Below are 115,343 nucleotides of genomic sequence, written 5' to 3' on the forward strand. Positions count from 1 at the left end.
ATACAACGAAAACAAGGTCACGGGTAGCCAGGGCGGCATCCCCAAGCAGAATGAAGCCAGTGGCGATGATGCCAATCTGGACGAGTATCTGGATGAAATAGACTAGTAACTGCACATGCTGGAACACATGTACAAAAGAGGGCGCCTTCAAGCGCCCTCTGTGTTTTCATCGCTGGATGTCAGACATAAAAAAACGCCCTGCAATGCAGGGCGTTTTGGCAAGAGCGGCTATCAGGCAGCCAGATTCTTGGCCACGAATTCCCAGTTGACCAGGGCCCAGAAGGTTTCCATGTACTTCGGACGCAGGTTGCGGAAATCGATGTAGTAGGCGTGCTCCCACAGGTCGACAGTCAGCAGCGGGGTAGTACCGGCTTCGGTCAGCGGGCAACCGGCGTTGGAGGTGTTGACGATGGCCAGGGAGCCGTCAGCCTTCTTCACCAGCCAGGTCCAGCTGGAACCGAAGTTGCCGATGGCAGACTTGGTGAAGGCATCTTTGAACTCGGCGAAAGAGCCAAAGGATTTGGTGATGGCGTCGGCCAGGGCGCCAGTCGGCTCGCCACCGCCGTTCGGGGAGAGGCAGTGCCAGTAGAAGGTGTGGTTCCAGATCTGGGCTGCGTTGTTGAAGATACCGCCGCTGGAGGTCTTGATGATCTCTTCCAGAGACTTGCCTTCAAACTCGGTACCCGGCACCAGGTTGTTCAGGTTGACCACGTAGGTGTTGTGGTGCTTGCCGTGGTGGTATTCCAGGGTTTCCTGGGAGATGTGCGGTTCCAGAGCATTGATTGCATAGGGCAGAGCGGGAAGTTCGAATGCCATTTTCTACTCTCCATTGGCTGGACCGTGCGAAAGCGACGGTTGCAAGACATTGCGTGCTCTTTTCTTATTTGAAAAGAGATGTTTATAAAATGATGAGGCAGGATAGCCCAAAGCCAAGGGATTGTAGCAGCATCAAAGATGGGCTAACAACTCCTGATTGGCGCCATGATCGCGATCAATGCAGGTGCAATTCTCTGTGCAATTCATATGCACATTTCCCTTTGTGAGTTTGTGCTCAGGCCAGATTGCAGTAGAATGGCCGCCGAAATCGCTCTAGTGAGGCATCTATGGAAACTATTGAAAAGATTAAGCAGCAGCTGGCTGACAACCCCATCATCATCTACATGAAAGGGTCTCCCAAGCTGCCCAGCTGTGGCTTCTCTGCCCAGGCCTCCCAGGCGCTGATGTCCTGTGGCGAGCCGTTTGCTTATGTCGATATCCTGCAAAACCCAGATATCCGTGCCGAATTGCCGAAGTTCGCCAACTGGCCGACCTTCCCCCAGCTGTGGGTCGAAGGCGAGCTGATCGGCGGCTGCGACATCATGATCGAGATGTTCCAGGCCGGCGAGCTGCAGACCCTGATCAAGGAAACTGCTGCCAAGTACAAGAAAGATGACGCTGCCGCCGAATAAGGCTGCATCAGTATCATGAAAAAGGGGAGCCAATGGCTCCCCTTTTTATTGTGGCGGTGCTATCAGGCGATCCGCTCAATACGCGCCATATAGAAGCCATCGAAACCGGTGGCGGCGGGGCTCACGGTGTGATCGTCACGCAACCGGAAATTTTCGTTGGCAGCGAGGAACTTGTCCACCTGCTGGCGGTTTTCCTGGGGCAGGATGGAGCAGGTGGCATAGACCAGCAGACCGCCGACCTTCACCATCTGGCTGTAGCGCTGCAGAATTTCTTCTTGCAGGGCCACCAGCACCGGCAGACGCTCGGCGGTGTCGCGCCACTTGGCATCCGGATTGCGCTTGAGTACGCCAAGACCGGAGCAGGGCACGTCGAGCAGGACGCGATCCGCGCTCTCTTTCAGGCGCTTGACTGTCTTGCTGCTGGTGATGACCCGGGTCTCCACGTTGTGAGCCCCGGCGCGGCGGGCGCGCTGCTTGAGGTTCTCCAGCTTCCACTCTTCCACATCCATCGCCAGCAGTCGGCCCTTGCCGTTCATCATGGCGGCCAGATGCAGGGTCTTGCCACCGGCACCGGCGCAGGCGTCGATGACGCGCATGCCCGGAGTGACCTCCAAGGCGGCAGCCACCAGCTGGGAGCCGGCATCCTGTTGCTCGAACCAGCCATCGGCGAAGGCGTTGGTGCGGAACAGGGCGGCATCCGAGGTGACCTGCAGGGCGCTCTCGACCCCTTCTACCGGGACTGTGGTGACATGTTCTTTCGCCAGTGCGGCCTGCAGCTCATCCTTGTTGCACTTGAGGGTGTTGACCCGCAGGTAGCGCTTGGGCATGGCGGTAAGGGCGGCACGCTCGGCAGGCCAGGCTTCGCCCAGTTGCTCGCTGCCGAGTTTTTCCAGCCAGCCAGGGCAACCATCCATCAACACCGGATTCTTCTTGGCCTCGGCCAGACGACGGCGAAACGCCTCTTCGTTGAAGCGATCCAGGGTCGGATGGTTGGGTTGGGCAATCTTGTGGAAGGCGTGCCAGCTGTGCAGCAGCGGCCAGACGTTCTTGGCGGCCTGACGGACCTGAATGCCGGTCAGGGCGCAGTAGAGACTGAGACGACGCAGCAGGTCGCCGGTGACCAGGGCAATCCTTGCCTGTTCTTGCGGTTTGAGATCGATGCCGGAGAAGTGACGGGCATAGGCGCGATCGAGGGTAAGGCCCTGCGCCAGTACATCGTCAACGATGGCAACGACCAGATCCCCGAAACGGGGCAACAGTGGGGATTTGAGCATGAGATTAACCTTGGCCAGATAAGGATGAACCGCCTTCTCGCGAGCGCGGTTCTAAAACGGATAAATCCGCGCAATGATAGGGGTTAGATCAAGTTGGTGCAACTCTCCCCGTTTGGGAAATATACTGGTCGCCAAACTGGTTCAATTGGGCCAGTGACAAAATAAACTAGATTTCAGTTCAGGCAGATGCATTTAAAAGGATTACAAAAGATGCAGTTGATAAGACATTCCTCCCTGGCGCTAATCGTCGCCACCCTGATGACGTCGACCAACCTGGTGGCCAAAGAGTGGGACACGGTGGCGGCACGCGCCACCGCAGCAGATGGCTATGAAGTAAGGGCCAACCAGTTCCGGGTGGTCAAGGTTTCTCTTGATTACATAAGTGGGTTGGTTGCCGGGGAGCGCCAGCTGAAGTTGCCGTTGCCCGACGGGGGAGAGGTGACGTTTGTCCTGCAAGCCTACGATCTGCTGCCTGCGGATCTGGCGGCCAAATATCCCGATATCCAGACCTTCAAGGGACACAATCCGGCGGCGCCGCAAGAGACGGGGCGGTTTGACCTCGGTCCGCAAGGTTTCCATGCCATGTTCAGCCATCAGGGCAAGACGGTGTTTGTCGATCCGTTGCGCAATGCAGAAGGCTACGCCGTCTATTACCAGCAGGATGCCTATAGCCGCCTGGATGAAGAGGCAGACAAGGTGATTGGCGGGGAGGCCAGGAGCCTAGTGCGCAAGGTGCAAGTTGAGGGCAACGTGCGCAAGCATTACACCATCGCCATCTCGGCGGCGGGAGAGTATACCCAATACCACGGCGGTACGGTTGCGTCGGGTTTGTCAGCCATCGCAACCCTGCTCAACCGGGTTAACGAGGTGTATCAGCGTGACGTAGGGGCCGAATTTCAGCTCGCCAGTGGCAACGACACCATCATCTATACCGATCCGGCTAGCGATCCATTCTATAACGGTGAAGATCCTGCCGGCTCGGGTAGAACCGATCTGGATATCAACATTCAGGTGCAGCAAGATGCCCTTGGTCGAGGATTGGGGAGCTTTGATATTGGCCATGTGGTCAACACTGGTGGGGGAGGCCTGGCCAGCCTGGGGTCGCTCTGTACAGTGAACAAGTCGGCGGGCATGACGGGTTCGGACACTCCGGTGGGGGATGCCTTCTTTATCGACTATGTGGCACACGAGATCGGCCACCAGTTTGGCGCCGATCATACCTTCAACGGCACCACCGGCAGTTGTGGTGGCGGGAACCGGGCCGCCAGCCAGGCGTGGGAGCCCGGTAGCGGCAGCTCCATCATGGCCTATGCCGGGATCTGCGGGGAAGAGAACATTCAGGCTCACAGCGATCCCTACTTCCACAGCAAGTCCATCGAACAGATGCGCGCGCACATGGCCACTGTGCCCGGTTGTGGCGCCACGTTGAATCTCACCAACAATGCGCCGCAAGCGGTGGCCGGCGCCGACTACATCATTCCGGCCAATACTCCGTTCATGCTCAAAGGCGCCGGTTCCGATCTGGACAATAACCCTCTCACTTACACCTGGGAGCAGATCGATCTGGGGAACGCGTCCAGTAGTGCGAGCGAAATGATCGACGACGGTACCCGTCCGCTGTTCAGGTTTGTTTCGCCGATCAGCTCGCCGGAGCGGATCCTGCCCAGTCTGGCATCCCTGTTTTCGGGAACTCTGACCAAGGGCGAAGCCTGGCCAACCACCAACCGGGATCTCAACTTCCGGCTCACAGTGCGTGACGGGCAGGGCGGGGTCGCCAGTGACGACATGAAGGTACAGGTCGTCAACACGGGCGCGGCTTTTCGCATCATCAGTCCGATAGGAACCCCGGTCACCGCGGGGGGCGTGCAAACGGTCAGATGGGAGGTGGCCGGTACGGATCAAGCCCCCATCAGCTGCCGCAAGGTTGATCTGCAACTGACTCGTGATGAGGGGGCCAGCTGGGTGAGTCTGGCCAGCGCTCAGCCCAATACGGGCTCGGCCAATGTCACATTGCCGGCCGGTGCCAGTGGCACAGCCCGTTTGAAGGTGGCCTGCAGTGACAACATCTTCTTTGCCATCAGTCCGTTCCGCTTATCCGTGGTACAAGGCGGTGAAAGCTCGGGTGGTAGCAGCGGTGGTGGCGGTGGTGCGCTCGGTTTCTGGACATTGGCGCTGACCCTGCTGGGCTGGCAGCGGAGGCGCAGATGAGGATCAGCGGCTTGCTGTTATTAACCCTGCTTGGCGGATGTCAGGCCGATGCCGATACGCTGGAGCAGGCGATCAGTGCCAGTCTGGCCAAGCAGGATTATCGGCTGATAGTGCGGGCAGGGCGCGGTGAGGTGGCACCCGGCATTGCGGCCAGTGAGCAGGAGGCGGCCAAGGCGCGCTGTGGCGTGCGTTATCTGGACGGTCTGGGTGATGTTATCAAGCCAGATCAGAAAGAGGCCCACGCCGAGCTGAGCGCCTATGTGGCCGAGTATAACCGGCGCATGCTGGTCCATTGTCCGCAAGTTCCGGCCGGTCACCAGCAATGACTGGTGGCTGTTGGTTTGTAAAAGGGAGGCTTGTGCCTCCCTTTTGTTTTCCCTGGGACTAATTGACCTCTCCGAGACTTGTACCCATGGCGTGCTCGTCGCACAATGCCGCATGCATCGCCGCGCTCTGGCGGCAAGTAAAGAAGGAAAATCAAGATGATGGATGTGGCTGATCTGCGCCGCGAATATACCCGGGGCGGATTGCACCGGGCCGATCTGCCGGCCGAACCACTGGCGTTGTTCGAGAAGTGGCTGGCTCAGGCCTGCGAGGCCAGATTGACGGATCCGACCGCCATGGTGGTGGCTACCGTGGATGCCGATGGCCAGCCCTGGCAGCGTACCGTACTGCTCAAGCACTACGATACCCAGGGGATGGTGTTCTACACCAACATGGGCAGTCGCAAGGCACATCAGCTGGAAGGCAACCCCCGCATCAGCCTGCTCTTCCCCTGGCATCCCCTGGACAGGCAGGTGCACGTGACTGGCCGGGTGGAGAAGCTTGGCACCCTTGAGGTGATGAAGTATTTCCACAGCCGTCCCAAGGACAGCCAGATAGCCGCCTGGGTCTCCAAGCAGTCGACCCGCATCTCGGCACGCGGCGTGCTGGAAGCCAAGTTTCTCGAGCTCAAGCAAAAATTTGCCAGCGGTGAAGTGCCCCTGCCGAGTTTCTGGGGCGGCTACCGGGTGGTGATCGACACGGTCGAATTCTGGCAGGGGGGCGAGCATCGCCTGCACGATCGTTTCTACTACACCCGCGAGGGGGATGGCTGGCATATCGAGCGTCTGGCACCCTGATTATTCAACCTGGTTTCAACCCCCGTTTCACAAGGAGTGTGTATGCGTCTGTATGGTGATTTGCGATCCGGCAACTGCTACAAGGCATGGCTGCTGGCCCGCTGGCTCGAGTTGCCCCTGACCTGGGTCAATGTGGATATTCAGGCGGGGGATACCCGAACTCCCGAGTTTCTGGCGCTCAACCCCAACGGCAAGATCCCGGTGCTGGCCATCGGTGAGGGGGATGCGCTGGCCGAGTCCAATGCCATTCTCTTTTATCTGGCGCAGGGCTCCGCGCTCTGGCCATCGGATCCTCGCCAGCAGGCGGAAGTGCTCAAGTGGATGTTCTTCGAGCAGTACAGTCATGAGCCCTATATCGCGGTCGCCCGTTTCATCGTCCACTATCTGGGCCGACCGGAATCCCAGGAGGCGCGACTCGATGGCCTCAAGGCTGGCGGTGAGAAGGCACTGGCGGTGATGGAGCAGCAGCTTAAGCAAAGCCCCTATCTGTGCGGCGAGGCGCCGACCATCGCCGATATCGCTCTCTACGCCTACACCCATGTGGCGGAGGAGGGGATTTTCTCTCTGCAGGGGTGGCCGGCCATTCGCGCCTGGATCGACCGTATCGAGTCACATCCCCGCCATCTGAGCCTGCCAGCTGCCTGTCAGGCAGAGTAAGGCGAGTCGACCAAACCATCGGGCGCACCCAGGGGGCGCCCGTCATTTCCATCTCATCCCTTTGTGTGGAAGAGCTTGGCCACGGGTCGATCCGCGTTCACTTGCTCTCCCTCGTCAGAGGTATGTCAATCGTTTTCCTGAGTGCACACTCCCATTTCTGGATAAAGGCGCTCAGGCCGCTCGCCACTTGTGTGGAATAATGGCCGCTCCGCTGTACGAGGAGTAACGCTGTATGTTGAGAACCGAGCGCCCTGGCGACATGTTGCCGGTCTATGAGCTGGTGAGCGCCGCCTTTGGCCGTTGCGATGAGGCCGAGCTGGTCAACCGTCTGCGCGAATGCGGCGCCGCCGTGGTGACCATGGTCGAGGAGGAGGAGTACGAGTTCATGGGGCACCTGATGCTGAGCCCGATCACCATTGCGGGTGAGGAAGGTCCCTGGCTCGGGCTGGCTCCGGTGGCGGTACATCCCGACTGGCAGGGGCAGGGCATAGGTTCGGATCTGATCCGCGAAGGACTGGATACGGCGCTGGAGATGGACTGGAAGGCGGTGGTGGTGCTCGGCGATCCCGCCTATTACAGCCGCTTCGGGTTTCGTCCGGCCAGCGAGTTTGGCCTGCACTGCATCTACGAGGTGCCCGCCGACTGCTTCATGGCGATGGAGCTGCAACCGGGGGGCCTTGCGGGCGTTGCCGGGGAAGTGCTCTATCACCCCCTGTTTGATGAACTGCCTGATGAAGTGGCGGAAGAACACCAGGAAGCGTGTGAATAGCAAAAAGCCCTCGATGAGGGCTTTTTTCATCTGCATTGATGGGGATCAGGCCATGATGTCGAGCAGGTTGCCCCGCTTGTCGCCCTGACCGACCATCTCTCCCATCTGCTGGCCGAGGGGGCTCTGCCTGAACTGCAGGTAGTCGCCGAGCTGCTGTTGCTGCTGGTGGCGCGCTTCCATCCGGTAGATATCGGCGGCAGTCGGGGCGCTCTGCCCGTTGCTCTCTTGGCCGCTGGCTTGCATATAATGATCCACCGCGGCTTTGTCCTGCTGCTGCTCGGTATAGGAGACGGCCAGAGTGCGGCGGGTAGTCTCCTTCTCCTCCTGCTTCGCCACATACTCATCTTTCTTGTCCAGCGCCTTGTCGCGGCCCTGGCTGATCTGCTCCGGGGTCAGCTTGGGATAGGCGTTGTCATAACCGGGCAACGGCATGGGACGAGTGCTGATCTGCATGGGATACCTCTCTTCTAAACCTGTCTGCTTGAGCAATGACCGCATGATACGGATTTTTGCCTGATCAAAAAAGCATCATCAGGTGCGCCGTCAAGAGTGGGTTCAGCTTCGAAAGCCGGTTGTGGATCAGGCAAGAAGTGAAAAGTGCCGCTGGGTCGACCTGGTTGGCAGTAGATGATGTGAAGTCGGTGGCAACAGAGATAAAAAAGGCGCCCGAAGGCGCCTTTTGTCACAGCGAAGGATCAGTTGAAGAACCAGTAACCGCGGTTGACCAGACGGGTCAGCAGCTGCAGGAAGCCGGCCTGATCGGCAAGTTCCACCATGTCGGCTTGGGTGACCATGTCCTTGTCGCACAAGAGCGAGATGGCCGCAGCATCCTCGCTTGGCAGGGTCCAGGCTTCGCCGTCGATATAGCAGGTCTGGCTCTCGCCGCTGAACCAGACAGAGCGCAGCCCCGGCACCTTGATGGCGGGCTCGCCCTGGGTCAGCAGATCGGCCACCTCGTCGGCGCTGTAGTCCGGCTCCACCGGATTGACGTCCAGATCGTGCTTGGCCTCGGAGATCATGGTACCGAACCACTCCTTGAGCAGGGCCTCGTCATCGAGGGCCTGTTGCATCAGCTCGCGCAGGCGGTGCAGCTCGTGGGGCTGAATTTCGCCGTGGCGGGCGCGGGGCTTGAGGTCAGGATCACCGTAGCGCTCGGTACGCAGGTCGTTGTCGATCAGATGGTCGGCGAAGGAGGAGATAAGCGCCTTGGCGTCCGGTGCACGGAAGCCCACCGAGAAGTTCAGGGAGGGCTCGATGGCGTAGCCCTCGTGGGGGAATCCGGGCGGAATGTAGAGGATATCGCCCGGCTCCATGATGACGTCGATGATCGCCTCGAACGGCTCGCAGTGCAGCAGGGCGGCATGGGCGGCGAACTCATTGCGCGGTGTGGCATCGCCGACGCGCCAGTGGCGCTTGCCCTGACCCTGGGTGATGAAGACGTCGTAGTTGTCGATATGGGGGCCGACACCGCCATGGGGGGTGGAGAAGCTCACCATCACATCGTCAAAGCGCCAGCCCGGGATGAACTGGAACGGCAGTGCCAGCTCGTTGACCTCGGGTGCCCAGTGGTTGCAGGCCTGCACCAGAATGGTCCAGTTCTCCTCACCCAGGTGATCGTAGGATTCGAAGGGGCCGTGGGCTGCCTCCCACTTGTTGTTGAAGCGGGTGACGAGGCGCGATTCAATCACCTCTTCCATGGCCAGACCCGCCAGCTCGTCCGGGCTGATGGGATCCTGAAAGTCTTTGAAACCGCCCTTGATAAGGAGCGGGCGCTTCTGCCAGTAGTGCTCAAGGAAGTGAGCGATATCCAGATTGAGTTGGTACATGGTGCTTCTCGTATCTTGTGAGAGAGGGCTTGCCCAAGACGGGCTTGGGCAAGGCCACTCGGTTGAACATAACTACGTAGTTGAACACAGCTACGTAGTTGAGCATGGCTGCGTCGTTGAACATAGTGACACAGGTCGAAGATAGTGACCCGGGTCGAAAATAACAGGGGCCCTGTGACAGAGTATGCACAGGGCCCCTGTTCGTTGGTTATCCGCTTATTTCAGCAGATCGACCAGACGCTGGGCGTCACCGATATAGTTGGCCGGAGTGAGCTTTTTCAGCTCGACCTTCACGTCCTCGGGCAGTTCCAGGGTGTCGATAAAGGTACGCATGCCTTCGGCGTCCACGCGGCGGCCACGGGTCAGCTCTTTGAGCTTCTCATAGGGCTTCTCGATGCCGTAGCGGCGCATCACGGTCTGGATCGGTTCGGCCAGCACTTCCCAGTTGGCGTCCAGATCGGCAGCCATGGCGTCCGCGTTGGCTTCCAGCTTGGAGATGCCCTTCAGGGTCGCCTGATAGGCGATAAGCGAATAGCCCACCGCCACTCCCAGATTGCGCAGCACGGTCGAGTCGGTCAGATCACGCTGCCAGCGGGAGATGGGCAGTTTGCTTGCCAGGTGCTGGAACACGGCGTTGGCCAATCCTAAGTTGCCTTCGGAGTTTTCGAAGTCGATGGGGTTGACCTTGTGCGGCATGGTGGAGGAACCGATTTCGCCGGCGATGGTACGCTGCTTGAAGTGGCCCAGGGAGATATAGCCCCACACATCGCGATCGAAGTCGATCAGGATGGTGTTGAAGCGCGCCATGGCGTCGAACAGCTCGGCGATGTAGTCGTGCGGCTCGATCTGGGTGGTGTAGGGGTTCCAGGTCAGGCCCAGAGAGGTGACGAACTCCTCGGAGAACTGGTGCCAGTCCACATCCGGGTAGGCGGAGAGGTGGGCGTTGTAGTTGCCCACGGCGCCGTTGATCTTGCCGAGGATCTCGACAGCCATGATCTGCTTGAGCTGGCGCTCCAGACGGTAGGCGACGTTGGCCATCTCCTTGCCCATGGTGCTCGGGGTGGCCGGCTGACCGTGGGTGCGCGATAGCAGCGGCATGTCGCGATACTCATGGGCCAGACGCTTGATCTCGGCAATCAGCTTCTCGCAGTAGGGCTTGATCACCTCTTCCCGAGCGGTCTTCAGCATCAGGCCGTGGGAGTTGTTGTTGATGTCTTCGGAGGTGCAGGCGAAGTGGATGAACTCGCTGACGGCGGCGAGCTCGGGATTCACTTCCACCTTCTCTTTCAGGAAGTACTCCACCGCTTTCACATCATGGTTGGTGGTGCGCTCGATCTGTTTGATGCGTGCGGCGTCGGCTTCGTTGAAGTTGCTGACAATACCGTCGAGCAGGGCACTGGCGGCCGCGCTCAGGGCAGGGACTTCCGGGATCCCGGCGTGGCTGGCCAGTTTCTGCAACCAGCGCACTTCGACTTCGACGCGAAAACGCAGCAGGCCGAATTCGGAGAAGATGGGACGCAGGGCATCGGCCTTGTCGCCATAACGACCGTCAATCGGGGAAACAGCAGTCAGCGCTGACAGCTCCATGTGGTGAACTCCTGATGTGTGTGGGGGATTCGAATCCACTCGCGCGCTTGCAGTGGTTATCAAGGCTGATGTGCGGCTGTTCACCTTGATGTCGACCTCTCTGCCCGGGCGCGAGCGATGATTAGTAACGTTTGGCCAGTTCGACCATCTTCTTGCGGGCGAAGATGATCTGGGTGCGGCTGCCGCCCAGCTGGCGCCACAGCACCACGGCGCGAATACCGGCCAGCAGCAGGGCGCGCACCTTGTGCTGCACCAGCGGCTGTTGCAGGAACAGCGGGGTGCCCGCTACCTGGATGCGCGGCCCGATGGGGCTGATAAGATCGCTGTAGATGCTCGCCATGTTGGCCAGGATCTGCTCGTCGAGCAGATCGAAATGCTGTTGCTGACGGCCAATCTGGCTGATCCGCTCGCCCAGCATGTTGAGAATGTCCTTGCGCTTGGCCAGCTTGCGCTCCAGCGCAATCAGACTCACCACGTAGCGGGTCAGCTCGGCGTTCTTCTGGCTGCCGTCGGCGCCCAGCTGGTCGACCAGGGCGCGGTAGCCGTCGCGAATGGCCAGGTGATTGCCGAACACGTCCAGCGGCTGCTTGGGATCGGTAACCAGGATGCTTTGCAGGCTCTCGCGCAGGGAGGCCTCGTCGCAGGTACCGTCACGGGCCACCTTCTGTACCAGATAGGCGGCCTGGCAGATGCCGGCAAAGGCCATGGTTCTGTCTTGGAATTTGTCGCTCACGTATGCTGCCTTCTATTTGTGCTGTTCAACCGGATGACGGGTTTCGGGGCGCTGGCGCCAGGCTTTGCCCCGAAACGGCAGTCTCATCCCTTAGACCGGATGGCTGAAACGCTGTTCGATAATGCCGCCGCCCAGGCACACTTCCCCGTCGTAGAAGACGGCGGATTGGCCCGGGGTGACCGCTGCCTGCTTCTCGTCGAAGATCACCCGGATGGTCTCGTCGTCGATGGGCTGGATCAGGCAGGGGATATCCTGCTGGCGGTAACGGGTCTTGACGGTGCAGCGGCGCGGCTCGCGAATGGGAGTGCGATCCACCCAGTGCAATTGGCTCGCGATGAGGCCGTCGGAGTAGAGACGGGGATGTTCGCCCTGGGCGACCACCAGCACGTTGCGCTCCACTTCTTTATCCACCACGTACCAGGCCTCTTCGGTGGCATCCTTGCGGCCACCGATGCCGAGCCCCTTGCGCTGGCCCAGGGTGTGGTACATCAGCCCCTGGTGGGTGCCGATCACCTTGCCATCCACGGTCTCAATGTCACCGGGCTGGGCAGGCAGGAACTTGGCCAGGAAGTCCTTGAACTTACGCTCGCCGATAAAGCAGATGCCGGTGGAGTCCTTCTTCTTGGCGGTAATCAGGTCGAGCTGCTCGGCGATGCGGCGCACCTCTGGCTTCTCCAGATCGCCGACCGGGAACAGGCTTTGGCCCACCTGCTTTTCACTCAGGGTGTAGAGGAAGTAGCTCTGATCCTTGTTGGTGTCGAGACCGCGCAGCAGGCGCGGACGGCCGGTGCTGTCGTCACGGCGCACATAGTGGCCAGTGGCGATGTAGGTGGCACCCAGCTCTTCGGCGGCAAACTCGAGGAACGCTTTGAACTTGATCTCCTTGTTGCACAGGATATCGGGGTTCGGCGTGCGCCCTGCCTTGTACTCTTCCAGGAAGTGCTCGAACACGTTGTCCCAGTACTCGGCGGCGAAGTTGATGGTGTGGAGTTTGATCCCCAGCTTGTCGCAGACGGCCTTGGCATCAGCCAAATCCTGGGCGGCAGAGCAGTACTCGTCCGTGTCGTCTTCTTCCCAGTTCTTCATGAACAAGCCTTCGACCTGATAGCCCTGCTGCTGGAGCAGGTAGGCCGAGACGGAAGAATCCACGCCGCCGGACATGCCGACGATCACCTTGATTTGGCTGTTGTCTGTCATTAGTCGAAGTTACCAGTTCGTTTAAACGGGGCGTATTCTACCAGAGTTTTGCGCCCCCGGTCACATCTCCATGCCGCCGTTCCCATCAGGAACCCGACGGCAGGAAATCGTTTTTCTCTTCATTGCCCCACGGGGCGAAAATCGGCGTCAAATGGCCTCAGATAAAGGCCTTGAGCGCAGAGAGGGGCAAGCGGGTGCCCGCCAGATAATCCTGGATGCACTGCCACACCAGGGGGCTGCGCAAAGAGGATTTGCACTCGCCAAGCTCCTCTAGTGTCAACCAGTGGCAGGCCAGCACGTCGCCGTCGGGATCCTCTGGATGGTGCTGCCCCGGGGCTTTTTCAAGGTCGAACACCATGGCGATGCGCACATAGGTGGCCTCGCTGTCCGCCGGCTTGTAGAGATAGGTCCCCAGCCAGGCGGTGGGACTGGCGATGAGCCCGGTCTCTTCCTTCAGCTCGCGGCAGGCCGCTTCAAGCAGGTTTTCCCCCGGCTCCACATGGCCGGCAGGCTGGTTGAAGCGGCGCTGACCCCTTATCTCCTCTTCGACCACCAGAAAACGGCCCTGCCAGTGCACCAGGGCGGCGACGGTGAGGCGGGTGGGCAGCGGTGGATGATCGCTCATAGGGACTCCTTGTCTCGTTGATTCATTCAGGATTGGCCGCCGCGGGCCGGTCGGCGCGCGCTGCCCCGGTCACCGCTGCCCCGGCCACCGCTGCCCCGGCCACCGCTGCGGGGCTTGTTGCCGGCAGGGACCGGGTTTGTGGTTTGAGTTTGCCCCCGTGGTTTGCTGCCTGCGGGGCGTGCCGCCCGGGGGCTATGCGGTTGGCCGGTCTGGCCGCTGCGACGGGGCGGTGGGTTAAGGGGAGCCAGTTCCGGCGCCGGCAGGCTGCGGCTCTCGCCGGGCGCCAGATCATCGAGGGTCCAGTCGCCAATGGCGTAGCGGATAAGACGCAAGGTGGGGTGGCCGATATGGGCGGTCATGCGTCGCACCTGGCGGTTGCGCCCCTCGATGATCTTGATCTCGAGCCAGCAGGTGGGGATCTCCTTGCGCTCGCGAATGGGCGGATTGCGTGGCCACACGTCGGGTTCATCCATGATGCGCGCCCCGGCGGGCAGGGTCATGCCGTCGTTAAGCTCCACACCGGCGCGCAGGGCCTTCAGTGCCGCTTCGCTCGGCACTCCTTCCACCTGGACCCAGTAGGTCTTGGGGGTCTTCTCCCCCGGCTGGGTGAGGCGTGCCTGCAGCTTGCCGTCGTTGGTGAGCAGCAAGAGGCCCTCGCTGTCGCGGTCGAGCCGGCCTGCGGCATAGATGCCGGGCTCTTTGATGTAATCCTTGAGAGTTTCCCGCCCGGCCTCGTCGGTGAACTGGCAGAGCACCATGTAGGGCTTGTTCAGCAGCAGTAGCTTGCGATCGGCCGGGGCCACCTGTGGCTTGCGAGGCGCGGAGGAGACTCGGGGCCCCTTGTCACGAGGTGGGCGCGCAGAGAGGGAGAGGCGGGAGCGGGCAGATTTCATCGGATACACACGTCAAACGAACAATGGCAGCGAGTGTATCACAGGGGCTTGTCGGCGAGATGAACGGGGGCGCTTTTCAGCCGAGCAGGCTCTCGACGACGATGGCCTGGCGGGCAGGGGGTGAACTTGCCCTGAGCAGGGCGCTGGCGATGACGTCGTCCAGCATGGCGCGGGCCAGCCGGGTGAGGGGACGCAGGGTCTCGCGCGGGCTACCGGCGGGGATCGCCAGCAGGATGAGGGTCTGCACCGGCCCTATTCTAGAGCCCCACTCGATGGGGGCCTTGCTGGCAAGCAGGGCCAGCGCGGGCCGGGTCACCCTTGCGCTCAGCACATGGGGCATGGCCAGCCCCGGGCGTATGATGGTGGCGGCGATCTGTTCGCGGGCGGTCAGCTCGTCGGCCAGCCCGGCGCTGTCGGTGACCAGCTGCGCAGGTAGCAGATCGATAAGCTGCGAGAGGGCTTGGGGCTTGTCCAGCCCTGTCTGGCTATGGCCAAGCTGGGCCAGAGTAAAGCAATAGTCGGGCAGGGCGTCGGCCAGGCGCTGCTCGGCCATGGCGGCGGTTGCCGGGCGCACCAGTGGCTGGCCCAGCTCGCCGCACCAGCAGGTAAAGGCCATGTGGGCCAGCTCGGCGTCGTTCCCCTCTATCTGCAACTGGCAGAGATCCCCGGGCTGGATGGCCAGGGTGAGCAGGGAGAGCTGGTTGCTCACTGTCACGGTTTGGCGGCGGGTGAGATTGGCGCCGCGAATGCAGGATTTGAACATCCCCGCCAGCCGACTCAGTTGCTTGGCCTGGGTGATGCTCATGCCATGATGGCAGTAGAAGGTGATCTCGCGGGTCAGCATCAGGCCTGCAGCGGCAGCCCCCTGAGCACGGCTTGGGCATTGAGCAACACGGTCTCGAGGCGCACCTGATGGGTGCGACAGCCGAGAAAGCGCTCTTTTTGCTCGATCTCGATGTCCGAGGCGATCAGCACCAGTTCGGCGGCGGCGATGTCCCGGGCGGTCAACATATTCTCCATCCCCATGGCTCCCTGAGTCTCGACCTTGATCTTGAGACCAAGGGCGGTAGCGGCTTTTTGCAGGGCCTCGGCGGCCATGTAGGTGTGGGCGATGCCGGTGGGACAGGCGGTGACGGCGACGATCTTCATCAGCTCTCTGTTTTGTTGGCAAAAGGGTGCCACAAGATAGCGCCAACTCCGGACCCTTGCCAAAGGCGGGGGCTGAAAATGGGATCTGGAGTGGGACCTGACCTTGTGTCTGTACACGTAGTGTGCAGGGGCGGGGTCATTTGATGATGGCAAAGACTGATAAAAAACCGGCCCGTCAACTGGACGGGCCGGATGGACACAAGAGCGTGTATGGAGTAGGAACTTTGTCCCTTAGGCGGACTGGGTCGCCAGCTCGGCGGCTTTCAGCTCGCGCTTGAGGCGGCGGATCTTGCGCTCTTCCGCGATGGCCACGCAGGCCATCAGCACCAGACAGGCGGCTGCGGCAATGTCGAGCGCGGCGAAGGTGCCGCTCCAGCCGGTCAGGCCGAAGATGGGGGTGCCGTCAGCAATCATGCCCAGACCCAGTTTGGCGAAGCTGTCACCGATGAGGTAGGCGAAGGTGCCCTTGACGCCATCGGCCACGCTGATCCCCTGCTTGGGTACGAAGCCCACGGCGGCCACGCCGATCAGCAGTTGCGGACCAAACACCAGGAAGCCCAGCAGGAACAGGGAGCCCAGGAACATGAACTGGGTGGTGGCGTGCTGGTAGAGACCCAGGGTGGCGATGATGAGTGCCAGCGCCACGCAGGCCACCAGACCACGACGACCGTTTGCCAGATCGGAGAGGTAACCCCACATCAGGGTGCCGACCAGAGCGCCCACTTCGAAGAAGGTAAAGCCCTGGATGGCGACGTCCTTAGAGAAGCCGAGCTCCTGGTGGGCATAGACGGTGGACCACTGGTCGATACCGATGCGCACCACGTAGAGGAAGATGTTGGCAAAGCAGAGCAGCCAGATCACCTTGTTCATCAGCACGTACTTGACGAAGATCTGCCACTTGGTCAGCTTCTGCTCTTCGGTGGCGACGTCCTCTTCGCTCGCCGCTTCGTCAAACAGCTCTTCCACCTTGCCAAGGCCGTAGGCTTCCGGTGAATCGCTACCAAAGCGCAGGCCGATAAAGCCGACGATCAGCGCAATGATGGAGGGGAAGATGAACATGCCGAGCACGTTGCCATCGAACAGGTAGTTGGCACCGAACAGCGCCACACCGGCCGCACCGGCGCCGCCCACGTTGTGGGAGAGGTTCCACATGCCCAGATAGGTGCCGCGCTTGTTGCGGGGGGTCCACTTGGTGATGGTGGAGTAGCTGCAGGAGCCGCCACAGCTCTGGAAGAAGCCGCTCAGGGCGTAGAAGAAGATCATCAGGTAGAGGCTAAAACCCGTGCCACCCATGCTGGCACTGAAGCCCAGCATGCACAGGGCGGAGAGGATCAGCATCAGCGGCAGGAACTGCTTGGTGTTCTTGCCGTCGGCATAGTAGGAGAGGATGGTCTTGCCCACGCCGTAGGTGATGGAGAAGCCGAGGCCGATCATGCCAAGCTCGGTCATGGAGAGACCGTAGGTCTGGATCATGTCGTTCTGCGCAATGTTGAAGTTCTTGCGGATCAGATACATGGTCAGATAGCCGATGAATACAACCAGATAGGATTGCATAAACGGCTTGAACCAGAGTTTGCGCCGGGCTTCGACCGGCAGATCCAGGGTGGGCACCCGGACCTGTTGGAGCAGTTTCAACATCTTCGTTCATCCTCTGCGAGATAGACGCTATTTCCGCCGTGCCTCCCGCCTGTTTATTGGTCGTTGTTCAAGCGTTGGAAGAGGTCACGTCATGAAAGGGGGATGGCAAACGCGGCGCTCGGCCGCAGCTTTGTCCATATGAACCCGGGCCCGGCACGGGATCGGCGGGGCTTTCGCCACGCGCTGTGCGGGTCACGACATCAGGTGAGCTGACTCTAGTCAGGGGGGAAATAAATGGCTTGAGAGCTATCCCTAGCAGGGGTAGGAAATTTTCCTAGTTTTCCCGTTTTCCTGGGCAAAGCGTGAGACGTATCACAGGGACTGCGGCGCAGGTCTCCCTTTTTGGCGACGAGAAGGGCTGCGGCGGGACTCGTATTGCAAGGGGAAGGATGGCCGGCACCATCGAGGGAAGCCCCGACTCTTGCCAGTAACGACATTGAGTGTGTCATGGCGACCGTTGCCGCAGTGACGCATCAGCACAGCAAAGCGCCGGCCAGGCTTGGCACCGTCGTGATCGGATCCGGATAGTGGGGTTGCGCTCAAAACGGGTTGACCAACATGGTGTCATTTTTCCCCTTTTGATAGGGTGCTCACTCTTTGCCATTCCTGAGGCAGCCATGAAGCTTTCACAACTCAATGCCTTTCGTGCCATCGTCGAGTGTCAGACGGTGACCGCCGCCGCCGAGCGCCTCAACCTGAGCCAGCCCGCCGTTAGCCGACTGCTGAGCGCCCTCGAGGGGCGCCTCGGCTTCACCCTCTTTGTGCGCAAGAAGAATCGCCTCGAGCTCAGCGACGAGGGGCAGGCCTTCTATCTGGAGGTGGCCCGGGTGTTCGAGGCGGTGGCCGGGCTGGATCACGCGGCCGACGCCATTCGCACCCGCCACTTTGGCTCCCTCAACATCGCCGCCATGCCGCTGCTCTCCAACGCCTTCTTGCCCCGGGTGGTGGCGGGCTTCCTGCGCGGTAGCGAGGGGCTCAAAGTGGGGCTTAAAACCTACCGCTCCGAGGAGGTGCGGCGCCGCATCCAGAGCCAGACCACCGACATCGGGATCGCCTTCGTGGAGGGGAGCTGGCCCGGGGTGCAGGCCCAGCGGGTGAGTTGCGAGAGCGTCTGCCTGCTGCCGGCGAGCTCCCCCCAGGCGGCGCTGACGGCACTGGATGTGGCCGATCTGGCGGATCAGCCCCTCATCCGCCACGAAAAGGATCCCCAGCAGCGCCGGCTCGATGCCCTGCTGCATCGCTATGGGCTCACTACCCGCCAGCAGCTGGAGGTGTCGCTCGCCAGCACGGCCGCGGCCCTGGTGTGCGAGGGGGTGGGGATGGCGGTGACCGACCCCTTCACCGCCACCCTGGCCTGCGAGCAGTCGAGCCTGGTTATGCGCCCCTTGCGCTTCTCCCTGCCGTTTGAGTTCGACATCCTCTATCCGGGGATGAGGCCCATCCATCGCCACGCCGAGCAGTTTGTTGAGCGCTTCTGGCTGCTGGCCGACGAGCTGGGGATCTTGCTCCATATCGGGGCCATCCGCGAGCTGGGGGATGCGCCGGATCACAGTTAGCCGCTCTGGCCAGACTCAGTGCGCAAACGTTTTTATTCTTGTTTTTCAGTTGGTTGTATCGCGCCTCCCGGTCACCATGCGCTTTTTGCATGGTGCCCACCGCCTTCGTCATTGGAGGGGGGCGATCCTGCGCTCCTACTCTGGGCCATCACCCATGAGGAGGAGTGCACACATGCGAGTATCGATCTTCGGCTCGGGCAACGCCGGGCTGACGGCGGCCTACCACCTGACCCTGCAAGGGGCGAGTGTCTGCCTGTTTGGATCCGAGGGGTTTGATGGCCCCCTAGACGAGATTGCCGCCGCCGGCGGCATCCGGGCCCTGGCGGAGCATAACGGAGTCGCCCTGACCTACGCCAGTTTTCAGCCCGTCGAGCGCCTCACCCGCCGGGTGGAGGAGGCGGTGGATTACGCGGATATCCTGATCCTGCCGGTTCCCTCCTTTGCCCAGGAGCCCCTGTTTCGTCAGATGCTCCCTTACTTGCGCGACGGTCAGCTGATCCTGCTGATGCCGGGCAACTATGGCTCTTTGGTGCTCAAACGCATTCAGGAGGAGGAGGGGTATGGTCATCTCGATCTCACCTTCGTCGATGCCATCTCCATCCCCTGGGCGACCCGCATCGTCGGCCCGGCCGAGCTCGCCATCCTCGGCATGAAGCGCTTCTTGCCCCTCGCCGCCCTGCCGGCAAGTCGCACCGACGAGGCGATCGCCCGGCTGCAGCCGCTGATGCCCCTGCCCCTCACCGCGCTGCCCAACGTCATCAGCGCAGGGCTCGAAAACATCAACTTCGGCGGCCACCCCCTGCTGACCACCCTCAACATGGGGCTGCTCGAGAACTTTGGTGGCGAGTTCAACTACTACAAGGATTGCTGCTCACCGGCCACCGCCCGCGCCGCGGCAGCCATGGAACAGGAGCGTCTGGCGGTGGGGCAGGCGCTGGGACTTAAGCTTATGCCCGAGCTTGAGGCGATGAACGCCCTCTATGAGATGGAGTGCGAGAGCGTCTATGAGGTGAACCGCACCTCCGAGACCCACGGCAAGCTCAACAGCGCCCCCGACTCCTCGGCGAGCCGCTACATCACCGAAGATGCCGCCTACCTGCTGGTGCCCTGCTACGAGCTGGGCCAGCTGACCGGGGTCAGCACCCAGCTGGTGGAGTCTTGCCTACGCATCGACGGGGCCTATAACGATACCGACTACTTCCGCGCCGGCCGCACTCTCGAGAAGATGGGGCTGGAGGGGATGACGGTGAACGAGATCATGGCCAAGGTGGCCTGAGCATGGCGGGGGGCCCGGCCCCCCGCGAAGGAGCAAGACGATGACCCGATTCAAGTTTCCCTCTGCCTATACCATCCTGATGCTGCTCACCGTGCTGATGGCCACCCTTACCTGGGTGATCCCGGCCGGCCAGTACCGGATGGAGAAGAACGAAACCCTGGGGCGCATGGTCCCCGTGGTGGGCTCCTACGCCCCCGTCGAGGCCAATCCCCAGGGGCCCCTCGAGGTGATCATGGCCCCCATCCAGGGCTTCTATGATCCCGCCGACTACGCCGCCCGGGCGGTGGACGTGGCCCTCTTCGTGCTGGTGATCGGCGGCTTTCTCGCCGTGGTGACCCGCACCGGCGCCATCGACGCCGGGATCAGCGCCACCATGGGGCGCCTGGCGGGGCGTGAGAAGTGGATGATCCCCATTCTGATGGGGCTGTTTGCCCTGGGAGGCACCGTCTATGGCATGGCCGAGGAGACCATCCCCTTCTACGCCCTGCTCATCCCGGTGATGATTGCCGCCGGCTACGACAGCATAGTGGGGGTCGCCATCATCATGATAGGGGCGGGGATCGGCTGTCTGGGGTCGACCATCAACCCCTTCGCCACCGTCATCGCCTCCAACGCCGCCGAGATCAACTTTATGGAGGGGGTCTGGCTGCGACTGGCCATCCTGCTGCTGGGCTGGCTCGCCTGCGTCATCTATGTGATGCGCTATGCCGAGCGGGTCAAGCAGGATCCCTCCCGCTCCATCGTCGCCCGTCAGCGGGAAGAGAACCTGGCCCACTTCCTCCACTCCCGTCAGGAGCAGGCGCCCGAGCTAACCCCCATCCGTCAGGCGGTGCTCTCTATCTTCGCCGTCACCTTCGCCGTGATGATCTGGGGGGTCTCGGTGGGGGGCTGGTGGATGGCCGAGCTCTCGGCCCTGTTCCTCGCCTCGAGCGTGGTGGCCGGCCTGGTGGGTCGCCTCAGCGAGGTGGAGCTCACCGAGAGCTTCGTGGGCGGCGCGCGGGATCTGCTGGGGGTGGCCCTCATCATCGCCATCGCCCGCGGTCTGGTGGTGGTGATGGATAGCGGCAATATCACTCACACCATTCTCAATTATGCCGAGGGGCTGCTGGCGGACCTGCCCAAGGTGGCCTTTATCAACGCCATCTACTGGGTCGAGGCGGTGCTCTGCCTGGTGGTGCCCTCCTCATCGGGGCTGGCGGTGCTCTCCATGCCGGTGCTGGCGCCGCTGGCCGACTTTGCCGGGGTAGGGCGGGATCTGGTGGTGACCGCCTTCCAGTCCGCCTCGGGCCTGCCCAACCTGGTCACCCCCACCTCGGGCGTGGTGATGGGCGGTCTGGCCATCGGCCGGGTAGCCTACGGGGACTGGCTGCGCTTTATCGGCCCATTGCTGGGATTCCTCACCCTGATGGTGATGGCCCTGCTGAGCCTAGGAGTGATGCTGGGTTGACTCAAAATCGGGGGACGATTGGCAAAGCGGAAACGGATGCCTGCGCATAGCCATGGTGGCGGACATTGGCAGGGTGCAGGAGTATGCCAATCGCACTGATGGCGTGATGAAGAAAGTGATCAATGAAAAGAGGCCACCCCGTGGGGTGGCCTCTTGTTATGACTGACGGTCACTGACGGGGGAGCGCTCAGGCCGCTTTGGCGAGCATGGCCTCGTCGCTCTTCTTCATGCGCAGTTTTTTCAGGGCAACCGCCACCACGCCGGTGACGATGGCGCCACAGATCATGCAGAGCAGGGCCAGCAGCGGCTTGTTGACTGCACCCAGCAGGGCCACGATCGGGCCACCGTGAGCGACGCTGTTGGTGATGCCAAACAGGAAGGCCATCACGGCGGCGGTCATGCTACCCAGTACGTTGGCCGGAATGACGGCGAGGGGGTCGCGGGCGGCAAACGGGATGGCGCCCTCGGAGATCCCCACCAGACCCATGGCACCGGCGGCCTTGCCCGCTTCGATTTCAGAGGCATCGAAGATGCCGAGCTTGCGACCGAGTACGGTGGCCAGCGACATGCCAAGGGGGGCGACCGGGATGGCGCAGGCCATGGCACCCATGAACTGGGTCTGTCCGGAGGCGATCATGCCCACCGAGAACAGGAAGGCTACCTTGTTGACCGGGCCACCCATGTCAAAGCCGGCCATGCCACCGAGCACAATCCCCAGCAGTACCAGGCTGCCACCGCTCATGGAGAGCAGCATGGCGTTCAGACCCGTCATCATGTCGGCGATGGGGGCGCCGATGATGAAGATAAAGACGGCGGCGATAAAGAGCGACCCGACGATGGGGGCGATCAGGATCGGCACCAGCGGCTGCACCATCTTGTGGTACTGGCGGGTGGCAATCCAGCGCACCAGATAACCGACCAGGAGGCCCGCTATGATGGCGCCGATAAAACCGGTGCCGGCGTCGGCGCCGTAGAAGCTGCCGTTGTTGGCGATCCAGCCGCCGATAAAGCCCGGCGCCAGCGCCGGACGGTCACCGATGGCATAGGCGATATAGCCCGCCAGGATGGGGATCATCAGGGTAAAGGCGGCCACGCCCACGTTGAGGATCTGGTTCCACATGCTCCCTTCCGGGATCTGCATGCCGCTTGGGGTCGGGTTGCCGCCGATGGCGAGCGATAGGGCAATCAGCAGGCCCCCCGTGACCACAAACGGGATCATGTGGGAGACGCCGTTCATCAGATAGCGATAGAGATCCGAACTGCCGCCGGTGCTCTTCTCCTCACTCTTGCGCTCATCCTTGTCCGCAACAAAGGCGGGGGCCTTCAGGGCCTGCTCGATCAGCCCCTTGCCATCCTTGATGGGCGCCTTGACGCCGGTCTTGATGAGCGGTTTGCCATTGAAGCGGGCCATGTCCACCTGCTTGTCGCAGGCCACCACGATGGCGCTGGCGCGGGCGATTTCGTCCGCGGTCGGGCTGTTTTTGACGCCGATGGAGCCGTTGGTCTCCACCTTTACTTCGTAACCGAGTTCACGGGCGGCGCGCTCCAGGGATTCCGCCGCCAGATAGGTGTGGGCGATACCGGCCGGGCAGCCGGTGACGCCAATGATCAACCCCTTGCTGGTGGTCGTAGTGACGGCTTGCTCCTCTTTTTTCTCAAGCAGCAGGGCCAGCGCATCGGTTGGCGTCTTGGCCGCCAGCAGGGCATCGATAAAGCCCTCTTCAATCAGCTTGGCGGAGAGCTCGGCCAGCACCTCGATATGGTGATTGGCGCCGCCAGCCGGGGAGGCAATCATGAAGAACAGCTTGGACGGCTTGCCATCCTCGGCGCCGTACTCGATACCGGCTCGGCTGATGCCGATGGCGACTGCCGGGGTGCTTACCGCCGCACTCTTGGCGTGGGGCAGGGCAACGCCCTCTTCAAAGCCGGTGTTGTCCAGCTCTTCCCGGGCCCACAGGTCCTTGATAAAGGCCTGCTGGTCGCTGACCTTGCCTTGCGCCGCCAGCAGGGCGGCCATCTCGTGGAAGACCTCCTCCTTGCGCGTGGCCTTTAAATCGAGCGCGATCAGCTGCTCATTGATAAGGGTGGTGATCATGGCGTTCTCCCTGCTCCTGGCCGGAGCCTGTTGGCATCTTTTCCTAGGCTACCGCCCGGGACATGCAGACAAAATTAACCCGACTATTATCGCGCCGGGAGAGAAGTCACCCTATCGGACAAATGTGCGAATCACTGGATTTTTATGCGCTATCACCTTGAGTGTGACCCTGATCGCAAAGCTGAATAGCGGCTGAAACGGGGGCGGATTGAATCGCTCATATTTTTATTTATGATTAAAATCAATTGGTTGTGATTATTCGAGGTTCAGCGTCTTGGCCATGCGGTGAGTTTTTACGCAGTGGATGGGAGCGCTCTTTCTATAAATTTGTGAGGTAAAAAACGGCGGTGGGATGTGAGCCAACGCACAGAAATGGCCCCGCTGGCGGGAAGCGAGAGGGGGCGCAGGGGAGGCGTGAGCAGAACAAGCTGGATAAATGAGTTGCACCATCGGTGCCAGAGAGCTCACCACAACGGGCAAGAAAAACCACAGCCATAGACGCACCGTAGGTTGCAATGAACAAAGTGAATTGCACCGCCTGTTTGGGCAGGGAGTGTGGTAGCAAGAGAGGGGATGGCTGAAAAGATAGAGTCGATAACGCGAACGTCCGCATACGCTCCGCTATTCGAACCTACAGGCTACCCCGTTAGCTATGAGTGATCAGTTGCGTGAGGTAGCTATTTACCTCTGTGCGAGTCGTGAAACGGTGCTTGTCGTTTGGGAATCGATCAAACAGCTCGCGATGGAATTGGCGGGAGCTTTTGCCGGCTCGCTGCCCATATTCCGATGCCCACACCAGCAGTTGTTGAAAGTTCTTTTCCGCTGTCACTGCATCCCGTTGCCTGGCGCTTTGTGACCCTCGCGATAGCAGTGAACCACGGCATACAGACCAGTCGAGATCCAGAAAAAGCAGGGTATCGGCGGCATCAAGCAGTTGCTCGGCCAGGGCACCAAATACCCCTTCGACCACCCATGATGGCTCTTGAGCAAGTGTTTGAATGGCATGATCAATCTCATGCTGGGGCCGTTTTTGGTTAAAGCCGCCCGGCTGCCAGACGATGGTATCGAGATTGACCTCGCGGATAGTTAACCCCTCAGCCAATCGAGCTGCCAACCAGCTCTTGCCCGATCCCGAGTTGCCAATAATCAGAATACGTTTCATCTATGAGCGCTCTTTTCTGGAACAGATATCTGGATGCTGGAAAGTTGAGGTGATGACGCGAATGTCCGAATACGTTTCGCTATTCGAACCTACGGGCTATCAAGATTTATGGTCAAATTAGGTATCACCGCACATCTGCGTTATAGATAATTTGATTTTACTCATCAGCCATTAGATGGATTTCTATTGCGCCGATTAGAGTTGCTTTTTTGCGTCTGTACTCATCTATAGCATAAATTTTATTTTCTTTATCTTTGGGTGGTACAGGTGTTTCTGGTAGCTCCTTAACCAAAGCAATACATTCTTTTGCGACTAAATCCTTATCAGCTAAATCACAGATATTATCCATTAACTTTAATATTTCATTTTGCGCATCATCAATTTTATCGCCAATATCAGTGGCGAGCATAGCTCCTTTTGCTCCACGTTTAATGCTTTCCAACTTATTAAAAACTTTATGAATGGAGCCAATGATTCCAGTTCTAGCCTCCACTCTGATTACATCATGATGTTTTGCCTTAGTTTGATATAAAGATTCCGATATGATGGCATCCGATAGCCATTTTGCATCATAGTACAGAAGTTGAAGGCCCTCTCTGAAGTCTTTATAAGAACTAATACCTTGAAGTAGAAGCATTAGTGTGCCAATTACAGTCACACGAGCTTTTATTGAACCATCTTCAAACTCAACATTGATCTCAAGACCTTCAGATAAAAAGAACTCAGTACGAGTCAAGGAAAACATTCTTAAACTTTCCTTGAATGACTCTAACTGTTCATCGGTTTCCATTCCTCTCGGCTCAACATGAATATAAGCCTGGCTAAGGATGTTTTTGTTTATATAATCTGCCACTATGTGATCTCAATTTTTGTTGATGGTTTAATTTAAAAAAATCTATATATAGATTTTTACATCGACTTCAATCGCCCTTGGAAATGGCGGTAAACATCATCGTTATTAAAGCCATCCACATTCTGGCTGGAGAAAATAAGCGGGGTGACTCCTTGTGCCAGTGCCAGTTTCTGCGCTTCGACAACCAGCGTATTGATCAGCACCATGCCGGAGATGGAGGAGAAGGCGCCGGTGACCCGATCATTGACTTCGCACAGGCCATCGCCCGGCGGCACGCAGTTGTCCAGTACCAGATCGGCCAGCTCCATCAGTTTCTGGCCAGAAGGGTGACGACTCGGGTTTTGCGCCGATTGCGCCACTGAGGTAATAGCGATCACCTTGTGGCCGCGCGCTCTGGCAAGCTGGGCCCACTCGATGGGCAGAGCGTTGCGACCCGAATTGGAGATGACCACCATCAGGTCCCCCGGCGCAATCGGCTGCTCCTCCCACAGGATGGCGGCAAGCCCCGGCAGCTTCTCCAGCGCCGAGCTGCGCAGGGCACCATCGGCGGTGGTGACGGTGGAGTCGAGCACGGCGTTGATATTGCAAAGGCCACCGGCACGGATAAACCCCTCCAGCCCGACCATATGGGAGTGCCCGGTGCCCAGCATATGGATCATCTTGTTGTGAACGATGGCCTCGCTAAACCAGTGGGCCGCCTGCCGGATCCCGGCTTCGTTCTGGCTGACCATGGTAGCGATGCGCGCTTGTAGTTTTTCGACGTACTCAAACATAACGGCGGGATCCTTGTCTATTATCGTTATGGTCAGCTGGTTCTCTTAAATTAATATTTCCGTGAGACGATTTAAGCCTGATGGGAGAGAATCATATTTTATGTACCCATTTTTACTCATTTCTCTGACTAAATTCATGAATACTTTATATTCTGTTTTAGAAATATCGAAACTTGGATCTATAGTTTTCATACTAGAATTTGCGATGGAAACATTTGTAGGTAATTTATCTCTATTAATGTTTTTGATCGCAGCGACAAACAATCGCTCAATTTTATTTTCAATCTTAATAGTGTTTTTAGTTGAAAAATCCTCTAGAAAAATTAGGTTGTCAAAAGATTTAGCAAGAATTGCTCTATCTTTATCCTTACGCTTGCAAATTAACCAAACCTCTTTTCCAAATTTCCTTAGCCTATCACCAATGACAGTGAAATCAGAATCGCTAGTAAGAAAACAATAGCGATCAATTTGTGGGTTTCCTAAATATAATGTTTCAAAAGCATCTAAGCTGATAAAAAGGTCAGCTCTATTTTTCTCTGTTCCTATTTTTGGTGTATCCAAAATCGTAAAGTTATGGTTTATGATTTGTTCTTTTAGCGTCTTTTTTGACGTAGACTGGTTACCATATGCTGATTTTATTGCAAAAATACTATTTAATCCTTCATCTGAACTTAATAAAGAATTCATTAAATCTTCAAGGATAAAGTCGAGAGATGAGACATTTTCCATGTCTATATATACGGCGATATTAAAGTTCTGTTTTTTCACAAAAACGGCCCTGTCTTTAATGAAAAGGAAGAATTAATTTAAACTTATTTAAAATATGTAAAAATGTTCATTGCGAACTAAGGTTTATATTCCATGAAGCTCAATAAAACCTTTTTCAATATCATATTTTAAGTGTTTGGTTAAAGAGTATTGAGGATCACTCTTAGAGAAGTTTTCAATAATCATATTTTGATACTCGTCAACAGACATCCCATTGAATATATGTTTGTTGATGTTATAGCCAGAGCAATTATTTCTCCCACTACCTTTTCTATTTGAAGTCCCGACAATGACGATTTTAAAATGAAGATGGTTTTTTAAATCAACATCTTTAATGTTGTTGGTATCTATTTTCATTATGAGCTACCCACCTTTTAATGAAGGTTATATCACTGCTAATTATTTAAATAATTATTTGGTATTTAGGTTTGAATTCATATTGTTTGCTGGAAGCAAAGCCCACGCTACCGCCCGTGGATTACAGCCTCCAGCCTGCTGTGGTCATCCGGCGATGTGGTGGATGGCTAAACGGTTGCACAGATGTGTCTCTGCAAGAATGGTTGCCAAGTGGGTCATGTTAACCAAGACGGTGGGGGAGCAAAACAGGGAGTCGATAAAAACCGGCCAGGGATCAATAAATAAGTTATCAGCTGGTGATTATTTGCTCGTTGATGGCTGGCGAGAGTGGTTATCGGTGGAGCTCGATGGGCAAAGTGGTATCTGGTTACCGGCCTTGATGTGAGAAATTTCTTGGCTTCGTCTTGGATGACTGTCGCATTAGGTCACAATCCTATTGGATTACCACCGATAGTCAGGCAATAAAAAAGCGCCCGAGGGCGCTTTTTTATTGTGAGAGGGGGTTAGCCGATCAGGCTGGCCCACAGGTCATATTCATCGGCTTCGTCGATACGAACCTTGACCATGTCGCCGGGCTTGAGGCTGGTCTCGCCGTTGAGGTAGACCAGACCGTCGATCTCGGGGGCATCGGCGGCGGAGCGGCCGGTGGCACCCTCTTCATCCACTTCGTCGATGATGATGGTCATCTCCTGGCCGACCTTGCGGGTGAGCTTGCGGATGGAGACCTGCTGTTGCAGCTCCATAAAGCGCTGGAAGCGCTCTTCCTGTACCTCTTCGGGTACGGGATCCGGCAGTTCGTTGGCCTTGGCCCCTTCCACCGGGCTGTACTTGAAGCAGCCGACCCGATCCAGCTCCGCCTTGTCGATAAAGTCGAGCAGCATCTGGAAGTCTTCCTCGGTCTCGCCCGGGAAGCCGACGATAAAGGTGGAGCGCAGGGTGATCTCGGGGCAGATCTCGCGCCACTTCTGGATCCGCTCCAGGGTGCGCTCGACGGTGCCGGGGCGCTTCATCAGCTTCAGGATACGCGGGCTGGCGTGCTGCAGCGGGATATCGAGGTAGGGCAATACTTTGCCATCGCGCATCAGGGGGATGACGTCATCCACGTGCGGGTACGGGTAGACGTAGTGCAGACGCACCCAGATATCGAGCTTGGCCAGCTCTTCGCACAGGGCGACCATGCTGGTCTTGACCGGCATGCCGTCGTAGAAGCCGGTGCGGTGCTTGACGTCGACGCCGTAGGCGGAGGTGTCCTGGGAGATGACCAGGATCTCCTTCACGCCGGCCTCTTTCAGGCGCTTGGCCTCGGCCAGTACCTCGCCGATGGGGCGGCTCACCAGATCCCCGCGCATGGAGGGGATGATGCAGAAGGTGCAGCGGTGGTTGCAGCCTTCGGAAATCTTCAGGTAGGCGTAGTGACGGGGGGTCAGCTTGACGCCGTGGGCCGGCACCAGGCTGGTAAAGGGGTTGTGTTGCGGCTTCTCCACGTATTTGTGAACGTGGCCCAGCACCTCTTCATAGGCGTGGGGACCGGTGATCTCGAGCACCTTGGGGTGGATCTCGCGGATCTGGTTCTCTTTGGCGCCAAGGCAGCCAGTGACGATCACCTTGCCGTTTTCGGCCAGGGCTTCGCCGATGGCTTCCAGAGACTCCTGCACCGCGCTGTCGATAAAGCCGCAGGTGTTGACGACGACCAGCTCGGCATCGTCATAGCTGGGCACCACGTCGTACCCTTCGGTACGCAGCTGGGTCAGGATGCGCTCGGAATCGACCAGGTTTTTGGGGCAACCTAAAGAAACAAAGCCTACTTTGGGTGCGTGTTTTGTGTTAGTCATTAAGGGGAGAGCTCACATTGCATCATGTCTATAAGGCGCGGGATTTTACAGGAATGGTACAAAACCACAAAGGCCAAAATTTATACAGTTATATTCGTTGGAGTTCAGAGAAGCAGGGACAGGGCACAAGCCATGCCCGACAGGTATCACAAGCCCGTCAGTTCGCATTAGAACACGGTTTAAACTTCATTGAAGTCTTAGATAGTGGTGTCAGTGCATACCGTGGCGCAAATGCGTCACAGGGTGCTTTAGGTGCATTCATTGCAGCCGTTGAGGATGGCGCTATCCCTTCGGATTCGTGGTTGTATGTAGAAAACCTAGATAGATTATCCCGCCAAGCTATCACAAACTCTCAAGAATTATTTTTAAAACTGTTGCGCCTTGGCTTAACCATCGTCACAGGTTCCGATGGCCGGATCTATAAAACTGAGAGTATAAACAATGATAATCCGTTGGATCTTATGCTCTCTATTCTATTGTTTAGCAGGGCACACGAAGAATCAAAGACGAAGGCAGATAGAACGAACCGGAATGTGTTAGCACTGATAGACCGTCACAATTCGGGTTTACCAGTCAACATTAAATCAGCCGGAAAACATCCGTTCTGGATCGATGACAGTGGCTCACAATACGAACCAATCAGGCTACATGCCACATACGCATCAGCAGCAAAGAAGGCTGTAGAGTTGTTCATGCAAGGCTGGGGTTCTTATCGTGTTTGCAATTATCTAAACGAAAACTACCAATGTCCACCAGCACTAAAATATAAAAATAAACATGGCACCATTAGGGCCGAAGGCTGGAGCATTACCGCACTCAGAAAGATGCGGGACAATCCCGCTTTGTTTGGTCAGCGTGTCATAAACATTCAAAGCAAAAAATATACATTAAACAATTATTACCCTCCTTTAATATCTGAGTCAGATTTCATAAACCTAAAAAGTATTAAAGAAAACAATAAAATAACGTGCAATAAGCAGTATAACACAATATCCTTATTATCTGGCTTGAATATCTTACGGTGTGCTAAATGCCGTGGCCCTATGAGTTTCTTTACTCACAGAAATAAAATTAGATATGTGTGTGAGACAGGGAAGGCCCAGAAGGGTTGTGTGCCGTGGAGTATGGACGGCACGATTGCAGAAAGGTTACTGGTGTTCCCATTGCTAAAAAATTTCATTGATTTAAAACTAAAGGGAATGTCTAACAGTGACCAATACCAACATAAAATTACAGAATTAAATGAAATATTATTAAACATCAATACTCAAATTTCAAACTTTGAAGCTGTCATTGGTGCAGGAATCAATCTTGATTCTACTATTGCAAACCTCCGCAATCTTCAATCACAACGTGAAACAATTACACTTGAATTGAAGAAAGTGACTGAAATTGCAGCCTTGAAAACAAGTAGAGAACAGACGGTCGAACAAATTGTCGAATTTTTATTTGATAATCTAACAGAACAAATCATCAATGACATTAAGCACCCGAATCGCCAAGAATTGCGGGAGACAATCAGAAATTTATTTGCCAATGTCTATTTAGATAAGCAAGACGATAAAACTTACACGATAGCCTTTGAATCACAGGATAATAGTTTTGTTGTTTATAGTGGGGATCCTAACATCGCACCAACGGCTGTAGCCGAGCCATCTTTCCCCTCAACTCTGTTTGAACCATCAGCACAAGACCTTAATGAAATAGAAAGGCTACGTGCCACCATAGATCCGGCAACCCTAAATAAACTTGGTGGTTTAACATTTAAAATCAATGAGTTAGAGGAAAAGTTGTGGTCGAAAATGCAACCGATATTGTCACGTTTCACACCAGTTTTAAATAAAGAACTAAAAGCACGAAAGTAAAAAATATATTAAAAATAACAGTTGCAACTATTGAAAAGTTTATGAAAATATGTTAATATATATAATAGTTACATAGATGGTTTTATAACATTCTTGTAATTTTATGGGGGTTCCTTTGGTGCCCCTTTTTATTATTTAATCCATACCTATAAGAGGTTCGATGACCAATGCTAAACAAGAGCTCACAAAGCTAAAACTTATTTTGAAATCACACGGTTTGCGCTGCACACAACCCCAACTTAAACTCCTACAAATTTTGGTTAATGACGGCCCCATTGTCTCCCGTCGCGACATTCATGAAAGAATGGGTAACATTAATCACCCTAATTTAACTGTACTTCTCGACCGCTTTGAATCTCACCTTCTAATTAAGAAAACGTGGAATTGTGGGGCGCCAGAATATCACTACCTGCCAGAATAAATTTTTCTATATACAACTTATATATTCATGAGGATACTACAAGTTCGTAGTGTTCCATTCGATAATTTATTTTTTATCCTAATAATCACCTTTGAATTCACCAAGAGGAATAATGACCCAACAAACCAAACTTGATCCTAAACTCCAAAAGTATCTAATCAGTATTAAAGAACAATGCAAACCCGATCCTCAAGAGTTGCAACGCCGCATTGAAGATATGAAAGACCGCCATGTTAATTACATTGAGATTCTCGATCATGGTCATTTACTTGTGGCACAGTTACAGGAAAAAATTCTTAATGGTTATCGATATGAACTTGGAGCATACAGTTATCATAGTAGTGGTTCAGGGTTTGTTCGAGTTCGCCTTATTAAGCCAGATTCTGTATTGCAAGATGAGTTAAAGACATTAGAAAAAGAGGCTGAAGTTCAATATAACAAAGAAATTGAATCTGAAATTAATGGTCGTATTGAACAATTGATGCAGGAAGCCGCCGAAGAGACTGCACAGAAAGCAGCGCAAGCAGCCAGAAAAGAACAAGAAGAAATCAGAGCAAAACTCAAATCTTTCTTGCTCTCTTGATAAATATCTTGTTTTTGGCAGCTAGATATTATATTGTTCATGGCTGCCAAATTATTTTAATTTAAATTCAATGGAGATGAAATTATGCGTCTTGAGCTTGAGCTTGGCCGAAGAGCTGATGAGAACCTTAAAGTTATTATGCAATCGACAAATAAGTCTGCTCAGTCCTTTTTGCGCCAGCTTGTGACAAACGTACCAGCAGCAGAGCTGCTAAAGCTATTATCCAGTTATCAGGAGAATCAATGCAAGACAACCAACAAAACCAACAACTAATCGACAGCTTTGCTCAATCCCTTCACTCCCGTGGGTTCGTGTTCGTCAACCGTACTAACGGCCCTGAACTCTACAGTACTAAGGATCACGACTACTTCGGTTATCATTCCGTGACGCCTCTCTATTGTCACTGGTGCAATCAGAACAATATCGACAAAAACAGTATCCCTGAAGACCTCTTTCTCGAACTACAGAAGCGTCTTTCTTTTGTCTCTGGAACAGCATTCAGACCAAATGCACCTCTGCACATTCCCCAGCCGTCAGGGCTGACAAGACTCAACACTTTCAAGGCTTACGAGCCCACCAGTACAACCCAGTCTGATATAGTTGGCACCCCTTTTGAAACCTTCATGTCTCGCATGTTCCCTGAACCCGAAGAGCGCCACATTGTCACTCAGTGGCTCGCCCACATGTTCCAAAGGCCAGAACAGCGACCGAGTTGGCACCTACTGTTAACGTCTGACACTGGCACTGGCAAGGGCTTTCTGTTCCACTCGATATTAACGCCGCTACTGTGTAAGCAAACAAAACTCATCAACTCCTTTAAGCGCCTTACAGGTCAATTCTCGGGGATCTTGGAAGAGTCCATGCTGGTAATGCTGGACGATGCTAAAAGCAAATCTGACGCAACCATGACTGAGCTCAAGAGCATTCTTTCCGAATCTCATGTAGTGTTAGAGAAGAAGTATGAGGCCGAAAGAACAGTTGAAATTTTCAGCCGGATAATTTTTGCCAGCAATGAATACCGACCCCTCCGGCTCGACCCCGATGAACGCCGCTGGTACGTCCCGAGAAGGATTGAGCACTCAGAATCCCGAGAAGAGACACAAAGCCTTATCGACTCTCTGGAAGATTGGTTAGATGCTGGTGGCCTTGATGTTGTTTACAATTATTTCAGGTCATACAGCCTTGACGGATTTCATCACAAGCGGATCCACCAGACCGAGACATTGAAGAGCATGATAGGGGCCTCTCAGAGCGTCTTAGAAGAAGCCTTGGATGTGTGGTTAGAGGGACAGTTGGCCTTCGCTCCAGCAACGCTTTACAGTGCCTTTGATGAACCTAAAGACCTCATTAAATCAAAGCTCACAGAGAGAGGTTTTGTTCAGAAGAAGATTAAGAATGCGCCCTCTCGTTCTTCGTACTGGATTCATAAGGATACAATCCCCGCAGATGCGGCCAAATGGTTAAATACCAAGTGTTTCCAAAAAATTGATGAGTACTCATTCTAACAGGCTGCCTTCGGGCGGCCTTTATTGTATGTGTCTATCCGGTTCCCAATCAGGTTCCCGCTGGGCTCCCAATGTGGTTCCCAACCTAAAATTCACAATCACCTTATAATTCAATGATTTGCTGTCATGGTTCCCAAGTTCCCAAGGCTCCCAAAAACCTTTTTTATCCCAACGGGAGTTACCGCGGGCGAATTCACAAAGTGAATGAGACTGTGCCACAATGGATGAATGTATATATGATGATTGTGGGGCGTAGTAAAATTTCAGCCAGAATTTGTTCTTTCCAGTAAAAATAAGGGGCTCTAAATAAAGGAGCCCCAGTTTATTTTTTAATTTTGTGATAGAACTTCCTTTAATCTCTGTTGTTCTCGTAAAATTTCCTTCTCGATTGCCTCATAATCCGCCGCCATTTCTTTTGCAAATGCAGCTCTTTCTGCTTCTTTATCTTCTGCCGAGGGATTTAATAGTTTATCTAATTCAGATTGAAAGATAAACAATAGGGCACCTGGAGGAGCTTCCCAAACGACATTATTATCGTCGGCAGTTACATTAATCATAACATTATGAGCATTGCCCTTGTATATGACTATCGCACTCCCCTTATATTTATTTCCTTGCTCGTGAACTAGAGTGACTTTCTCAACCTTAAGGCCATAAGATTTATATTGTTGATTTGTATCAAAAACTTCTTGCATTGACCCTCTAACGTTCCCACCAAGCACATCCACAGACGGACCGCAACCCGATAGTAGTATGCTTGCCATTAGAATTAATACTCTCATTGTCATGCAATTCCTTTGTTGATTAAAAAATAGTATCTTACATCGATCCAAGTGGAATTGCATTGCTCTTGTTAGACAAAGTGCGTTTTCCACTCTGGCGGAAACATTTAAAAATAATTTTTATTTAATATCTGGGCAGCTCTGCAACCCGTATAGATACTGGCTTGAGCGCTTTATGGTTGTCACATTAAATCCTTATAAATAACAGTAAAATCAGATAGTTACATTGCATTTTTTGACATTGAGAAAACAAAAAGGGCCACCATGACGGCAGCCCTCTGAATATTCATAAATTTTTAAGTTGTTGTTTTAAATCGTTTTGTTCCAATGGCGTTTAACGGTTGCAATCCCAACATCCAACGCCCTGGCTGTTTCGCTCTGGCTTAATCCATCCGCTTTACACTTCTGCACCTGCTCTGTTGTCCCTGTTGCCTCGGGCCTCCCCAGCTTCTTCCCTTCCGCCTTGGCTCTTGCTAATCCTTCGGTTGTTCTTTCTCTAATCCTATTCCTTTCAAATTCAGCAAAAGCGCCCATCAATTGCAGCATCAGCTTGCCTTCTGGACTGGACAAGTTACTGACTGGAAGATCCAAACAAACTAACTTAATGCCCTTCTCGCACAACATGCTGACAGTGTTCTGAACGTCTATGTTGTCCCTTCCCAATCTGTCCAGCTTCAACACAACCAACGTATCCCCCTCTTCCAGCTTGTTCAGAACGAGATTAGAGAATACAGGCCGCTCCATAGCGCTTACGCTGCCCGATACCACCTCAGACAGCCAACGGCTATCCTGAACCTCATAACCAGCATTACGTATCGCCAGCAACTGGTTCTCCGATGTTTGCTCTACAGTAGACACACGACCGTAACCGAAAACACGACCACCCATAATATCCCCCTAAACCTTGGTATCAACTAATCTGGTATCATTATGTAGTGGTATCATCAATTGTTCAAGCTGTTTTGTTGATACTAGATGGACGGGTGATCCGTTGGTATCATTTAACATTCGTTTTTTGATACCTATAAAATCCGTTTATTTATCGTCATGCGGAACAAGAAATGCGCCGCGATATTTCAAAATCACTAGCGGCTCCATATGACCCTGACGCCATTTGTCCAGCATTGCAGCCTATTAGAAAGGGGTTTGTCATTGCAGCCGTCAGGCGGGGGTGGGGGTGGCTTTTGGATTGTAATCTTTTAACCTTTAGGGCATCCCAAGCTCACAAAACCAATCCTTGGGGGATGAGACCTAATAATGCTGGAAGTCGCTTGTTGGACAGGTTGGTTGTCCAATGGCTGAGCCTGCGTGGTTGCAGGCGTCAGGCTGTCTGAGCTGGGGTCAAAACGGTTGACAGTCATAGGGGGTCGCTGGTCACTGATGCAAAAAAAGATGGCGGATTATACCTGATGAGCAGGAAAGAGGAAGAAGTGATGTGTGTATTTTTTGACCTGCCATATTAGGTTTCAATGCACGATATTTTGTGTCTTTTCCTGAGAGATGAAGATGATGCGCTCATCAACGACAGGGGCCTCGGTTACGAGTTCTGCCTCTAAGTCTTCAAGCCATCTTCGGCCGCCAGCATGTGCGGGAGACCTACATCAAGCAGTCCAGTACTGCCGTTGATTGCGACCGGCAAAATGAATCGCAGCTTGCTGATGATCCTAGCGTTGTTTCCTGATACCACGATTCGGAACATCCTCAATAGTTCAGCCCTCTAGGGTCGCTACTAGTTCAGATATGGCGATGGAGTAGATAACTACTATCCATCGCTGTTGATTCTAAATGCTTCCAGAACACGCATATGGCCTCCGCGAGTGGTCAGAACACCATAACCACCTGCTTGGTTTGGTGCGCTCTGGGACCTAGAGTGCAGCCATGAGTAAGTAGGTAAGAAAACGCAAGGTGGTGTCTGAGAGTAATGAAGTCTCATATCATACTAAGTAATAAAGATTCATACTGAATATTAAAGCATCACGCAGACATGTTAGTTTTAGAAAGGTGCTAGCCGCTCAGCTCTAGGGAAGGTGCGAATAAGTCATATGGCACGAGAGCATTTACTGGTAACCCATTGATATTAAATGACTAAAATTTTCATTTTTTGTTCGTGGGATACTTGTTCGCACTTTCCCTAAATCGACTTTCGCAATTCATATGTGATAAGTAGTGAATAGAATTATTACTACAGGCATTACTTAATGTAGTAATTAATTAATGCACTATCACTCGCAATGAAAATTAATGCTTTATTTATTTTAAGTGTTGATTGTTTTACCTGAGACGGTTTAATATTAAGGGAAGGTGCGAACAAGTCTGTGATATGAGATCATAATGTTCATCCGGAGCCGCATTTCCGAGGGCCATCATGAGTCATCAACTCACCTTCGCCGACAGTGAATTCAGCAGTAAGCGCCGTCAGACCAGAAAAGAGATTTTCTTGTCCCGCATGGAGCAGATTCTGCCATGGCAAAACATGGTGGAAGTCATCGAGCCGTTTTACCCCAAGGCTGGTAATGGCCGGCGACCTTATCCGCTGGAAACCATGCTACGCATTCACTGCATGCAGCATTGGTACAACCTGAGCGATGGCGCGATGGAAGATGCTCTGTACGAAATCGCCTCCATGCGTCTGTTTGCCCGGTTATCCCTGGATAGCGCCTTGCCGGACCGCACCACCATCATGAATTTCCGCCACCTGCTGGAGCAGCATCAACTGGCCCGCCAATTGTTCAAGACCATCAATCGCTGGCTGGCCGAAGCAGGCGTCATGATGACTCAAGGCACCTTGGTCGATGCCACCATCATTGAGGCACCCAGCTCGACCAAGAACAAAGAGCAGCAACGCGATCCGGAGATGCATCAGACCAAGAAAGGCAATCAGTGGCACTTTGGCATGAAGGCCCACATTGGTGTCGATGCCAAGAGTGGCCTGACCCACAGCCTAGTCACCACCGCGGCCAACGAGCATGACCTCAATCAGCTGGGTAATCTGCTGCATGGAGAGGAGCAATTTGTCTCAGCCGATGCCGGCTACCAAGGGGCGCCACAGCGCGAGGAGCTGGCCGAGGTGGATGTGGACTGGCTGATCGCCGAGCGCCCCGGCAAGGTAAGAACCTTGAAACAGCATCCACGCAAGAACAAAACGGCCATCAACATCGAATACATGAAAGCCCGCATCCGGGCCAAAGTGGAGCACCCGTTTCGCATCATCAAGCGGCAGTTCGGCTTCGTGAAAGCCAGATACAAGGGGCTACAGAAAAACGATAACCAACTGGCGATGTTATTCACCCTGGCCAACCTGTTTCGGGTGGACCAGATGATACGTCAGTGGGAGAGATCTCACTAAAAACCGGAAATAACGCCAGGAATGGCGAAAAAAACGGCCTAAATAGGCTAATTCGAGGTGTTTACGGGAGAACAATCGGCCCGGATCCGCGAAATTTTAATCAGCGAGCCAGCTTGGGAAGAAATGACCTGCTTATTCGCACTTTCCCTAATGGCGAATTAAATTCATTCTGTTTAAACATATTCATTAATTCCCCAGCATAATGGTCTGAGGAGCTAAAGCGGCTAGCAGTAGTCGAATTAGGAGGAAGTTGACCATGCTTAGTCATGTCATCGTCGTTAACACGACGCCTTAAAATCTCTCTTACACGTAGGCTTATAATACCCGCCTGCACTAACGATGTGGCCAATTTCTGAGCGGCAAGCTCAGGAATACTAATACCCAGAATATTAGCTCTAGCCTCAATTGCACTTACATCCAACGCAACCTGCCATTTCGTATTACTGAGCAGAATCGCATCAGCTTGCAATGACGCGTAAGTACTGTAGCCATAGGCCGCAGCAATCATCTCGTAGATATGACTACGTTTGAGGGAGATGCCTAGTACATCTTTGAGCTCAAGCTGGGTTGTGTGGACGAAAGCTTTGATGGTCATGATCCAATCTCCTAGTCCTACCCTGGGGTATACATCGCACGTTTAATCCATCCAAGGTGAGGATTTGAGGTTGAGATCATGTGGCTTGAGAGTAGTAACCATTTTGACTCGTGCGAAAGTCTGGCTGGTCAGCCGAGACAAATCATAACCTAGTAAGTGGCACTGTCCAAGAGTCCATTCTCGCCCCGAGCCTCTCCGACACCCAGTAGACCAGCCCTGTGAGTTGTGGAATGAGCCGAATGAGGGCTATTATCGGCTCATATTGCGAGCCGAATGTGGTGTCAATTCGGCTCATTTGTGGCATTGCGCTGCTTGCCCGCGACACAAAATCAGCGAGATTATCGATGGCAGCAGACTGGAGCTACTGCTGAAAACGACATCTAACTGTCATTAATGGCTCCTATGATATTTCACTTATTTTTTCATAACGATAGATAAGGATTATCATGACTTTCCCGCGCTCTTCTTATGTAGCTTTGGCCGTCTCGCTGGTCTTGCTTGGCGGCTGCCAGTCAGAGAACGAATCGTCTGCCGACAGCCAAGGCAAAACAGCCTATCAATACAGCACCAAAGCGGTCTACAGCCCGCAGCAGCAGGCAGAGAGCTACGAGCCAGCACCTCAAGGGTTCAGCCCGGTCTTTACCGAGATGGTGGCGCGCCACGGCTCACGTTCACTTTCCAGCCCGAAATATGACGTGCTGACCAAGCTGGTATGGGAAGAGGCGCACCGTCAGGGGGCGCTCACCACCCTCGGGCTGGGGTTGGGAGGCAAGGTCGATCTGGTGACGGCCGCCAACCAGAAACTGGGCTATGGCCTACTCTCGGCGCTGGGCAAGGAGGAGCACGCCAATCTCGCTACCCGACTGGCGGTGCGGCTACCGACCCTGCTCAACAGCAGCGAGCCCCACTGCATCAAGGTGGTCACCTCGGGCAAGGACAGGGCCAACGAAAGCGCCTTCTACTTTATGGAGAGCCTCAAGCGCGACGTGAACTATGTCAGCGACTCGGCGCAGTGTTACCTCACGCAGGATGACCCCTCGAAGATCGACAAAAAGCTGGTCAACAAGTTCGAGCTCTACTTCCACAAGACTACGCCCGAGGGGGATTACGCCCACTACCTGCCCGCCTATGAGAGCTACCAGCGCTTTATCGGCGACGAGGATGCCGGGATAGCCCCGGCCCCCGAGCTGGCCAAGGCGCTGGATCAGCTTAAGAACCTGAGCAAGACCAAAGAGATGGCCCGCAGCATGCTGGAGCGTATCTACAGTAAGGACTTTGTCGACTATCTGGCGGGCGGTGTCGAGTTTGTCGCCGTCAACCCGGAGGATGGCGGCATGACCTATGTGCGCGACGAAGTGGATGCCGCCCTGATGCTCTACAACCTCTTTATCATCGGCCCCGGCATGATCCGCGAAGCGCAGGCACAGGGCAGCGAACCCTGGGCGCTGGAGCAGTTCCTCACTCCGGAGGAGTCGGCCTGGTTCTCCTACCTCTCCGATGCGGAAGATTTCTACGAAAAGGGGCCGAGCTTTGCCAACCAGAGCGCCCCCTACGCCATTGCCCAGCCGCTGCTCGACGGCCTGTTTGGCGAGGTGCAACGTCAGGTGGTGGAAGGCGAGCAGAGCCGACGGGCCACCCTGCGCTTTGCCCACGCCGAAGCCATTATCCCCCTCGCCGCCCTGATGAAACTGGAAGGTAGCCGTCAGGGGGCCAGCCCGGATCAGCTGTTCAGCCAGCAGAACAACGAGTGGCGCGGCGGCTGGGTCTCCCCCTATACCGCCAATATTCAGTGGGATATCTATCAGAACAGACAGCGGCAGGTGCTGGTCAAGATGCTCTACAACGAAAAAGAGATCGCCTTTAAAACCGGCTGCCAGCCCTACCAAAGCGGCAGCCACTACTACGACTTCGAGGAGCTCAAGCGCTGCTACGGCTTTAACATAACTCAGTAAGGGGTCATCAGGGGGAGACTGAGATCTCCCCTATTCTCACTTTTTTCATTAGCTTTGGCTTGGATAAGCACCAATTTTTCACACTCGTACAGGCGCTAACTTCGTGTAACGTTCAGCATCTTTATTTAGAGGGCAGAGTAATCCACTTAAATTAGACATATGTCATACAATAATCTATTTTTTTGTACTCAAAAGACTGGCATAGTACTACTGCTTCGAACAAACATGAGAAAAGATAGCAAGGATGCACACTCTTCATCAAACCTCTAAAACTCACCTCCCTCGCTTAGGGAAGGTGCGAATAAGTCATATGGCACGAGAGCATTTACTGGTAACCCATTGATATTAAATGACTAAAATTTTCATTTTTTGTTCGTGGGATACTTGTTCGCACTTTCCCTAACGCATGTCACGAAATGACATTACGTAACCATAATCTCATGTCTATCAATTACTAATACGCCTCCATTACACTAATAACTTATTTGTTGATAGTTGTCTCTTATATTGACCGCTCTGTCAGATTCATCTGAATTTTCCACGTTTGTGAACCTCACCAGTTTTTAGGTTGTTTTTTGAGCTTAAGGTGTATTTAATCGCCTAAAAATAAGCGTTCAGGTTAGCTGGGTTATCGCTTCATGGCTGTGGGATACGGCGCGTCGCGTGTAGCTTGAGGTATCCTGATTTTCACAGACAGTCCCGATTGTTACGATGAGACAATCGGGGGTATTGCATGAAATCGAGAGAACACTATTCACCAGCGTTTCGGGCAGAGGCGGTTCGACTGGTATTGGAGCAAGGCCTAAGCCAAGCTGAAGCCGCCACAAGAAGGTTGGGTATTGCCAAATGCACACTGAGCAACTGGGTGGTCGCAGCCAAAGGAGGAAAGGATACATCGGCCATTCCCGGAGCGCGTTCTGTCGCCGAGCTGGAGGCTGAAGTGGCCCGGCTACGCAAAGCTCTCGCGCAAGCCAGCATGGAGCGCGACATCATAAAAAAGGCAGCTGCGTACTTTGTTCAGGAGTCACTGCCAAGTACGCGTGGATAGTCAAGCAGCAGGACCTCTATCCCATTTCCGTTATCTGTCGTGTGCTGGAGGTCTCTCGTGCGGGCTTCTACCACTGGCGCCAGCGTCCACCGTCACAGCGCCAACAAGAAGATGAACGACTCAAGGTCGCCATTCGGGCTGCTCACAGCAAGACGCGCCAGACTTATGGCGCAGCGCGTTTACAAGCTGAGTTGGCCGCCGAAGGATTTTACGCTGGGCGGGACCGGATTGGGCGATTGCGCCGTGAAATGGGGTTGTCTTGCAAACAAAAGCGCAAATTCAAGGCGACAACCCATTCTGCTCATTCCCTGCCTGTGGCGGATAATCTCCTTGGTCAGGTCTTTGCGCCGACGAAGCCCAACGAAGTCTGGACCGGTGATATCACCTATATCGCCACCGACGAAGGCTGGCTTTATCTGGCTGGTCTCAAGGATGTGTTTACCTGTGAGATAGTGGGTTATGCGATGGGAGAACGAATGACCACTGGGTTGGTCAATCAGGCGCTGTTTCGGGCTGTGCAGCAGAAGAGGCCACCCGTTGGGCTTATTCATCACACAGACCGGGGCAGTCAGTACTGTGCCAAGGCTTACCGGGCTCTCCAGGTACAATTTGGCATGCAGACCTCCATGTCACGCAAGGGGAGCTGCTTCGACAATGCCCCGATAGAAAGCTTCTGGGGGGCTCTTAAAAATGAACTGGTTCACCACCATAGATTCAAGACGAGAGCGGAGGCCAAGGCAGCGATTCAGGAATACATAGAGATTTTTTACAACCGCCAACGTCGGCATTCACGGCTTGGCAATGTCAGCCCGGCGGAGTATAACAAGAGGTATTGGAGAACGGCTCAGGCTGCTTGATCCGGGACTGTCCGATCTTGTCAGGAGACCTCATACCAAGGAGAAAACAAGTCGTGGCATATACCTTTGGCCCACGCAGCGATGAGATATGCCGCCGCTTGCTGAGCCTACTTTCTCCGTTCCAGATTGGTTTTATCACCAGCGATGACTGGGGGAGTTACGCCAGAGATGTGCCGAGTGAGATACATCTGACCGGGAAGATATTCACCCAGCGTATCGAGCGTAACAACCTGATGCTCAGAACGCGCATCTCGCAAGACCATCTGCTTCTCTCGTTCCGTTGAGCTCCACGAGAAAGTGATTGGTGCCTTTATAGAAAGGCACCATTTCAACTGATTGGAAGTATTATCAAATAAGCTATAGAAAAGCTGTACGTGGCCGATGATAATAAATGTACGCACAATGCCGCAATTTCTCATGGCTTACCAATATTGTGACTGTAGGAAAGGTAAAGGTAGTGTTAAAAAAATGAATTTTGATTGTGCACGGTATTGTTGATGGTCTTGTCCTACAGGTTAAGGAACATGCTAATTTGACTAAGCTATGTGCGTAGAGATTGAAATTCTGAGGGAAGGGACTAGCAAAGGCGTTGGCAGCGTACGTAACACCGTTTGATAGCTATCATTTGGCAATCGACGGTTATGAGTAACAATTATATAAGGTGACATATGCAGAAATTTATTAGCTTGGGCGTGAGAATTAGGATGTCCTTTTTTGTCTTAATTGTTGCTATACTCATTATGTCTTGGGTTTCGTTTGCTTCCCTTCATTCGATGGGAGAAAGAGTGTCTACTTTAAATGATGCGGTGCTTCCATCTATTCAAGTATCTTCATCAATTGATAGCACATTGGGGACAATTCGTCAAATTGAATTAAACATTCTAATTCACCAAATGAATGGAAATAAATCTGAAATATCAAATTTACTAAATCAGATGCAACTCTTTAGAAAAAAATACGCTGAAATTGATGCTGTATATGAAGAATTGCCATATTCGTCTGAAAAATATTCACAGAGAGAGGATGCTGACGCTGAAGAATTCCGACACTTAATAGGTAAATACTTGTCTGGCAATGACATGGTTATATCATTGTTAAATTCATATATAAATCAAAATATAGAACCAGAAGGTTTATATGATATTGTAATGGTAAAACAGTGGGAATTGTTAAAACCAGCTGCAAGTAAGATGGCTGATATCATAAAATTCAATCAGCAGGTGGCGGCTGAGTTAAATTCTACTGCCAAGGAGGAAGAGGAAAAATCTGAAATCATAAATTATTCAATTTGTGTTGTCGCGTTGCTCATAGCAGGGATTATCTCTCAACTTCTCTATGTTAAAATTAAAAAGCCAATGGATTATTTGGTTGAGCAGGCCGGGTTTATTTCATCTGGTGATCTGACAAAGAATATCAATAAAAAAATATTCTCAAATGATGAGATTGGTGCCTTGGCTGATGTTTTTTCTACAATGAGAGCTAATTTATACCATATGGTAAGTGAGCTATCTCAAGCTATATCTCAACTTAGCGCAGCAGCAGAAGAAGTTAGTGCTATATCATCACAGTCATCAAGCAATATGAAAAAACAACAAGTTGATTTGGCATCACTAGCAACAGCAATGAATGAGATGCAAGCGACGATAGATGAAACATCCAGAAACACACAGGAGGCAGCTAATACATCAGAGGAAATGAACTCGTTGTCTGTTGAGTGTTTAAATACGGTTGGGCGTGCGCATGAGACGGTTAATGGTGCCATGTCAACAATTACATCCACATCAAAAGCTATAGAGCAACTAGGTGTTAACAGCCGCAATATTAGTATAGTAGTTGAGGTTATTCAAAATATTGCAGAGCAAACAAACTTGTTGGCTTTGAATGCAGCCATCGAAGCCGCTCGCGCTGGTGAGCAGGGGCGTGGGTTTGCTGTCGTCGCTGACGAGGTAAGAACTTTAGCAAAGAGAACTCAAGATTCAACAGCTCAGATAAATAAGATAGTAAGTGAGTTTCAATCCGAAACATCAAACGCTAGCAGCTCTATGCAGCAGAGTAATGGTATGATCGAGGCTATATCTAAAGATGCAAACTCAATTAATGTATCGGTAAATGATATAGTTCAATCTATTTCGGTAACATCACAGATGAATGCTCAAATAGCGGCGGCACTAGAGGAACAGGCTACAGTTAGTCAAGAATTGAATAGAAATATTATCAATATTAGTAATGCATCTGATGAGGTTTCTTCTGGTGCGGAACAAATGAATCAGGCTTGTGCAGAGTTGGCTGACTTGGCAGGCAAACTATATGCCATATCTAAGGGCTTTAAGGTGTAGTTGTCTAATCGTTTGTGGACTGGTGGGGCGGATGGCGTTAATGTACATGTTTTCACCATTCGCTATATCGGTTATTTTTCGATAACCCCCCAAAAGCTAAAAGGGTTTGCTATGGATGAATTTGATATAAAAAAGAAATTCATTTGATTGTTGATGAGCTGGTGCTGGCAATAGATGGGTTATTTTTGTCAGTGTGTAAAATAAGTGAGATGACGACTCAATTTCTTGATTTAACACTGCTAAATAAAATAAAGAGAGAAAATGAAACGTTGATTGATAAGGTTTTTGATGTAAAGGCGAGTGTTGAGCAAAAAAACAAAATGAACAAAAAGGTAATAGACTTAAGGGGGAGGATATCAATGTTGATAGATAAAAAATGGGTGATGACGTTTGAATTAAACGTAATTAATGCCTGAGCATCATCAACACTTTAGTTTACTTCGTCAACTTTGCGATAGAACCAGTGGAAAACGATTGGCTAGCGATTAAGCTAAGGGGCCAGCTTTAGCCTGCCCCAGTGAGTGAAGTGAACGATTTGAGTGCATTGTTATGTGCCTTTTGTATTGCAGCTTTTGATACCGCGAAATTCATGGCCGTTTGGTATGCTTTTAGTAAGAGTTGCTGATTTCGGAATTGTTGGTGGCAGTTCGGTTTCAGAGATATTTGATAACCATATGAGCTGGCCTTCTTTGATGCTTAGTACAGCCTCAATTGGTTTGTCACTATGGCTGCTATGTAGGGTTACTTTAGGGAAAGTGCGAATAAGCAGGTCATTTCTTCCCAAGCTGGCTCGCTGATTAAAATTTCGCGGATCCGGGCCGATTGTTCTCCCGTAAACACCTCGAATTAGCCTATTTAGGCCGTTTTTTTCGCCATTCCTGGCGTTATTTCCGGTTTTTAGTGAGATCTCTCCCACTGACGTATCATCTGGTCCACCCGAAACAGGTTGGCCAGGGTGAATAACATCGCCAGTTGGTTATCGTTTTTCTGTAGCCCCTTGTATCTGGCTTTCACGAAGCCGAACTGCCGCTTGATGATGCGAAACGGGTGCTCCACTTTGGCCCGGATGCGGGCTTTCATGTATTCGATGTTGATGGCCGTTTTGTTCTTGCGTGGATGCTGTTTCAAGGTTCTTACCTTGCCGGGGCGCTCGGCGATCAGCCAGTCCACATCCACCTCGGCCAGCTCCTCGCGCTGTGGCGCCCCTTGGTAGCCGGCATCGGCTGAGACAAATTGCTCCTCTCCATGCAGCAGATTACCCAGCTGATTGAGGTCATGCTCGTTGGCCGCGGTGGTGACTAGGCTGTGGGTCAGGCCACTCTTGGCATCGACACCAATGTGGGCCTTCATGCCAAAGTGCCACTGATTGCCTTTCTTGGTCTGATGCATCTCCGGATCGCGTTGCTGCTCTTTGTTCTTGGTCGAGCTGGGTGCCTCAATGATGGTGGCATCGACCAAGGTGCCTTGAGTCATCATGACGCCTGCTTCGGCCAGCCAGCGATTGATGGTCTTGAACAATTGGCGGGCCAGTTGATGCTGCTCCAGCAGGTGGCGGAAATTCATGATGGTGGTGCGGTCCGGCAAGGCGCTATCCAGGGATAACCGGGCAAACAGACGCATGGAGGCGATTTCGTACAGAGCATCTTCCATCGCGCCATCGCTCAGGTTGTACCAATGCTGCATGCAGTGAATGCGTAGCATGGTTTCCAGCGGATAAGGTCGCCGGCCATTACCAGCCTTGGGGTAAAACGGCTCGATGACTTCCACCATGTTTTGCCATGGCAGAATCTGCTCCATGCGGGACAAGAAAATCTCTTTTCTGGTCTGACGGCGCTTACTGCTGAATTCACTGTCGGCGAAGGTGAGTTGATGACTCATGATGGCCCTCGGAAATGCGGCTCCGGATGAACATTATGATCTCATATCACAGACTTGTTCGCACCTTCCCTAACCCAGCCTCAGCTTGTTTTGGATTATAACCGGCGCTAAGTGATGGGATACCGCTAGCACAAGCCTGACTGTATTAGATGTGGATTGGTCTTGCGATCTTAGGTCAACCCAAGGAGACGAATCCTACTTTGGGGGCCTGTTTTGTGTTGGACATCGCTCAATCACTCTTAGGTGGCTTTACTTCAAGGGCGCGGATTTTACCTAAATGGCTAACCAAAAACTATACAGCCGACACACTGGAGCGGAACTATCTCTGTCGTCCGGGGTAATAACGGCACGGTGCGCGTTCCCCGTGACGACCCGGTGGCACAGATATCTTGTTGAGTCATATATTATTTGAGCCGGGATAGTAGAGTAGATTCACTATACTTCCAGCAGATAAAGGGATGGGGGAAGGGATGGATAACTCATTTGGTGATCGCATGCAGAGTATGCACGCCACCCTGCGCCAGCGTTTTGACAAGCTGAGCCGGGTGGCCATTGCGATTTACGATCAGCATACGGATCAGCTCAAGACATTCAGCCACAGCACCGACGGCCCCTCTCCCCTGATGCAGTACGAGATCAAGTTGAGCGACGTGCCTTCCCTGAATTATCTGGCCACTCATCAGCAATCGCGCGTGCTCGATACCCTGGCATCCTTAAAAGGCTCCCCCGCGGAGCACAGCCGCAAGCTGCTGGAGGCGGGGTTTGCCTCCAGCTATACCGAGCCGCTGCTGTTCAATGACAGGCTGTTTGGCTTTCTGTTCTGCGATGCCAGGGAGCCGGATTATTTCAGTGTTCCCCTGTGCAACGAGCTGGCAGCCTATGCCCAGATGCTGGCGGCCATCATAGCGGTGGAGTTTTTCTCAATTCAGACCCTGAACGGGGCTCTGACCACGGCGCGGGAGTTCAGCCGCTATCGGGATGAGGAGACAGCCAACCACTTGCGGCGGATGTCGGCCTATGCCCGCCTGATCGCCAGGACCCTGGCCCCGAGCCATGATCTTAACGATGAAGAGGTGGAGTTCATTCATCTCTTTTCGGAGCTTCACGACATCGGCAAGATTGCGGTGCCCGATGCCATCTTGCTCAAGCCGGGCAAGCTGACACCGGAGGAGTTTGCTGTCATGCAGACCCACACCCTCAAGGGGGAGGAGATGATAGCGCTGATGATCAAGGAGTTCGGCCTTGACGGCATTCATCACATCGACATGTTGAAGCACATCATCACCCATCATCATGAGCGCTTCGATGGCACGGGCTATCCCTATGGGCTGAGCGGCGAGGCCATCCCGCTGGCCGCACGAATAGTAACGGTGGCCGACGTGTTTGATGCCCTCACCAGCAGACGCCCCTACAAGGAGCCCTGGGATTTCGACACGGCCTTTCATTATTTGGAAGAGTATGCCGGCAGTCAGTTTGACCCGGCTTGTGTTGCGGCGGCGCTACATAACAAAGCGGCCTTTCTTGCCATCCATCAGCAGTATCAGGATCCGGCCTTCACGCTCGGAAAAACGGTAGAGCAGGCCAATCCGGCATGATGAAAGGGGGCACTGTCAGGTGCCCCCTTCTCCTTTCTCTATACAGCCAGTGCCAGTGCCAGTGCCTTGATGGCCCTTGGGGACATCAGGATTTGGGCGGCGGTTCGCTTATCTGATGCAGGTGATCCGCGCAGGCACTCGAGCAGCCGCAGGGGCGTACCTCTTTATCCCCCCGCTTTTGTGCCAGCTTGTACTGACGCCACCAGATGATGGTGCCCATGGCGACGATAAGGACAAATGAGGCGAGCAGGCTCAACAGCCAGATTGACATGATTTCCCCTCCCTGTGGTGGCAGCAGGGGTGATCAACTCCCCGGCCCTTGTTTTGAGTATTGCGGCAATGGCCATGTGCCGCCCCGCTATTTCGCCGGCAGGCGTGTGCCCCCGACTGTTGGCCGGCGGGACGGATCCCGTGGATGGATGGTGCACCTTGATGGTGTCGTGACGGACGGCCCTGACTTGCCTCTGTCAGCGGTATCAAGTTGGCGGAGGCCAGCAGTGCAGGCAGGGGCAAACGGCCCGAGCGACACTGCATGACCCGGATGCCGGCAGCCAGCAGGCGGCCCAGCATCTGCTGGCCGATGTTGCGCACCATCACCTGGTCGACGCCATGTTCGGCCAGCGTCGCCAGCAGCGCCTGTTTGCCGCCGCATCCGGCCGTGGCCGCCGGATTGGCCAGAGTGGCCAGTACGGCTCCATCAGGGCCCAGGATTTGCAACTGTTCGGCACGGCTGAAATGGCCGGCCAGCAAGCCCTGGCTCAGCATGATGGCACTGTTGCCGGGGGTTGTTTCATGGTTCATCACGATCTTCTCCACTGATTTCGTGGCCGGGTTCGGCAGGCTGCATCATCAGCGCCTTGCCCAGGCTCAGACATTCCACCACCTTGTAACGACCTTTTTTCAGGATATTGGCCAGGGTCTGGCGGGAGACGCCCATCACCTGCGCGGCCTCCTGCTGCTGCATTCCCTGCAGGTCGACCAGTCGCAGGGCCTCGAATTCATCGGCCGCCAGGGCGACTTGCTCCAGCTGGTGCATGGGGCGGCCATTGGGTTTGAAGCAGCTGTTGGCGGGGCGGCCACAGATCTGGCGGGCAATCTTGGGTCTTGGCATGGTGGCTCCTAATTGGCATATGCCATTTATACGCCTGTAATTAGCATATGCCAATTATTTTGTCGGATTGCGTCATGGATGACGTCGCTGCGAAGAGGGAAGAGAGATGCATGAAGAGGGAGAAACAACACGGGCCCAAACCGAAGTTTGGGCCCGTGGGGGCATGTCGAGATTTTCGCCGCTTGCTTACGCGGCTTCAGATTGGCGAGTCACCCCGGTGGCTTCATTGCCATTGGCGAAACGGTCGGCCCACAGGGCGATGACGCCATCGCCGGTCACGTTGCAGGCGGTACCGAAGCTGTCTTGCGCCAGGTAGAGGGCGATCATCAGGGCGACGGAGGCCTCACTAAAGCCGAGCATGGAGGTGAGCAGGCCCAGAGCCGACATCACGGCCCCCCCTGGTGCGCCCGGTGCGGCGATCATGATCACCCCCAGCATCATGATGAAAGGCAGCATGGTGCCATAGCCCGGGATCGCCAGATGCTCGGAGAGGAACATCACGGCGGTGGCGCAGGTCACCAGGGTGATGGTGGAGCCGCTCAGGTGAATGGTGGCGCACAGAGGCACGGTGAAGTTGGCGATCCCCTCGCTCACCCCGTTGTTCTTGCTTGAGCGCAGGGCGACCGGGATGGTGGCCGCGCTGGACATGGTGCCCAGGGCTGTGAAGTAGGCGGGCAGCATGTTCTTGATGAGGGTGAGCGGTGAGCGGCCAAGGGCCAGACCGGTACCGATGAAGAGTACGGAGAGCCAGATCCAGTGCATCAGGATGGCCATCACCAGCACCACGCCAAAGGTCTTCAGGGTGGCGAACACAGTGCCGACTACGGTCATTTCGGCGAAAACACCGGCGATGTAGATGGGCAGCAGCGGGATGATCACTTTGGCCAGCAGGCGGTCGATGATGTCTCGGCCCTGATCGACTACTTTACGCAGGTCGGTGGCCTGGGTCGCACTGATACCGATGCCGAACACAAAGGCGGCGACTAGAGCGGACATCACCCCGAAAAATGGCGGGATCTCCAGATTGAGGTAGGAGGCGAGCTCGGTAGCGGTTTCTGCCGTAGGCTCGGCGGCGCTGGTCAGCTGCGGGATCAGGTGGCTGGCCACGGTGAAGGCGAACAGACCCGCGAGTATGGTAGAGCCGTAGGAGAGGGCAACCGTCTTGCCCAGCAGCTTGCCGGAGTTTTTCGGCAGGCTGGCGATGCCGCTCATGATGAAGAAAAGGATGATGAGCGGGATGGTGAAGGTGATCAGCTGGCCTATGACTGTCTTGGCCGTGAACAGCACGCGCGCCACCCACTCAGGGGCGTAAAGACCGAGCAAGAGGCCGGCAAGGATGCCAGCAATGAGTTTGAGGACAAGTTTCATAATAAAATCCGCCTGAATATGTATTGTCTGGTTTGTTATTTAATTTCTATATTAATCGTGTTTTTTTAACATTAAATCCGTGCTATGTCTGCCTATTTCGTTAAATCTCCGAGTTAAATATTGTCAATCACCACAAACACCGAGTGGAACCCTTTGGACTCAGTTGCCGGAAATATGTGATGAATTAATTCGTTAGGGAATGGGTTGCGGGATCCGCTGCAGGTAGAGAAGGGTTTGCGGTTGCCCTATAGCAGAGGGGGGCTGACAGTGAGTCGGTACTAATGGCAGGCTTGTTTGCTCGATAACCAGCTGAATCCTGTCTCTTGCTTGGGTCATATCATCTTGTGGCAAACGGATGCACAGCAGAGCCCCCGGTTTGAGCAGGCTTGCCAATCGCTGCAATTGGGTGGTAAGGGTGGAAACATGGTGGCCAAACTGGCCACTGATCCAGATGCCGTCATAGGGCAGCACTGAATGTATCTGCTCGATATGACAGACGCGTACCGCTTGTCCGGTTTGTTGCGAGGCGAGCTTGGCTTGTACCAGTCTGGGCTCGCAGGCGGTCACCACATGGCCCAGTTGGCGAAAATGCGCCAGATCTTCGCCGCTGCCGCAATTGGCGTTGAGCAGGTGAGCCTGTTTGGGCAGGGCGGCGAGAAAGTGGGCGCACACCGTCTGCACTTGGGCAGAGTGTGGCGCCGACAAGGGGCTGACGGGGTGTGACACTGAGGGACCTCCAACAAAGGGGGGCATACTCTAGCAAACTTGGCTGTGACCAGCCAAAGGTTGTGGCGTCAGGGGAAGGTTATGGGCGGGTGCTGGCCGGGCCGTCAACCAGCTGCAACATGGCGAAGATACTGTCGAGCAGGAAGTCCGCTTCCTTTATAAGGTCAATTCTGGCCGGAAAGTGCAGCCAGTTGACTATGTAGCCATCCAGGGTGCAGTGCACCAGGGTGGCGGCCCGCTTCAGATCCAGGGTCGCCGGCAATTGCCCCTTGCGGATGGCATTGGTGAGGGCCGTCTCCAGATCCTGGAAGAAGTTGCCCGACTCGCTGCGGATGTGTTCGCGCAAAGAGAGCGTCTCGCCATCGAGCGATTCCAGATTGAACAGTATGGTGAACATCTGCTGGTGAGCCGGATCCGTGGTGATACGGACAAGGACCCCTTTGAGAAAAGTTCGCAGTTTACCCAGGGGATCGGGCTCCTGCTCGGAGATGCAGGCATCAAGTTGGTGGGAGAGCGGCTCGCACAACTCCTTCCACAGTGAGAAGAAAAGCTCTTCCTTGTTCTTGAAGTGCCAGTAGATGGCACCGCGAGTCAGCCCGGCGGCCTTGGCGATATCGGTCAGGCTGGTTCTGGCCAATCCCTGGGCACAGAAGAGCGCCAGTGCGGTCTTCATGATATGGCAACGGGTCTGCTGCGCCTCTTCTTTGGTTCGTCTGGCCATGGGGTGATGCACCTCGATATAAGCAAAAAGTCACTTACATACATTTATGAATGTATGTATATTGCCTCATCTTCCGATTTTTTTCCAACGGGGCCGTCTGGCCCTGCCTGTTCATTGACTGGCTGAGATTAAGGTGTTTCATGCATAAACATATTCTTGCTCGTTCGGTGGGCCTTGCCTTGCTGGCAACGGGCCTGCTGGCAGGTTGTGGTGACAAGGACGGGATGCCGCAAGGGCAGGGGGGCATGCCTCCGGCTGCGGTCGATGTCGTCACGCTGCAAAGCGGGCCGCTGCAACTGACCACAGAATTGACCGGCCGCAGCGCAGCACTGCGCATCGCCGAAGTTCGCCCCCAGGTGAGCGGTATCCTGCTCAAGCGTCTCTTTACCGAAGGAAGCGACGTGAAGGCGGGCGATCTGCTTTATCAGATCGATCCGGCCATCTACCAGGCGGAAGTCGCCAGCGCCAAGGCCAATCTGGCCAAGGCCGAGGCCAATGAGCGCAGCGCCCGCCTCAAGGCCAAACGTTATCAGGAGCTGCTCAAGGTCAAGTCCATCAGCCGTCAGGATTATGATGACGCCGATGCCAGCTGGAAGCAGGCCCAAGCCGAAATCATGGCGAGCAAGGCAGCCCTGCGCACCGCCGAGATCAATCTGGGCTACACCCGGATCACGGCGCCCATCAGCGGCCGCATCGGCAAGTCCGCAGTGACCGAAGGGGCCCTGGTGACTGCCCAGCAGGCCAGTGCACTCACCACCATTCAGCAGCTCGACCCCATGTATGTGGACGTGCGCCAGTCCACCGCCGATCTGCTGCGCCTCAAGCGGCTGGTGGCCGAGGGCAAGTTGACTCAGGACGAGCAGAAGGGAGCCAGGGTGAACTTCCAGCTGGAGGATGGCTCCAGTTACGGGGAAGCAGGTTCACTGCAATTCTCCGATGTGACCGTGGACGAGAGCACCGGTATGGTGACTCTGAGGGTCATAGTGCCCAATCCTCACCAGTTGCTGTTGCCAGGCATGTTCATGCGCGCCACCTTGCAGGAGGGTGAGCGGGCCCAGGGGCTGCTGGTGCCTCAGACTGCCGTCAGCCGTACACCCAATGGCGGCGCGACCGTGCTGGTGGTAACAGCCGACAACAAGGTCGAGCTGCGCAATGTCCAGCTGAGCCGGGTCGTCGGCAGCAACTGGGTGGTGGAGTCCGGCCTCAAATCAGGTGAGAAGGTGATCGTCGCCGGTCTGCAGAAAGTGCGTCCGGGTGCCGAGGTCAACCCGACTGAGCAGGCGGCCACTGTGTCTGCCGCCCAGACTCCGGCCAACAAGTAGGATGGAGTAGTCACTTCATGGCTCGATTTTTTATAGACAGACCCATTTTTGCCTGGGTGATTGCGCTGGTGATCATGTTGGCGGGCAGCCTGGCCATCATCAAGTTGCCGGTGGCCCAGTACCCGAGCATAGCGCCACCGGCGGTGAGCATTTCCGCCAGCTACCCCGGCGCTTCCGCCAAAACGGTGGAAGATTCGGTGACCCAGATCATCGAACAGAACATGACGGGGCTGGATCACCTGCTCTACATGTCCTCCCAGTCTGACTCCGCTGGCCGGGTGTCGGTGACCCTGACGTTCCAGCCGGGTACCGATCCCGATATTGCCCAGGTGCAGGTGCAAAACAAGCTGCAACAGGCGATGTCACTGTTGCCACAAGAGGTGCAGCAGCAGGGGATCCGGGTCCAGAAGACCTCCAGCAGCTTCCTGATGGTGGCGGCGTTCATCTCCAGCGATGGCAGCATGAACAACGACGATCTGGCGGATTATGTGGTCTCCAACATCAAGGAGCCCCTGAGCCGTCTGGACGGTGTGGGCGAGATCACCCTGTTCGGCAGCCAATACTCCATGCGAGTCTGGCTCGACCCGCACAAGCTCAACCGGGTACAGATGACCCCGGGGGACGTGCAGGCCGCCATCAAGGCGCAAAACGCCCAGGTGGCCTTTGGCCAGCTGGGGGGCACCCCTGCGGTCAAGGATCAGCAGTTCACCGCTACCATCATGGGGCAGACCCGTCTCTCTACCCCAGAGCAGTTCAACAACATTCTGCTGCGGGTGAATCAGGATGGCTCCAAAGTTCGACTCAAGGACGTGGCCCGTGTCGAGTTGGCGGGTGAGAGCTATGATGCCGACGCACTCTACAACGGTCAGCCGACCGCCGCCATCGCCATCAAGCTGGCGACTGGTGCCAACGCGCTGGATACCGCTGAGAAGGTGCAGGCCAAACTGGATGAGCTCTCCGAGTACTTCCCGGCCAATATGGAGATCGTCTATCCCTACGACACCACGCCGTTTGTGAAGATCTCCATCGAGGAGGTGGTGCAGACCCTGATCGAAGCGATCATCCTGGTATTCTGCGTCATGTATCTGTTCCTGCAGAACTTCCGCGCCACCCTGATCCCGACTATCGCCGTGCCCGTGGTACTGCTCGGTACCTTCGGCGTGATGGCAGCCTTCGGTTTCTCCATCAACACCCTGACCATGTTCGGCATGGTGCTGGCCATCGGCCTCTTGGTGGATGACGCCATCGTGGTGGTGGAGAACGTGGAACGCCTGATGAGCGAGGAGGATCTCTCCCCGCTTGAGGCGACCCGCAAGTCGATGGATCAGATCACCGGCGCCCTGGTGGGGATTGCTCTGGTGCTGTCGGCGGTGTTCGTGCCCATGGCCTTCTTCGGCGGGTCGACCGGTGCCATCTATCGCCAGTTCTCGCTCACCATCGTTTCGGCCATGGTGCTCTCGGTGCTGGTGGCCCTGATCCTGACGCCAGCTCTGTGTGCCACCCTGCTCAAACCGCTGAAACATGGCGAGTTTGCGGCCCAGCGCGGCTTCTTCGGCTGGTTCAACCGGGCCTTTGATGCCAGTGCCAGCCGCTATCAGAACGGGGTACGCAAGGTGATCAAGCAGGGGGTACGCTACAGCCTCATCTATGGCGCCATGCTGGTGGTGCTGGGTGTGCTGTTTATGCGGATGCCCACTTCCTTCCTGCCGGAGGAGGATCAGGGGGTCGTCATGTCCATGGTGCAACTGCCGGTCGGTGCGACCAAGCAGCGTACTGAGGTGGTGTTGGCCCAGATGCGCGATTATTTCCTCGAGAACGAGAAGGACAATGTGGAGTCGGTGCTGACGGTAGCGGGCTTCAGCTTCGCCGGTAGCGGTCAGAATGCGGGCATGGCCTTTATCAAGCTCAAGGACTGGAGCGAGCGGGAGAGCCCGGATCGCAGCGCCAATGCCATCATTGGCCGCGCCATGGGGTATCTGTTCAGCATCAAGGAGGCGCAGGTCTTCGCCTTCAACCTGCCGTCGATCCCGGAACTCGGAACGGCCACCGGTTTTGACTTCTATCTTCAGGATCGTGCGGGACTGGGCCACGACAAGCTGATGGCGGCGCGTAACCAACTACTCGGCATGGCGGCGCAGGATCCGAATCTGGTGCGGGTGCGACCGAACGGGATGGAAGATACCCCCCAGCTCGATATCAAGCTCGACTATGAGAAGGCATTGGCGCAGGGGCTCTCCATTTCAGATATCAACAGCGCCCTGTCGACGGCCTGGGGCTCATCTTATGTGAACGACTTCGTGGATCGCGGTCGGATCAAGAAGGTCTACATGCAGGCGGATGCCCCCTTCAGGATGAATCCGGAAGATCTCAAGCTGTGGTATGTGCGCAACAACGCCGGCCAGATGGTGCCTTTCTCCGCTTTTGCCACGACGGAGTGGAGCTTTGGTTCGCCGCGCCTCGAGCGTTACAACGGTGTGCCAGCCATGGAGATCGTCGGTGAAGCCGCGCCCGGCAAGAGTACCGGTGATGCCATGGCGGCTATCGAGCAGATGGTGAAACAGCTGCCAGAAGGGGTGGGTATCGAGTGGACCGGGCTCTCCTTCCAGGAGCGCCAGGCCGGCTCACAGGCTCCCGCGCTCTATGCTATTTCCCTGCTGGTGGTGTTCCTCTGTCTCGCGGCCTTGTACGAGAGCTGGAGCATTCCGTTCTCGGTGATGCTGGTGGTGCCGCTCGGCGTACTGGGCGCCATTCTGGCAGCGACCCTGCGCGGGCTGGAGAATGACGTTTACTTCCAGGTAGGGCTGCTTGCCACCATAGGTTTGTCGGCCAAGAACGCGATCCTGATCGTCGAGTTCGCCAAGGAACTTTATGACAAGGGGATGGGGCTTGGTGAGGCGGTGGTGGAGGCTGCACGTCTGCGTCTGCGCCCCATCTTGATGACATCCCTTGCCTTCATCCTCGGCGTATTGCCGCTAGTGATCAGTACCGGTGCCGGCGCCAGCAGCCGTAACGCCATCGGTACCGGCGTGATGGGGGGGATGATCAGTGCTACCGTCCTGGCCATCTTCTTCGTGCCGCTGTTCTTCGTGCTGGTGATGCGCTACTTCACCAAACATTCTTCAAAAGAGGCGCGTTTGGCTGCGGTGGGTGAGACGAAACATGACTGATGGATGCTAGTTGGTTTGAACTGACAGGTGGCTAATAAATCGCCACTTCTGTCAGATTTAATTGGTCTCTAAACAGGGCAGCCTCAGGGTTGCCCTGTTTTTTGCTCTGATTAAGGTATCAATTGGTTATCAATAGCAGTTGTTTGTGGCATGTGCGTCAAGTTTGTTCAACTGAAAATGTTCTCTATCGAATCTTTATTGAAAACCCTCATAGTGAGTAGTTTTTACTGTTCAGTTTGGTCTGAAACGGGATAGAATCCGGACTCCAATCGGGCTGAGACTGTTGGGGATATCAAATTCCTCATGAGAATCCTCTTGCACATACTCGAGGGGGGGGGGGAGCGTACCGACAGTCAGGACAACAAGAGATGCTGGAGGACACGATGACCAACAGCAGACACAATCTGGTTAAAAGCAGCAAGCTGGGGGCTGTAACTCAGGGGCGGTAGCCATAACTTTTTGTAACAAATGCAATGAAATGAGTTGCTGGCGAGTATCCCCTGCTGTGGATATATCAATCCAAGATTGAGTGTTTATTACGCCGCATGGATAGCTTCGGTTTGATTCAGTCCGCTTTTTTCGTCCAATTCCTCGCAAGAGATACCACATCTATGAAAATTCTCGTCACCGGTGGCGCAGGCTTTATCGGCTCTGCGGTTGTGCGTCATATAATTGGCCACACACAGGATTCAGTTGTTAACCTTGATAAACTCACCTATGCCGGCAATCTGGAATCCTTGGTCAGCGTCTCCGAAAGTGAGCGGTATGCGTTTGAGCAAGTAGATATTTGCAATCGTGGTGAACTGGACAGGGTTTTTTCTGAACATCAACCGGATGCGGTGATGCATCTTGCCGCCGAGAGCCATGTCGATCGTTCCATCACTGGTCCTGCCGATTTTATTGAAACCAATATCGTCGGTACCTATATGCTGCTGGAAGCAGCCCGGACTTACTGGAATGGTCTGGACGACACACGCAAGAGTGCGTTTCGTTTTCACCATATCTCCACTGATGAGGTGTATGGCGATCTGCCTCACCCGGATGAAGTCAGTGGCGATGAGCCGCTGCCACTTTTTACCGAAATGACCCCGTATGCCCCCAGCAGCCCCTATTCTGCCTCCAAGGCCTCCAGTGACCATCTGGTGCGAGCCTGGCGCCGTACCTACGGCCTGCCGACCATTGTCACCAACTGCTCCAACAACTACGGTCCTTACCACTTCCCTGAGAAGCTGATCCCGCTGGTGATCCTCAATGCGCTGGATGGCAAGCCGCTGCCGGTTTATGGCAAGGGCGACCAGATCCGCGATTGGCTCTATGTTGAGGATCATGCGCGTGCACTTTACAAGGTGGTGACCACGGGCTTGGTTGGGGAGACCTACAACATCGGCGGCCACAACGAGAAACAGAACCTGGACGTCGTTCATACCATCTGCGATCTGCTCGACGAGATGGTGCCTCTGTCTGCCTCGGAGGGCCGAGGTGAGGGAAGAAGCTACCGCGATCAAATCACCTATGTGACGGATCGCCCTGGTCATGATCGCCGTTATGCCATCGATGCCAGCAAGATGAGCGCAGAACTGAGTTGGCAGCCAGAGGAGACTTTTGAGTCAGGCATTCGCAAAACCGTGCAGTGGTACCTGGATAACCAGCAGTGGGTCAACAACGTCAAGAGCGGTGCTTATCAATCCTGGATTGAGCAAAACTACGGGGAGCGTGCCTGATGCATATCCTGTTGTTCGGCAAGAATGGCCAGGTAGGCTGGGAGTTGCAGCGCTCACTCGCCCCGTTGGGCCGAGTCACCGCCGTCGACTTCGACTCCACCGATTATTGCGGCGATTTCAGCAATCCGGCAGGGGTGGCCGAAACTGTACGTCTGGTCAAGCCGGATGTGATTGTGAATGCTGCGGCCCATACCGCCGTCGACAAGGCGGAAAGCGAGCGGGAATTCGCCGAGCTGCTCAACGCGACCAGCGTAGCTGCGATAGCCAAAGAAGCCGAGGCGTTGGGAGCCTGGTTGGTCCACTACTCTACCGATTACGTCTTCGATGGCAGTGGCGAGCGCCCCTGGGTGGAAACTGATGCGACCGCCCCGCTCAACGTCTACGGTGAAACCAAGCTGGCAGGGGAACAGGGGGCTGCTCTCTGCGCTCGTCACCTGATCTTCCGCACCAGTTGGGTCTACGCCGCCCGTGGCGCCAACTTTGCCAAGACCATGCTGCGTCTTGGCAAAGAGCGTAGCGAGATGTCGGTTATCAATGACCAGTTCGGTGCTCCCACCGGTTCCGAGTTGCTGGCCGATTGCACCGCCCATGCGATCCGCGTGGCGCAGAGCAAACCCGAGGTTGCCGGGCTGTACCATCTGATTGCCTCTGGTACCACCACCTGGTTTGACTATGCCCAACTGGTGTTTGCCAAAGCCAGAGAGGCCGGAGTTGAACTGGCGGTTACGCAACTCAATGCGGTGCCGACCAGTGCCTTCCCGACCCCGGCCAAACGCCCCCATAACTCCCGCCTTGATACCAGCAAATTCCAGCGCACCTTCGATCTGGTGCTGCCGGAGTGGACGGTCGGTGTGGAGCGGATGTTGACCGAGATCTTGGGCAAGTAAATTACTGGCCAAGGATGTAGTGACTGCCTCCCTGGCTGGCAGGGATAAAACAGAAAGGTGTGGCCGCAAGCCACCCTTTTCTTTTGCAATTTAAAAATAAGAAACAAGCATCATGACCAAACGTAAAGGCATTATTCTGGCCGGTGGTTCAGGTACTCGCCTCTATCCGGTTACCATGGCGGTGAGCAAGCAGCTGCTGCCCATCTATGACAAGCCGATGATCTACTATCCGCTCAGTACCCTGATGCTGGCAGGTATTCGCGATATTTTGATCATTAGCACCCCGCAAGATACCCCCCGTTTTGAGCAACTGCTGGGTGATGGCAGTCAGTGGGGCCTGAATCTTCAATACAAGGTGCAGCCAAGCCCGGACGGGTTGGCACAAGCCTTTATTCTGGGTGAAGAATTTATTGGTTCGGACCCCTGTGCGCTGGTGTTGGGCGACAACATTTTCTACGGCCACGACCTGCAGAAACAGCTGGAAGCCGCCGCAGCCAAAGAGAGCGGCGCTACTGTATTTGCCTACCACGTGCATGACCCTGAGCGTTATGGGGTGGTGGAATTTGATAAAGAGGGCACCGCTATTTCACTGGAAGAGAAGCCACTGGAGCCTAAGAGCAACTATGCGGTCACAGGCCTCTATTTCTACGACAACAGTGTGGTGGAGATTGCCAAGAGTCTGAAGCCATCGCCCCGTGGTGAGCTGGAAATCACCGATGTGAACCGTATCTACCTGGAACAAGGAAATTTATCGGTTGCGATGATGGGCCGTGGTTATGCTTGGCTTGATACCGGTACCCATGAAAGCATGATTGAAGCGAGCAACTTTATTCAGACCATCGAGACGCGCCAGGGGTTGAAGGTGGCCTGCCCAGAAGAGATTGCCTATCGCCAGAAATTTATCAATGCTGACCAAGTTCGTGAACTTGCTGCACCGCTGGCAAAGAATGCGTATGGGCAATATTTGTTCAGAATGGTTGCCAAAGCCTGATGTGATATGGGGGAGGGAATATGCTCCTCCCCATAAAAATTGAATTTCATATGGATAGACAGATGAACATAATCAAGACAGCAATTCCTGATGTACTGATATTTGAGCCAAAAGTATTTGGTGATGAGCGTGGTTTTTTCTTTGAGAGCTTCAACCACAAGTTGTTTGAAGAGGCAGTAGGATATCCGGTTACCTTTGTGCAGGATAATCACTCCAAATCCTCGAAAGGGGTACTGCGTGGCTTACACTACCAGCTACAACCACATGCTCAGGGAAAGCTGGTGCGGTGTGTTGCTGGTGAAGTGTTCGATGTGGCGGTCGATATCCGCAAAAGCTCACCGACTTTCGGGCAATGGGTAGGAGTTCACCTTTCAGGGGAAAACAAGCGGCAGTTGTGGATCCCGGAAGGATTTGCTCATGGGTTTGTAACTCTGAGCGAGAGTGCAGAGTTTCTGTATAAGACAACCAGTTATTATTCACCGCAGAGTGAAGGCTCAATTCGGTGGGATGATCCGCAAGTAGCAATTGAGTGGCCTTTTGAAGGCGAGGTCAGTTTATCTAAGAAAGACCAAGAAGCGGTATATTTTAGTTCAGCACTTATGTTCAATTAATACTCTTGATGTCAATAAGATAAAGCAAGCCATGTGAGTTTATATTATGTGAATACGGGGTGGCGATTGATAAAAACACTCTTGCCAATATAAAAGTTGGAATGAATGACGAACTCAAATAACAATCGGCGTATTTTTAAGAATACACTGTTCCTTTATTTTAGAATGCTGTTAACCCTCGGAGTGACGCTATACACCTCGCGAGTGGTCCTCAACAATTTGGGGATAGAGGATTTTGGCATTTATAACGTAGTCGGTGGGGTTGTAACCATGATGGCGTTTTTAAGTGGTGCAATGTCTTCTGCCTCTCAACGCTTTTTGGCGTTTGAATTGGGGAAAAATAACCTTGAGCAGTTAGCCAAGGTGTTTAAGATGAGCTTGAACATTCATTGGTTGATTATGCTCATTGTTATTTTGGTGGCGCAAACTTTGGGGTTGTGGTTTATCAATACTGAATTGGTGATCCCGCCAGACCGCTTAGCTGCCGCTAATTGGGTTTTTCAGTGCGCCTTATTCTCATTTAGCTGTACTGTGTTGGGAGTACCCTATAACGCAGCGATTATCGCTCATGAGAAGATGAGTGCGTTTGCTTATATTAGCATTGTCGATGTATTGCTTAAATTAATCGTGGTTACCCTATTAGCTGCATACGATGGAGACAAGCTGCAACTATATGCGTTGTTGCTGGCCGCGGTGAGTCTGTTGACCTTGATTTGTTATTATGCCTATGCCCGCTGGCAGTTCACGGTAACTAGATTCAGTTGGTATTGGAATACCAGTTTATTTAAAACCTTGTTTAGTTATACCGGTTGGAATTTATTTGGTAATGTAGCAGCGGTAGCAACTAACCAAGGAATTAACATTTTACTGAATCTATTTTTTGGTGCAACGGTCAATGCAGCGAGAGCAATTGCTTTCCAAGTTAACAGTGCTGTTACCGGTTTTGTAAGTAGCTTACAGATGTCAATTAATCCTCAGATCATCAAGTCATATGCTACTGACAACCATGATTATATGTTGCAACTGGTCTTTTCTGGGGCTAGATATTGTTTCTTTTTATTATATTTCTTGTCTGTTCCATTTTTGTTACAGGTGGAGACAATATTAAACATCTGGCTAGGTGTGTTACCTGATTATTCAGCTATGTTTTGTCGTTTAGTTATAATTGATTCATTAATTATCTCATTATCTGGTACATTAATGACTGCATTTCAAGCGACCGGAAGAATAAAATCATACCAGATGGTCGTCGGAGGGTTAATACTGTGTAACTTACCTTTGTCATACCTCTTCTTAAGCTTGGGGTATAATGCACAAGTGACAATGTGGATCAGCATCATAATATCTCTTGTGGCCTTGTTTGTTCGTGTTTTTTTACTGTCCAGAGTCTTTCCTGGGGTGTTGGCTAAGTTTAAGGGTTTATTTTATAAAGTCATAACAGTTTTCGGGTTCTCCTTGTCTTTAGCAAATATGATTCCAGCCATGTATGAAAATGTCATTATAAACTTTGCCGTTAGCTGTATATTACATTGGCTTGTGATTGTTTTATGTATACTCACAATAGGCATTGATGGCCAAGAACGAAAATTTGTTTTTAATAAGATTAAAAACATTCTAAATTAATTAGGTGGGTGAATGAATGAATAGCAATGCTATGATAAAAGCTGTGGTCGAAAATGATATGTGTATCGGTTGTGGTATGTGTGCGACACAATGTAAGACCGGCGCTATTAGAATGAAGATGAATGACTTCGGTTTTTATAATGCAAATGTTAATGATTTGCAAGAGGTAGATGAAAATGCTATCAAAGTTTGCCCATTCAATCCTAAGCCAGATGACAAAGTTAAAACGGAAAATGAAATTTCCGAATTGTTTTTAACCCAAGCTAATAATCAGCATAATAAAATAGGTCGTTATATTAGTACCTATGCAGGTTATTCAGTCGAGCATCGTATAAACTCGTCCTCTGGTGGTATTGCCACTTACACGTTAACAGAATTAATGCGCCGTGGTGAAGTTCAGCATGTAATTTCCGTCAAAACTGGGCAAGCGACAGAGCATTACCAATATGCTATTATCAGTTCAATTTCTGAGTTATTTGATTCTGCCAAGACAAAATATTATCCAGTTACTCTCGCTGATGCGCTGAAGGACATAGGGAAATTAAATGGTAAGGTTGCTATTGTTGGGGTCGCCTGCTTCATTAAAGCCATTCGTCTTGCGCAATTTTACGATCCTGTTTTTAATGATAAAGTTGGTTTTATCATAGGTATTATTTGTGGGGGAGTTAAAAGTGCTTTCTTTGCGGAATATTTAGCCAGTAAAGCTGGTGTTTCAGTAAAGGACTTTAGTAAGCCTGAATTTAGAATTAAAGACCATCACAGTACCGCTTCAGATTATGCATATGGTTGTTTAGATGGAAATAACAACCAACACACTATTAAAATGCGTGATGTTGGCGATATGTGGGGTACTGGATTATTTAAAGCTAACGCTTGTGATTTCTGTGATGATGTGACAACAGAGCTAGCCGATTTATCTGTTGGTGATGCTTGGTTAGAGCCCTATATACAAGATGGTCGTGGACATAATGTACTCGTAACGCGTTCATTACTAGCGGATGATATCATTAAATCTGGCATGTTCGATGGTGCTTTAGTGATAGAAGTGTTGGCTGAAAGTACATTTTTAGCTTCACAGCAAGGTAGTTATAATCATCGACATGATGGCTTGTCGTATAGAATAAAACATGGTAGAACTGATGAAGGTGCCATACCACCCAAAAGATTTAATAAAAATCTAGCATCCCCATTGTTGATGTTAATTCAATCTTTGCGGATGAACTCTCGCAGAAAGAGTCTAGATATCTGGAAAAAAGAGAGATTGGCATCAGTTTTTGATGCTAGAATGAAAAAACACTTGTTTATTTTAAGGCTTCTCACAAAGTTAAATCATTATCTGCGGGCTATAAGACAAAGAATTAATAGGGTTGTAAATTTTTAATTTTATTTTTATAGCTATAATTTTAAGCAAAAAATAGTGTGAGGCTTAAGTGTTGAATAATAAAGTTGGACTGTTAAATTTCCACTACTCAGATCATAACTACGGTGCTGTATTGCAAGCTGCCGCATTGGCCGATGTCGTGACGCAACTTGGCTATAACGCAGAGCATATTAATTTCATACCTGCAAAAATTGAGCAGAAAAAAACACCGCGCCAACAATTGGTTGCTGTGCTAGCGGTGTTAGGGATTAAGTCACTTCTCAAGCGTCTATTGGGTAAAAAGGTCTACATAAAGCCTCAAGTTATCGGAAGTGAAGTATTTGAACAATTTCGCACAACCTGGATTCCCCGCAGCGCTCAAACGTACAGCGCAGCAACCCAGCTAAATGCGATTGGTTCGACCTACGCTGCTGTAGTGGTTGGTAGTGATCAGGTATGGCGACCGAATATGTTTGTAAACAAGCATCAGGATCTTGACGCCTACTTTTTGTCATTCTTACCTGATTCTATCACTCGTGTCTCTTATGCTGCCAGCTTTGGTGTTGATAAATGGGAAGAAACAAGTGACTCTATACTGAGTGACCGTGTTCGTAAGGCGATGACCAAGTTCAATGCGATCTCGGTTCGTGAGCAAACTGGAGTAGCTATTTGCCGTGATCATTTTGGTGTGACTGCTCAACACGTGCTTGATCCTACGCTATTAAACGGCGTAGAGTTTTTTGAGCGGGTAATAGTAAAGGCTGGTGTTAGCAAGCAAAATGAAAATGTGGTTTATTACAAACTAGATGTTGATACCACATTCATTCGCGCTATCAAACTTATCGGGGATATTTTGCAAGCACCGACCGAAGATATCTACTACCAAATGAGTGAGGTAGGTTATCGTTTTATCCCTGTCGCTGACTGGTTAGCTAAAATTCGTGACAGTAAGTTTGTCGTCACCGATTCGTTTCACTGTGTATGCTTGGCTATTTTATTCAATAAAGAATTCATTTGCTTTGCCAATAAAGAGCGAGGTCTCGCTCGTTTGCAAAGTCTGCTGTTAAGTTTAGGGATTGAAGGGCGTTTGTGTGATGAGCAACAATCACTTCCTTCATTCTTTGCCGGGTGTCAACCCATCAATTATCACAACGTTAACACCAGACTCGCCGAACTGCGTAGTGGTTCACTGGCATTTTTGAAAGATGCACTTTACTTTCACCAAGGTCATTAATTTTGACATGCATAATTTTTTAAAAAGTTAGCGCTTTAAACTAAAAGTAGGGTCTGTAAAAAATTATGAATTCAGTATCTCCCACGCTACCAGTACTCGTTATGACACGTAACGATGGCCATTTCTTAAAACAATGTGTTGAGTCAATAATTAATACAGTGACCATTCCTGTTACTATTTATATCATTGATAATAATTCCGATTCCGTTGAACAACATTCAATATTAAATGATTTGGCGGTAAAGTATAGCAACGTAAGATTAGTTTTTAATAAAACTAATCTTTGGGTTATTGGGCTTAATACCACGATAAATAAGATAAAACTAGAGCATAAAAGTGACTTTTTTTTTCTAACTGATGCTGATATTGATTTTAGCCACTGTACTGCTAAGCCATGCTGGTTGTCATACTTAGTTGAGCAGTTAGAGAGGAATATATCTATAGGGAAGTTGGGGCTCTCATTATCTTGGGATTATTTGGAGGGTAAATCAGAGTTAAACGCAATTCTCAAACAAGAGAAGAGCCTCTATTCAGAGAAACACAAAATAAATGACCTCTATGTATCTTTCGTTGATACTACAGCTACTTTATTTCGTAATGATTGGTCAATTGATCCTTCATCTGGTCTTTACCCAGATCATATGCGTTATTTACGGCCTGAGTTATACTCATGTCGGACATCAAGAGATGTTACGGTAGAGCATCTTGGCTGGCATCTTTATATTAATACCGAGAAAATGACTACTCAACATATCAACTCTAAGATAAAGTGTTTTACTTTAGTTGGTGGGGATGTAAAAAAAGAAATTTTAAAATTAGGTGATAGACGATACCGGATTTTTTATAAAGCATTATCAAAAACAATTAGGAGGATGTGGTATATTAGACGGTATTATTTTTTGTTTCGATATATATTTAAAAAAGGAATTATTCATTTTGATGGACAGGGCTATGTTGCTAGATATGCTAGAGACATAAGTGATATTGGTGTAGAATGATATACTATACATTATGGTTAGCATCTTTTGTTACGGCAGCATTTATTCCCTCTAGAATAGTTAGAGTCTTCCTAATTATTTCGTTGGCACTTATATATTGGGCGTTAATATCATTTCGAAGTGAAGGTGTTGATGCTGACTATAGTCAATATCTGGATTATATAAGAGATGTAACTCAGTATAATGAAAGTAGCAGAGGGGGATATCTCTTCGATGTGCTTGCAAAGTTCATCTATTATTCTGGGTTTCCTGTTACTTTGATTTTCTCCATATATGCGCTATCAGTTCCGATAAAAATATATCTGTTTTCAAAGTTCCCTTCTTATGGTCCTGCCATTTTTATTGGTTATGTTGGTTTTTTTATATACCTTCATGATTTTACACAGATAAGAGCTGGTCTGGCTATTGCGCTTGGCTATTGGGCATTGTATTTAAGATTTGTAGCTATTAATAAGTTCTGGGTGCTTCTTGCTGGGGCATCAGTATTGGTTCATCCCTCTCTGATATTCTTATTTGCATTTGTTCTTATTAGTTCCTATATCCCAGTATATGTGCTTTTTATCACAATGATTTTATCTATTATCATTGCATTATTCGATCTATTAAGCCCTGTGATTGATAAGGTTATCTATATTGTTAGTAATGAAGACTTGACTCTATACTATCGTCTTGCATTGAGTGGGCAGGAGATGAAGCCATTTGGATTATTTCCATTGATATGTTTGGGATTAACCATGCTAATCTGTTTTATACTCCCCAAATACCATCAGGTCGATAAATTAACCGTTTTGTTTATTAAGATGTTGTTGATGTCTCAAATATCATGGTATTTATTCTACATTATCCCAGTATTTTCAGGAAGAATTAGCCAGTTGTTTCTTTTCTCAATTATATTCTTGTTGCCAATTTTATCAAAAGTAATATTTAAGGTCTATGTATTAATTCCCGCTGCGTTTAGTTTATTGGGTTTTGCTGCATTTATGTATGCAGGGGGGCTTTTAAAGGATTATAATTTTTAAAGGCGATGAGCTTTATGAATCTTAAAATAGTTGTTGTTATCTTCAATATAGAGATGAAGAATAGTCCAACTCTGTTATCTTTAGTCAAGCAGAATGCATATGGTTATTCTCCTGCAGAGTTGATAATTTATGATAATTCTTTCGTGTCAGTTCATGATTATAAAGTTATTAATGAACTAAAGGAGGGGTTTGTAGTTTCTTATAAGCATACGCCAGAGAATCTTACGTTGAGAGAAATATATAACCTTGAAATTAAAAAGATAAGAGAAAATGATTATGTATTGTTTCTTGACGATGACACAAACTTACCCACCAATTATCTGATGGCGTCATACTCATACATAAAAAGTCATCCTGAAGTAAATTTATTCTCCCCATTAATATATGTCCATGATAAGTTATACAGCCCGCATAGAAGTTATTCCTATGTTAATATGCCATTAACCAATGTGGTTGTTGGGGTTGTTAGCACAAAGAACAGGTCGGTGATAAATAGTGGCATGATTGTGGCGGGGAGGTTTTTTATAGAATCAGGTTTTATATATCCTGATTTCGTTGATTTCTATGGTACGGATAAAGTTTTTTTTGATCATTATGCATCTTTAAATAAAAGCTACTGCATAATGGATGTACATGTAAATCATGATGTGAGTAACCATCCTCAAAATAGTAGTGTTGAGGATTATTCCAGAGTGTTAAATAGAGTGAATGCTTTTTGGATAAAATATCTATCCCATCAGAATAAATCAGTTTTTTTATATAAATTATTTATGCTTATTTATGCTCTTAAGGTTTCTCTTAAACGAAGAAACGTTATTTTTTTGAAATCTGCTATTACATTAGGCTGTGCAAATGAAAAATGAAAAATATCGTATATTCCCATTTTATTTCCCCCAGTTTTATCCAACTCCTGAAAATAATAAATGGTGGGGTGATGGCTTTACCGACTGGGAACTAGTAAAGGTTGCTAAAGCTGTTGATTCAGAGCAGATTCAGCCACGATTACCAATAAATGGTTTTTATGACCAGTCTTCTCCAGACGTAATTAAGTCTCAGGCGAGGTTGGCTAAGCAGTACGGAATATCAGGGTTTAATTTTTATCATTACTGGTTTGATGGAAAGGTTTTGTTAGATGCGCCAATTAATAACCTTTATGATGATAAAACCATTGAACTGGAGTACTTTTTCACTTGGGCTAATGAAACTTGGACTAGGCAATGGATTGGTAAGCCAAATGATATACTTATTAAGCAGGAGCATGAACCTGATGAAAAAATATGGGATAGTCATTACGAATACTTGCGTAAGTTCTTCCTAGACTCGCGATATGTAAAAATAGATAACAAGCCGATGTTTTGTATATATAGAGCTGAACTCATTAAAAAATTAGATAAATGGGTTGAGTTCATAAATGTAAGAGCAAAGATGGATGGTTTTTCTGGTATTCATCTTGTTGCGTTCCGCTCATATGAAATTTCAGATGCTGTAAACATATATAAATATTTTGACATGATCGTTAATTTTCAGCCTCGATTCTCTATTAATACACGACTAAAAAACCCACCTGTTTATATAAAAACTTTAGAGCGGATTTTAAGGCGATTTCCAGAGAGCCTACAATTAAAGTTGGTTGGTTTACATAATAAGAAGTCATACAAGAGATTCAAATACGAGGATTATATTTATGCAATGAAAGATGATACCATTACTATTAATGATAAACCAATATACCCTGTAGTGTTTCCCGACTGGGATAATGCTCCTCGTTACAAAGAGAGGGCAACCTTTTTTTCAGGTGTATCCTTGGAGCTTTTTAAAAAAGCATTGGAAATTGCGAGAGAAAAGGTTACTTCGCATGAGCACCAATTCATTTTTATTAATGCATGGAATGAGTGGTCGGAAAGCGCATACCTAGAACCAGATGTTAAATATGGTTATCAGAAATTAGAGATCATTAGTGAAATGTTCAATGATAAAGAAAGTAAATAACTATGCATAAAGTAGCAGTTTTGTTGGCCGCTTATAATGGTGAAAAATGGATTGAGGAACAACTAGCTACTATCCTAGGGCAAAAGAATGTCTTGCTTGATATATATATAAGTATAGATGAGTCTTCAGATAGAACAGTTGATATTTGCAATACTTACGCTATGAAAAATAATAATATAATTGTGTTGCCACATGGTTTTAAATTTGGTGGTGCGGGTAAAAATTTCTTTAGATTAATAATGGATACCGATCTGAAAAGCTATGACTATATTGCTTTTAGCGATCAAGATGATAATTGGCCAGAAAACAAACTGGCCATAGCTATTGAGAAACTACAGCAATATGATTGTTATTCTGCCAATGTTACTGCATTTTGGGAGGATGGGCGTGAGGCTTTTATTGACAAAGCCCAATTGCAGCGGGAATGGGACTTCTTATTCGAAGCTGCCGGCCCAGGTTGCACTTATGTGTTTAAACGTGAAGTGGCTATCCAGTTTAAAAAATGGTTAGTCGAACGCTATGAGCAAGTTGGTGAAGATATCGCGTTGCACGACTGGTTGCTTTACGCGTTTGCTCGTAGCCAGGGTTATAGCTGGTTTATCGATCCCAATCCAATGATGTTGTATCGACAACATGCTAATAATCAGGTCGGAACAAATAACAGCTTTGGGGCGGCCATAAAGCGGCTGAATATGATAACAAGTAAGTGGTATCGTAATCAATGTACCAATATTGCTGAGCATCTGGCGTTGCATCATTTGCCTATTGTTAAGTATGGATTAAATAAAGGGTATGTTGGGAACTTATATTTGCTTTTTCATATCAATAAACTAAGACGTAGGCTGCGTGATCGAGTTGCACTGTCTATTGCCTTATTGTTTAATCTGTTTTGAATGATAGAGATCACTAATGATTCTACTAACAGGTGCCACCGGGTTTGTGGGCAATGCAGTGTTAAAACAGCTAATACAGCAACCAGAAGTGGCAATCCGTACTTATGGTCGCCGCTTACCAGTTGGGGTAAACGCTGACCGTGTTGCCAATGCCCGCAATGTTGGCATTCAATCAGCCAAGGGCAAGTATATTGCTTTTCTGGATAGTGATGATCTCTGGGAATCAAACAAACTGGAAAAACAGATATCTTTGCTGGAGCAAGGGTATGCTGTGGTGTGTGGCAATTACTCTACTTTTCTCTCTGATGACATTGATCGCCCTGTGGCAGTGCGAGTCAGTCCGATGGAATTCAGCTACAAGGATATGCTGAACAGCAACCGGATCGGAAATCTGACGGGAATATATAACCGCGAACTGCTTGGCACATTTTACCAAGAGCGCTGTGGGCATGAAGATTACCTGATGTGGCTTGCAATAATGAAGGTTGCCAAAAAGGCTGCCTGCGTTCAAGACATCGTTGCTCGTTATAGATTGAGTTCAAACTCATTATCTGCAAATAAATTGACCGCAGCAAAATGGCAGTGGCATATCTATCGGCACAAGTTGTTGTTAAGTTTGCCAGATAGTTTGTATCATTGGCTCAGCTATGTCGTCATCGCGTTGAAAAAACGAATTCGCGAGTAGAATTAGAAAGTTATGTATTTATTTGACCTTTATTTCGATCTCTGGGGGTAACTTTGTCCTTTCAACGCCGTCACTCACGCTGGTATGAACGTGTGTTATTCAGCCCTCCTGCCTTGTTCATCTTCGGGGCCTTGCTTGCGGTTTGCCTGCCTGCCATTGAGCGATGGGGCCTGGAATTTTGGCATCACCTCGATGCCGTCCGGATCAATACCCTGAGCGGTGCCTTTGTGGCGTTTCTGCTGACCGGGATTGTGCTGCATCGCTTCCTGCGCTATCCGGGCGCAAGTCCCGTGGCCTACATGATCCCCACGGTGACCACCCTCTATGGTGCTCTGGTCGGTATTCTCTTCTTCCTGCGCCTGCCTTACAGCCGTCAGGTATTGTTCGAGTCGTATCTGGTTGCCTTGCTTTGCTGCTGGCTCGCCTACTTCATCGGCCGCCGTTACCGGACCCCCAAATATGCCTTGCTGCCCTTTGGGGACTATCAGGCCCTGACCCGGCACGCGTGTGTGCAGTGGCGTCTGCTGGACAAACCCGATCTCGGGGCCGTGCGTTATGACGCCGTGGTGGCAGATCTTCGGGATGAGAAGCTGGCGGGTGAGTGGGAGCGTTTCCTGGCGCGCTGCGCCCTGTCTCACATTCCCGTCTATCACATCAAGCAGATCAGCGAGACCCTGACCGGGCGCGTGAAGATTGATCATCTGCACGAGAACCAGCTTGGTTCCCTCTTGCCGTCCCCCGTTTATGCCTTCATCAAGCGGGGAATGGACATCCTGGCCGCGTTGATCGCGATCCCGCTGTTCTCCCCCTTGATGCTGGTGACGGCCATCCTCATCAAGCTGGAGAGCCCGGGTCCCGTGATGTTCCTGCAAAACCGGGTGGGGAAGGGCAACAAGGATTTTTGCATCTACAAGTTCCGCAGCATGTGCAAGGATTCGGAGAAGGCCGGTGCCCAGTTTGCCCAGGATGGCGACATGCGCGTCACCCGGGTGGGCAAGGTGATCCGCAAGCTGCGCATCGACGAGCTGCCGCAGTTCTTCAACGTCCTCAAGGGGGACATGAGCCTGATTGGGCCGAGGCCGGAGCAGCGCACCTTCGTCGATCAGTTCGAGCGGGAGATCCCCTTCTATATGTATCGTCATATCGTGCGCCCCGGTATCAGCGGCTGGGCTCAGGTGGTGCACGGTTATGCCGCCGATGCCGATGATACACGCATCAAGATCGAACACGATTTCTACTACATCAAGCACTTCTCCCTCTGGCTGGATGTCCTGATCGTGTTTAAAACAATTAAGACCATTTTGACCGGGTTTGGTGCTCGTTAAATGAGTCAACTCTTGCTAGGTGCGGGCCAATTGGCCTGCGCTTTGCTTTCTGCCTCTCACCTGGCCAATCATCCCTTTATTTCTCTGCCAAGAGAGTGTTATCCAGGGGACAATGACGCTTTGATGCAAGCATCAATGTTGCGTTATCGCTCTGCCGTCATTCTCAACGCCGCCGCATACACGGATGTGGCGGGCGCCGAGCTCGTACCCGCGCAGGCGATGCGGGTCAATTGCGATGGCGTCGCGCGGTTGGCTGCATTGGCCAGGCAGCATGATGCCTTGCTGGTGCATTTCTCGACCGATTATGTGTTTGATGGCACGGGTGAGCGCCCCTGGCGCGAATCGGATCAGCCGGCACCGTTGAATGCCTATGGCCAGAGTAAATGGGCGGGGGAGCAGGCCATAATCGCCAGTGGTTGCCGTTATCTGATCATTCGCACCAGCTGGTTGCATAGCCCATGGCGCACCAATTTCCTCAAGACCATGTTGCAGCTCGCGCACTCTCGCGATGAGTTGCAGGTGGTGTGCGATCAAGTCGGTGCCCCTACCTCGGCGATGATGTTGGCAGAGGTTACGCTGCAGGCTATCGATAGGGTCTTGACTGAGCCACAGCTGGAGGGCCTCTATCATGTAGCTGCATCCGGGGCCGTCAGTTGGTTCGACTATGCTCGTTGCATTTTTAGCGAGGCGTATGCGTCAGGTCTGATAGACAAGGTGCCACGGCTTAAGCCTATTACCAGTCGGGATTATGCTGGTGTGGTCAACCGTCCCCTTAATTCTCGGCTCGATACACAGCTGTTTCAGCAACACTTTGGTGTGCGCTTGCCGGATTGGCGAGAGGGTGTCACATCAACGTTGCAGTCATTATTGGAGGAGCAATAATGACGCATCTATTGTGTGATTTCCCTTCTCGTAAAGGTGTTATTTTGGCTGGCGGAACGGCGACACGTCTTTATCCAGCTACGCTGGCCGTAAGCAAACAATTGTTGCCTGTCTATGATAAGCCGATGATCTATTACCCCTTGTCGGTGCTGATGTTGGCCGGGATCCGCGAGATTTTGATTATCAGTACGCCCGCCGATCTGCCTCGCTTTCGCCAGTTGTTGGGGGATGGCAGTCAATGGGGGTTAATGTTCTCTTATGCCGAGCAGCAGGTATCGGCGGGGGTGGCGCAGGCACTGCTGATTGCCGAGCCCTTTTTAGCAGGGGCGCCCGTCAGCTTGATCTTGGGTGACAACTTGTTTTATGGCGCCGAGTTGCCTGCGCAGTTACGTCAGGCGATGATGGATGATCAAGGGGCCAGGGTGTTTGCCTATCGGGTCGACGATCCGGCTCGTTATGGGGTATTAACGCTCGATGAACAGGGCAAGGCCTTGGCGATCACCGAGAAGCCTGCTCATCCCGCCAGCCATTATGCGGTGACCGGCCTCTATTTCTTTGATGAGCATGCTGTCGAGTTTGCCAAGCAGTTAACCCCTTCGGCCCGAGGAGAGCTGGAGATCACCGACATCAATCGTCGTTATTTGGCGCAGGGGCAACTGCAAGTGACCTTTTTAGGCCGGGGTTGTGCATGGCTAGACACGGGCACTCCGGATAGCCTGCAAGAGGCTGGGCAGTTTATTCAGACGCTGGAAAAACGGCAGGGGTTAAAAGTGGCCTGTCCTGAAGAGATCGCCTGGCGTCAGGGCTGGATCAATGATGAGCAGTTGCTTGAGTTAGCCGTATCATTAGCGAAAAGTAGTTATGGGCATTATCTGCTCCGTTTACTTACCCCTCACTTTGGCATTACTTATGTAAATAATTAATCTGTACTTTTTTAGTATGGCAAAAATAGCGATGAGAATGATGCAATGAAATTTCGTGCAAAAAATTTAGCCGAGGTCATAGTTTTGACTCCAGAAACATTCTCTGATCATCGTGGTGATTTTCGGGAATGTTTTCGTCAAGAAGAGTTTGAACATCACTGCGGCCGTTATTTATTTGTACAGGATAACTTGAGCCATTCTATAGGGGGAACCTTAAGAGGCCTGCATTATCAACGTTCACGCCCACAAGGCAAGTTGATACAAGTGATAAGTGGCAGCATTTTTGATGTCGCCGTTGATATACGCCCTACATCTCCCACTTATGGTCATTGGGTTAGCCATATATTAAATTCAGAATTGGGAGAGTTGATGTGGATCCCTCCTGGATTTGCTCATGGTTTCTATGTGATGAGTGAGAGTGCGGATGTGTTTTATAAGTGCACCGATTATTATCAGCCGGGTGATGAGGCCTGTATTCGTTGGGATAGCCCCGAGCTTGCAATAAATTGGCCGCTGTCTACCCAGATACCATTGGTTTTATCTGATAAAGATCGTCTGGCCCCCAATTTTGTAGGTCTCACATAAGTGTCACTTAGTTATACCACCTGTCTTTACACGTTTTAACCTTTACAATCAAGCGAGAAGAGATGAACGAAAAAACGTCTGTTATTCCGAACCAGTGGGTGCAAGCACCTGCATCAGATGAGATCGATCTGCGAGAGATTATATTGGCACTGTGGCGCCAAAAGGTATTGATTATATCGGTTACCCTGTTGTTTGCTATTGCTGGTATTGGCTATGCCATGACCGCGCGTCAGGTTTGGACTAGTCAAGCATTGATTAGTGAACCATCTATCGAGCAGGTGAATGCATTTCAGTTGCGTATGGATCAACTGAAAAATAGTTTGCCTGCTGATTCTTCCGTAGATATGGATTTCTCTACTTTACAGCGCCCAGCGCTCTATCAGAGCTTTGTCGCGGCCTTTAACAGTATGAATAACAAGCGTACTTTTTTAACTGAGCAGGGAATTTTTTCAGAGGAACTAAAAAAGGCTGGAGTGACAGACCGTCGTGGTGAGCGAGCATTGATGAGTAAGTTGGGGGAGGCGATTGTGGCCAAGCCTTTTGATAAGGCCAGTACTGATATTACCCTCAGCTTTTCGGCTGAGACAGCTGAGCTGGCACAGCAACGTTTGGTGAAATACATCGAGTTTGTTCAAAATAAGCAGATTTTAGATAAAAATGCGGAACTAAGAAGCCTTTGGCAAAACCGAATCAAGGCACTGACATCTCAGTATGAAAGCATCAAAACTGATACCCTGCAAGCTCGTCAGGATGATATTCGCCGAACTCAATATAGCTTGCGCATAAGCCAAGCCGCTGGGGTGGAAAAACCCCTGGAACGAACGAATAGTGACGACATATTCAACATCGATCTTGGTAGCAAAGGTCTGGCTGAAAAGTTGAAAATTCTGGAGGAAATAAAAAATCCTGAAGTATTGAATGAAGATTTGGGTAAAATCCGTCTGCAGCTCAATGGGTTGAAGGCGTTGCAATTAACGAATGTTTCTTTTGACTCTTTCAAGATGATCGACTCACCAGAAGAACCATATACTCGTGACAAGCCCAAGCGCCCACTTATTGTTGTGTTGGCAACCTTGCTTGGGGGAATGTTAGGTGTTGCGATCGTTCTTGTGCGTCGTGCATTTCGTAGACCAGAAGCGGCATAATGTTAGTGGTTGATTGAGGTGAGGGGGCAATTAGCCCCCTCTCTTTTTGTTGGCGCCTTTTAAGTCCTCTGTATTGAGCTGGCCTAAGGAGTTGGGCTGTGAAGTTAACGAAAGTTACGACGGTTTTATGTGCACTGTATTGGCTGCTGGGTATGCATTTTTTTATGCACAATCCCGGTGGTGCTGGACTCTATCTGCCCTTTAATGCATGGGGATGGATTTTTGCCAGCCTGATGATCGGAATAGGGTTGTGGCAGGTGACTCTGCGTCAACGTATCACTTTTTCTCCATTGCAGGTTGCACTATGGTTTGGGGCCTTACTGCTGTTGTTGCCCATGGCTTATCCGGGATTTGAGCTGAAAGATTATGCCATTCCCCGTTTGCTGGGATTATTTGCTGGCCTGCTGTTTCTATTTGGCTTTTACCAGTGGAGATTGACGCGCCAGCTGCGTGATAGCTTGCTCTATCTCATATTGATCGCGATAGCGATAGAGGCGCTGCTTGGGCTTGTTCAGTTTTATCTGCTGATTCCCGGAAACTGGATTGGGTATGACGCCAAGGTAAATCGTCCCTACGGTATTTTCCAGCAACCTAATGTGATGGCCAGTTTTATGGCAACGGGGATGGCTCTGGCGATCTGGTTGGAGTTACGAAGTGATGACTCACGAGTACTGATGGGTTTGCGTTATGGTGTCATATTCTCAACTGTATTGCTGTTGGTGGTGTTGCAATCTCGAGTAGGCCAGTTGGGTGGATTTTTGGCGCTGCTTATGTTGCTGCCACAACTTAGGCAACAACGAAAAATTAGACTCATATTAGGCCTTGTGTTCTTAGGCATTATTTTAGGCCTTTTATCCCAGTATTTGATGGCAGGCGTAAAGCGTGGGTTGGAGATCTACCAGTCTGGCGGAATGCGCTCTATTTACTGGCCCTACGCATTGAAGCTGGTGAGTGAACAACTTTGGACAGGATGGGGCTACGGTAGCTTCGAATCCGTTTTTCTCCATCATTATATGGCCGATAAAGCAGTGAATCCGGCCATGGTACAAATTGAGTACAACCTGGATCATCCCCACAATGAATTCTTGTATTGGGCTGTGGAGGGAGGACTCGCTCCTATGCTCGGTATGCTGATAATGGGGGGAGCGTTGTTATGGCGTCTTTCGTGTGCACCGGGGAAAAATGCCATGGCCATGCTGGCTCTGGTGACTCCTATTTTGCTTCATTCCCAGACTGAATACCCCTTTTACCATGCCATCGTATTGTGGTGGTTGCTATTGACGCTTGTCTATTTAATTGATGTTGAAGTGGAAGAGGTGAATATAGCAACCAGAAGCCAAACAACTTGGTGGGAGTGGGCTTATCGGCCCTGGTTCTTGCTGCGTTTTGTGGCGATTACCATCCCTTTATTGATTGTTCCCTTTATGCTAACAGCTCTGCATACCGCCTGGGTGGTGACCAAGTATGAAAGAGGGGGCTATAAGGAACCGACTCTGCTGCTGGATATCGTCAATCCCATGGCGTGGTTGACTCGGGTCGAATTTGATGTCAATTCGGTGCGGTTGATGGTGGGTCTGCAAACCAATAACAAGGCTGAACTGGAGGCCTATCTGGAGTGGGGGCAGGCTTTTGTACAACATACGCCACGGGCCAATATTTACGCCAACATGGTGGTTGCCCTTAATGCCCTCGGGCGTACGGTTGAAGCAAACACCATGCGTCGGGAAGCTCTGCAACTCTATCCTGATGATCCTCTGCTCACAAAATCAGCGGCCAAGTCGGTGATCACCGGCGTTGATCAGCCTGCTGAAAGTGATGCCAGGGCTAAATAAAGTAATTGTTGAGCTACCAAAGCCTGCTTCTGTCAAGAGCAGGCTTTTTTTGTTGTCGTGCTTGAGGGACGGTTGCCATATTCTTCTGGTCGGGCTGGCTGTGTCGGGTAATGATGCTTGATGCCTGCCATTAATCGCAAAGGTTACCCCAAAAGGAGTGGGTGAGTATTCAACGGATTGATTTTAATCGGTTATTGCCAGGGTTTCATTTGGTTGCTATATATTGAGGCTCAGCCTCGCATTAGCGGCATGCAAATCAGAGATAAGCAAAACACAGGTGTTTAATATGCTGGTGATGTTAAAAAGGAGCTGTGTTATCTAGGGCGAATGATTGCCTGGCATCTGTTGTTACATTGCTTCAGCGCCCCTGTGGCTATGCTGAATGGAGTATTAATGGGGTATGTAATAGTGTGCTTTGCGATGAATCCGATGGTCATTTCTGATTGACGCCGAACTTTTTCTTTCTATGGTTTTGTTATCAATCGTGGTTGCTGTCGATAGACTATGGTAAAAATGGACTCTAATACAGAAAAACTGTATGTCGTTATGAATTGTCCATGCTATTCTGAAACTGTTATCCCTGTGATCGATTTTTTGTGAGGAAATAATGAACGAGTTTCTGAAAGTTCTGCTGAACATTCGCAGTCTGCGTGCCGCTATTCGTGAGCTGCCATTTGAGCAGCTGCTGGAAGCTAAAGAGAAGTTTGATCTGGTTTATCAAGAGCGCGCCGACTCTGTTGAGCAGGAGCGTGCCGAGCAGGAAGAGCGCCAGCGCAAACTGAATGAATTCACCGAAATGCTGCAGCAAGCAGGTATTGATCCCCGTGAATTGCTGGCTACTGCGGCTGCTCCGGCTGCTACTGGTACCACCAAGAGCAAGCGTGCTCCGCGTCCGGCCAAATACAAGTATGTAGAAGATGGCCAGGAAAAAACCTGGACTGGCCAGGGCCGTATGCCTAAAGCCATTGCAGCTGAAGTTGCACTGGGCAAAGATCTGAGCGAGTTTCTGATCTAATTCGTTGTGCCAAGCAATCTGATAATGCCGCCTTTGAGCGGCATTATTTTTGTGCGTTATTAATGTTAACCGATGTCTCTATTCGTTATTTGATTCTCTCTTGACTCCTCTGCATTCCTTTTCTTTCGGCTTTTCCTCCCCAGGATAAATATCTGTGTCGTGATTAATTTCATGATGCGTTCCGGTATCGGCGAACCATGTAGTTTTGCAGGAGACAAAAGAGGCTGTACATTCGTAGCCATTAGCGCTTGCGTCTATTGCACGTTATCTCTGACTTTTTTGATGGGGTTTGGTAGAAGAAAAAAGGATGGGATGTTGAAGAACCGGCACACTCGCCAAGGATAATGAGTAATGTGCGGGGGAGTGGCAATAATAAGGCCCCGATCTGGCAACAACGCGGGGCCTTATGTTTATTGGGCGAGTGGGGCGTCTGTGCCCCCAATGGCCTGGTAAATTCTGGTCATCACGTTGAGTAGCTCTTTTTGTTGGGCGAGCAGGCTCTGTTCTGCCTCCCACAAGCGATTCTGCTCATCCAGCCAGGTCTGCACACCGGTGGCGCCCGCCTCGAAGCGCGCCCTGGCCAGCCGTTCAGACTCGTTGGCATAACCCAGCTGTTCCTGGAGATAGGCGAGTCGTTGCTGGCCATGATGGCGGGCCGCCAGATTGTCTTCGACTTCGACCAGCGCCGTATAGAGCTGTTTGCGAAACTCGGTCTCGGCGATCTGGTAATCAAGCGCTGAGCTGTCGATGGCGAGCCGGGTGCGGTTGTACTCAAGGAAGGGAAGAGCCAGGCTTGCCCCCAGCGTCCCGACCGGATTTTGCAGCACCTGAGCCAGCCTGTCCGACGCCGTGCTGGCGTTGCCGGTCAGGGTCAGCGACGGGTAGAAGCTGGCGCGGATCTCATCCCCCTTAGCGAGGGTCTTGCGCAGTCGCAGCTCCGCCGCTCTCACATCCGGGCGACGGGCCAGCAGATCGGCGGGAATGCCGACAGCCAGTTCGGGGATAGGCTGAAGTGCAAGGCGGGTGGGGGCATACGCCAAGGGGCCGCTGTTACGCCCCAAGAGCAGCCTCAGGGCGTTGCTGGCCTGCTCTTGCTGGGTTTTCAGCGACGCCAATTCGGCGCGCTTGCCTGCAACCTGTTGACGAGTCTGGGCCAGATCGAGCCGGGTTATGGCGCCGGCGCGGTATTTGGCCTCGGTCAACCGTTCGGTGCGCACCAGGTTGGCCAGTTGCTGCTCGCCAAGGGCGATAGCCGAGCCGAGATAACCCAGTTGCCAGTATTGTTCCAGCGTCTTGCCAATCAGCATCAGACGGGTGCTGGCCAGATCCTGTTCGCTGGCGGCCGCCTCCCAGCTTGCCTGATCCCGCACCGATGCCAGCTTGCCCCACAGGTCTACCTCATAACTGAGGCCGAGAGCGGGCCCCAGTGTGCTGCTGGAACTCCCCGTCTTCAGGTTCTTGTTAGCGCTGGCATCAAGGCTGCCAGTGACCGAGGGGGTGAGGTTGGTATCTGCCTGCTCTGCGCCAAGCTGCGCGTTTTTGAGCTTGAGTGCGGCGACGTGCATATCCGGATTGGCGGCCAGCACGGCCTCGACCAGGCGGTCGAGCTGAGGGTCATGGAATCCCTGCCACCAGGCCCCTGATTGTGCCAACTGCTGGGTGTCATACGCCTGTTGCCACTGGGGCGCGATAGCCAGCTCGGGTCTTTGATAGCTGCTGTGCTGGCTGCAGCCGCCGAGGGCCACGCAGAGGGCCAACCAGGATAATTTGTACATTGTTATTCCCTCGCCAGTGCGACCACGGGGTCGAGCCGCGCCGCATTGCGCGCCGGCAGATAACCGAACAGGATCCCGATGAGTGACGAGCAGCCGAAGGCCATCAGGATGGAGAAGAGCGAAAACTGCATCTGTATGGTGTCGACCAGCAGGGAGAAGACCACACCAATGCCGAGCGCGAGCGCGACGCCGAAGATGCCCCCCAGTAGGCTGACCATCACGGCTTCGATCAGGAACTGCTGCAAGATGTCCGATTGACGTGCCCCCACGGCCATGCGAATGCCGATCTCGCGGGTGCGTTCCACCACGGAGACCAGCATGATGTTCATTACCCCCACACCGCCGACGATCAGCGAGATCACGGCGATGGCCGAGACCATCAGGGTCATGGTGGCCGTGGTTTTCTCCACCGACTTGATGATGCTGTCGCTGCTGAAGGTGAAGAAATCCTTCACTCCGTGGCGCTTGGTGATCAGCTCGATCATCGCCTGTTCGGCCAGCGCCGGCTGGATGCCATCCTTGACCCGTATGGTGATCTGGCTGAAGTGGCGCTGGGAGATGAGGCGGCTCATCACGGCGCTATAGGGGAGCCAGACATTGACCGACTGGCTGCTGGGGCCAAAGCCGGTCTCCTGGGTGACGACCCCAATGATGCGTACCGGCAGGGTGCCGACCAGTACCACCTTGCCGATGGGATCATCCTTGCCGAGCAGGCTTGGAATGCTCTTCTGGTCGACCACGGCCACCGCCGAACGCTGTTGTATGTCTCGCCACTCCAGTAAGCGACCACTTACCAATGTCATGCCCTTGACCTTGAAGTAGTCGTTGCCGACCCCGGTTACGTTGCCGCTGCTGGTCTTGTTGCGATAGCGAAGTTGTCCCGAGCTGATGATCTCCGGGCTGGCACCTGCCAGATAAGGTTGTCCCAGCAAGGCATCGAGATCCCCCTGATTGAGGGTCTGGATGCTGGCCATCTTTTCATCTCCCCACCCCTTGCCCGGGAAGATCTCTATGGTGTTGGTTCCCATCGCATTGATCTGCTCGATCACCTTGGTGCGGGCTCCCTGGCCGAGGGCCACCACGCTGACGACCGCCGCGATGCCGATGATGATGCCCAGCATGGTGAGAAAGGTGCGCATCCGGTGGGCCAGCATGGCATGCAGGGCCATCCGGCCAGCTTCCCGATAGCGATCCCAGTCAAGGCTGGCTCCTCCCTGACTGGCAACGGGGAGGGGGATGGTCGATGGGGAAGCCTGTTCGCGCTGACCACTGTCCTGCTGAATGCAGCCATCCTTGAGGGTGATGATGCGATCCGCATGGTTGGCGACCCCCATGTCGTGGGTGACCAGTATGATGGTGTGGCCCAGGGCATGAAGCTCCTTGAGGATGGCCATCACCTCCTTGCCGCTCTGGCTGTCCAGCGCACCGGTCGGTTCATCGGCCAGGATCACCTCGCCACCATTGGCCAGCGCCCGGGCGATACTGACTCGCTGTTGCTGGCCGCCGGAGAGCTGTCCCGGGGTATGGTGGCGACGTTCGTCAAGACCCAGTCGCTCCAGCAGCTGCTTCGACCTGGCCTGACGAGCCTGACGTTCGGTGCCGGCATAGACGGCGGGGATCTCCACGTTGGCTGAGGCGTCCAGATGAGGCAGCAGGTGATAGCGCTGAAAGATAAAACCGAAGTGATGGCAGCGCAGGCGCGCCAGTGCCAGGGCATCCAGGGTCGCCGTGTCCTGGCCACGAAACAGGTACTGGCCGCTGCTGGGCCGATCGAGACAGCCAAGCAGATTCATCAGGGTCGACTTGCCGGAGCCGGAGGCCCCGACGATGGCGATCATCTCGCCAGCCTGAATGGTCAAGTCGAGGGGATGGAGCACGGTAACTTCCTGCTCGCCGCTCTGGTAACGGCGCTCGACCCCTTTTAGCTGGATCAGGGGCGGCTGGTTCAGCGGCTCGCTCATAACATCATGCCTTCTTCTTTGTCCGCTATGGGCGCGCCGTGGTTGAGCTGCACTTCGTCCTGCTCCGTCAGCCCGCTCACCACCTCGATGCGGATCTCGTCCTTCATCCCGGTCTTGATGCGGCGAGTCTCACCGGGAGCGCCGTCCCTGACCAGGGTTACCTCATATTCGTTGTTAGCCACCTGCTTGCCGAGCGCAGTCTGCGGCAGAGTGAGTACCTGCTTGCGTTCGCCGAGCACTATGGTCACCTGGGTGGTCATGGCCACGCGCAGAGCATGGTCCGGGTTGGGCACATCAAACAGGGCGTAGTAGTAGACGGCGGCATTGCTGGTGGTACTGGTGGTGGTGACCTGTTCATTGATATTGGTGGGGGCCAGCTCCACGGCCCGCAGGGTGCCCTGATAGCGGGTGTCCGGATCGCCTATCAGGGTGAAATAGACCGGCATGCCCGCTTTCACCTTGGTAACGTCAGCTTCCGAGATCTGGGCCTTGACCGTCATGGTGTCGAGATTGGCCAGTTTCAGCAGGGTTGGCACCGTCTGGCTGGCGGCCAGGGTCTGACCCTGACGGGTGACTATGCTGATGACGGTGCCATCCATGGGGGCCAGGATCTTGGTGTAACCCAGCTCGGTCTGGGCCCGTTCCACCTTGATACGGGCACTGTCGATATTGGCCTGGCTGTTTTGCAACTCGGCGCGCGTGACGGCGAGTTGGGCTTCGGCACTCTCCAGATCGGCGCGAGAGCTGGCCTCCTGCCTGAACATCTCTACCTGACGGCGCCAGGCCAGCTCGTACTGTTTGAGCTGGGCTTGCTTGATCTTGAGTTGGGCGAGGTTGCTGGCGAGCTCGGCTTCGGCCGTTTTCAGATTGTTCTGGGCGATGAGAGGGTCAATCTCGGCCAGCAGATCCCCCTTGTTGATCTGAGCGCCGTCCTCGACGGCCAGGCGGGTCACCTGACCGGAAACCTGTGCCCCCACATCCACCTGCTCGATGGCCTGCAACACGCCGCTAGCCAGCACGGTTTGGCTAATGTCTTCCCGGGTGACTTTGGCGGTGAGCATCTCGGTGGCCGGTTGGCTTGGCCAGGCCAGCCAGCCGATGAGGGCCGCGACGAACAGGGTAGAGAGCGCCAGGGCTGTGCGCTTGGGACTTGGGGTCATGGATCACCTGACTGAAAACGGAATAAGAGAAGTGCCGCGAGTATCCTGCAGCAAAGCCTTGCCAATGAACAGTCAGAAATATGTAAGCAAAATTATGCGCTTATCTGTCAGTAAGCGAAGTAATTGGGAAGGGGACGCTGATAGACGGGGATTGAAAGAAAAAAGCCCCGCCATCAGGCAGGGCTCGGGACGCCTCAGGTTAAGGCTCAGGCCTTGGCCAGCAGCTCCATGACCCAGGGCAGGCCCTGCTTCTTGCGGCTGACGAAGCCTGGGTGGAAGCAAGATTCGGTGGGGACCTTGGGATGGGCGGTAAAGTGAATGCGGCTGGCGGCAGCGGTAAGGTCAGTCACCATCAACACGAAGAAGTCGAGCCCTTCGCTTGCCACGCGCGCGGCCATCTCCTGCTGCAGTGCCGGGAGATGCTCGGCCAGCTGCTGTTCACTGCCCACCTCGATCTGGCTCATGATGAAGCTGCAACCTTCGGCCTGGAACGCTTTCTCGTCCTGTTGCAGCAACTGGGCCGGAGTCAAGCCGCTCAAATCGGTCTTGGCTATCAGCAGTTGTTGGCCAAATTCGGCCAGAGAGACCTCGGCCAGCTCGGCCAGACGCTCGCAGGCGACCTTGTCCTGCTCTGTGGTGGTGGGGGAGGTGAGGCAGAGGGTGTCACTCATGATGGCACCCAGCATCAGGCAAGCCTGGCTGCGGGTCACCTGACCCTGTTGGCTCAGCAGCTCAAAGGCGATGGTGCAGGTGCAGCCCACGGCGCGGATCCAGGCATCCAGCGGCGACTGGGTGATCAGGGTGCCGAGGCGGTGGTGATCCACCAGGCCCAGTACGTTGGCCTGTGCCAGGGTCGCGGGGCCCTGTTCCAGATCACTGAAATCCACCAGCCAGACATCTTCACCGGCAAGATCCCGGGTCAGCAGTTCGGGTTCGGCAACGCCAGCCTGCTTCAGGATGAAACGGGTTTCGGTGCGCAGGTCGCCCAGGCGCCATGGGGTGGCTTGACGCCCCTGGGCTTTGAGCCAGTCGGCGATGACCAGGGCGCTGCAGATACTGTCGCTATCAGGATTCTTGTGACCAAAAACGTGGATCATAGACAAAGCCTCACAATGGGATACCCAAAAAGGGGGCGGGTACTATGCGAAATCCCGGAAATGAAGGCAACCTGAACCCCCTTGGATGTTGCTGCCTGCTTGGCCTTACTCGCACTTTCATTGATCTGGGTCGGTGATCCGGCGACTCAGGGTGTCCGTGAACAGGCACCATGACGCCCCTTGGCGCGGATTGTCATGGTGTAGGGAGGAGGAGAGCTGTGTCAGGCTCGCAACAACTCGCGCGCATTGGCCAGGGTAATGTCGGTGATCTGATCGCCCCCCAGCAGGCGGGCCAGTTCATTGAGGCGGGCCGGCTGATCGAGGGCACACATCTGGGTTTCGGTGGTTTTGCCATCGGTATGCTTGCTCACCACCATGTGCTGGTGGCCATTGCCCGCTACCTGGGGCAGGTGCGTGACCACCATCACCTGGGTCGACTCGCCGAGCTGGCGCAACAGGCGCCCCACCACGGCGGCGGTCGGGCCGCTGATCCCCACGTCTACCTCATCGAAGATCAGGGTAGGGGTGGAGACCTTGCGGGCGCTGATCACCACGATGGCGAGGCTGATGCGTGACAGCTCACCGCCGGAGGCCACCTTGCCGAGCGGCTGGATGGGCTGGCCCGGGTTGGTAGTGACCATGAACTCCACTCGATCGATCCCCAGAGGCGAGAGGCTGCTCTGGGCATCGGGGCGCACCTCGATGGCGAAACGGCCATCTGGCATCGCCAACTCGTGAATGCTGGTGGTGACCTGGGCGGCCAGCTCCTGTGCGTAGCGCTGACGGCTCTGGCTCAGGGCCTCGGCCGACTGCAGAAACGCCTGGCGGGCGGAGGCCAGTTCATCTTCCATTCCTTCGAGGCGCTCTTCATCAGAGTTGAGGCGGGCGAGATCGCAGGCCAGCTCCTGATGGTGCAGCGCCAGATCCGCCGGTTTGACATGATGCTTGCGGGCCAGGTTGATCGCTCTTGAGAGGCGGCTCTCCAGCTCGTTGAAGCGCTCGGGATCCAGCTCCAGCCGATCCAGATAGCTGCGCAGTTCGCTGTGGCTCTCCTGCACCTGGATGAGGGCATTGTTCAGCATCTCCAGCACCGGATTGAGGCGGCTGTCCATGCCGACCAGCCCTTCAGCCTTGTCGACGGCGACCTGCAGCAGGCCGGCGATGGTGGTGTCATCGTTGTCATAGAGCAGATCCAGGCAGAAGCCGCACTCCTGCATCAGCTCGGTGCCGTTGGCCAGACGCTGGTGCTCTTCCTCTATCTCTTCAAACTCCCCCGGTTGCAGAGCAAATTCATCGAGCTCTTGTACCTGGTATTCGATGAGCTGGCGGCGGGCCTCCCGCTGCTGCTGCTCGGCTTTCAATCGGTTGAGCTCGTTTTGCAGCTGGCGCCATTGCTGGTAATGCTGGCGCACCTCGTCGAGCAGCAGGTGATGGCCGGCGTAGCCATCCAGCAGGGCGAGCTGGTAGTCCGGCTTGAGCAGCAGCTGGTGGGCATGCTGGCCGTGCACGTTGACCAGCCGCTGGCCAAGGCTCTTGAGCTGGGTGAGGGGCACGGGCACCCCGTTGATGTAGCTGCGCGAGCGCCCCTCGGCGGAGATGACCCGGCGCACTATGCACTCCCCTTCGTTTTCCAGCTCGTTGGTGGCAAGCCAGGCGCGGGCGGCCGGGTTGCCATCGAGCTGGAAGCGGGCACTGACTTCGCTCTTGTCGCTCCCCGGACGCACCATGCTGGCCTCGGCCCGCTCGCCAAGGCACAGGCCGAGGGCGTCGATGGCGATGGATTTGCCGGCGCCGGTCTCGCCTGTGATGCAGGTCATGCCCGGTTGCAGATCGAGTTCGAGAAACTTGACGATGGCGAAGTTGTTGACGGTCAGCTGGGTCAGCATGGTCTCATCCTGTATGGGTCAACATTACTGTTTATGCATCCAGTATATACTGGTCTTATATACAGTAAAGAGGCGTTGCCATTTTTAACAGGACAGGCCACCAGACGGGTGGCCTGCGGGATTGCAGAAAGGTGAAGATTAGTGGAAGGCTGACATCAAATCTGGGTGGGCGGCGATCACCTCGTCCAGTGCCTGTTCCAGTCGGTGGCCGCTGGTAATGAGGGGATTCAGTACCAAGGCACGCCAAGCCGTATGGCGATTGCCGGTGATGGCGGCCTCGATGGTGAGCTGCTCGAACTCCTTCATTAACTGCAGCAGGCGCAAGGTGTCTTGCGGGAAGGGGGCCACATTAAGCGGAAGTGGACCCGACTTGGTGATGAGAGAGCTCACTTCCACGGCACACTCGTCCGGCAGGCCGTTGATAGCGCCGTTGTTGCGGATGTTGACGTGCATGATGATACGCTTGTCGTTGTGGATGGCACTCATCAGCTCACACGCGGCCTCCGAGTAATACTGGCCGCCGCGTCCTTCCAGCGCTTTGGGCTTCTCGGTGAGATCCGGGTTGCGATAGAGCTCGAACAGCTGCTGTTCGATGGTCTTGACCACCTCACCCCGGGTGCCTTCGCCGCTGGCCTCCCCGAGCTCCTGTTTGAGGATATCGTCGCTCATGTAGTAGTAGCGCAGATAGGCACAGGGGATCATGCCCAGATTGGCCAGCAGATCCTTGGGCCAGGCAAAGGGGGGGATATTGCGCGGTACCAGCGGATCGTGTCCTTGTGCGATCCGGGCAATCACCTCGCCGAGTTTGTTCTCGCCCTGATGCTGAATCTGGCGCACGAAGATGAAATGGTTGAGTCCGGCCACCTGCATGATGAATTCCTGCTCGTCATGACTCTCCAGCAGAGTGGCGACCCCTTTTTGCATGATCACTGGCACGTTGCACAGCCCAACCGTCTTTATCTTGCTGTGGCGCAATACGGCTTCGGTCACCATGCCCGACGGGTTGGTGAAGTTGAGCAGCCAGGCATCGGGGCAGAGGCGTTCCATGTCGGCGGCGATCTGCAGAGCGATGGGGATAGTCCGGCAGGCGTTGGCAAAGCCGCCCAGTCCGTTGGTTTCCTGGCCGATCAGACCGTATTTCAACGAAACCCGCTCATCGCTGATACGAGCTTCCAGACAGCCGGCGCGAAACTGGGAGCAGACGTAGTCGGCCCCGTACAGTGCCTCTTCCCGATCCAGCCGGGTTTCAACCCGTACTGCCAGCCCAGCCTTGGCCAGCATGCGGCGGGTGAGGGCTGCGATGATCTCCATTTTCTCGCGGCCATCGTCGATGTCGACTAGCCAGAGTTCGTGCAGCGGTAACTCGTGCTGACGCTGGATCAACCCTTCGATCAGCTCCGGGGTGTAGCTAGAGCCTGCACCGATGATCACAATCTTGAGTCCGTTTTTCATTGTCCACCTCATGAACAGGGATAGGGATGGACCCTATTAAAGGGGGAGCCTGGCGGGCGGACAAACGAAATAAGGGGCAGTATGGATTAGCCTGTTTAATGTATAAGGAGAAATGTCATACTGATGACCTGCGTCGCAACCAGCGTCATTACGAGGTTATCCATGCTGGTACAACAGAATACCCTGGCCCTGCTGCACACCTTCGAGAGCACGGCCCGTTACCTCAGTTTCACTCGTGCCGCCGAGGAGATGAACCTCACGCAGGGGGCCATCAGCCACCGCATTCGCCATCTAGAAGGGTTGTTGGGTTTTCGTCTGTTTATTCGCCTGACACGCAAGTTGGAGTTGACTGAAGAGGGGGCACGACTGCTGGCGACCCTGAGCCATTCTCTGCGCCAGATCAACGAAGAGATTGAAGATATCCGGGCTCAGGATCTGCGAGGGACGCTCCATGTCGGTGTTGCTCCGACGCTGGGGCTCAACTGGCTGATGCCAAGGCTACCCCGTTTCCAGCAGCGCTGGCCCGGGTTGAACGTGATGATGCGGGTTCGGGCCGGGGCGGTGGATTTCAACGAGGAGCGGGTGGATCTCGCCATCTACTACGGTGCGATCCGCTGCAGTGATCTGCACCGGGAGCTGTTGATGGAGGAGCGTCTGGTACCCGTCTGCTCCCCTGCCTATGCCGAGCGGCTGGGGTTGCTGCAGGAACCGGCACAGTTGACTGAGGCCTGTTTTATCCATGCCTCGGAATCGACCGATGTGCAGCAGCTCTTCTCGGAGTGGCGCCTCTGGAGCGATGGTTCTGGTATGACATTGCCCTACGATCAGTGTCACTACGGTTTCAATCACTACCAGATGGCTCTGCAGGCGGCGCAAGGTGGCATGGGGGTCGCTATGGGGAGGGAGGTACTGGTGCGCAACTTGCTGGAGCAGGGCGTGCTGGTGGCGGTAGGAGGCCCGGCGGTGGCTGCCGGGCGTAATTACGAGCTGATCTCTCCATTGGAGAACCGCGAGCGACCGCGCTTTCGTGCCTTTAGCGACTGGCTGCGTAGTGAAGTGGCGCTCAGCCAGTCAGCTCATGACCTTGCCCCTTAAAACAGCTTGCTGCCCCAGCCGAGCTTGTTGCGCAGTACGTGGAAGTAGCTGTAATCGAGAGGATGCACCAGATGCAGCTGGTGGTGGCTCTTCTTGATGAGGATCTCGTCCCCCGGGTGCACCGCCAGGGTGACCTGGCCGTCGCAGCTCACCTGCATGGCGTCATCCTGATTGTCGGGAGAGACCAGCAGGCGCACCTCGCTGTCGGCATCCAGTACGATGGGACGACTGCTCAGAGTATGCGGGAACATCGGCACCAGCGTGATTGCGTTGAGCTTGGGGGTGAGGATGGCGCCACCGGCTGAGAGTGAATAGGCGGTGGAACCGGTTGGAGTGGCCACTATGATGCCATCCGAGCGCTGGCTGTACATGAAGCTGCCGTCGATATAGACCTCGAACTCGATCATGTGGGCGATCTTGCCCGGGTGCAGCACCGCCTCGTTCACCGCCAGGTTGCTCGACTTGCGCTCCCCGTGGCGATAGACGGACGCCTCCAGCAGGAAGCGGTGCTCGCTCTTGTAGTGACCGGAGAGCACCTGCTCGAGGGGCAGCAGGTAATCCTGGGGGGAGAGATCGGTCAGAAAACCGAGGTTGCCCCGGTTCACCCCGATCACCGCCACATCGAAGCGAGACAAGACCCGGGCCGCCCCCAGCATGTTGCCGTCACCGCCGACCACGATGGCGAGATCCGCCTGCTGGCCCAGCTGTACCAGATCCATCACGTCTTCTTCGAGGATCGAGAGGGTCTGGGCGACCCGACTCTCGACCAGCACCCGGAAACCGCGGGTCGTCAGGTACTGATGCAGGCCGGTCAGCGTCTGGTTGGCTCCCTCATGATGGGGTTTGCCAATCAGGGCGATGGTTTTGAACGGAGAATCCATAGTCTGTCTGATCCACAGGGGTATTGCGGGCCAGTATACAGTGGTTTGTCCCGCTTGTGAGCCGCCCATATGGGATGGAGGGTCTCTATCCCCTTGAACCAGATGGCGAAAGCGTGAACGGGGTCGCAAGGAAAGGCGCACATCCGGCGCCATGAATGACCTTTTTCCCTTGAAAGCCGAGGATCCATCCCCATAATAGCGCCAACATAGTCGGTCTGTTGCCGTCTGGTCGCTCAGCCAGAGGTCAGGCCCTCATAAGTAACCCCGCAATTGGAGATGTCATGAACCACGAAGAGCAAAAGGTTGAAGCGATGGAGCAAGTTGAAGCCCAGCCAGTCGAGCCGACCGATGTAGACTGTGAAGTGACAGCCGAGCAGGCACGTATTGCCGAACTGGAAGCACAGCTGGAAGCGGCCCAGCAGGCCTCTGCCGAAGAGCGCGAGCGTGCCATTCGTGCCGTCGCCGAGATGGAAAACCTGCGTCGCCGCGCGGCCCAGGATGTCGAGAAGGCACACAAGTTTGCCCTCGAGAAGTTTGCTGGTGAACTGCTGCCGGTGCTGGACAACCTAGAGCGCGCCATCGAGCTCGCCGACAAGGAAAACGACGCCCTCAAGCCGATGATCGAAGGTGTCGAGTTGACCCTCAAGTCCATGCAGAGCGGCGTGGCCAAGTTCGGTCTGGTGGCGCTGGATCCGACCAACCAGCCGTTTGACCCGAACGCCCACCAAGCCATGAGCATGGTGCCGAGTGCCGATGTGGCACCCAACACCGTCATCGCCGTGATGCAAAAAGGCTACGAGCTGAATGGTCGCGTCATCCGTCCGGCCATGGTGATGGTGTCCAAGTCTGCCGACTGATCATCGTATCCTCACCAAGCCCGCCGCTTGGCGGGCTTTTTGTTTGTCGCGACGCTGTTGCTGGTCGCCAAGGGTATCGGCAAGCCTCCCCTGGCAACGAGCAAGGCGTTCACAGCAGATAAAGAGTACGGTTTTTTAGGGAGAGGGGCTTGAAGCGGCATCTGGCGACCCCATATAGGGAACAAGGCCACGGCGGCACAAAAAATTTGATGCCGGGAGCTTGAAAGCCGAATTGGCAGCCCCCACCTAGCCGTTAACGCATTGAGGCGAGTCTCTCGCCGGTTTATTCAAAGTATTTGGAGATTTCTCAAATGGGTAAAATCATCGGTATTGACCTGGGTACTACCAACTCCTGCGTCGCTATTCTGGATGGCGACACTGCTCGCGTGATCGAAAACGCAGAAGGTGATCGTACTACTCCGTCCATCATTGCCTATGCCGATGATGGCGAGATCCTGGTTGGTCAGCCGGCCAAGCGTCAGGCCATCACCAACCCGAAAAACACCCTGTTCGCCATCAAGCGTCTGATCGGCCGTCGTTTCGAAGATGACGAAGTACAGCGTGACCTGAAAATCATGCCTTATGCCATCGCCAAGGCCGACAACGGTGACGCCTGGGTCGAGGTGAAAGGCAAGAAGATGGCACCGCCGCAGATCTCTGCCGAAGTGCTGAAGAAAATGAAGAAGACCGCCGAGGACTACCTGGGCGAGCCGGTGACCGAAGCCGTTATCACTGTTCCGGCCTACTTCAACGACGCCCAGCGTCAGGCCACCAAGGATGCCGGTCGCATCGCGGGTCTGGACGTCAAGCGCATCATCAACGAGCCGACTGCGGCTGCGTTTGCCTACGGCGTGAACAAGGTCAAGGGCGAGCGCAAGGTTGCCGTATATGACCTGGGTGGCGGTACCTTCGATATCTCCATCATCGAGATCGACGAAGTGGAAGGCGAAACCACCTTCGAAGTACTGGCGACCAACGGTAACACCCACCTGGGTGGTGAAGACTTCGACAACCGCGTCATCAACTACCTGGTTGACGAGTTCAAGCGCGAGCAGGGCATCGATCTGCGCAATGACCAGCTGGCTCTGCAGCGTCTGAAAGATGCCGCCGAGAAAGCCAAGATCGAGCTCTCCTCTGCCCAGCAGACCGACGTGAACCTGCCGTACATCACCGCAGACGCCACCGGTCCGAAGCACATGAACATCAAGGTGACCCGCGCCAAGCTGGAATCCCTGGTGGAAGACATGGTGAAAGACTCCCTGGAGCCGGTTCGTGTCGCCCTGAAAGACGCCGGTCTGGCAGTTGGCGAGATCGACGACGTCATCCTGGTGGGCGGTCAGACCCGTATGCCGCTGGTCCAGAAGACCGTTGCCGAGTTCTTCGGCAAAGAGCCGCGTAAAGACGTCAACCCTGACGAAGCTGTGGCCATGGGTGCTGCCATCCAGGGTGCCGTACTGTCCGGTGACAAGACCGACGTACTGCTGCTGGACGTGACCCCGCTGTCTCTGGGTATTGAGACCATGGGTAGCGTGATGACTGCGCTGATCGAGAAGAACACCACCATCCCGACCAAGAAGTCCCAGGTGTTCTCTACCGCCGAAGACAACCAGTCTGCCGTGACCATTCACGTGCTGCAGGGTGAGCGCAAGCGCGCCAGCGACAACAAGTCCCTGGGCCAGTTCAACCTGGAAGGCATCCGCCCGGCACCGCGTGGTCTGCCGCAGATCGAAGTGACCTTCGACATCGATGCCAACGGTATCCTGCACGTCTCCGCGAAAGACAAGGAGACCAACAAGGAGCAGAAGATCACCATCCAGGCTTCTTCCGGTCTGTCTGATGAAGAGATCGAACGCATGGTACGCGAGGCCGAAGCCAACGCGGCCGAAGACAAGAAGTTCGAAGAGCTGGTGCAGACTCGCAACCAGGCTGACGGTCTGGTCCACTCCGTGCGCAAGCAGATCACCGAAGCCGGTGATGCCCTGCCTGCCGACGACAAGACCAAGATCGAAGCCGCGGTCAGCGAGCTGGAAGCTGCCCTCAAGGGTGACGACAAGGCTGCCATCGAAGCCAAACAGCAGGCTCTGCTGGAAGCGTCCCAGAAGCTGATGGAAATTGCCCAGCAGCAGACTCAGGCGCAAGGTGCCGCGGGTGCTGATGCCGGTCAGTCTTCTTCTTCCGCCAAGGCTGATGACGACGTGGTCGACGCCGAGTTCGAAGAAGTGAAAGACGACAAGAAGTAAGCCCGACCCAGATGGGCGAAGCAGGCTTCGCCCATCGGCTTAAGTCTATGAATTCACGGGCGTTGGGTGACCAACGCCCGTCTGCGTAACTGCTGATATAGCAACAGGATAAGTATGTCGAAGCGCGATTTCTACGAAGTGCTGGGGGTATCGAAAGATGCTGACGAGCGCGAGATCAAGAAGGCGTACAAGCGTCTGGCCATGAAGTATCACCCTGACCGTAATCAGGGCGATGCCAATGCCGAAGAGAAATTCAAAGAGGTCAAGGAGGCCTACGAGGTCCTGACCGATGCCAATCTGCGTGCCCGTTACGATCAATACGGCCATGCCGGTGTCGATCCTAGCCAGGGTGGCGGCGGCCACGGTGGCTTTGGCGGCGGCGCCGATTTCGGCGACATCTTTGGCGATGTGTTTGGCGACATCTTTGGCGGCAGCCGTGGCGGTGGTCGTCGCGGCCCGGCCCGTGGTGCCGACCTGCGCTACACCATGGAGCTGACCCTGGAAGAGGCGGTGCGCGGTGTCTCCAAGGAGATCAAGGTGCCGACCCTGGTCCACTGTGAGGTGTGTAACGGCTCCGGCGCCCACACCGGGAGCTCAGCCCAAACCTGCCCGACCTGCCACGGCTCCGGCCAGGTACAGATGCGTCAGGGTTTCTTTGCAGTGCAGCAGCCCTGCCCGCACTGTCATGGTCGCGGCAAGATCATCAAGGATCCGTGCCGCAAGTGCCATGGCGAAGGGCGCTACCAGAAGACCAAGACCCTGTCGGTCAAGATCCCGGCTGGCGTCGACACCGGCGATCGCATCCGTCTCTCTGGCGAAGGGGAAGCGGGGGAAGCGGGGGCTCCGGCGGGCGATCTGTATGTGCAGGTGCACGTCAAGGAGCACGAGATCTTCGTGCGTGACGGCAACAACCTCTACTGCGAAGTCCCCATCAGCTTCACTGCGGCAGCCCTGGGTGGCGAGATCGAAGTGCCGACCCTGGACGGCCGGGTCAAGCTCAAGGTGACCCCGGAGACCCAGACCGGCAAGATGTTCCGCATGCGTGGCAAGGGCGTCAAATCGGTGCGCTCCGGCCAGGTGGGGGATCTGATGTGCAAGGTGGTGGTCGAGACCCCGGTCAAGCTGACCGAACAGCAGAAAGAGCTGCTGCGCCAGCTGGACGAGTCGTTCAGCGGTGCCGCCGCCAAGACCCACAAGCCGAAATCGGAAGGCTTCTTCGAAGGAGTGAAACGCTTCTTCGACGATCTGACCAGCTGATGTTCGCGACCCAGATATAAAGAGCCGGCCCTGTGCCGGCTCTTTTTTTGCCCCAGCTTTAGCAAGATCCCCGCTTATTGAGTGGATCCCGATGAGGGATCTTCCTCACAACTTCCACCTCTTCCTGCTGTGCAAATGTTATCCCGCTCACATTTAAGCTGAAACGGTTTAGCTGGCGTATTGAGTTGGCTAAAGCGGTTTAGCTATGCTCAGCCTGTCGATAACAACAGCGCCCTGACGAGCGACAGATGACAGGTGAGGACGATGACGATGTGCAAGCACAAGTTGGCGCTGGCGGTAGCGCTGGGATTGGGGATGAGCAGCCCGCTGTGGGCGGCGGATGGCGGTATCGAGGCCCGTCTGGCGGCGCTGGAGGCGCGGGTGCAGGCGGCCGAGGCACGTGCCACCGCCGCCGAAGCGCGGGCCGATGAGGCCCAGAGCAAGGCAAACGAAGCCCGCGAGACGGCCGTGGTGGCCAAGGCCCAGAGCGAGAAGGTGGACAAGCAGACCGCCGGGGCCCAGGGTTTCGAGTTCCACGGCTATGCCCGCTCAGGCCTGCTGGTCAACGGCAATGGCAACGGCGGTCGTGGCGGCCCCTACATCACCCCGGCCGGCTCGGTGGGTGGCGCCGTGGGTCGCCTTGGCAACGAGGATGACACCTACATGGAGGCCAATCTGCTGAAGACCCAGACCTTCGCCGATGGCAGCTGGGCCCGCTACAAGCTGATGCTGGCGGACGGGGTGGAGACCAGCAACGACTGGACCGCCAGCGATTCCAGCCTCAACACCCGCCAGGTGTTTGCCGAGATCGGCGATCTGGCGAGCTTCGACGGTCCCTTCAAGCATGCTGTGCTGTGGGCGGGCAAGCGCTTTGACCGGGACAACTTCGACATCCACTGGCTTGACTCGGACGTGGTGTTCCTGGCCGGCACCGGCGGCGGCGTCTACGACGTGCAGCTGGCCGACAGCTGGAAGGCGAACTTCTCCCTCTACGGGCGCGACTACGGCGACATTAGCGCGAGCGGCCTCTCCGACATCGAGAGCTACATCCTCACCATGAACAACCGGGTCGGCAACTGGCAGTGGATGCTGAACGGCCTGTCGGCCAAGGACAACGAGGCGCGCATCAACGACGGCGGCGCCGGCAGCGAGGCGGCGAACAAGGGGGCGCACACCCTGCTGGCTTACCACGCCGACAGCTTCTTTGGCATCAACCCCGGCTTCTCCAAGGCGGCCGTGCTGTATGGCCATGGCCTGGGTGCCGAGCTCAAGGGACTGGGCTCCGACAGCGAGCTGCTGGCGGACGCCGATGCGGTGCGGGTCGCCGTGTTTGGCGCCACGGATCTCAGTCCGCGCTGGCGTGTCACCCCGGCCCTGCTGGCCGAGCAGAGCAAGGACCGTTACGTGAAGGGGGACGAATACCGCTGGGCCACCCTCAACACCCGGTTTGCCCAGGTGCTGAGCCAGAACGTCGAGCTGGTCTACGAGGCCACCTGGCAGTACATGGATCTCGATCCCAAGGGCTACATGGGGCGTCAGGCGGTGAGCGGCGACTTCACCAAGCTCACCTTCGCCCCGACCTTCAAGGCGCAGACCGCCGGCTTCTTCGAGCGGCCCGAGTTGCGGGTATTCGCCACCTGGATGGACTGGTCCTCCGAGCTCGACAACTACGCCAGTACCGACGCCATGGGCCAGAACGACTTCACCGCCGGGGGCGAGTGGAACTTTGGCGTACAGATGGAAACCTGGTTCTAGTTCGTTATCCCGATCACAAAAATGGCAGCCAGCGTCGGGATCTGTTGGTTAGCTAAAACGGTTTAGCTTATAATGCGAACCAAGAGATCAGGGCCCGGCTCTGGCAAATCCTGTGCAGCAGTGGAGTAGCAAGGTGACGAATCGTGTGTGGGTAATGGGGGATGCGGTGGTGGACTTGATCCCGGAAGGGGAGCAGCACTACCTCAGGTGTCCGGGCGGCGCGCCGGCCAACGTGGCCGTCGGGGTGGCCCGGCTCGACGGGGAGTCGGCCTTCATCGGCCGGGTCGGCGCCGATCCCTTCGGCCGCTTTATGGCCGATACCCTGGCCAGCGAAGGAGTCGACATTCGCTACCTGACTCTGGACCCGGCCCATCGCACCAGCACAGTGCTGGTGGAGCTCGACTCGGAGGGCGAGCGCAGCTTCACCTTTATGGTGAGGCCCAGCGCGGATCAGTTCCTGACCCCCGCCGATCTGCCGGTCTTCCAGGCCGGGCAGTGGCTGCTGACCTGCTCCATCGCGCTCGCCAACGAGCCGGTGCGTGGCAGCTGCCTGCAAGCCATGGCGACCATCCGGGCCGTCGGGGGGCGGGTCTGCTTCGATCCGAACCTGAGGCCCGAGGTGTGGGGAAACCCCGCCGAGATGCTGCCCGTGGTGCGCGAGGCCATCGCCCTCGCGGACGTGGTCAAGCTCTCGGTGGAGGAGCTGCAACTGCTGAGCGGTCTGGACGATCTGGCGGCGGGGCTCGCCACCATTTCAGGCCCGGCCCTGGTGCTGGTGACCCGGGGGGCGGCCGGCGTGGTGGCTCGTCTCGGCGGCGAGCTGCTGGAGTGGGTGGGGCCCAAAGTGGTGCCCATCGACACCACGGGGGCGGGGGATGCCTTCGTTGCCGGTTTGCTGGCGGCCTTGGCCGAACGGAGGTCGCTGCCCGCTCTGGATGAGCTGCCCGCCATCCTGGCCCGGGCCCACGGCTGCGGGGCGCTGGCCACCACCGCCAAGGGGGCGATGACGGCGCTGCCGAGTCGCACCGAACTGGATGCCTTTTTGCGATCAGGCGCAAGCGGCTGTTGATCCGCGGCTAGAACCGCGGGTCGACAGACCCTACTCTCATGTGACAAGGGCCTGCCGACGGCGGGCCATAAGAGGAAGAATATGAATATCAGTGCGATAGCCAAGGATCTTGTGCCCCTGCTCGGGGGCAAGGAGAACATCGTCAGCGCCGCCCACTGCGCCACCCGGCTGCGGCTTGTGCTGGCGGACGACAGCAAGGTGAACAAGGCCGCCATCGACAAGCTGGACGGGGTCAAGGGGTGCTTCAGCAACGCCGGCCAGATCCAGGTGATCTTCGGCACCGGCCTGGTCAACAAGGTCCATGCGGAGTTCGTGGCCCTGACCGGCACCGGCACCGCCAGCAAGGCGGAGCTGACCGACCTGGCGGCGGCCAAGCTCAACGTGGCCCAGCGCCTGGCGCGGACGCTGTCCAACATCTTCGTGCCCATCATTCCGGCCATCGTCGCCTCCGGCCTGCTGATGGGGCTGCTCGGCATGGTGCGCACCTATGGCTGGGTCAATGCCGACAGCGCGCTGTTCATCATGCTGGACATGTTCAGCTCGGCGGCCTTTGTCATCCTGCCCATCCTGATCGGTTTCACCGCGGCGCGGGAGTTTGGCGGCAACCCCTATCTCGGGGCGACGCTGGGGGGTATTCTGACCCACCCGGCCCTCACCAACGCCTGGGGCGTGGCGGGGGGCTTCAAGACCATGGACTTCTTCGGGCTGGACGTGGCCATGATCGGCTATCAGGGCACCGTCTTCCCGGTGCTGCTGGCGGTCTGGTTCATGTCCCACCTGGAGAAACAGCTGAGAAGGCGCGTCCCTGACGCCCTGGATCTCATCCTCACCCCCTTCCTGACCGTCATCATCACCGGCTTCGTGGCGCTGCTCTTTATCGGCCCGGCAGGTCGGGTATTGGGGGATGGCATCTCGTTCGGCCTGAGCGCCCTCTATGAGCAGGCGGGTTGGCTGGCGGGTCTGGTGTTTGGCGGGACTTATTCGCTTATCGTCATCACCGGCATCCATCACAGCTTCCACGCCATCGAGGCGGGCCTGCTGGCCAACCCGGCCATCGGCGTCAACTTCCTGCTGCCCATCTGGGCCATGGCCAACGTGGCTCAGGGCGGCGCCTGTCTCGCGGTCTACTTCAAGACCCGGGATGTGAAGATCAAGGCCATCACCGTGCCGGCGGCCATGTCCTGCCTGCTCGGCATCACGGAGGCGGCGATCTTCGGGGTCAACCTGCGCTACATCAAGCCCTTCCTGGCCGGTCTGTTCGGCGGGGCCTGCGGCGGCGCCTACGTGGTGGCGGCCAAGGTGGGGATGACGGCGGTGGGTCTGACCGGCATCCCGGGCATGGCCATCGTCCAGCCCATGAGCCTTATCCACTACGTCATCGGCCTGGTGATCGCCTTTGGCGCCGCTTTCGCCGCCTCCTACCTGCTCAAGTACAAGGTGGAGTGATGAAGGAGAGCCAATTCCTCAAACAGGTTGTCCGGTCCCTGCTGGCCGGACAGCTCAAGGCGGCGGCCGATCCCCATCGGCCCCGCTGGCACCTGGCAGCCCCGGTGGGGCTGCTCAACGATCCCAACGGCTTCATCGAGCACGGCGGGCGCTACCATCTCTTCTACCAGTGGAACCCGCTGGGTTGCGCACACGCCAACAAGGGCTGGGGCCACGTCACCTCCACCGATCTGCTGCACTGGCAGCACGAGCTGCCGGCCCTGCTGCCCATCGAGCCCTACGAGCAGAGCGGCTGTTACTCCGGCTCGGCGGTGAGCGACGAGCAGGGGCGTCTGACCCTTATCTACACCGGCAACGTCAAATACCCGGACGGCAGCCGCACCGCCTACCAGTGTCTGGCCCGCGCCGACGGTGAGGGCGGCTTTGCGAAGCTGGGGCCCGTGCTGGACCTGCCCGCAGGCTACAGCGGCCATGTGCGCGACCCCAAGGTGTGGCACGACGGTCGGCAGTGGCTGATGGTGCTGGGGGCCCGCACCCTGGACGATCGGGGTGAGGTGCTGCTCTATCGCGGCGATGCGCTGGATGGTTGGACGCTGGTCGGCCCCATCGCCGGCAGCGGGCGCGGGGGCTTCGGCGAGTTCGGCTATATGTGGGAGTGCCCGGACCTCTTCCCTCTGGCGGACCGCCACGTGCTGATCAGCTGCCCCCAGGGCATAGCGCCACAAGGGGAGGATTATCGCAACCTCTACCAGTGCGGCTGGCTGGCGGGCCACTTCGACGGCGCCCAGTTTGCGCACGGGGCCTTCCACGAGCTGGACCGAGGCTTCGAGTTCTACGCGCCTCAGACCACTCAGGACAGCCAGGGGCGCCGCCTGCTGTTCGCCTGGCTGGGGTTGCCCGAAGAGAACGAGATGAGCCAGCCCACCCTCGAGCATGGCTGGATCCATCAGATGAGCTGCCCGCGGGAGCTGTTCTGGCAAGGCGACTGGCTCTGCCAGCGGCCGGTGGCGGAGATCTCGGCCCTCAAGGGGGAGCCGACCCGCTTCGAGGGGGCGCCGGGCGAGCTGCCTGCCCTGGCCATCGACTCGGCCTGGCTCGATCTGGCTCTGTGCGGTGAGGGGAGCCTCGGGTTCGGCGCCGTGGCCGAGCTGGTCTGGCAACCGGGGCGTCTCATCCTGCGTCGTCAGAACTGGCAGAGCGGGGAGTGGGAGGAGCGATCCTGCCCCTGGCTTGGGGGGAGTATCACCGTTTTGTGTGACCGCTCCAGCCTGGAGTGTTTCGTGGATGGCGGTCGCCAGACCCTGTCTACCCGCTACTTCCCCGGTGAAAATCCAGTACTTTCCGCACGTTGTGACGGTGATGACAGCAAAATTTGCCTCTATCACTGGCCGCTGGCGGCCTGCCTTGTACAATAGCCCGGTGTCAGTTTGCCGGGAGGTCAGGTGGAGAAGAAGAAACGGATCACGATTGCCCAGATAGCCACGCTCGCGGGGGTTTCCAAGGCCACCGCCAGCCTGGTGCTCAACGGCAAGAGTGCGGAGTACCGCATCGCCGACGACACCCGCAAGCGGATCCAGGCGGTGGCGGACGAGTGCCACTACCAGCCGAGCATCCATGCCCGCTCCCTGCGGGAGGCGCGCAGTTACACCTGGGGACTGGTGATCCCCGACCTCACCAACTTCGGCTTTGCCAGCATCGCCCGGGCCCTGGAGGCCCATTGCCGGGAGGCGGGGATCCAGCTGCTCATCGCCTGCTCCGAGGATGACCCCACCCTGGAGCAGCGGGTGGTGGACAACCTTATCAGCCGCCAGGTGGACGGCCTCATTGTCGCCTCCAGTGGCCACAGCGACGACATCTATGCCCGCATCCACGACCGTCTGCCGGTGGTGCAGCTCGACCGCCACATCGGCGAGTCGCGCCTGCCCATGGTGATCTCGGATGCCTGCAAGGCCACCGCCGAGCTGGTGCAGGACATGGCGGCCGGCTGCGGGGAGGAGATCTACTACTTCGGCGGCCTGCTGGATCTCTCCCCCAGCCGCCACCGGCTGGCGGGCTACGAGCTGGGGTTGCACCGCGCCGGGCTGGAGGCCACATCAGACCGGGTTCGTCACCGCGACTACCAGCCAAGCTCGGGCTATCAGCTGATGGCCGAGCTGGTGGCCGAGCTCGGGGCGCCGCCGAAGGGGCTCTTCACCGCCTCTTTCACCCTGCTGGAGGGGGTGCTGCGCTACCTCAACGAGGCGGGGCTGATGGAGACTGGGATGCGGCTGTGCACCTTCGACGATCACGACCTGCTCGACTGCATCCCCATGCGCATCGACTCGGTGGCCCAGGATTGCCCGGCCCTGGCCCGCGCCGCCTTCGAGCTGATGCAGCGGCTGATTGCGGGCAATCCCCCCACCCAGACCGCCCAGGTGATCAATTCGCGCATACGCTGGCGAAGCCGCCGCCAGGCAAGCCACACTGCCTAGTCTGTGTCACTCGACTGGCGCCCAAGACACAAAAGCCCCGCCAATATTGGCGGGGCTTTTGTGTCTTGGGCGGTGGGACGGCCGGTGTCAATCTGCGGTGCTGGCATGCCAGAACACCTGCTTGATATGAGGGTGAATACTCAGCTTTTGCATCAGGGCATCGAGCTCGTCGCCGTCGATGGAGGTGGCGAGCAGCACCGCCGAGATCTCCAGGTCCCGCTCGCCGAACGGCGCTATATCCAGCTCGCTCAAGGGGTAGTCGGCCCGCTCCAGCATCTCTTCCAGCCAGTGCAGCACCTCTTTCTGGTGCTTGCGGGAGGTGAGCACCGTCACCTTGCAGGTCACCTCGGTATCGAGATTGTCTACCGGGCGGCGGTTGATCTGGTTGACCAGAGGGCGCAGCAGGGTGTTGGCGGCCAGAACGAACAGGGCGCCGAGTACCGCCTCCATGGCGAGGCCGGCACCGCAGGCCGCCCCGACGGCGGCAACGCCCCACAGGGTGGCCGCCGTGTTGATGCCGCGGATGTTGCCCGATTCGCGCATGATGACGCCGGCGCCGAGAAAGCCGATGCCGGAGACGATATAGGCCACTACATGAACCACGCCATAAGTACCGCCATGCAGGTCGTGGATACGCTGGGCCAGGTTGACGAACAGGGCCGCGCCTACGGCGACCAGCACGTTGGTGCGAAGGCCGGCGGTACGCTGGCGATACTGGCGCTCCAGCCCCACCAGGCTGCCGAGCACGAAGGCCAGCAGCAGGCTGGCCAGGGTGTCGCCCAGGGCGATCACATCGAGTTGTTGCCACATTTTCATGGTTTGCTCCTTCCGGTTGCGAATGGCCTTGCTGCAGGCAAGTGGCTCTGTTGAGCGATCCCGTTGCCAGCAGCTGGCCGTCTCGTGCGCCAGCGACCATGTCGACATGAAAAGGGCGCACGAAGACATGACCCGCCTATGGAGGATGCAAGCGGGTCGTTGGAATGGATGGAAAGGGGCCGGCAGGGCCGGCCCCGGATGTCAGGTCAACTGAGCACGGTCTCGGGGTCGCGACGGGGACGCAGCTCCCAGCGAACCGGATGCTGAACCCCGACCTGGTGCACGAACTGCACCAGATAACGCCGCTGGGGCGGGGTGCAGTCGAGGCTCAGCACCAGCTCCCGGCTACCGCCGCGTCCCGGTCGCAGAGACTGCAAGGGATGCAGGCCCGCCGGTTGCAGGGTGTGACTGACCATGTCGAGCACCTGCTCCATATCGGCGCGATCCTGGCAGCGGATCTGCAGCCGGTAGTGGTGGCGATGTTGCTTGTGGCGCAGCCAGAGCGGCAGCAAACCACGGCCCAACCTGCTCAGCAGGGGATGGGTCCGGACGGTGACAGACGATGTTGAAACAAAACGCATAGCAGCCTCCTTGTGGGAAGCAGAAACTATGCAGGCAAGGTGTCCCGGCCTTGGCCCGGTCACCTGACGTCAAGTGTAAAAAGAGAAAGGGGAGTGGATTTCCGCTTCTCGCAGGGCTGCGAGCAAGCGGCAGAGGAAGACCTGCGGCTAGCTCGCGACCCGGGTACCGACGACGAGGGTCGGTCTACAACTGTCACTTGATGAGTTGCCCACTGATGGTCTCCGCTATTGATAAGAGGCAGGGATCATAGCCAACTAACCAGGCCGGGTAAACCTTCAGGCTCTTTTGGCAACATCTTGCAACAATTGAGCGTTGCCTGCCTCTTCGTGCGGCATCTCGGATCCAGGTTATTTAAACCCCATTCGCTTGAGGATCATGGCCGCCGGACAGAACCCGGTGAACGCGCTCTGGATCAGGTTGACCCCGACGAAGACGCTCAACCAGACAAAGCCCGGGTGAACCCAGTGGGTCAGTGCCAGCGACAGCAGCAGCATGCAGCCTGCGACTATCCTCACGCCATTGTCTACCGTCATGTGTTGCTCCTTTCCTTGGTGGTGGCTGATCTTTAAATTAGATGTTGCTAATTTAGTTTTTATTTATAGAATAAAACCAAATATAAGCAACTACTAATTTACTGCTTATGACACAGTTCGATGAGATGACCCGCCACGCGAGCGCGGCGGCTGCGTTACTCAAGGCCCTGGCTCATCCGGAGCGGTTGATGGTGCTCTGTCAACTGGTGGAAGGGGAGAAAGGGGTCGGCGAACTGCTGGCCCACAGCCAGCTGGGGCAGTCGGCCTTCTCCCAGCAATTGTCGGTATTGAAGCGTCACGGGCTGATCCAGTCCCGCAAGGTCTCCCAGCAGATCTTCTACTCGCTGGCGAGCGAGGCGGCGGTCGATGTGCTCGGGGCGCTGCAAGCCCATTTTTGTCACTCTGAAAATAAGGAATCTTGATGATGGAAACGCAATGGCTGCTCTCCCTGGGCGGGGGCATGCTGGCCGGATTGGCCGCTCTGATCCTGTTGTTGTGCAACGGCCGGGTCGCCGGGATCAGCGGCATTCTGGCGGGAGCCCTGCAACAAAAGCAGGCCTGGCGCTGGCTCTTCTTGCTGGGACTGGGAGCGGGAGCCTGGCTGGCCCTGACCCTGGGGTGGGCCAAGATGCCCGACTTCACGGCCCTGCCTGGCTGGCCGCTGGTGCTGCTGGCGGGTCTGCTGGTCGGCGTCGGTTCCCGCCTTGGCAATGGCTGCACCAGTGGTCACGGCATCTGCGGCATGGGGCGTCTGTCCCGCCGCTCCATCGTGGCCACCCTCACCTTTATGACGACCGGCATAGTGACCGTGTTTTTGACTCACCATTTCTTCTAAGAGGCTGATTGCCATGAATTTGCTGACAAGTTTGTTCGCCGGTTTGCTGTTTGGTCTGGGGCTGGCCATCTCCGGCATGGTGGATCCGGCCCGGGTCACAGGGTTTCTCGACCTGGCGGGCAATTGGGATCCCAGCCTGGGATTCGTGATGGGGGGCGCCCTGCTGGTGTTTACTCCGGGTTATCTGCTGCTGGTCAAGCCGCGGCGTCTGAGCCTGTTGGGCAATCCTATCGCCGTGGTGCCCAAGCCGGTGCTGGATCGTCGTCTCATTGGTGGCTCGGCTCTGTTTGGTATCGGCTGGGGGTTGGTGGGGATTTGTCCCGGGCCAGCCTTGAGTCTCATTTCCAGCGGCCAGCCCATGATATTGTTGTTCATTGCGGCCATGGTGGCCGGGATCTTGCTGGTCGACAAGGTATGGGTGAGGGCGAGCCAGCCTCGCATTGCCTGATGACATAGCGCGAATCACCATCCAGGGAAGGAGGATTATCATGGGCAACATCCGTTTGCTGGGGGCCGTACTGCTGGTCATGACATCTCCCCTGGCTGGGGCCACCGAGGCTGGTAGCATCGAGGTGCTGACCGTCTCTCCTCGCCAGATCAGTGACTGGCTGACACTGGATGGCACCGTCAGCGCCATCAATCAGGGCACGGTGGCGGCCCAGACCAGCGGCCGTGTCTCCCGCATGCTGGTGGATGTGAACGATGAGGTGCAGGCCGGGCAGCCTCTGCTCGAGATCAGCGGCAAGGAGCAGTTTGCCGCCGTCACCGGTGCGCAGGCGCGACTGGCGCGGGCACAGGCCCAGCAGGTGGAGGCCGAGCGTCAGCTCGCCCGCTTCCAGGCCCTCATCACCAAGGGAGTGATCACCCGCGCCCAGCTCGACACGGCCCAGGCCAGCGATCGAGCCGCCCGCGCCGAGGTGAATGCCGCCGAGGCGGCCCTCACCCAGGCCCGCGAGGCCTATGGTTATACCCGCATCCTGGCGCCTTACGCCGGGGTCGTCACCAAGCGGTTGGTGGCGCTGGGGGAGACGGTGGCTCCCGGCACCCCGCTGCTCTCGGGCTTCTCCCTCGATGCCTTGCGAGTGGAGCTGGAGCTGCCCCAGTCCGCCCTCGCTCTGGCCGGTCAACCTGTGGATGTGCAGGTATTGCTACCGGATGGCAAGGCCGTTACGCCCCTCAAGCTGACCCGCTTCAACTACGCCGACAACCAGAGCCACGCCTTTCGCCTGCGCCTCGATCTGCCGCCAAAAACCGCCGGGGTACTGCCCGGCATGTGGCTCAAGGTGCAGCTGAGGCGCGGTGAGCGCCAGGTGCTGCAGCTCCCGGCCAAGGCCCTGCTGCGCCAGGGGGTGTTCAATGGTGTCTACCTCAGGCAGGGAGATGGCTGGGCCCTGACGCCGGTGCGGGTCGGCGATTGCTGGCAGGGACTGTGCGAGATCCTGGCCGGCCTGCAAGGGGGTGATCGGGTCGCGGCGGATGCCTGGGCGCGCCAGCAGGAGGTCGCCCATGAGTGATCACAAGCTGGGACCGGCCGGGCGACTGGCGGCGCTGTTTCAGGGCTCGGCCATCACGCCGCTGCTGGCACTGGTGGGGCTCTTGCTCGGGTTGTTTGCGGTGCTGGTGACTCCCAAGGAGGAGGAGCCGCAGATCGATGTCACCTTCGCCGATGTCTATATTCCCTTTCCGGGCGCTAGCCCCGCCGAGGTCGAATCCCTCGTCACCACCCCTGCCGAACAGGTTATTTCCCAGATAAAGGGGATAGACACCCTCTACTCCTTCTCCCGCCCGGACGGCGCCCTGCTGGTGGTGGTGTTCAAGGTGGGGGTGAGCCGCGAGCAGGCCATCGTCGATCTCAACAACCAGCTCGACTCGAACCGGGACTGGCTGCCTCAGGGGCTTGGCGTCGGTCAGCCGCTGGTCAAACCCAGGGGTATCGACGATGTGCCCATCGTCAGCCTGGCGCTCTGGAGCAAGCAGCTGGGGGCCGCCGAGCTGACCCGGGTTGCCCACGAGCTGGAGACCGAGCTCAAGCGCCTGCCCGGCACCCGCGACATCTACAGCCTGGGCGCGCAGCGCGCCGTGCTGCGGGTGATGCCGGATCCGGCGGCCCTCAGCGCCCATGGCATCAGCTGGGGGGAACTCAACCAGCGTCTTGCCGCCGCCAACCAGGTGGGTAGCGAGCAGGCCATCGTGCAGGACAACCGGGAGATCAAGGTACAGGTGGGCCAGTTCCTGCGAAGCGAGCAGGAGGCCCGCGAGCTGGTGGTGGGGCTCCATGAAGGCAAACCTGTCTACCTCGGCGATGTGGCCCAGGTGTCGCTTGGGGAGGAGACCCCGACCCAGCGCAGCTGGATGGGGCAGGGGGATCGCAGCTATCCGGCGGTGACCCTGGCCATCGGTAAACAGCCGGGGCAGAACGCGGTGGAGGTGGCCAAGCGGGTGGAAGCCCGGGTCGAGAGCCTCAAGAATCGGCTCATCCCGGCCGGGGTCAAGGTGACGGTGACCCGTGACTATGGCGTCACCGCCGAGACCAAATCCAACACCCTCATTGGCAAGCTCATCTTCGCCACCACCGCGGTGGTGCTGCTGGTGCTGGTGAGCATGGGCTGGCGCGAGGCGCTGGTGGTGGGCATCGCCATCATCATCACCCTGGCACTGACCCTGTTTGCCAGCTGGGCGTGGGGCTTTACCCTCAACCGGGTGTCGCTGTTTGCCCTCATCTTCTCCATCGGCATCCTGGTGGATGATGCCATCGTGGTGGTGGAGAACATCCACCGCCATCGCGGCCTTGGCAAGGGAACGCTCAAGGCGCTCATCCCGGGAGCGGTGGACGAAGTGGGAGGGCCAACGATCCTGGCGACCCTGACCGTCATCGCCGCCCTGCTGCCCATGGCGTTTGTCAGCGGCCTGATGGGCCCCTACATGAGCCCCATCCCCATCAATGCCAGCATGGGGATGCTTATCTCGCTGCTGGTGGCCTTTATCTTTTCCCCTTGGCTGGCGGGCCATCTGCTCAAAAGCGAGGGGCATGTCGCCCACGGCGAGGCCAAGGCCAGCCTCTTTCAGCGACTGATGACCCCTTTCCTGATCGGTGAGGGCGCCAAGGGGGCCAGACGCAAACTCTGGCTGGTCGTCCTGCTGCTGGTGGCGGGGGCCGCCGCCATGCCGGTGGTGCAGTGGGTGGTGCTCAAGATGCTTCCCTTCGACAACAAGTCAGAATTCCAGCTGGTGCTCGATATGCCGGAGGGGGCTACCCTGGAGCAGACCGAGCGCACCCTGCTGGCGGTGGGACGGGAGCTTGCCAGGGTACCCGAGGTAAAGGACTACCAGATCTACGCCGGCAGCGCCGCCCCCATCAACTTCAACGGGCTGGTGCGCCACTACTTCATCCGCAGTGGCGCCAACGTGGGGGATATCCAGGTCAATCTGGTGGACAAGCATGCGCGCCATCGCAGCAGCCACCAGATTGCCCAGTCGGTGCGGGCGTCGTTGCAGGCCATCGCATCCGCAGCCGGCGGCAACCTGAAAGTCGTGGAGGTGCCCCCCGGCCCGCCGGTCTGGTCACCCATCGTCGCCGAAGTGTATGGCCCCACGCCGGAGCTGCGTGAAGCGGCGGCGCGCGACGTGCAGGCCCGCTTTGTGGAAACGGCGGATCTGGTGGATGTGGACATCTATCTGACCGACCCGCAGCCCAAGTGGCGGCTGGTGATCGATCGCAGCAAGGCGGCCCGCTTCGGGGTCGAACTTGGCGATCTGGTGGCCGCCCTCAACGGCGGCGTGGGCTATCAAGATGCCAGCTGGCTGCATGGCCAGGGCGCCAAGTACCCGGTACCGATCCGTGTCGAGCTCGCCCCCGGCGACAAGCGGGATCTGGCCGGCATCCTGGCGCTCAAGGTGCGCAGCCAGAGCGGGCAGCTCATTCGGGTATCCGAGCTGGTGAGTCGCCGCGACGAGATGGCTCCCTCCTACATCATGCACAAGAACATGCGGCCCATGGTGATGGTGGTGGCCGACATGGGGGGCCATGCCGACAGCCCGCTCTACGGCATGTTTGCCGCCGGAGCCGATATCGACTTGCCCCAGTATTACGTGCAGCAGCCGGATAAATTGGGGGAGGTGGCCCTCTTGTGGGACGGGGAGTGGAAGATCACTTATGAGACCTTCCGCGACATGGGGATCGCCTACGCCGTGGGAATGATCCTCATCTACCTGCTGGTGGTGGCCCAGTTCCGCTCCTATCTGGTGCCCCTTATCATCATGGCGCCGATCCCGCTCACCCTGATCGGGGTGATGCCGGGCCATGCCCTGCTGGGGGCCCAGTTCACCGCCACCTCGATGATCGGCATGATAGCGCTGGCCGGGATAATCGTGCGTAACAGCATCTTGCTGGTGGATTTCATCGAGCAGCAGCGGGCGGCGGGCACGGCGTTCGAGCTGGCCGTGATCGAGGCGGCGCAGGTGCGGGCCAAGCCCATCCTGCTGACGGCGCTGGCGGCCATGATAGGAGCCCTGTTCATCCTCGATGACCCCATCTTCAACGGTCTGGCCATCAGCCTGATTTTCGGCATTCTGGTCTCCACCCTGCTCACCCTGGTGGTGATCCCGCTGCTCTACTACAGCCTGCTGTCAGGTCGTCATCAGGAAACCTGAACAATCTGCAAACCGAGAGACGAAGGGCGGTCCATGACCTCCCTTCGTCTCTCTTGCACCGCTCGGCATTACGGGGTGGCGAAGACCAGGGTATCGCCGTGCAGGTAGAGGTGCGCCTTGACCTGGGCGAAGTAGCTGCGATCCGTCTTGTTCATGTGGCCGACCACCAGCTCCTGCAGGATGAAGTTGAGGAAGGCGTGGTTGTCCAGCTCCTCCATCGATGCATCCGCCAGCGCCTGGGCCTGGGACAGCAGGCGTCTGTGCTCCTCCTTGTGCTGGGCCTTGTCATGAAAGTCGATGGCCTCGAGCAGTGTCTCTTCAAAGGCGAAGTGGCGGCGGGTGGCATCACACAGCGCCTGCAGGGCCTGCCTGAATGCCTCCGGCTCCTGTTCGCGGGTTTTCATTCGCCTCAGCAGCCGGTTGGCCAGCACGAACAGCTGGTGGTGTTCGGCATCGATGCGGGGATGTCCGCACTGGTGGCTCGCATTCCACTGCAGGGCTCCCTGATCGAGCGCCAAATCCGGCGCATAGAGGCTCACCTGGCCGCGCCCGCCGTGCTTGGTCTGGTACATGGCCAGATCGGCGTGGTGCATCAGCTCCCTGGCCGTGCGGCCATGCTCGGGATAGAGGGCGATCCCTATGCTGTTCGAGATCCGCAGCTCCCGGCCACAGCTCAGATAGTAGGGGGCGAGCAGATCTCGCTGGAGTTGCTCCGCCCGCGGCAGCGCCTCGGCCCCCATGCCCGGCAGCATGATCACGAACTCGTCCCCGCCAAGGCGGGCCACGATTCCCCCCTTGCCGATAAGCCGGCTCATCCGCTCGGCCACCATGATCAGCAGCGCATCCCCCACCTCGTGGCCCAGGGTGTCGTTGATCGGCTTGAAGTGATCCAGATCGATAAAGAGCAGGGCCAATGGCTGGGCCTGATGCTCCGCCAGCGCCTGATTGAGCCGTTTGTGCAGCAGGCGGCGGTTGGGCAGGTTGGTGAGGGGGTCGTAGAAGGCCAGGCGCTCCATGGTCTGGGCGACGGCGGCTTGCTCGGTGATGTCCCGGGTGACACCTATGATGGCATCGGGCTCGCCTGCCTCGTTGCCATGCAGGGTGGTGACCGTTTCGGTCGTCAGGCTCTGCCCATCCTTGTGGTGAAGTTCGAGGCGGATGACGCGCCGGGTCTGGGCATGATCCCCCCGCTGCCAGGCCGCCAGCGCCAGATCCAGCTCCTCGTCCAGGCGCTTGATCGACGCCTCCGGCATCACCTGTGGCAGAGAGAGGCTCATGGCCTCTTCCCGGTTCCAGCCACAGAGCTGGCTGATGGCCGGGCTCAGGTAGTTGAAGCGGCGGGAGCTCACCTCCATGGTCCAGATCACGTCGGCGCTGTGCTCCGCAACGAAGCGGTAGTGACGCTCGCGCTGCGCCAGTCGCTGGGTGAGTTGCTGGCGTTCACGGCTCTCCCGGCGCAACCTCAGGTAGAGGTAGCAGAAGACGCTGACCAGGGTCAGCAGGGAGAAGCCGATCAGCAGGGCAAGGGAGATGCGCTGCTCCAGTTTGCGCAGTTGCCGGTTGTCCTGGGCCTTGTCCGGGTTATAGAGGAAACGGCCCAGATCAGGCTGGTTGGCGATAAGGCCGAGATTGAGATAGGTGTGGACAATCTGCTGCCAGCGTCCCTCGTACATGTAGCCTATCTCCACCAGATTGGGCTGGAGCAGCCGCTCGGTTTCGTCGGCCTCGAAGGCGAGCTGCTCGCGACCTGAGCCGCTGGGATGGTGGTTGAGCAGCCAGTTGATCACCTCTTCCTGATGTACCATGGCGTAGCGCCATCCCTTAAGGCTGGCCTGATGAAAGGCCAGCACCCGATCCGGGTGCATCTGGAGTTCGCGCTCAGAGGTAAACAGGATATTGCCGTAGAAGTCGATCTCGCTGTCGATGGGGCGCAGGAGGCGATAGGGGAGCCCCTGGCGTTGCAGCTGGTAGGCATCGTCTGTGCCGTAAGTGGCGATGGCGTCAGCTTCCCCTTGCAGCAGGGCAGAGCTCCCCTTTTGGTAGGGCACCAGGGTGGGCTTGGCATCCGGATAGCGGGTGTGCAGATAGGCGATCAGTTCCCTGGACGAGGGATCCGGGCTCACGCGTTTTTGTGCCAGATCGGAGAGGTGCAGGATATTGCTGTCCGGCAGGGTCAGGATGGCCAGGGGGGAGTGCTGCATCATGGCCGCCAGGGCGACGACCGGTTTGCCGGCGACGCGGGCCAGCAAGAGATCGCTGTTGCCAATACCGTAACCGGCCTGGCCCGAGAGCACTGAGTCTGTGGTGTCCATGCCGGGCTCTCCTTCGCGCAGTTCGACCTGCAAACCGGCATCCCGATAGAAACCCTTGAACTGGGCGGCATAGTAACCGGCGAACTGGAACTGGTGATGTCCGTTGAGCTGCAGTGTGAGCTGTTCGGTGGCGAACAGTTGAGGGGAAAACAGGAGAAGAGTGGTGGATCCGAACAGCAGGCTGACAAACCGGGAACATCGATGCCAGGCAGGGAAAAGGAGGGCGTGGGCTCGAGTCATACAGGGGTCCCCTCGATAGCGGCTGCTATCGCCAGAGTAATCAATTCCATTGGGGGGGGATAGGGGGCAGGCGCACCTTTAGGAGCAAAATGAGACTGCCAATATGTCGTTTTTGTGTCGTTCATCACGATTGGAGTTGGAGTATCGTTATTATGGTTACAAACGAACCCCTTAAAGGCCCGGTTGCAGGCCTCTTGTTGTTCAAGACTGGTGCGTTTGACCCTGATTTTGCGCTGACTTTGTACTGAATGACGCTTTTTTTCAAGTAATCCGTCAATAAATGAGCGAACGGGGCGAGATAGTCATTTGAGTGTTGTTTGCCTGTGTCTGGCATGTTGACCGGGTGTAGAAAAAATGCAGTGAAATGAGCTCGTAACGACACCGCAAGCCGGGACGGGATAGGGGGGCAAAGGAGAGGGGCCGGGTGGTATCATGGCCCTCTCTTTTTCGTTACGAGGCAACGGCATGGCTACTCTGCGTCTGCTTATCTCCGATTCCCACGATCCCCACTTCAACCTGGCTGTGGAGGAGTGCATCTTCCGCCAGATGGACCCGCACCAGCGGGTGCTCTTCCTGTGGCGCAACGCCAATACCGTGGTGATCGGCCGCGCCCAGAACCCCTGGAAGGAGTGCAACACCCGCCGGATGGAAGAGGACGGGGTGATCCTGGCCAGGCGCAGCAGCGGCGGTGGCGCCGTGTTCCACGACCTTGGCAACAGCTGCTTCACCTTCATGGCGGGCAAGCCCGGCTATGACAAGAGCATCTCCACTGCCATCGTGCTGGATGCACTCAAGCGGCTCGGGGTGAGCGCCTTTGCTTCCGGCCGTAACGATCTGCTGGTGGCCACCCCGGACGGGGATCGCAAGGTGTCGGGCTCGGCCTACCGGGAGACCCTGGATCGCGGTTTTCACCATGGCACCCTGCTGCTGGACGCCGATCTCGGCCGGCTTGCCAACTACCTCAATCCCGATCCCAAGAAGCTGGCGGCCAAGGGGATCACCTCGGTGCGCAGTCGGGTGGCCAACCTCGGCGAGCTGCTCCCCGGCATCGACCATCAGCAGGTGAGCCAAGCCCTGTGCGAGGCGTTTTTCAGCCATTATGGTGAGCAGGTTCAGCCCGAGCACATCTCCCCCGAGCGGATGCCAGACTTGCCGGGTTTTGCCGAAACCTTCGCCCGCCAGCGCAGCTGGGAGTGGAACTTTGGTCACGCCCCGGCGTTTACCCATCTGCTGGAGGAACGCTTTGGCTGGGGTGGGGTGGAGCTGCATTTCGATGTGGAGAAGGGGGCCATCAGTCGTGCCCGGCTCTTTGGCGACATCCTGGACCCGGCCCCGTTCGAGCTGCTTGGCGAGCGTCTGATCGGCTGCCCCTATCAACCCGAGGCGCTGGAGGCGTGCCTGCAACCCTGGCTTGCGGCCTACCCGTCCCGGCACGATGAGTTGGCCGAGTTTGTCACCTGGTTGCGGACGGCGCTGCGTTGATCGACTTGTCAGCCAAAGTGTGAGCCAGGTAACAAAACGTGAAGGGGTGCTCAAAAGGCCCCTTTCTGCCAGCCCCCGTCATCACTCATTCATGACAAAAAGTAGGGGAGCCCATTAGATATTGTCGCTGTTGATGGTGCGATCCGAGCGGTATAAGAACCGCACACTTGCAGTACTAATGGTATAAAAATGAGTGACCTGGTTTATCTGAAAGATGAAGGCGTCAACGCCGTTCACCCCGATTTTGCTGCCCGTTTTGCCATCGTCAAAGCCAATTTTTTCTCACGAGATCCCGATCTCTGGCCTGTGTTCCGCGAACCCGGTTTTGCCACCCTCAATGAATTTCGTCGTCGCGGTCTGGCCCCCGATGCCCGCCTGAATGCCTGGCCGGACGGCCGCGCCCGCCTCGCCGATCTGTGCGAGACCATGCCGGTGCCAGCGGCCATGCGCACCCCGGGCGAGCCCATGGCCGAACTGCTGTTTGCCGGTGCACTGTCCAAAGACTGGGAGAACCCCTCGAGCGTCGAAAACGTCATCACCATGTCGGCGGATCCCGCCATCTACGGTGCCCAGATGGGCATCCTCGCCAACCCCAACCTGGTCTACTCCGAATACGCCGGGGTGGCCGAGGAGCTGGAGAAGAAGGTGGTGCGCCAAATCGCGTTGCTGGCGGGCTACGATCCCGAGCGCGCCACCGGCATCTTCACCCAGGGGGGGACCTTCTGTAACCTCTACGGCTACCTGCTAGGCATTCGCAAGAGCCTGCCCGAGGCCAAGCACAAGGGGCTCGGCCACTATCAGGACTACCGCATCATCAACTCCCAAGGCGGCCACTACTCCAACATCACCAACCTCTCCCTGCTCGGGGTGGACATCGAGAACAAGACCATCCGCATTCAGGTCGGCGAGAACAACGACATCGATCTGGTCGATCTCGAGCGCACCCTGACCGCCTGTTTTGCCTTGAAGCACGTGGTGCCCACCATCATGCTCACCATGGGCACCACCGATACCTTCGGGGTGGATCAGGTCAAACCCGTGGTGGACCTGCGGGATCGCCTGTGCGAGCGCTTCGAGGTGGCGGTCAAGCCCCACATCCACGTGGACGCCGCCATCGGCTGGTCGATGATCTTCTTCCTCGATTACGATTTTGCCGCCAACCCGCTGGCCATCAACGCCGCGACCCTGGCCGGCATCGAGCGCAACGTGGCGCGCTTTGCCGAGCTCAAATACGCCGATTCGTTCACCGTCGACTTCCAGAAGTGGGGCTATGTGCCCTACACCTCGAGCCTGGTGATGATCAAGGAGCAGGATGACCTCAAGGCGATGGAGAACGACCCGGAGAACTTCTCCTATTTCGAGCGCGACATCCAGGGCCACACCCACCTGCAGTCCACCATAGAGTGCTCCCGCGGGGCGAGCGGCCTGTTCGGCGCCTACGCGGCCCTCAACTACCTGGGGGTCGAGGGGTATCGCACCGTGCTGGCCCACTGCCTGCAAAATGCCAACTACTTCCGCTTCCGTCTGAGCCAGCTTGGCAACGTCAAGCTGGTGGCCCAGGAGAACCAGGGACCGAGCGTGGGCTTCAAGATCTACAACCCCGAGTGGGTGCAGGATCCGGAGGCCGAGTTCGCCTTCGAGCTGGCTCGCAGCCCCGACCCCGCCTACAAGGCGCGGCTGGCACGCAACACCGACTGGCATCGCCAGATCTTCAAGGGGCGCGGCAAGGTGGGGCTCTACACCAACTGGGTCGAGGCGGTGGCCCGCTCCGACTACGACGCGCGTGGGCGTTACTCCTACATTGCCGGGGAAAAGGCGGTGTTTATGAACCCGGCCTGCGGCCGCGAGCAGATCGACGCCTTTATCGAACACCTTCGCGGCTAAGCAGGGGGCTTTATTGCCAGTCACAGGTTGACAGCGGGCTGCGTCGAAAACGCGCCAAGTAACGCGCCAAGTAAAAAGGGCAAGCCAATGGCTTGCCCTTTCACATTGTCGTAGAGCCGGGATCAGAGGGTCAGCAGCCGCTCGTTTTCGACGATCTCGATCCCTGCTGGTTGGCGGGCGAGCATGAGCATGGCGTGAGCCACCTGATGGGCCTCGATGGCACGCCAGCGGGTCAGTTTGCCCCGCAGCAGCGGGCGAAACAGCGGGTAGATAGCCTGAAAGCACTGCTCCGAGAGGCGGGGAGGGGAGCGATGGCCGAGCAGCATGGCGGGGCGCACGATGGCGAGCCGCTGCCAGGGCTGGGCCAGCAGGGCCTGCTCCATTTGTCCCTTGGTGCGCGGATAGAGGGCCGGGGAGTCGGGATTGGCCCCCAGGCTCGAGACCATCACCAGGCGCTGACAGCCGTGGCGACGGGCCAGATCGGCAAATGCCAACACATAGTCGAGATCGACCCGGCGAAACGCCTCGGCAGAACCTGCCGCCTTGCGGGTCGTGCCCAGGGCGCAGAAGGCGAGGTCCACCGGCTGGGGCAGGACCACTTCGGCCAGCTTGTCGAAGTCCACCGGCAACCAGTGGTGGGGGGCCTCCCCCGGTTTGCGACAGAGCAGGGTCAGCTCATGTTCGACGGGCATCTGCTTTACCAGCTCGCGGCCGATCAATCCGCTGGCCCCGGCTATCAGAATACGGCTCATGGCGTTCTCCCTGGCATCATGCCTTCACTAAAACAAAACCGGCGCGAGGCCGGTTTTGCGATATATCAGAGCGGGGTATTGAAGGCTGCGGGCAGCGGGAAGTCCCCCGTCACAGTGGTGAGCCTGTCATTGGCGAAGGTCAGAGTGAGCTCCTTGCGCTCTTTCTCACCGCGCCCCGGCTGGAATTCATAGAGGTAGTACCAGGTGTTGGGATCGAAGCCGTCGCGCAGCATGGGGGTACCCAATACATAGCTGACCTGCTCGCGGGTCATGCCCTGGCGCAGTTTGTCGACCTGTTTTTGTTCCACATAGTTGCCCTGGGGAATATCGATACGATAGACCAGGCTGCAACCGGAGAGGGTGAGGGCGGTCAGGGCCGCGGCAATCAGGTGTTTCATCCGCATATCGAGTTCAGATCATCCATACAGTCTTTTTTGGCTCGGCAAATCATACCGACTCCCTCCACGGAAGTAAAAAGCCATTGATCCATCAGCCAATAAAAAGGGCCGCATTGCGACCCTTGCTGAGATGGTGCAACCATGACCCGGTTACATGGCCGCACGGAAGATGGCGACGATCTCCTCGTGGCTCGCCTGTTTCGGGTTGGTGAAGCCGCAGGCATCTTTCAGGGCGTTGCTGGCCAGGGTGTCGAAGTCATCGACCTTGACGCCGAGCTGTTCGAGGCCGGCCGGGATCTTGACATCGCGGGCCAGGG

General features: G+C 55.3%; 103 protein-coding genes and 1 pseudogene (2 of these 104 cut by a window edge). 61 read left to right on the top strand and 43 right to left on the bottom strand.

Annotated features, from left to right (window positions below; genetic code table 11):
- Nucleotides 1–106: the final stretch of a VacJ family lipoprotein gene (locus tag MRK42_RS06265; protein ID WP_338611952.1), read on the top strand. 704 nt of this gene lie to the left of the window's left edge; the window shows 106 of its 810 coding nt (coding positions 705–810); its start codon lies beyond the left edge, outside the window; its stop codon occupies nt 104–106.
- Between the two features lie 125 nt (nt 107–231).
- Here the strand turns inward: MRK42_RS06265 and sodB are convergent, their stop codons facing one another.
- Nucleotides 232–816, bottom strand: coding sequence for a superoxide dismutase [Fe] (gene sodB, locus MRK42_RS06270; protein WP_026455806.1), 585 nt, complete (start codon nt 814–816; stop codon nt 232–234).
- Nucleotides 817–1,103: 287 nt separating this feature from the next.
- Between sodB and MRK42_RS06275 the strand changes: the two genes are divergently transcribed.
- Nucleotides 1,104–1,448, top strand: coding sequence for a Grx4 family monothiol glutaredoxin (locus tag MRK42_RS06275; protein ID WP_026455805.1), 345 nt, complete (start codon nt 1,104–1,106; stop codon nt 1,446–1,448).
- Nucleotides 1,449–1,510: 62 nt separating this feature from the next.
- Here the strand turns inward: MRK42_RS06275 and MRK42_RS06280 are convergent, their stop codons facing one another.
- Nucleotides 1,511–2,722 carry a methyltransferase domain-containing protein gene (locus MRK42_RS06280; RefSeq protein WP_042024841.1) on the bottom strand — a complete coding sequence of 404 codons (1,212 nt, stop codon included), beginning with the start codon at nt 2,720–2,722 and terminating at the stop codon, nt 1,511–1,513.
- Nucleotides 2,723–2,932: 210 nt separating this feature from the next.
- Between MRK42_RS06280 and MRK42_RS06285 the strand changes: the two genes are divergently transcribed.
- The 5 genes from MRK42_RS06285 to MRK42_RS06305 all read left to right on the top strand — a co-directional run bounded on the left by MRK42_RS06285 (nt 2,933) and on the right by MRK42_RS06305 (nt 7,477).
- Nucleotides 2,933–4,930 (top strand): reprolysin-like metallopeptidase, encoded by a 1,998-nt coding sequence (locus MRK42_RS06285; protein WP_338611953.1) that lies wholly within the window; start codon nt 2,933–2,935, stop codon nt 4,928–4,930.
- On the top strand, nt 4,927–5,256 hold the full coding sequence (locus MRK42_RS06290) for a hypothetical protein (protein ID WP_338611954.1): 330 nt from the start codon (nt 4,927–4,929) through the stop codon (nt 5,254–5,256). The genes MRK42_RS06285 and MRK42_RS06290 overlap by 4 nt, the downstream gene beginning before the upstream one ends.
- Nucleotides 5,257–5,412: 156 nt before the next feature.
- On the top strand, nt 5,413–6,051 hold the full coding sequence (gene pdxH, locus MRK42_RS06295; protein WP_338611955.1) for a pyridoxamine 5'-phosphate oxidase: 639 nt from the start codon (nt 5,413–5,415) through the stop codon (nt 6,049–6,051).
- Nucleotides 6,052–6,093: 42 nt separating this feature from the next.
- Nucleotides 6,094–6,708, top strand: a complete 615-nt coding sequence (locus MRK42_RS06300; protein ID WP_338611956.1) for a glutathione S-transferase family protein — start codon at nt 6,094–6,096, stop codon at nt 6,706–6,708.
- 232 nt (nt 6,709–6,940) lie between these two features.
- Nucleotides 6,941–7,477, top strand: a complete 537-nt coding sequence (locus MRK42_RS06305; protein ID WP_026455800.1) for an N-acetyltransferase — start codon at nt 6,941–6,943, stop codon at nt 7,475–7,477.
- A gap of 45 nt (nt 7,478–7,522) precedes the next feature.
- On the opposite strand, the gene MRK42_RS06310 is transcribed toward MRK42_RS06305, so the two are convergent.
- The 10 genes from MRK42_RS06310 to uhpT form a co-directional block, all read right to left on the bottom strand.
- The gene (locus MRK42_RS06310) at nt 7,523–7,930 is read right to left on the bottom strand and encodes a hypothetical protein (protein WP_338611957.1); all 408 of its coding nucleotides are present in this window, start codon (nt 7,928–7,930) and stop codon (nt 7,523–7,525) included.
- A gap of 242 nt (nt 7,931–8,172) precedes the next feature.
- Entirely contained in the window at nt 8,173–9,303 is a 1,131-nt protein-coding gene (locus MRK42_RS06315; protein WP_338611958.1) for a cupin domain-containing protein, read from the bottom strand.
- A 216-nt stretch (nt 9,304–9,519) separates the two neighbouring features.
- The gene (gene purB / locus MRK42_RS06320) at nt 9,520–10,890 is read right to left on the bottom strand and encodes an adenylosuccinate lyase (RefSeq protein ID WP_338611959.1); all 1,371 of its coding nucleotides are present in this window, start codon (nt 10,888–10,890) and stop codon (nt 9,520–9,522) included.
- A 121-nt stretch (nt 10,891–11,011) separates the two neighbouring features.
- Nucleotides 11,012–11,623, bottom strand: a complete 612-nt coding sequence (gene hflD, locus MRK42_RS06325; protein WP_026455796.1) for a high frequency lysogenization protein HflD — start codon at nt 11,621–11,623, stop codon at nt 11,012–11,014.
- Nucleotides 11,624–11,713: 90 nt separating this feature from the next.
- Nucleotides 11,714–12,820 carry a tRNA 2-thiouridine(34) synthase MnmA gene (mnmA, locus tag MRK42_RS06330; RefSeq protein WP_026455795.1) on the bottom strand — a complete coding sequence of 369 codons (1,107 nt, stop codon included), beginning with the start codon at nt 12,818–12,820 and terminating at the stop codon, nt 11,714–11,716.
- A 157-nt stretch (nt 12,821–12,977) separates the two neighbouring features.
- A complete protein-coding gene (locus MRK42_RS06335) occupies nt 12,978–13,445 on the bottom strand; it encodes an NUDIX hydrolase (RefSeq protein ID WP_042024848.1) in 468 nt (155 codons plus the stop codon).
- 26 nt (nt 13,446–13,471) lie between these two features.
- Nucleotides 13,472–14,338 carry a 23S rRNA pseudouridine(2457) synthase RluE gene (gene rluE, locus MRK42_RS06340; protein WP_338611960.1) on the bottom strand — a complete coding sequence of 289 codons (867 nt, stop codon included), beginning with the start codon at nt 14,336–14,338 and terminating at the stop codon, nt 13,472–13,474.
- Nucleotides 14,339–14,414: 76 nt separating this feature from the next.
- Nucleotides 14,415–15,182, bottom strand: coding sequence for a PTS sugar transporter subunit IIA (locus tag MRK42_RS06345; RefSeq protein WP_338611961.1), 768 nt, complete (start codon nt 15,180–15,182; stop codon nt 14,415–14,417).
- Entirely contained in the window at nt 15,182–15,487 is a 306-nt protein-coding gene (locus MRK42_RS06350; protein ID WP_216992775.1) for a PTS fructose transporter subunit IIB, read from the bottom strand. Before MRK42_RS06350 ends, MRK42_RS06345 begins: the two co-directional genes overlap by 1 nt.
- A 231-nt stretch (nt 15,488–15,718) precedes the next feature.
- Nucleotides 15,719–17,125 (bottom strand): hexose-6-phosphate:phosphate antiporter, encoded by a 1,407-nt coding sequence (gene uhpT / locus MRK42_RS06355; protein WP_042024852.1) that lies wholly within the window; start codon nt 17,123–17,125, stop codon nt 15,719–15,721.
- A gap of 617 nt (nt 17,126–17,742) precedes the next feature.
- On the opposite strand from uhpT, the gene MRK42_RS06360 reads away from it, so the two are divergent.
- From MRK42_RS06360 to MRK42_RS06370, 3 genes are all read left to right on the top strand, one after another.
- Complete coding sequence (locus tag MRK42_RS06360; RefSeq protein WP_338611962.1) at nt 17,743–18,681, top strand: LysR substrate-binding domain-containing protein; 939 nt, start codon at nt 17,743–17,745, stop codon at nt 18,679–18,681.
- A gap of 172 nt (nt 18,682–18,853) precedes the next feature.
- Nucleotides 18,854–19,957: an NAD/NADP octopine/nopaline dehydrogenase family protein gene (locus MRK42_RS06365; protein WP_338611963.1), complete on the top strand. Its 1,104-nt coding sequence runs from the start codon at nt 18,854–18,856 to the stop codon at nt 19,955–19,957.
- A gap of 40 nt (nt 19,958–19,997) precedes the next feature.
- Nucleotides 19,998–21,404, top strand: coding sequence for a YfcC family protein (locus MRK42_RS06370; protein WP_338611964.1), 1,407 nt, complete (start codon nt 19,998–20,000; stop codon nt 21,402–21,404).
- Between the two features lie 187 nt (nt 21,405–21,591).
- Here the strand turns inward: MRK42_RS06370 and MRK42_RS06375 are convergent, their stop codons facing one another.
- The 6 genes from MRK42_RS06375 to MRK42_RS06400 all read right to left on the bottom strand — a co-directional run bounded on the left by MRK42_RS06375 (nt 21,592) and on the right by MRK42_RS06400 (nt 27,412).
- A complete protein-coding gene (locus tag MRK42_RS06375; RefSeq protein ID WP_338611965.1) occupies nt 21,592–23,499 on the bottom strand; it encodes a fructose-specific PTS transporter subunit EIIC in 1,908 nt (635 codons plus the stop codon).
- A 646-nt stretch (nt 23,500–24,145) separates the two neighbouring features.
- The gene (locus MRK42_RS06380) at nt 24,146–24,661 is read right to left on the bottom strand and encodes an AAA family ATPase (RefSeq protein WP_338611966.1); all 516 of its coding nucleotides are present in this window, start codon (nt 24,659–24,661) and stop codon (nt 24,146–24,148) included.
- Nucleotides 24,662–24,818: 157 nt separating this feature from the next.
- The gene (locus MRK42_RS06385) at nt 24,819–25,514 is read right to left on the bottom strand and encodes a hypothetical protein (RefSeq protein ID WP_338611967.1); all 696 of its coding nucleotides are present in this window, start codon (nt 25,512–25,514) and stop codon (nt 24,819–24,821) included.
- Between the two features lie 56 nt (nt 25,515–25,570).
- Nucleotides 25,571–26,287 (bottom strand): SIS domain-containing protein, encoded by a 717-nt coding sequence (locus tag MRK42_RS06390; RefSeq protein ID WP_338611968.1) that lies wholly within the window; start codon nt 26,285–26,287, stop codon nt 25,571–25,573.
- Between the two features lie 45 nt (nt 26,288–26,332).
- Nucleotides 26,333–27,055, bottom strand: coding sequence for an NYN domain-containing protein (locus tag MRK42_RS06395; RefSeq protein WP_139407916.1), 723 nt, complete (start codon nt 27,053–27,055; stop codon nt 26,333–26,335).
- 84 nt (nt 27,056–27,139) lie between these two features.
- A complete protein-coding gene (locus tag MRK42_RS06400) occupies nt 27,140–27,412 on the bottom strand; it encodes a hypothetical protein (RefSeq protein WP_058060093.1) in 273 nt (90 codons plus the stop codon).
- 1 nt (nt 27,413) lies between these two features.
- On the opposite strand from MRK42_RS06400, the gene MRK42_RS06405 reads away from it, so the two are divergent.
- Nucleotides 27,414–27,797: a hypothetical protein gene (locus tag MRK42_RS06405; RefSeq protein WP_338611969.1), complete on the top strand. Its 384-nt coding sequence runs from the start codon at nt 27,414–27,416 to the stop codon at nt 27,795–27,797.
- Nucleotides 27,798–27,915: 118 nt separating this feature from the next.
- On the opposite strand, the gene rimO is transcribed toward MRK42_RS06405, so the two are convergent.
- Nucleotides 27,916–29,244, bottom strand: a complete 1,329-nt coding sequence (gene rimO, locus MRK42_RS06410; RefSeq protein ID WP_338611970.1) for a 30S ribosomal protein S12 methylthiotransferase RimO — start codon at nt 29,242–29,244, stop codon at nt 27,916–27,918.
- A 17-nt stretch (nt 29,245–29,261) separates the two neighbouring features.
- Between rimO and MRK42_RS06415 the strand changes: the two genes are divergently transcribed.
- The 4 genes from MRK42_RS06415 to MRK42_RS06430 all read left to right on the top strand — a co-directional run bounded on the left by MRK42_RS06415 (nt 29,262) and on the right by MRK42_RS06430 (nt 33,618).
- Nucleotides 29,262–31,109: a recombinase family protein gene (locus tag MRK42_RS06415; protein ID WP_354688926.1), complete on the top strand. Its 1,848-nt coding sequence runs from the start codon at nt 29,262–29,264 to the stop codon at nt 31,107–31,109.
- Between the two features lie 533 nt (nt 31,110–31,642).
- Nucleotides 31,643–32,113 carry a hypothetical protein gene (locus MRK42_RS06420; protein ID WP_338611973.1) on the top strand — a complete coding sequence of 157 codons (471 nt, stop codon included), beginning with the start codon at nt 31,643–31,645 and terminating at the stop codon, nt 32,111–32,113.
- An 84-nt stretch (nt 32,114–32,197) separates the two neighbouring features.
- On the top strand, nt 32,198–32,386 hold the full coding sequence (locus MRK42_RS06425; RefSeq protein ID WP_338611974.1) for a hypothetical protein: 189 nt from the start codon (nt 32,198–32,200) through the stop codon (nt 32,384–32,386).
- Entirely contained in the window at nt 32,356–33,618 is a 1,263-nt protein-coding gene (locus MRK42_RS06430) for a primase-helicase family protein (RefSeq protein ID WP_338611975.1), read from the top strand. Before MRK42_RS06425 ends, MRK42_RS06430 begins: the two co-directional genes overlap by 31 nt.
- A 329-nt stretch (nt 33,619–33,947) precedes the next feature.
- Here the strand turns inward: MRK42_RS06430 and MRK42_RS06435 are convergent, their stop codons facing one another.
- Nucleotides 33,948–34,406 (bottom strand): hypothetical protein, encoded by a 459-nt coding sequence (locus tag MRK42_RS06435; RefSeq protein WP_354688927.1) that lies wholly within the window; start codon nt 34,404–34,406, stop codon nt 33,948–33,950.
- A 303-nt stretch (nt 34,407–34,709) separates the two neighbouring features.
- A complete protein-coding gene (locus MRK42_RS06440) occupies nt 34,710–35,288 on the bottom strand; it encodes a recombinase family protein (RefSeq protein WP_325768184.1) in 579 nt (192 codons plus the stop codon).
- 1,477 nt (nt 35,289–36,765) lie between these two features.
- Between MRK42_RS06440 and MRK42_RS06445 the strand changes: the two genes are divergently transcribed.
- A complete protein-coding gene (locus MRK42_RS06445) occupies nt 36,766–37,746 on the top strand; it encodes an IS5-like element IS5 family transposase (RefSeq protein WP_279458731.1) in 981 nt (326 codons plus the stop codon).
- 100 nt (nt 37,747–37,846) lie between these two features.
- Here the strand turns inward: MRK42_RS06445 and MRK42_RS06450 are convergent, their stop codons facing one another.
- On the bottom strand, nt 37,847–38,341 hold the full coding sequence (locus tag MRK42_RS06450; RefSeq protein ID WP_354688928.1) for a hypothetical protein: 495 nt from the start codon (nt 38,339–38,341) through the stop codon (nt 37,847–37,849).
- Nucleotides 38,342–38,787: 446 nt separating this feature from the next.
- On the opposite strand from MRK42_RS06450, the gene MRK42_RS06455 reads away from it, so the two are divergent.
- The 6 genes and pseudogenes from MRK42_RS06455 to MRK42_RS06480 all read left to right on the top strand — a co-directional run bounded on the left by MRK42_RS06455 (nt 38,788) and on the right by MRK42_RS06480 (nt 44,950).
- Nucleotides 38,788–40,293: a histidine-type phosphatase gene (locus MRK42_RS06455; RefSeq protein WP_266141289.1), complete on the top strand. Its 1,506-nt coding sequence runs from the start codon at nt 38,788–38,790 to the stop codon at nt 40,291–40,293.
- Nucleotides 40,294–41,026: 733 nt separating this feature from the next.
- Nucleotides 41,027–42,198, top strand: a protein-coding gene (locus MRK42_RS06460) for an IS3 family transposase (protein WP_252657436.1) whose coding sequence is annotated in 2 segments (ribosomal slippage) — nt 41,027–41,300 and nt 41,300–42,198 — 1,173 coding nt in all. Because the reading frame shifts where the segments join, the coding sequence is not laid out codon by codon here.
- A gap of 50 nt (nt 42,199–42,248) precedes the next feature.
- Nucleotides 42,249–42,534: pseudogene (locus tag MRK42_RS06465) on the top strand (IS1 family transposase); the annotation flags it as partial.
- A 332-nt stretch (nt 42,535–42,866) separates the two neighbouring features.
- On the top strand, nt 42,867–44,534 hold the full coding sequence (locus tag MRK42_RS06470) for a methyl-accepting chemotaxis protein (protein WP_252657435.1): 1,668 nt from the start codon (nt 42,867–42,869) through the stop codon (nt 44,532–44,534).
- Nucleotides 44,535–44,681, top strand: coding sequence for a hypothetical protein (locus MRK42_RS06475; RefSeq protein ID WP_155395910.1), 147 nt, complete (start codon nt 44,535–44,537; stop codon nt 44,679–44,681). It begins immediately after the preceding gene.
- Nucleotides 44,678–44,950: a hypothetical protein gene (locus MRK42_RS06480; protein WP_201883592.1), complete on the top strand. Its 273-nt coding sequence runs from the start codon at nt 44,678–44,680 to the stop codon at nt 44,948–44,950. Before MRK42_RS06475 ends, MRK42_RS06480 begins: the two co-directional genes overlap by 4 nt.
- A 481-nt stretch (nt 44,951–45,431) precedes the next feature.
- On the opposite strand, the gene MRK42_RS06485 is transcribed toward MRK42_RS06480, so the two are convergent.
- Nucleotides 45,432–46,412 carry an IS5-like element IS5 family transposase gene (locus tag MRK42_RS06485; RefSeq protein ID WP_279458731.1) on the bottom strand — a complete coding sequence of 327 codons (981 nt, stop codon included), beginning with the start codon at nt 46,410–46,412 and terminating at the stop codon, nt 45,432–45,434.
- 470 nt (nt 46,413–46,882) lie between these two features.
- Here MRK42_RS06485 and MRK42_RS06490 point away from each other — a divergent pair, with 470 nt between their 5' ends.
- On the top strand, nt 46,883–48,007 hold the full coding sequence (locus tag MRK42_RS06490) for an HD domain-containing phosphohydrolase (protein WP_061475564.1): 1,125 nt from the start codon (nt 46,883–46,885) through the stop codon (nt 48,005–48,007).
- An 85-nt stretch (nt 48,008–48,092) separates the two neighbouring features.
- Here the strand turns inward: MRK42_RS06490 and MRK42_RS06495 are convergent, their stop codons facing one another.
- The 6 genes from MRK42_RS06495 to MRK42_RS06520 all read right to left on the bottom strand — a co-directional run bounded on the left by MRK42_RS06495 (nt 48,093) and on the right by MRK42_RS06520 (nt 51,933).
- Nucleotides 48,093–48,278 (bottom strand): hypothetical protein, encoded by a 186-nt coding sequence (locus tag MRK42_RS06495; protein ID WP_338611977.1) that lies wholly within the window; start codon nt 48,276–48,278, stop codon nt 48,093–48,095.
- The gene (locus MRK42_RS06500) at nt 48,260–48,808 is read right to left on the bottom strand and encodes a NifB/NifX family molybdenum-iron cluster-binding protein (RefSeq protein WP_224211323.1); all 549 of its coding nucleotides are present in this window, start codon (nt 48,806–48,808) and stop codon (nt 48,260–48,262) included. Before MRK42_RS06500 ends, MRK42_RS06495 begins: the two co-directional genes overlap by 19 nt.
- Nucleotides 48,798–49,118 (bottom strand): DUF134 domain-containing protein, encoded by a 321-nt coding sequence (locus tag MRK42_RS06505; protein ID WP_061475563.1) that lies wholly within the window; start codon nt 49,116–49,118, stop codon nt 48,798–48,800. The genes MRK42_RS06500 and MRK42_RS06505 overlap by 11 nt, the downstream gene beginning before the upstream one ends.
- A gap of 186 nt (nt 49,119–49,304) precedes the next feature.
- Nucleotides 49,305–50,486, bottom strand: a complete 1,182-nt coding sequence (locus tag MRK42_RS06510) for a dicarboxylate/amino acid:cation symporter (protein WP_042024873.1) — start codon at nt 50,484–50,486, stop codon at nt 49,305–49,307.
- Nucleotides 50,487–50,678: 192 nt separating this feature from the next.
- Complete coding sequence (locus tag MRK42_RS06515; protein ID WP_268855168.1) at nt 50,679–51,158, bottom strand: methyltransferase domain-containing protein; 480 nt, start codon at nt 51,156–51,158, stop codon at nt 50,679–50,681.
- Between the two features lie 133 nt (nt 51,159–51,291).
- Nucleotides 51,292–51,933: a TetR family transcriptional regulator gene (locus tag MRK42_RS06520; protein WP_042024876.1), complete on the bottom strand. Its 642-nt coding sequence runs from the start codon at nt 51,931–51,933 to the stop codon at nt 51,292–51,294.
- Between the two features lie 140 nt (nt 51,934–52,073).
- Between MRK42_RS06520 and MRK42_RS06525 the strand changes: the two genes are divergently transcribed.
- From MRK42_RS06525 to MRK42_RS06630, 22 genes are all read left to right on the top strand, one after another.
- Entirely contained in the window at nt 52,074–53,255 is a 1,182-nt protein-coding gene (locus tag MRK42_RS06525) for an efflux RND transporter periplasmic adaptor subunit (RefSeq protein ID WP_042024877.1), read from the top strand.
- A 17-nt stretch (nt 53,256–53,272) separates the two neighbouring features.
- Nucleotides 53,273–56,422 carry an efflux RND transporter permease subunit gene (locus MRK42_RS06530; RefSeq protein ID WP_354688929.1) on the top strand — a complete coding sequence of 1,050 codons (3,150 nt, stop codon included), beginning with the start codon at nt 53,273–53,275 and terminating at the stop codon, nt 56,420–56,422.
- Nucleotides 56,423–57,033: 611 nt separating this feature from the next.
- Entirely contained in the window at nt 57,034–58,143 is a 1,110-nt protein-coding gene (rfbB, locus tag MRK42_RS06535) for a dTDP-glucose 4,6-dehydratase (protein WP_354688930.1), read from the top strand.
- Nucleotides 58,143–59,030, top strand: a complete 888-nt coding sequence (gene rfbD / locus MRK42_RS06540; protein WP_354688931.1) for a dTDP-4-dehydrorhamnose reductase — start codon at nt 58,143–58,145, stop codon at nt 59,028–59,030. Before rfbB ends, rfbD (MRK42_RS06540) begins: the two co-directional genes overlap by 1 nt.
- Nucleotides 59,031–59,142: 112 nt before the next feature.
- Nucleotides 59,143–60,021, top strand: a complete 879-nt coding sequence (gene rfbA / locus MRK42_RS06545) for a glucose-1-phosphate thymidylyltransferase RfbA (protein WP_180911081.1) — start codon at nt 59,143–59,145, stop codon at nt 60,019–60,021.
- Between the two features lie 62 nt (nt 60,022–60,083).
- Nucleotides 60,084–60,632, top strand: coding sequence for a dTDP-4-dehydrorhamnose 3,5-epimerase (gene rfbC / locus MRK42_RS06550; RefSeq protein WP_201888412.1), 549 nt, complete (start codon nt 60,084–60,086; stop codon nt 60,630–60,632).
- 105 nt (nt 60,633–60,737) lie between these two features.
- Complete coding sequence (locus tag MRK42_RS06555) at nt 60,738–62,255, top strand: lipopolysaccharide biosynthesis protein (RefSeq protein WP_354688932.1); 1,518 nt, start codon at nt 60,738–60,740, stop codon at nt 62,253–62,255.
- Nucleotides 62,256–62,271: 16 nt separating this feature from the next.
- A complete protein-coding gene (locus tag MRK42_RS06560; protein WP_354688933.1) occupies nt 62,272–63,636 on the top strand; it encodes a Coenzyme F420 hydrogenase/dehydrogenase, beta subunit C-terminal domain in 1,365 nt (454 codons plus the stop codon).
- 49 nt (nt 63,637–63,685) lie between these two features.
- The gene (locus tag MRK42_RS06565) at nt 63,686–64,849 is read left to right on the top strand and encodes a polysaccharide pyruvyl transferase family protein (RefSeq protein ID WP_354688934.1); all 1,164 of its coding nucleotides are present in this window, start codon (nt 63,686–63,688) and stop codon (nt 64,847–64,849) included.
- 101 nt (nt 64,850–64,950) lie between these two features.
- Entirely contained in the window at nt 64,951–65,847 is an 897-nt protein-coding gene (locus MRK42_RS06570; RefSeq protein ID WP_354688935.1) for a glycosyltransferase family 2 protein, read from the top strand.
- Nucleotides 65,844–66,866, top strand: a complete 1,023-nt coding sequence (locus MRK42_RS06575) for an EpsG family protein (protein WP_354688936.1) — start codon at nt 65,844–65,846, stop codon at nt 66,864–66,866. The genes MRK42_RS06570 and MRK42_RS06575 overlap by 4 nt, the downstream gene beginning before the upstream one ends.
- A gap of 14 nt (nt 66,867–66,880) precedes the next feature.
- Complete coding sequence (locus MRK42_RS06580; RefSeq protein ID WP_270666920.1) at nt 66,881–67,729, top strand: glycosyltransferase; 849 nt, start codon at nt 66,881–66,883, stop codon at nt 67,727–67,729.
- Complete coding sequence (locus MRK42_RS06585) at nt 67,719–68,855, top strand: glycoside hydrolase family 99-like domain-containing protein (protein WP_270666919.1); 1,137 nt, start codon at nt 67,719–67,721, stop codon at nt 68,853–68,855. The genes MRK42_RS06580 and MRK42_RS06585 overlap by 11 nt, the downstream gene beginning before the upstream one ends.
- Nucleotides 68,856–68,857: 2 nt before the next feature.
- Entirely contained in the window at nt 68,858–69,748 is an 891-nt protein-coding gene (locus MRK42_RS06590) for a glycosyltransferase (protein WP_354688937.1), read from the top strand.
- 16 nt (nt 69,749–69,764) lie between these two features.
- A complete protein-coding gene (locus MRK42_RS06595) occupies nt 69,765–70,433 on the top strand; it encodes a glycosyltransferase (RefSeq protein ID WP_354688938.1) in 669 nt (222 codons plus the stop codon).
- 92 nt (nt 70,434–70,525) lie between these two features.
- A complete protein-coding gene (locus MRK42_RS06600; protein ID WP_354688939.1) occupies nt 70,526–71,758 on the top strand; it encodes a sugar transferase in 1,233 nt (410 codons plus the stop codon).
- Complete coding sequence (rfbD, locus tag MRK42_RS06605) at nt 71,759–72,640, top strand: dTDP-4-dehydrorhamnose reductase (protein WP_354688940.1); 882 nt, start codon at nt 71,759–71,761, stop codon at nt 72,638–72,640. It abuts the gene before it with no gap.
- On the top strand, nt 72,640–73,563 hold the full coding sequence (gene rfbA, locus MRK42_RS06610; RefSeq protein WP_354688941.1) for a glucose-1-phosphate thymidylyltransferase RfbA: 924 nt from the start codon (nt 72,640–72,642) through the stop codon (nt 73,561–73,563). Before rfbD (MRK42_RS06605) ends, rfbA (MRK42_RS06610) begins: the two co-directional genes overlap by 1 nt.
- A 45-nt stretch (nt 73,564–73,608) precedes the next feature.
- Nucleotides 73,609–74,148, top strand: coding sequence for a dTDP-4-dehydrorhamnose 3,5-epimerase (rfbC, locus tag MRK42_RS06615; protein WP_354688942.1), 540 nt, complete (start codon nt 73,609–73,611; stop codon nt 74,146–74,148).
- Between the two features lie 62 nt (nt 74,149–74,210).
- The gene (locus MRK42_RS06620) at nt 74,211–75,293 is read left to right on the top strand and encodes a Wzz/FepE/Etk N-terminal domain-containing protein (RefSeq protein WP_354688943.1); all 1,083 of its coding nucleotides are present in this window, start codon (nt 74,211–74,213) and stop codon (nt 75,291–75,293) included.
- A gap of 152 nt (nt 75,294–75,445) precedes the next feature.
- Entirely contained in the window at nt 75,446–77,125 is a 1,680-nt protein-coding gene (locus MRK42_RS06625; protein ID WP_354689043.1) for a Wzy polymerase domain-containing protein, read from the top strand.
- Between the two features lie 607 nt (nt 77,126–77,732).
- A complete protein-coding gene (locus MRK42_RS06630; protein ID WP_061475545.1) occupies nt 77,733–78,140 on the top strand; it encodes an H-NS family nucleoid-associated regulatory protein in 408 nt (135 codons plus the stop codon).
- 410 nt (nt 78,141–78,550) lie between these two features.
- On the opposite strand, the gene MRK42_RS06635 is transcribed toward MRK42_RS06630, so the two are convergent.
- The 6 genes from MRK42_RS06635 to MRK42_RS06660 form a co-directional block, all read right to left on the bottom strand.
- Nucleotides 78,551–79,915 (bottom strand): efflux transporter outer membrane subunit, encoded by a 1,365-nt coding sequence (locus MRK42_RS06635; protein WP_354688944.1) that lies wholly within the window; start codon nt 79,913–79,915, stop codon nt 78,551–78,553.
- Nucleotides 79,916–79,917: 2 nt separating this feature from the next.
- Complete coding sequence (locus tag MRK42_RS06640; RefSeq protein ID WP_042028394.1) at nt 79,918–81,876, bottom strand: MacB family efflux pump subunit; 1,959 nt, start codon at nt 81,874–81,876, stop codon at nt 79,918–79,920.
- Entirely contained in the window at nt 81,873–83,036 is a 1,164-nt protein-coding gene (locus MRK42_RS06645) for an efflux RND transporter periplasmic adaptor subunit (RefSeq protein WP_338612000.1), read from the bottom strand. Before MRK42_RS06645 ends, MRK42_RS06640 begins: the two co-directional genes overlap by 4 nt.
- A 206-nt stretch (nt 83,037–83,242) precedes the next feature.
- Nucleotides 83,243–84,133: a manganese-dependent inorganic pyrophosphatase gene (locus MRK42_RS06650; RefSeq protein WP_338612001.1), complete on the bottom strand. Its 891-nt coding sequence runs from the start codon at nt 84,131–84,133 to the stop codon at nt 83,243–83,245.
- Between the two features lie 221 nt (nt 84,134–84,354).
- Nucleotides 84,355–86,019 carry a DNA repair protein RecN gene (recN, locus tag MRK42_RS06655; protein WP_338612002.1) on the bottom strand — a complete coding sequence of 555 codons (1,665 nt, stop codon included), beginning with the start codon at nt 86,017–86,019 and terminating at the stop codon, nt 84,355–84,357.
- Between the two features lie 138 nt (nt 86,020–86,157).
- Nucleotides 86,158–87,471 carry a 6-phospho-beta-glucosidase gene (locus tag MRK42_RS06660; protein WP_268854909.1) on the bottom strand — a complete coding sequence of 438 codons (1,314 nt, stop codon included), beginning with the start codon at nt 87,469–87,471 and terminating at the stop codon, nt 86,158–86,160.
- 162 nt (nt 87,472–87,633) lie between these two features.
- Between MRK42_RS06660 and MRK42_RS06665 the strand changes: the two genes are divergently transcribed.
- Nucleotides 87,634–88,566 carry a LysR substrate-binding domain-containing protein gene (locus MRK42_RS06665; protein WP_354688945.1) on the top strand — a complete coding sequence of 311 codons (933 nt, stop codon included), beginning with the start codon at nt 87,634–87,636 and terminating at the stop codon, nt 88,564–88,566.
- Here MRK42_RS06665 and nadK read toward each other — a convergent pair.
- On the bottom strand, nt 88,563–89,447 hold the full coding sequence (gene nadK, locus MRK42_RS06670) for an NAD(+) kinase (protein ID WP_026457306.1): 885 nt from the start codon (nt 89,445–89,447) through the stop codon (nt 88,563–88,565). The two genes, MRK42_RS06665 and nadK, sit on opposite strands and share 4 nt — an antisense overlap.
- A 281-nt stretch (nt 89,448–89,728) precedes the next feature.
- Between nadK and grpE the strand changes: the two genes are divergently transcribed.
- The 8 genes from grpE (at nt 89,729) to MRK42_RS06710 (ending at nt 100,542) form a co-directional block, all read left to right on the top strand.
- Entirely contained in the window at nt 89,729–90,304 is a 576-nt protein-coding gene (gene grpE, locus MRK42_RS06675; RefSeq protein ID WP_338612004.1) for a nucleotide exchange factor GrpE, read from the top strand.
- 311 nt (nt 90,305–90,615) lie between these two features.
- The gene (gene dnaK / locus MRK42_RS06680) at nt 90,616–92,544 is read left to right on the top strand and encodes a molecular chaperone DnaK (protein ID WP_338612005.1); all 1,929 of its coding nucleotides are present in this window, start codon (nt 90,616–90,618) and stop codon (nt 92,542–92,544) included.
- A gap of 114 nt (nt 92,545–92,658) precedes the next feature.
- Nucleotides 92,659–93,801 (top strand): molecular chaperone DnaJ, encoded by a 1,143-nt coding sequence (gene dnaJ / locus MRK42_RS06685; protein ID WP_042028402.1) that lies wholly within the window; start codon nt 92,659–92,661, stop codon nt 93,799–93,801.
- 264 nt (nt 93,802–94,065) lie between these two features.
- A complete protein-coding gene (locus MRK42_RS06690; protein WP_338612006.1) occupies nt 94,066–95,556 on the top strand; it encodes a carbohydrate porin in 1,491 nt (496 codons plus the stop codon).
- Nucleotides 95,557–95,710: 154 nt separating this feature from the next.
- On the top strand, nt 95,711–96,625 hold the full coding sequence (locus MRK42_RS06695; RefSeq protein ID WP_354689044.1) for an aminoimidazole riboside kinase: 915 nt from the start codon (nt 95,711–95,713) through the stop codon (nt 96,623–96,625).
- 81 nt (nt 96,626–96,706) lie between these two features.
- On the top strand, nt 96,707–98,071 hold the full coding sequence (locus tag MRK42_RS06700) for a sucrose-specific PTS transporter subunit IIBC (protein WP_338612008.1): 1,365 nt from the start codon (nt 96,707–96,709) through the stop codon (nt 98,069–98,071).
- Nucleotides 98,071–99,486, top strand: coding sequence for a sucrose-6-phosphate hydrolase (locus MRK42_RS06705; protein ID WP_354688946.1), 1,416 nt, complete (start codon nt 98,071–98,073; stop codon nt 99,484–99,486). The genes MRK42_RS06700 and MRK42_RS06705 overlap by 1 nt, the downstream gene beginning before the upstream one ends.
- A gap of 27 nt (nt 99,487–99,513) precedes the next feature.
- Nucleotides 99,514–100,542, top strand: a complete 1,029-nt coding sequence (locus MRK42_RS06710) for a substrate-binding domain-containing protein (protein ID WP_338612010.1) — start codon at nt 99,514–99,516, stop codon at nt 100,540–100,542.
- Nucleotides 100,543–100,629: 87 nt separating this feature from the next.
- On the opposite strand, the gene MRK42_RS06715 is transcribed toward MRK42_RS06710, so the two are convergent.
- From MRK42_RS06715 to MRK42_RS06725, 3 genes are all read right to left on the bottom strand, one after another.
- Nucleotides 100,630–101,358, bottom strand: a complete 729-nt coding sequence (locus MRK42_RS06715; protein WP_338612011.1) for an MgtC/SapB family protein — start codon at nt 101,356–101,358, stop codon at nt 100,630–100,632.
- Nucleotides 101,359–101,564: 206 nt separating this feature from the next.
- Nucleotides 101,565–101,939 carry a hypothetical protein gene (locus MRK42_RS06720; protein WP_338612012.1) on the bottom strand — a complete coding sequence of 125 codons (375 nt, stop codon included), beginning with the start codon at nt 101,937–101,939 and terminating at the stop codon, nt 101,565–101,567.
- Between the two features lie 348 nt (nt 101,940–102,287).
- Nucleotides 102,288–102,473, bottom strand: a complete 186-nt coding sequence (locus tag MRK42_RS06725) for a DUF2892 domain-containing protein (protein WP_124238345.1) — start codon at nt 102,471–102,473, stop codon at nt 102,288–102,290.
- A 107-nt stretch (nt 102,474–102,580) separates the two neighbouring features.
- Here MRK42_RS06725 and MRK42_RS06730 point away from each other — a divergent pair, with 107 nt between their 5' ends.
- From MRK42_RS06730 to MRK42_RS06750, 5 genes are read left to right on the top strand one after another with little or no spacing between them, the layout of a single operon-like run.
- Complete coding sequence (locus MRK42_RS06730) at nt 102,581–102,895, top strand: metalloregulator ArsR/SmtB family transcription factor (RefSeq protein WP_042072085.1); 315 nt, start codon at nt 102,581–102,583, stop codon at nt 102,893–102,895.
- Nucleotides 102,895–103,308: a YeeE/YedE thiosulfate transporter family protein gene (locus MRK42_RS06735; RefSeq protein WP_026456402.1), complete on the top strand. Its 414-nt coding sequence runs from the start codon at nt 102,895–102,897 to the stop codon at nt 103,306–103,308. The genes MRK42_RS06730 and MRK42_RS06735 overlap by 1 nt, the downstream gene beginning before the upstream one ends.
- Nucleotides 103,309–103,321: 13 nt before the next feature.
- Nucleotides 103,322–103,756 (top strand): YeeE/YedE family protein, encoded by a 435-nt coding sequence (locus MRK42_RS06740; RefSeq protein ID WP_223380216.1) that lies wholly within the window; start codon nt 103,322–103,324, stop codon nt 103,754–103,756.
- A 40-nt stretch (nt 103,757–103,796) separates the two neighbouring features.
- Nucleotides 103,797–104,822 carry an efflux RND transporter periplasmic adaptor subunit gene (locus MRK42_RS06745; protein WP_338612013.1) on the top strand — a complete coding sequence of 342 codons (1,026 nt, stop codon included), beginning with the start codon at nt 103,797–103,799 and terminating at the stop codon, nt 104,820–104,822.
- On the top strand, nt 104,785–107,958 hold the full coding sequence (locus MRK42_RS06750) for an efflux RND transporter permease subunit (RefSeq protein ID WP_338612014.1): 3,174 nt from the start codon (nt 104,785–104,787) through the stop codon (nt 107,956–107,958). The genes MRK42_RS06745 and MRK42_RS06750 overlap by 38 nt, the downstream gene beginning before the upstream one ends.
- 68 nt (nt 107,959–108,026) lie before the next feature.
- Here the strand turns inward: MRK42_RS06750 and MRK42_RS06755 are convergent, their stop codons facing one another.
- On the bottom strand, nt 108,027–110,510 hold the full coding sequence (locus tag MRK42_RS06755; protein ID WP_338612015.1) for a diguanylate cyclase: 2,484 nt from the start codon (nt 110,508–110,510) through the stop codon (nt 108,027–108,029).
- Between the two features lie 465 nt (nt 110,511–110,975).
- Between MRK42_RS06755 and MRK42_RS06760 the strand changes: the two genes are divergently transcribed.
- Nucleotides 110,976–111,992 (top strand): lipoate--protein ligase A, encoded by a 1,017-nt coding sequence (locus MRK42_RS06760; protein ID WP_225633017.1) that lies wholly within the window; start codon nt 110,976–110,978, stop codon nt 111,990–111,992.
- Nucleotides 111,993–112,181: 189 nt separating this feature from the next.
- Nucleotides 112,182–113,876, top strand: a complete 1,695-nt coding sequence (locus MRK42_RS06765) for a pyridoxal-dependent decarboxylase (protein WP_338612016.1) — start codon at nt 112,182–112,184, stop codon at nt 113,874–113,876.
- A 122-nt stretch (nt 113,877–113,998) separates the two neighbouring features.
- Here the strand turns inward: MRK42_RS06765 and MRK42_RS06770 are convergent, their stop codons facing one another.
- The 3 genes from MRK42_RS06770 to yiaY form a co-directional block, all read right to left on the bottom strand.
- Complete coding sequence (locus tag MRK42_RS06770) at nt 113,999–114,628, bottom strand: NAD(P)H-binding protein (protein ID WP_338612017.1); 630 nt, start codon at nt 114,626–114,628, stop codon at nt 113,999–114,001.
- A 65-nt stretch (nt 114,629–114,693) separates the two neighbouring features.
- Complete coding sequence (gene bamE, locus MRK42_RS06775) at nt 114,694–115,032, bottom strand: outer membrane protein assembly factor BamE (protein WP_026457574.1); 339 nt, start codon at nt 115,030–115,032, stop codon at nt 114,694–114,696.
- Nucleotides 115,033–115,176: 144 nt separating this feature from the next.
- Nucleotides 115,177–115,343: the end of an L-threonine dehydrogenase gene (gene yiaY / locus MRK42_RS06780; protein ID WP_338612018.1), read on the bottom strand. The gene runs 985 nt beyond the window's last position; 167 of the gene's 1,152 nt are visible here — the last part of the coding sequence; its start codon lies beyond the right edge, outside the window — the gene reads right to left on this strand; its stop codon occupies nt 115,177–115,179.

The organism is Aeromonas sp. 19NY04SH05-1, from assembly GCF_040581895.1.
Lineage (GTDB): Bacteria > Pseudomonadota > Gammaproteobacteria > Enterobacterales > Aeromonadaceae > Aeromonas > Aeromonas enteropelogenes.

Excerpts from the sequence above, each read along its gene's own strand:
- rimO (WP_338611970.1), bottom strand. The coding sequence starts at position 29,244 with ATGACTAACACAAAACACGCACCCAAAGTAGGCTTTGTTTCTTTAGGT.
- MRK42_RS06635 (WP_354688944.1), bottom strand. The coding sequence starts at position 79,915 with ATGTACAAATTATCCTGGTTGGCCCTCTGCGTGGCCCTCGGCGGCTGC.
- MRK42_RS06715 (WP_338612011.1), bottom strand. The coding sequence starts at position 101,358 with ATGAAAATGTGGCAACAACTCGATGTGATCGCCCTGGGCGACACCCTG.
- MRK42_RS06405 (WP_338611969.1), top strand. The coding sequence starts at position 27,414 with ATGAGCTACCCACCTTTTAATGAAGGTTATATCACTGCTAATTATTTA.
- rfbC (WP_354688942.1), top strand. The coding sequence starts at position 73,609 with ATGAAATTTCGTGCAAAAAATTTAGCCGAGGTCATAGTTTTGACTCCA.
- MRK42_RS06500 (WP_224211323.1), bottom strand. The coding sequence starts at position 48,808 with ATGAACCATGAAACAACCCCCGGCAACAGTGCCATCATGCTGAGCCAG.
- MRK42_RS06350 (WP_216992775.1), bottom strand. The coding sequence starts at position 15,487 with ATGAAGATCGTCGCCGTCACCGCCTGTCCCACCGGCATCGCCCACACC.
- MRK42_RS06620 (WP_354688943.1), top strand. The coding sequence starts at position 74,211 with ATGAACGAAAAAACGTCTGTTATTCCGAACCAGTGGGTGCAAGCACCT.
- bamE (WP_026457574.1), bottom strand. The coding sequence starts at position 115,032 with ATGCGGATGAAACACCTGATTGCCGCGGCCCTGACCGCCCTCACCCTC.
- MRK42_RS06755 (WP_338612015.1), bottom strand. The coding sequence starts at position 110,510 with ATGACTCGAGCCCACGCCCTCCTTTTCCCTGCCTGGCATCGATGTTCC.
- MRK42_RS06560 (WP_354688933.1), top strand. The coding sequence starts at position 62,272 with ATGAATAGCAATGCTATGATAAAAGCTGTGGTCGAAAATGATATGTGT.
- MRK42_RS06505 (WP_061475563.1), bottom strand. The coding sequence starts at position 49,118 with ATGCCAAGACCCAAGATTGCCCGCCAGATCTGTGGCCGCCCCGCCAAC.
- MRK42_RS06725 (WP_124238345.1), bottom strand. The coding sequence starts at position 102,473 with ATGACGGTAGACAATGGCGTGAGGATAGTCGCAGGCTGCATGCTGCTG.
- MRK42_RS06335 (WP_042024848.1), bottom strand. The coding sequence starts at position 13,445 with ATGAGCGATCATCCACCGCTGCCCACCCGCCTCACCGTCGCCGCCCTG.
- MRK42_RS06290 (WP_338611954.1), top strand. The coding sequence starts at position 4,927 with ATGAGGATCAGCGGCTTGCTGTTATTAACCCTGCTTGGCGGATGTCAG.
- MRK42_RS06630 (WP_061475545.1), top strand. The coding sequence starts at position 77,733 with ATGAACGAGTTTCTGAAAGTTCTGCTGAACATTCGCAGTCTGCGTGCC.
- MRK42_RS06575 (WP_354688936.1), top strand. The coding sequence starts at position 65,844 with ATGATATACTATACATTATGGTTAGCATCTTTTGTTACGGCAGCATTT.
- rfbD (WP_354688940.1), top strand. The coding sequence starts at position 71,759 with ATGAGTCAACTCTTGCTAGGTGCGGGCCAATTGGCCTGCGCTTTGCTT.
- dnaJ (WP_042028402.1), top strand. The coding sequence starts at position 92,659 with ATGTCGAAGCGCGATTTCTACGAAGTGCTGGGGGTATCGAAAGATGCT.
- MRK42_RS06380 (WP_338611966.1), bottom strand. The coding sequence starts at position 24,661 with ATGAAACGTATTCTGATTATTGGCAACTCGGGATCGGGCAAGAGCTGG.
- MRK42_RS06700 (WP_338612008.1), top strand. The coding sequence starts at position 96,707 with ATGAATATCAGTGCGATAGCCAAGGATCTTGTGCCCCTGCTCGGGGGC.
- MRK42_RS06305 (WP_026455800.1), top strand. The coding sequence starts at position 6,941 with ATGTTGAGAACCGAGCGCCCTGGCGACATGTTGCCGGTCTATGAGCTG.
- MRK42_RS06555 (WP_354688932.1), top strand. The coding sequence starts at position 60,738 with ATGACGAACTCAAATAACAATCGGCGTATTTTTAAGAATACACTGTTC.
- MRK42_RS06720 (WP_338612012.1), bottom strand. The coding sequence starts at position 101,939 with ATGCGTTTTGTTTCAACATCGTCTGTCACCGTCCGGACCCATCCCCTG.
- MRK42_RS06595 (WP_354688938.1), top strand. The coding sequence starts at position 69,765 with ATGATTCTACTAACAGGTGCCACCGGGTTTGTGGGCAATGCAGTGTTA.
- MRK42_RS06450 (WP_354688928.1), bottom strand. The coding sequence starts at position 38,341 with ATGACCATCAAAGCTTTCGTCCACACAACCCAGCTTGAGCTCAAAGAT.
- MRK42_RS06365 (WP_338611963.1), top strand. The coding sequence starts at position 18,854 with ATGCGAGTATCGATCTTCGGCTCGGGCAACGCCGGGCTGACGGCGGCC.
- MRK42_RS06390 (WP_338611968.1), bottom strand. The coding sequence starts at position 26,287 with ATGTTTGAGTACGTCGAAAAACTACAAGCGCGCATCGCTACCATGGTC.
- MRK42_RS06275 (WP_026455805.1), top strand. The coding sequence starts at position 1,104 with ATGGAAACTATTGAAAAGATTAAGCAGCAGCTGGCTGACAACCCCATC.
- MRK42_RS06625 (WP_354689043.1), top strand. The coding sequence starts at position 75,446 with ATGCATTTTTTTATGCACAATCCCGGTGGTGCTGGACTCTATCTGCCC.
- MRK42_RS06745 (WP_338612013.1), top strand. The coding sequence starts at position 103,797 with ATGGGCAACATCCGTTTGCTGGGGGCCGTACTGCTGGTCATGACATCT.
- MRK42_RS06510 (WP_042024873.1), bottom strand. The coding sequence starts at position 50,486 with ATGAAACTTGTCCTCAAACTCATTGCTGGCATCCTTGCCGGCCTCTTG.
- MRK42_RS06520 (WP_042024876.1), bottom strand. The coding sequence starts at position 51,933 with ATGGCCAGACGAACCAAAGAAGAGGCGCAGCAGACCCGTTGCCATATC.
- rfbA (WP_354688941.1), top strand. The coding sequence starts at position 72,640 with ATGACGCATCTATTGTGTGATTTCCCTTCTCGTAAAGGTGTTATTTTG.
- MRK42_RS06760 (WP_225633017.1), top strand. The coding sequence starts at position 110,976 with ATGGCTACTCTGCGTCTGCTTATCTCCGATTCCCACGATCCCCACTTC.
- nadK (WP_026457306.1), bottom strand. The coding sequence starts at position 89,447 with ATGGATTCTCCGTTCAAAACCATCGCCCTGATTGGCAAACCCCATCAT.
- dnaK (WP_338612005.1), top strand. The coding sequence starts at position 90,616 with ATGGGTAAAATCATCGGTATTGACCTGGGTACTACCAACTCCTGCGTC.
- MRK42_RS06645 (WP_338612000.1), bottom strand. The coding sequence starts at position 83,036 with ATGACCCCAAGTCCCAAGCGCACAGCCCTGGCGCTCTCTACCCTGTTC.
- MRK42_RS06730 (WP_042072085.1), top strand. The coding sequence starts at position 102,581 with ATGACACAGTTCGATGAGATGACCCGCCACGCGAGCGCGGCGGCTGCG.
- MRK42_RS06765 (WP_338612016.1), top strand. The coding sequence starts at position 112,182 with ATGAGTGACCTGGTTTATCTGAAAGATGAAGGCGTCAACGCCGTTCAC.
- MRK42_RS06280 (WP_042024841.1), bottom strand. The coding sequence starts at position 2,722 with ATGCTCAAATCCCCACTGTTGCCCCGTTTCGGGGATCTGGTCGTTGCC.
- recN (WP_338612002.1), bottom strand. The coding sequence starts at position 86,019 with ATGCTGACCCAGCTGACCGTCAACAACTTCGCCATCGTCAAGTTTCTC.
- MRK42_RS06530 (WP_354688929.1), top strand. The coding sequence starts at position 53,273 with ATGGCTCGATTTTTTATAGACAGACCCATTTTTGCCTGGGTGATTGCG.
- rfbA (WP_180911081.1), top strand. The coding sequence starts at position 59,143 with ATGACCAAACGTAAAGGCATTATTCTGGCCGGTGGTTCAGGTACTCGC.
- mnmA (WP_026455795.1), bottom strand. The coding sequence starts at position 12,820 with ATGACAGACAACAGCCAAATCAAGGTGATCGTCGGCATGTCCGGCGGC.
- rluE (WP_338611960.1), bottom strand. The coding sequence starts at position 14,338 with ATGAAATCTGCCCGCTCCCGCCTCTCCCTCTCTGCGCGCCCACCTCGT.
- MRK42_RS06585 (WP_270666919.1), top strand. The coding sequence starts at position 67,719 with ATGAAAAATGAAAAATATCGTATATTCCCATTTTATTTCCCCCAGTTT.
- MRK42_RS06660 (WP_268854909.1), bottom strand. The coding sequence starts at position 87,471 with ATGAAAAACGGACTCAAGATTGTGATCATCGGTGCAGGCTCTAGCTAC.
- pdxH (WP_338611955.1), top strand. The coding sequence starts at position 5,413 with ATGATGGATGTGGCTGATCTGCGCCGCGAATATACCCGGGGCGGATTG.
- MRK42_RS06690 (WP_338612006.1), top strand. The coding sequence starts at position 94,066 with ATGACGATGTGCAAGCACAAGTTGGCGCTGGCGGTAGCGCTGGGATTG.
- sodB (WP_026455806.1), bottom strand. The coding sequence starts at position 816 with ATGGCATTCGAACTTCCCGCTCTGCCCTATGCAATCAATGCTCTGGAA.
- grpE (WP_338612004.1), top strand. The coding sequence starts at position 89,729 with ATGAACCACGAAGAGCAAAAGGTTGAAGCGATGGAGCAAGTTGAAGCC.
- MRK42_RS06360 (WP_338611962.1), top strand. The coding sequence starts at position 17,743 with ATGAAGCTTTCACAACTCAATGCCTTTCGTGCCATCGTCGAGTGTCAG.
- MRK42_RS06375 (WP_338611965.1), bottom strand. The coding sequence starts at position 23,499 with ATGATCACCACCCTTATCAATGAGCAGCTGATCGCGCTCGATTTAAAG.
- MRK42_RS06430 (WP_338611975.1), top strand. The coding sequence starts at position 32,356 with ATGCAAGACAACCAACAAAACCAACAACTAATCGACAGCTTTGCTCAA.
- MRK42_RS06705 (WP_354688946.1), top strand. The coding sequence starts at position 98,071 with ATGAAGGAGAGCCAATTCCTCAAACAGGTTGTCCGGTCCCTGCTGGCC.
- MRK42_RS06695 (WP_354689044.1), top strand. The coding sequence starts at position 95,711 with ATGGGGGATGCGGTGGTGGACTTGATCCCGGAAGGGGAGCAGCACTAC.
- MRK42_RS06735 (WP_026456402.1), top strand. The coding sequence starts at position 102,895 with ATGATGGAAACGCAATGGCTGCTCTCCCTGGGCGGGGGCATGCTGGCC.
- MRK42_RS06525 (WP_042024877.1), top strand. The coding sequence starts at position 52,074 with ATGCATAAACATATTCTTGCTCGTTCGGTGGGCCTTGCCTTGCTGGCA.
- MRK42_RS06770 (WP_338612017.1), bottom strand. The coding sequence starts at position 114,628 with ATGAGCCGTATTCTGATAGCCGGGGCCAGCGGATTGATCGGCCGCGAG.
- MRK42_RS06665 (WP_354688945.1), top strand. The coding sequence starts at position 87,634 with ATGCTGGTACAACAGAATACCCTGGCCCTGCTGCACACCTTCGAGAGC.
- MRK42_RS06440 (WP_325768184.1), bottom strand. The coding sequence starts at position 35,288 with ATGGGTGGTCGTGTTTTCGGTTACGGTCGTGTGTCTACTGTAGAGCAA.
- MRK42_RS06650 (WP_338612001.1), bottom strand. The coding sequence starts at position 84,133 with ATGATCCACGTTTTTGGTCACAAGAATCCTGATAGCGACAGTATCTGC.
- MRK42_RS06580 (WP_270666920.1), top strand. The coding sequence starts at position 66,881 with ATGAATCTTAAAATAGTTGTTGTTATCTTCAATATAGAGATGAAGAAT.
- MRK42_RS06310 (WP_338611957.1), bottom strand. The coding sequence starts at position 7,930 with ATGCAGATCAGCACTCGTCCCATGCCGTTGCCCGGTTATGACAACGCC.
- MRK42_RS06315 (WP_338611958.1), bottom strand. The coding sequence starts at position 9,303 with ATGTACCAACTCAATCTGGATATCGCTCACTTCCTTGAGCACTACTGG.
- MRK42_RS06750 (WP_338612014.1), top strand. The coding sequence starts at position 104,785 with ATGCCTGGGCGCGCCAGCAGGAGGTCGCCCATGAGTGATCACAAGCTG.
- MRK42_RS06445 (WP_279458731.1), top strand. The coding sequence starts at position 36,766 with ATGAGTCATCAACTCACCTTCGCCGACAGTGAATTCAGCAGTAAGCGC.
- MRK42_RS06300 (WP_338611956.1), top strand. The coding sequence starts at position 6,094 with ATGCGTCTGTATGGTGATTTGCGATCCGGCAACTGCTACAAGGCATGG.
- MRK42_RS06400 (WP_058060093.1), bottom strand. The coding sequence starts at position 27,412 with ATGAAAATAGATACCAACAACATTAAAGATGTTGATTTAAAAAACCAT.
- rfbD (WP_354688931.1), top strand. The coding sequence starts at position 58,143 with ATGCATATCCTGTTGTTCGGCAAGAATGGCCAGGTAGGCTGGGAGTTG.
- rfbC (WP_201888412.1), top strand. The coding sequence starts at position 60,084 with ATGAACATAATCAAGACAGCAATTCCTGATGTACTGATATTTGAGCCA.
- MRK42_RS06425 (WP_338611974.1), top strand. The coding sequence starts at position 32,198 with ATGCGTCTTGAGCTTGAGCTTGGCCGAAGAGCTGATGAGAACCTTAAA.
- MRK42_RS06455 (WP_266141289.1), top strand. The coding sequence starts at position 38,788 with ATGACTTTCCCGCGCTCTTCTTATGTAGCTTTGGCCGTCTCGCTGGTC.
- MRK42_RS06420 (WP_338611973.1), top strand. The coding sequence starts at position 31,643 with ATGACCCAACAAACCAAACTTGATCCTAAACTCCAAAAGTATCTAATC.
- MRK42_RS06570 (WP_354688935.1), top strand. The coding sequence starts at position 64,951 with ATGACACGTAACGATGGCCATTTCTTAAAACAATGTGTTGAGTCAATA.
- MRK42_RS06285 (WP_338611953.1), top strand. The coding sequence starts at position 2,933 with ATGCAGTTGATAAGACATTCCTCCCTGGCGCTAATCGTCGCCACCCTG.
- MRK42_RS06490 (WP_061475564.1), top strand. The coding sequence starts at position 46,883 with ATGGATAACTCATTTGGTGATCGCATGCAGAGTATGCACGCCACCCTG.
- MRK42_RS06435 (WP_354688927.1), bottom strand. The coding sequence starts at position 34,406 with ATGACAATGAGAGTATTAATTCTAATGGCAAGCATACTACTATCGGGT.
- MRK42_RS06485 (WP_279458731.1), bottom strand. The coding sequence starts at position 46,412 with ATGAGTCATCAACTCACCTTCGCCGACAGTGAATTCAGCAGTAAGCGC.
- purB (WP_338611959.1), bottom strand. The coding sequence starts at position 10,890 with ATGGAGCTGTCAGCGCTGACTGCTGTTTCCCCGATTGACGGTCGTTAT.
- MRK42_RS06370 (WP_338611964.1), top strand. The coding sequence starts at position 19,998 with ATGACCCGATTCAAGTTTCCCTCTGCCTATACCATCCTGATGCTGCTC.
- MRK42_RS06740 (WP_223380216.1), top strand. The coding sequence starts at position 103,322 with ATGAATTTGCTGACAAGTTTGTTCGCCGGTTTGCTGTTTGGTCTGGGG.
- MRK42_RS06470 (WP_252657435.1), top strand. The coding sequence starts at position 42,867 with ATGCAGAAATTTATTAGCTTGGGCGTGAGAATTAGGATGTCCTTTTTT.
- MRK42_RS06345 (WP_338611961.1), bottom strand. The coding sequence starts at position 15,182 with ATGCTGACCCGCGAGATCACCTTCTACTGCCATCATGGCATGAGCATC.
- MRK42_RS06495 (WP_338611977.1), bottom strand. The coding sequence starts at position 48,278 with ATGTCAATCTGGCTGTTGAGCCTGCTCGCCTCATTTGTCCTTATCGTC.
- MRK42_RS06590 (WP_354688937.1), top strand. The coding sequence starts at position 68,858 with ATGCATAAAGTAGCAGTTTTGTTGGCCGCTTATAATGGTGAAAAATGG.
- uhpT (WP_042024852.1), bottom strand. The coding sequence starts at position 17,125 with ATGTTGAAACTGCTCCAACAGGTCCGGGTGCCCACCCTGGATCTGCCG.
- rfbB (WP_354688930.1), top strand. The coding sequence starts at position 57,034 with ATGAAAATTCTCGTCACCGGTGGCGCAGGCTTTATCGGCTCTGCGGTT.
- MRK42_RS06640 (WP_042028394.1), bottom strand. The coding sequence starts at position 81,876 with ATGAGCGAGCCGCTGAACCAGCCGCCCCTGATCCAGCTAAAAGGGGTC.